This is a genomic window from Breznakia pachnodae (assembly GCF_030814225.1).
GTDB classification, from domain to species: domain Bacteria; phylum Bacillota_I; class Bacilli_A; order Erysipelotrichales; family Erysipelotrichaceae; genus Breznakia; species Breznakia pachnodae.
This window is the reverse complement of the sequence record NZ_JAUSUR010000005.1, coordinates 230,686-327,089: the sequence shown is the minus strand read 5'-3', so window position 1 is coordinate 327,089 and position 96,404 is coordinate 230,686. Positions and strand designations below refer to the sequence as shown.

Annotated in this window: 84 protein-coding genes and 1 riboswitch (1 of these 85 running past the window's edge); of the genes, 70 read left to right on the top strand and 14 right to left on the bottom strand. The window is 32.2% G+C overall.

Features of this window, described 5'->3' with window-relative positions; translation table 11 throughout:
• Positions 1–173: 173 nt before the first annotated feature.
• From J2S15_RS14630 to pyrE, 13 genes are all read left to right on the top strand, one after another.
• Positions 174–629, top strand: a complete 456-nt coding sequence (locus J2S15_RS14630; protein ID WP_307409615.1) for a putative periplasmic lipoprotein — start codon at positions 174–176, stop codon at positions 627–629.
• A gap of 132 nt (positions 630–761) precedes the next feature.
• Positions 762–2,138, top strand: coding sequence for a UDP-N-acetylmuramoyl-tripeptide--D-alanyl-D-alanine ligase (locus J2S15_RS14625; protein ID WP_307409613.1), 1,377 nt, complete (start codon positions 762–764; stop codon positions 2,136–2,138).
• Between the two features lie 2 nt (positions 2,139–2,140).
• A complete protein-coding gene (locus tag J2S15_RS14620) occupies positions 2,141–3,193 on the top strand; it encodes a D-alanine--D-alanine ligase family protein (RefSeq protein WP_307409611.1) in 1,053 nt (350 codons plus the stop codon).
• Positions 3,194–3,196: 3 nt separating this feature from the next.
• Positions 3,197–4,348 carry an alanine racemase gene (gene alr / locus J2S15_RS14615; protein WP_307409609.1) on the top strand — a complete coding sequence of 384 codons (1,152 nt, stop codon included), beginning with the start codon at positions 3,197–3,199 and terminating at the stop codon, positions 4,346–4,348.
• Between the two features lie 16 nt (positions 4,349–4,364).
• On the top strand, positions 4,365–5,417 hold the full coding sequence (locus tag J2S15_RS14610) for an acyltransferase family protein (RefSeq protein ID WP_307409607.1): 1,053 nt from the start codon (positions 4,365–4,367) through the stop codon (positions 5,415–5,417).
• Positions 5,417–7,012, top strand: a complete 1,596-nt coding sequence (locus J2S15_RS14605; RefSeq protein ID WP_307409605.1) for an NAD(P)/FAD-dependent oxidoreductase — start codon at positions 5,417–5,419, stop codon at positions 7,010–7,012. The genes J2S15_RS14610 and J2S15_RS14605 overlap by 1 nt, the downstream gene beginning before the upstream one ends.
• 334 nt (positions 7,013–7,346) lie before the next feature.
• Positions 7,347–8,612 carry a dihydroorotase gene (locus tag J2S15_RS14600; protein ID WP_307409603.1) on the top strand — a complete coding sequence of 422 codons (1,266 nt, stop codon included), beginning with the start codon at positions 7,347–7,349 and terminating at the stop codon, positions 8,610–8,612.
• Between the two features lie 9 nt (positions 8,613–8,621).
• Positions 8,622–9,701, top strand: coding sequence for a carbamoyl phosphate synthase small subunit (locus J2S15_RS14595; protein ID WP_307409602.1), 1,080 nt, complete (start codon positions 8,622–8,624; stop codon positions 9,699–9,701).
• The gene (gene carB / locus J2S15_RS14590) at positions 9,701–12,895 is read left to right on the top strand and encodes a carbamoyl-phosphate synthase large subunit (RefSeq protein WP_307409600.1); all 3,195 of its coding nucleotides are present in this window, start codon (positions 9,701–9,703) and stop codon (positions 12,893–12,895) included. Before J2S15_RS14595 ends, carB begins: the two co-directional genes overlap by 1 nt.
• Before the next feature lies 1 nt (position 12,896).
• Positions 12,897–13,646 carry a dihydroorotate dehydrogenase electron transfer subunit gene (locus J2S15_RS14585; RefSeq protein WP_307409598.1) on the top strand — a complete coding sequence of 250 codons (750 nt, stop codon included), beginning with the start codon at positions 12,897–12,899 and terminating at the stop codon, positions 13,644–13,646.
• Positions 13,640–14,548: a dihydroorotate dehydrogenase gene (locus J2S15_RS14580; protein WP_307409596.1), complete on the top strand. Its 909-nt coding sequence runs from the start codon at positions 13,640–13,642 to the stop codon at positions 14,546–14,548. The genes J2S15_RS14585 and J2S15_RS14580 overlap by 7 nt, the downstream gene beginning before the upstream one ends.
• On the top strand, positions 14,541–15,236 hold the full coding sequence (gene pyrF, locus J2S15_RS14575) for an orotidine-5'-phosphate decarboxylase (RefSeq protein ID WP_307409594.1): 696 nt from the start codon (positions 14,541–14,543) through the stop codon (positions 15,234–15,236). The genes J2S15_RS14580 and pyrF overlap by 8 nt, the downstream gene beginning before the upstream one ends.
• The gene (pyrE, locus tag J2S15_RS14570) at positions 15,236–15,868 is read left to right on the top strand and encodes an orotate phosphoribosyltransferase (RefSeq protein ID WP_307409592.1); all 633 of its coding nucleotides are present in this window, start codon (positions 15,236–15,238) and stop codon (positions 15,866–15,868) included. The genes pyrF and pyrE overlap by 1 nt, the downstream gene beginning before the upstream one ends.
• A gap of 322 nt (positions 15,869–16,190) precedes the next feature.
• On the opposite strand, the gene msrC is transcribed toward pyrE, so the two are convergent.
• On the bottom strand, positions 16,191–16,640 hold the full coding sequence (gene msrC, locus J2S15_RS14565) for a free L-methionine (R)-S-oxide reductase MsrC (RefSeq protein ID WP_307409590.1): 450 nt from the start codon (positions 16,638–16,640) through the stop codon (positions 16,191–16,193).
• A gap of 87 nt (positions 16,641–16,727) precedes the next feature.
• Here msrC and J2S15_RS14560 point away from each other — a divergent pair, with 87 nt between their 5' ends.
• The 10 genes from J2S15_RS14560 to J2S15_RS14515 all read left to right on the top strand — a co-directional run bounded on the left by J2S15_RS14560 (position 16,728) and on the right by J2S15_RS14515 (position 26,117).
• The gene (locus J2S15_RS14560) at positions 16,728–17,267 is read left to right on the top strand and encodes a DUF402 domain-containing protein (RefSeq protein WP_307409588.1); all 540 of its coding nucleotides are present in this window, start codon (positions 16,728–16,730) and stop codon (positions 17,265–17,267) included.
• A 1-nt stretch (position 17,268) separates the two neighbouring features.
• Entirely contained in the window at positions 17,269–18,483 is a 1,215-nt protein-coding gene (locus J2S15_RS14555; protein WP_307409586.1) for an aminoacyltransferase, read from the top strand.
• A gap of 11 nt (positions 18,484–18,494) precedes the next feature.
• Positions 18,495–18,935 (top strand): tRNA (adenosine(37)-N6)-threonylcarbamoyltransferase complex ATPase subunit type 1 TsaE, encoded by a 441-nt coding sequence (gene tsaE, locus J2S15_RS14550; protein ID WP_307409584.1) that lies wholly within the window; start codon positions 18,495–18,497, stop codon positions 18,933–18,935.
• On the top strand, positions 18,935–19,519 hold the full coding sequence (gene tsaB / locus J2S15_RS14545) for a tRNA (adenosine(37)-N6)-threonylcarbamoyltransferase complex dimerization subunit type 1 TsaB (protein WP_307409582.1): 585 nt from the start codon (positions 18,935–18,937) through the stop codon (positions 19,517–19,519). The genes tsaE and tsaB overlap by 1 nt, the downstream gene beginning before the upstream one ends.
• Before the next feature lies 1 nt (position 19,520).
• Positions 19,521–19,961 carry a ribosomal protein S18-alanine N-acetyltransferase gene (rimI, locus tag J2S15_RS14540; protein ID WP_307409580.1) on the top strand — a complete coding sequence of 147 codons (441 nt, stop codon included), beginning with the start codon at positions 19,521–19,523 and terminating at the stop codon, positions 19,959–19,961.
• A 1-nt stretch (position 19,962) separates the two neighbouring features.
• Positions 19,963–20,976 (top strand): tRNA (adenosine(37)-N6)-threonylcarbamoyltransferase complex transferase subunit TsaD, encoded by a 1,014-nt coding sequence (gene tsaD / locus J2S15_RS14535; protein ID WP_307409578.1) that lies wholly within the window; start codon positions 19,963–19,965, stop codon positions 20,974–20,976.
• A gap of 48 nt (positions 20,977–21,024) precedes the next feature.
• A complete protein-coding gene (locus J2S15_RS14530) occupies positions 21,025–21,657 on the top strand; it encodes a redox-sensing transcriptional repressor Rex (protein WP_307409576.1) in 633 nt (210 codons plus the stop codon).
• 2 nt (positions 21,658–21,659) lie between these two features.
• Positions 21,660–23,042, top strand: a complete 1,383-nt coding sequence (asnS, locus tag J2S15_RS14525; RefSeq protein ID WP_307409574.1) for an asparagine--tRNA ligase — start codon at positions 21,660–21,662, stop codon at positions 23,040–23,042.
• A 106-nt stretch (positions 23,043–23,148) separates the two neighbouring features.
• Positions 23,149–24,252 carry an FRG domain-containing protein gene (locus J2S15_RS14520; RefSeq protein ID WP_307409572.1) on the top strand — a complete coding sequence of 368 codons (1,104 nt, stop codon included), beginning with the start codon at positions 23,149–23,151 and terminating at the stop codon, positions 24,250–24,252.
• Positions 24,249–26,117, top strand: coding sequence for an AIPR family protein (locus tag J2S15_RS14515; protein WP_307409570.1), 1,869 nt, complete (start codon positions 24,249–24,251; stop codon positions 26,115–26,117). The genes J2S15_RS14520 and J2S15_RS14515 overlap by 4 nt, the downstream gene beginning before the upstream one ends.
• Before the next feature lie 70 nt (positions 26,118–26,187).
• On the opposite strand, the gene J2S15_RS14510 is transcribed toward J2S15_RS14515, so the two are convergent.
• The 7 genes from J2S15_RS14510 to J2S15_RS14480 form a co-directional block, all read right to left on the bottom strand.
• Positions 26,188–26,832 carry an SdpI family protein gene (locus tag J2S15_RS14510; RefSeq protein ID WP_307409568.1) on the bottom strand — a complete coding sequence of 215 codons (645 nt, stop codon included), beginning with the start codon at positions 26,830–26,832 and terminating at the stop codon, positions 26,188–26,190.
• Positions 26,822–27,100, bottom strand: coding sequence for an autorepressor SdpR family transcription factor (locus J2S15_RS14505; protein ID WP_307409566.1), 279 nt, complete (start codon positions 27,098–27,100; stop codon positions 26,822–26,824). Before J2S15_RS14505 ends, J2S15_RS14510 begins: the two co-directional genes overlap by 11 nt.
• A 97-nt stretch (positions 27,101–27,197) precedes the next feature.
• The gene (locus J2S15_RS14500) at positions 27,198–28,295 is read right to left on the bottom strand and encodes a metallophosphoesterase (RefSeq protein WP_307409564.1); all 1,098 of its coding nucleotides are present in this window, start codon (positions 28,293–28,295) and stop codon (positions 27,198–27,200) included.
• 61 nt (positions 28,296–28,356) lie between these two features.
• Positions 28,357–28,809 carry a DUF1307 domain-containing protein gene (locus J2S15_RS14495; protein WP_307409562.1) on the bottom strand — a complete coding sequence of 151 codons (453 nt, stop codon included), beginning with the start codon at positions 28,807–28,809 and terminating at the stop codon, positions 28,357–28,359.
• A 65-nt stretch (positions 28,810–28,874) separates the two neighbouring features.
• The gene (locus tag J2S15_RS14490; RefSeq protein WP_307409561.1) at positions 28,875–29,612 is read right to left on the bottom strand and encodes an amino acid ABC transporter ATP-binding protein; all 738 of its coding nucleotides are present in this window, start codon (positions 29,610–29,612) and stop codon (positions 28,875–28,877) included.
• 1 nt (position 29,613) lies between these two features.
• Complete coding sequence (locus J2S15_RS14485) at positions 29,614–30,360, bottom strand: amino acid ABC transporter permease (protein ID WP_307409559.1); 747 nt, start codon at positions 30,358–30,360, stop codon at positions 29,614–29,616.
• A gap of 9 nt (positions 30,361–30,369) precedes the next feature.
• A complete protein-coding gene (locus J2S15_RS14480) occupies positions 30,370–31,191 on the bottom strand; it encodes a transporter substrate-binding domain-containing protein (RefSeq protein WP_307409557.1) in 822 nt (273 codons plus the stop codon).
• Positions 31,192–31,258: 67 nt separating this feature from the next.
• A riboswitch (Lysine riboswitch) is annotated at positions 31,259–31,429 on the bottom strand.
• A gap of 347 nt (positions 31,430–31,776) precedes the next feature.
• Between J2S15_RS14480 and J2S15_RS14475 the strand changes: the two genes are divergently transcribed.
• The 16 genes from J2S15_RS14475 (at position 31,777) to J2S15_RS14400 (ending at position 55,890) form a co-directional block, all read left to right on the top strand.
• A complete protein-coding gene (locus tag J2S15_RS14475; RefSeq protein WP_307409555.1) occupies positions 31,777–32,853 on the top strand; it encodes a DNA cytosine methyltransferase in 1,077 nt (358 codons plus the stop codon).
• Between the two features lie 2 nt (positions 32,854–32,855).
• Positions 32,856–34,073 (top strand): DNA cytosine methyltransferase, encoded by a 1,218-nt coding sequence (locus J2S15_RS14470; RefSeq protein ID WP_307409553.1) that lies wholly within the window; start codon positions 32,856–32,858, stop codon positions 34,071–34,073.
• A gap of 62 nt (positions 34,074–34,135) precedes the next feature.
• A complete protein-coding gene (locus tag J2S15_RS14465) occupies positions 34,136–35,896 on the top strand; it encodes an AAA family ATPase (RefSeq protein WP_307409551.1) in 1,761 nt (586 codons plus the stop codon).
• Positions 35,886–37,061, top strand: coding sequence for an LlaJI family restriction endonuclease (locus J2S15_RS14460; RefSeq protein ID WP_307409548.1), 1,176 nt, complete (start codon positions 35,886–35,888; stop codon positions 37,059–37,061). Before J2S15_RS14465 ends, J2S15_RS14460 begins: the two co-directional genes overlap by 11 nt.
• A 48-nt stretch (positions 37,062–37,109) precedes the next feature.
• Positions 37,110–38,651, top strand: coding sequence for a glutamine-hydrolyzing GMP synthase (gene guaA, locus J2S15_RS14455; RefSeq protein ID WP_307409546.1), 1,542 nt, complete (start codon positions 37,110–37,112; stop codon positions 38,649–38,651).
• 283 nt (positions 38,652–38,934) lie between these two features.
• Complete coding sequence (locus J2S15_RS14450) at positions 38,935–42,243, top strand: ATP-dependent DNA helicase (RefSeq protein ID WP_307409544.1); 3,309 nt, start codon at positions 38,935–38,937, stop codon at positions 42,241–42,243.
• Between the two features lie 359 nt (positions 42,244–42,602).
• On the top strand, positions 42,603–43,628 hold the full coding sequence (locus tag J2S15_RS14445) for a hypothetical protein (protein WP_307409542.1): 1,026 nt from the start codon (positions 42,603–42,605) through the stop codon (positions 43,626–43,628).
• Between the two features lie 4 nt (positions 43,629–43,632).
• Positions 43,633–44,538 (top strand): hypothetical protein, encoded by a 906-nt coding sequence (locus J2S15_RS14440; protein ID WP_307409540.1) that lies wholly within the window; start codon positions 43,633–43,635, stop codon positions 44,536–44,538.
• Positions 44,539–45,093: 555 nt separating this feature from the next.
• Positions 45,094–46,299, top strand: coding sequence for a DUF998 domain-containing protein (locus tag J2S15_RS14435; protein ID WP_307409538.1), 1,206 nt, complete (start codon positions 45,094–45,096; stop codon positions 46,297–46,299).
• 330 nt (positions 46,300–46,629) lie between these two features.
• On the top strand, positions 46,630–49,128 hold the full coding sequence (locus J2S15_RS14430; protein ID WP_307409536.1) for an isopeptide-forming domain-containing fimbrial protein: 2,499 nt from the start codon (positions 46,630–46,632) through the stop codon (positions 49,126–49,128).
• Positions 49,128–49,667, top strand: coding sequence for a signal peptidase I (gene lepB / locus J2S15_RS14425; protein WP_307409534.1), 540 nt, complete (start codon positions 49,128–49,130; stop codon positions 49,665–49,667). Before J2S15_RS14430 ends, lepB begins: the two co-directional genes overlap by 1 nt.
• A 67-nt stretch (positions 49,668–49,734) precedes the next feature.
• On the top strand, positions 49,735–50,946 hold the full coding sequence (locus J2S15_RS14420) for a DUF7601 domain-containing protein (RefSeq protein ID WP_307409532.1): 1,212 nt from the start codon (positions 49,735–49,737) through the stop codon (positions 50,944–50,946).
• A gap of 22 nt (positions 50,947–50,968) precedes the next feature.
• Positions 50,969–51,955, top strand: coding sequence for a class B sortase (gene srtB, locus J2S15_RS14415; protein ID WP_307409530.1), 987 nt, complete (start codon positions 50,969–50,971; stop codon positions 51,953–51,955).
• The gene (locus J2S15_RS14410; protein WP_307409528.1) at positions 51,936–52,682 is read left to right on the top strand and encodes a streptococcal pilin isopeptide linkage domain-containing protein; all 747 of its coding nucleotides are present in this window, start codon (positions 51,936–51,938) and stop codon (positions 52,680–52,682) included. Before srtB ends, J2S15_RS14410 begins: the two co-directional genes overlap by 20 nt.
• Positions 52,683–52,793: 111 nt before the next feature.
• Complete coding sequence (gene recQ / locus J2S15_RS14405) at positions 52,794–54,647, top strand: DNA helicase RecQ (RefSeq protein ID WP_307409527.1); 1,854 nt, start codon at positions 52,794–52,796, stop codon at positions 54,645–54,647.
• A 226-nt stretch (positions 54,648–54,873) separates the two neighbouring features.
• Positions 54,874–55,890, top strand: a complete 1,017-nt coding sequence (locus J2S15_RS14400; protein WP_307409525.1) for a hypothetical protein — start codon at positions 54,874–54,876, stop codon at positions 55,888–55,890.
• A 61-nt stretch (positions 55,891–55,951) separates the two neighbouring features.
• On the opposite strand, the gene J2S15_RS14395 is transcribed toward J2S15_RS14400, so the two are convergent.
• A complete protein-coding gene (locus J2S15_RS14395; RefSeq protein ID WP_307409524.1) occupies positions 55,952–56,920 on the bottom strand; it encodes a helix-turn-helix transcriptional regulator in 969 nt (322 codons plus the stop codon).
• A gap of 94 nt (positions 56,921–57,014) precedes the next feature.
• On the opposite strand from J2S15_RS14395, the gene J2S15_RS14390 reads away from it, so the two are divergent.
• The 26 genes from J2S15_RS14390 to J2S15_RS14265 all read left to right on the top strand — a co-directional run bounded on the left by J2S15_RS14390 (position 57,015) and on the right by J2S15_RS14265 (position 86,373).
• Positions 57,015–57,311 (top strand): hypothetical protein, encoded by a 297-nt coding sequence (locus J2S15_RS14390; RefSeq protein WP_307409522.1) that lies wholly within the window; start codon positions 57,015–57,017, stop codon positions 57,309–57,311.
• A 33-nt stretch (positions 57,312–57,344) separates the two neighbouring features.
• Entirely contained in the window at positions 57,345–57,539 is a 195-nt protein-coding gene (locus tag J2S15_RS14385) for a hypothetical protein (protein WP_307409520.1), read from the top strand.
• A gap of 106 nt (positions 57,540–57,645) precedes the next feature.
• Complete coding sequence (locus tag J2S15_RS14380; RefSeq protein WP_307409518.1) at positions 57,646–58,506, top strand: arginase family protein; 861 nt, start codon at positions 57,646–57,648, stop codon at positions 58,504–58,506.
• 17 nt (positions 58,507–58,523) lie between these two features.
• Entirely contained in the window at positions 58,524–59,417 is an 894-nt protein-coding gene (locus J2S15_RS14375; RefSeq protein ID WP_307409516.1) for a PHP domain-containing protein, read from the top strand.
• Positions 59,418–59,551: 134 nt separating this feature from the next.
• The gene (locus J2S15_RS14370) at positions 59,552–60,169 is read left to right on the top strand and encodes a TetR/AcrR family transcriptional regulator (RefSeq protein ID WP_307409514.1); all 618 of its coding nucleotides are present in this window, start codon (positions 59,552–59,554) and stop codon (positions 60,167–60,169) included.
• Between the two features lie 76 nt (positions 60,170–60,245).
• On the top strand, positions 60,246–61,997 hold the full coding sequence (locus J2S15_RS14365) for an ABC transporter ATP-binding protein (RefSeq protein ID WP_307409512.1): 1,752 nt from the start codon (positions 60,246–60,248) through the stop codon (positions 61,995–61,997).
• A complete protein-coding gene (locus J2S15_RS14360; protein WP_307409510.1) occupies positions 61,994–63,754 on the top strand; it encodes an ABC transporter ATP-binding protein in 1,761 nt (586 codons plus the stop codon). The genes J2S15_RS14365 and J2S15_RS14360 overlap by 4 nt, the downstream gene beginning before the upstream one ends.
• 172 nt (positions 63,755–63,926) lie before the next feature.
• The gene (locus J2S15_RS14355) at positions 63,927–65,207 is read left to right on the top strand and encodes an RNA polymerase sigma factor (protein WP_307409508.1); all 1,281 of its coding nucleotides are present in this window, start codon (positions 63,927–63,929) and stop codon (positions 65,205–65,207) included.
• A 5-nt stretch (positions 65,208–65,212) separates the two neighbouring features.
• Positions 65,213–66,361: a hypothetical protein gene (locus J2S15_RS14350; RefSeq protein ID WP_307409506.1), complete on the top strand. Its 1,149-nt coding sequence runs from the start codon at positions 65,213–65,215 to the stop codon at positions 66,359–66,361.
• Between the two features lie 81 nt (positions 66,362–66,442).
• Positions 66,443–73,876, top strand: a complete 7,434-nt coding sequence (locus tag J2S15_RS14345; RefSeq protein WP_307409504.1) for an immunoglobulin-like domain-containing protein — start codon at positions 66,443–66,445, stop codon at positions 73,874–73,876.
• A gap of 401 nt (positions 73,877–74,277) precedes the next feature.
• Positions 74,278–74,619 carry a hypothetical protein gene (locus J2S15_RS14340; RefSeq protein WP_307409502.1) on the top strand — a complete coding sequence of 114 codons (342 nt, stop codon included), beginning with the start codon at positions 74,278–74,280 and terminating at the stop codon, positions 74,617–74,619.
• Positions 74,619–74,918, top strand: coding sequence for a hypothetical protein (locus tag J2S15_RS14335; RefSeq protein WP_307409500.1), 300 nt, complete (start codon positions 74,619–74,621; stop codon positions 74,916–74,918). The genes J2S15_RS14340 and J2S15_RS14335 overlap by 1 nt, the downstream gene beginning before the upstream one ends.
• 1 nt (position 74,919) lies before the next feature.
• The gene (locus tag J2S15_RS14330) at positions 74,920–75,546 is read left to right on the top strand and encodes a DUF5081 family protein (protein ID WP_307409499.1); all 627 of its coding nucleotides are present in this window, start codon (positions 74,920–74,922) and stop codon (positions 75,544–75,546) included.
• On the top strand, positions 75,524–75,913 hold the full coding sequence (locus J2S15_RS14325) for a hypothetical protein (protein ID WP_307409497.1): 390 nt from the start codon (positions 75,524–75,526) through the stop codon (positions 75,911–75,913). Before J2S15_RS14330 ends, J2S15_RS14325 begins: the two co-directional genes overlap by 23 nt.
• Positions 75,906–77,399 (top strand): TNT domain-containing protein, encoded by a 1,494-nt coding sequence (locus J2S15_RS14320; RefSeq protein ID WP_307409496.1) that lies wholly within the window; start codon positions 75,906–75,908, stop codon positions 77,397–77,399. Before J2S15_RS14325 ends, J2S15_RS14320 begins: the two co-directional genes overlap by 8 nt.
• 12 nt (positions 77,400–77,411) lie before the next feature.
• Entirely contained in the window at positions 77,412–77,825 is a 414-nt protein-coding gene (locus J2S15_RS14315) for an Imm63 family immunity protein (protein WP_307409494.1), read from the top strand.
• A gap of 169 nt (positions 77,826–77,994) precedes the next feature.
• Positions 77,995–78,339, top strand: a complete 345-nt coding sequence (locus J2S15_RS14310; protein WP_307409492.1) for a hypothetical protein — start codon at positions 77,995–77,997, stop codon at positions 78,337–78,339.
• 145 nt (positions 78,340–78,484) lie between these two features.
• Complete coding sequence (locus J2S15_RS14305; protein ID WP_307409490.1) at positions 78,485–78,781, top strand: hypothetical protein; 297 nt, start codon at positions 78,485–78,487, stop codon at positions 78,779–78,781.
• Between the two features lie 118 nt (positions 78,782–78,899).
• The gene (locus J2S15_RS14300; RefSeq protein ID WP_307409488.1) at positions 78,900–79,421 is read left to right on the top strand and encodes a hypothetical protein; all 522 of its coding nucleotides are present in this window, start codon (positions 78,900–78,902) and stop codon (positions 79,419–79,421) included.
• 374 nt (positions 79,422–79,795) lie between these two features.
• Entirely contained in the window at positions 79,796–80,002 is a 207-nt protein-coding gene (locus J2S15_RS14295; protein ID WP_307409486.1) for a hypothetical protein, read from the top strand.
• A gap of 337 nt (positions 80,003–80,339) precedes the next feature.
• Positions 80,340–80,678 (top strand): hypothetical protein, encoded by a 339-nt coding sequence (locus J2S15_RS14290; RefSeq protein ID WP_307409484.1) that lies wholly within the window; start codon positions 80,340–80,342, stop codon positions 80,676–80,678.
• A 254-nt stretch (positions 80,679–80,932) separates the two neighbouring features.
• The gene (locus J2S15_RS14285) at positions 80,933–81,601 is read left to right on the top strand and encodes a response regulator transcription factor (protein WP_307409483.1); all 669 of its coding nucleotides are present in this window, start codon (positions 80,933–80,935) and stop codon (positions 81,599–81,601) included.
• Positions 81,585–82,964, top strand: coding sequence for a sensor histidine kinase (locus J2S15_RS14280; protein ID WP_307409481.1), 1,380 nt, complete (start codon positions 81,585–81,587; stop codon positions 82,962–82,964). Before J2S15_RS14285 ends, J2S15_RS14280 begins: the two co-directional genes overlap by 17 nt.
• Positions 82,965–83,058: 94 nt before the next feature.
• Positions 83,059–84,417 (top strand): ABC transporter permease, encoded by a 1,359-nt coding sequence (locus J2S15_RS14275; protein WP_307409479.1) that lies wholly within the window; start codon positions 83,059–83,061, stop codon positions 84,415–84,417.
• A 12-nt stretch (positions 84,418–84,429) separates the two neighbouring features.
• Positions 84,430–85,728, top strand: a complete 1,299-nt coding sequence (locus J2S15_RS14270) for an ABC transporter permease (protein WP_307409477.1) — start codon at positions 84,430–84,432, stop codon at positions 85,726–85,728.
• A gap of 9 nt (positions 85,729–85,737) precedes the next feature.
• Entirely contained in the window at positions 85,738–86,373 is a 636-nt protein-coding gene (locus J2S15_RS14265) for an ABC transporter ATP-binding protein (protein ID WP_307409475.1), read from the top strand.
• A gap of 32 nt (positions 86,374–86,405) precedes the next feature.
• On the opposite strand, the gene J2S15_RS14260 is transcribed toward J2S15_RS14265, so the two are convergent.
• Positions 86,406–86,837 carry a VOC family protein gene (locus tag J2S15_RS14260; protein WP_307409473.1) on the bottom strand — a complete coding sequence of 144 codons (432 nt, stop codon included), beginning with the start codon at positions 86,835–86,837 and terminating at the stop codon, positions 86,406–86,408.
• A 151-nt stretch (positions 86,838–86,988) separates the two neighbouring features.
• Here J2S15_RS14260 and J2S15_RS14255 point away from each other — a divergent pair, with 151 nt between their 5' ends.
• The 3 genes from J2S15_RS14255 (at position 86,989) to J2S15_RS14245 (ending at position 89,666) form a co-directional block, all read left to right on the top strand.
• Positions 86,989–87,861: an ABC transporter ATP-binding protein gene (locus J2S15_RS14255; RefSeq protein WP_307409471.1), complete on the top strand. Its 873-nt coding sequence runs from the start codon at positions 86,989–86,991 to the stop codon at positions 87,859–87,861.
• Between the two features lie 11 nt (positions 87,862–87,872).
• Positions 87,873–88,610: an ABC transporter permease gene (locus J2S15_RS14250; protein ID WP_307409470.1), complete on the top strand. Its 738-nt coding sequence runs from the start codon at positions 87,873–87,875 to the stop codon at positions 88,608–88,610.
• A 153-nt stretch (positions 88,611–88,763) separates the two neighbouring features.
• Positions 88,764–89,666, top strand: a complete 903-nt coding sequence (locus J2S15_RS14245) for an SWIM zinc finger family protein (RefSeq protein ID WP_307409468.1) — start codon at positions 88,764–88,766, stop codon at positions 89,664–89,666.
• 39 nt (positions 89,667–89,705) lie between these two features.
• Here J2S15_RS14245 and J2S15_RS14240 read toward each other — a convergent pair whose 3' ends face one another.
• From J2S15_RS14240 to J2S15_RS14225, 4 genes are read right to left on the bottom strand one after another with little or no spacing between them, the layout of a single operon-like run.
• Complete coding sequence (locus J2S15_RS14240) at positions 89,706–90,005, bottom strand: DUF3795 domain-containing protein (RefSeq protein ID WP_307409466.1); 300 nt, start codon at positions 90,003–90,005, stop codon at positions 89,706–89,708.
• 32 nt (positions 90,006–90,037) lie between these two features.
• The gene (locus J2S15_RS14235; RefSeq protein WP_307409464.1) at positions 90,038–90,832 is read right to left on the bottom strand and encodes an ABC transporter permease subunit; all 795 of its coding nucleotides are present in this window, start codon (positions 90,830–90,832) and stop codon (positions 90,038–90,040) included.
• Positions 90,825–91,751 carry an ABC transporter ATP-binding protein gene (locus J2S15_RS14230; protein WP_307409462.1) on the bottom strand — a complete coding sequence of 309 codons (927 nt, stop codon included), beginning with the start codon at positions 91,749–91,751 and terminating at the stop codon, positions 90,825–90,827. The genes J2S15_RS14235 and J2S15_RS14230 overlap by 8 nt, the downstream gene beginning before the upstream one ends.
• A 15-nt stretch (positions 91,752–91,766) precedes the next feature.
• The gene (locus J2S15_RS14225) at positions 91,767–92,864 is read right to left on the bottom strand and encodes a helix-turn-helix domain-containing protein (protein WP_307409460.1); all 1,098 of its coding nucleotides are present in this window, start codon (positions 92,862–92,864) and stop codon (positions 91,767–91,769) included.
• 187 nt (positions 92,865–93,051) lie between these two features.
• Between J2S15_RS14225 and J2S15_RS14220 the strand changes: the two genes are divergently transcribed.
• Both J2S15_RS14220 and J2S15_RS14215 read left to right on the top strand, forming a co-directional pair.
• Complete coding sequence (locus tag J2S15_RS14220; protein ID WP_307409458.1) at positions 93,052–93,714, top strand: uracil-DNA glycosylase; 663 nt, start codon at positions 93,052–93,054, stop codon at positions 93,712–93,714.
• A 70-nt stretch (positions 93,715–93,784) separates the two neighbouring features.
• On the top strand, positions 93,785–96,404 hold the 5' portion of the coding sequence (locus J2S15_RS14215) for a DEAD/DEAH box helicase (protein ID WP_307409456.1). The gene runs 632 nt beyond the window's last position; 2,620 of the gene's 3,252 nt are visible here — the first part of the coding sequence; its start codon is at positions 93,785–93,787; its stop codon lies beyond the right edge, outside the window.

The window sequence follows — 96,404 nt, the reverse complement described above, 5'->3', positions numbered from 1 at the left end:
CCCATTTCGAACACAGAAGTTAAGCACTTTTACGGCGACAATAGCTAGGCACGCTCTAGTGAAGATAGCAAATTGCCAGTTAAACATTAGAGAGACTCATGTCTCTCTTTTTTTGTGTTTTTTTCTATTTGTGATACAATATTTTATACGGTATTAATTTAAAAGGAGATTTTATGAAGAAAATAATATTGATGTGTTTACTTACGTTAACACTAGCTGCATGTGGTAGTTCTAACAGCAGTGATAAGACAGCTACTTGTACCCTTACTGATGATAGTAACGAGAATAATGTAGCAGATGTGAAAGTTACAAAGACAGATGGTAAATTGTCTAAAATTGTAATGGAAGTAAATGGTGAACTAGTTGAATCATATTTTGATGAGTATAGTGCTGAAGAACTTGAAGATTTACTACTTGAGGGTCTGATTGGTGAATTGGATGGATATGCTGGAATTACTTCAGATATTAAAGTGGATGATAAAGAATTTACATATTCAATTAGTGTAAATATTGATCCATCTAAAATGAATGATGAAGAATTAGAAGAGATGGATATCGCTGATTTAGATGCTGATGCATTCGCAAAACAATTATCAGATAGTGGATATTCTTGTGGTGATTTTAAATAATAAATAGTTATCGTTAGAGACAGATTGATTGATTCAGTCTGTTTTTATTTTGCTTATTTTTGATTTTACTATTAATTATTTCAATCAATCAGGGACTATGCTATAATTATAAAGATATTGGAGGCGTATTAGATGATATCAAGTACCATTCAAGAAATTATCACCATGGTCGATGGTGAATTATTTATTAATAAAGGAAACAAAGCTGATATAGTATCTGGTGTAACATTAGATTCACGTAATATTAATCAGTCTAATATATTTATTGCAATCAAGGGAAATCGTGTAGATGGTCATGAATATTTAGAAGAAGTATATAAGCAGGGGGCTGCCTTGGCAATTATTGAGAATGATGCATATACTAATGTAGATATTCCGGTAATCTTAGTAAAGGACAGTACAGTTGCATTGCAGGAACTTGCGCGGAATTATCGTAAGAGTTTGGATGTGAAGGTGATTGGTATCACTGGCAGCAATGGGAAAACTTCTTGTAAGGATTTATTATCTTCAGTTCTTGAGAGCGAGTATAAGGTAGTGAAAACACATGGGAACCAAAATAATGAACTAGGTGTTCCTTTGACACTACTGCGTGCTTCAGAAGACACGGATTTTATTGTTCTGGAGATGGGGATGGAGAATCTGGAAGATATCCATTTTTTAAATGACATTGCATACCCAGATATGGGTATGATTACCAATGTTGGTGTTGCCCATTTAGAGAACTTAGGTAGTCTTGATAATATTGGAAGAGCAAAACTGGAACTTATGGATGGATTAACTGGTAACAGTTTATTTATCTATAATGGTGATGATCCAATACTTAGTAAAATTATTAAGGAAAAAGATGCAAGAGAACTTGATGTTCAGACATTTGGAGAACGATCGAGCAATTCTATTTATCTAACAAGTTTTGAGCAGAAGAGTGATGAGATTACATTTTCAACAAACCTCTCATCTGCAGTATTCACAATTCCAACAATCGGAAAGCATATGGCATTAAATGCCTTACCAGTCGTTTACACAGCTTATAAGATTGGTTTGAGTGATGAACAGATAGCAAGTGGTCTTTCATCCTTTGTAAGCAGTGCGATGCGCAATGAGCTTGTGGAAGTGGGTCAGATGATAATTCTGAATGATGCATATAAATCAAATCCACAAAGTGCCAGAGTAGCGCTTGATACATTTAATTTAATTGATGAACCATACAAGATTGTTGTACTTGGTGATATGCTGGACTTAGGTGAAGCAGAGAACCAGTTTCATTTTGACTTAGGTGCGTATATGAATGATATTGCATTTGATGAACTGATTGGATATGGAAAGTTATCGAAACATATTCTTGAAGGTGCAAAATCTGTGAAACCAGATAAGAAGTTTCATCTGATGGAAACACATGAAGAGATTGCGAATTATTTACAATCGTTTAAAGATAAAAAATGTGCAGTTTTATTTAAAGGATCTCGTGGGATGCATTTGGATAAGATTGTTGATGAATTGATAGGAGAATAATTATGGAAAAGATACGTTTAGCAGTTATTTTCGGAGGGAATTCCAGCGAATATCCAGTATCACTACATTCAGTTGCTAGTGTGCTGAGAAGTCTGGATAAAGATAAATATGAATTGATTTTACTACCAATCGACCGTGATGGTGTTTGGTATTATTATAATGGAGATATTGATATACTGGAACATGACCACTGGAAGGAACATCCTTCAACTAGACATGCAGTGTTCTCACCTTCGGCAAAAGAAGGTGTGTATATCCTAGATGATGCAGAAGTACAACGAATGGAAATTGATTGTGTCTTACCAATCTTACATGGTAAGAATGGGGAAGATGGAACTCTACAGGGATTATTAGAGTTATCTACAATTCCTTATGTAGGATGTAACCACGTCAGTTCAGCGATTTCTATGGATAAAGACTATACACATATTATTTGTGAAGCTGCTGGTATTCCAATGGCACCTTATATTTCTTTGTTGAGTTGTGAAGAAATTGATTACGATGCATTGATTGATGAAGTAGATGAAAAACTGACGTTACCATTGTTTGTGAAACCTGCCAATGCAGGATCAAGTTTTGGGATTACGAAAGTAGATGATTATAAAGATTTACAGGATGCAGTACAGTTTGCTTTTGAATATGATAAAAAGGTAATTATTGAAACTGGTATTGATGGCTTTGAGGTTGGATGTGCCGTATTAGGAAACAATGAATTAGTCGTTGGTGAAATCGATGAAATCGATACACATAATAACTTCTTTGATTATGATGCGAAATATGAGTTGGAAAATACACAAATTCTGTGTCCAGCACGTGTTGATACAGTAATTAGTGATGAAGTAAAAGAATTGACAAAAAAGATTTTCAGAATCTTAGGTGGTAGTGGGTTAGCTAGAGTTGATATGTTTGTGACTAAGGACAGCGAAATTTATTTTAATGAAATTAATACAATTCCTGGGTTTACATCTGCAAGTCGTTATCCTTCCATGATGAAAGCTGTAGGAGTAGAATTTCCAGAATTATTAGATCGCTTGATTGCCTTGGCAATGGAGTAAGATATGTTAGAAAGTAAAAGTCGAAGTTGGGTCGAAATTGACTTAGACAAAATAAGAGAAAACTTTAAAGTAATGGATCAGCATATTCATAAAAAGCAAAAAGTAATGGCAGTGGTCAAAGCGGATTGTTATGGACATGGTGATAGTATTGTTGCAAAGATACTGGAGGAAGAAGGCGTCGACTTCTTTGCGGTTTCCAGTATTGATGAAGCACTGAATTTACGTAATGCAGATATCAAAGGTAAGATATTGATCTTAGGCTATACGCCTGCAGAGCATTTTCATTATTTGCATGAACATAATATTACACAGTGCGTCATGAGTTATGAATTTGGAAAGAGTTTAAGTGATTATGCATTATCACAAAATATAAAAATAGAAGTACATATTAAAGTGGATACGGGAATGGGGAGAATAGGAATTCCATGTCAGGATAATAACTATCAGATTGATGTTGTGAAATCAATTTACGATTTAGATGGATTATCTTGTGCTGGTATATTTTCTCATTTTAGTGTGGCTGATACCTATGATCGAGGAACTGATGAAGCATATACAATGCATCAGATAGAGTTGTATCAAAAAGTCCTTGAAGAATTAAAGGCAGAAGGAATTGACTATGGTCTAACCCATCTGCAAAATAGTTATGGAGCAATCAATTATCCGGAACTGGATTATGATTACTCTAGAATTGGTATCTTACTTGTAGGGAATGCAAGTAATGATTCACAGAAGTTGAAACATGAAGTGACATTGTTTCCTGCGCTTGTTTGGAAAACGAATGTAGCTTGTGTGAAAACCGTACCTAAGGGTACTTATATTGGATATGGTAGGAATTATCTTACAGAAAAAGAAACCAAAGTAGTCACTGTATCTTGTGGTTATGCGGATGGAATGAATCGTCAGGCATCACATCATCATTTGGAAGTTTTACTGCATGGTAAACGCTGTGAGATTATAGGAAATATCTGCATGGATCAGTTTATGATTGATGCAAGTGAAGTAGATGATGTTCATACTGGAGATGTTGTTACGATAATTGGGACAGAGGGAACAGAGACCATTAAAATTGATGAATTATCTAGAGCAGCGAATACGATCAACAATGAATCATTTTGTTTGATTTCAAAAAGAGTACCAAGATTTTATAAATAGAAACAGAGGAGCGTTTATGGAGCGTAAAGATTATTATTTAGTAGATATCATAAAACTTATTTGTGCTATCTTAGTAGTTGGAATGTATTGTGGACCACTTCTTTCAGTAAATGAAACATTGAATTACTTTGTCGTTAATATTTTAGGGAGAATAGCTTATCCGTTTTTCTTTGTAGCCAGTTCATTTTTCTTTTTTAGAAAACTGGAGTATGTTGCAGGATTAAAAAGTAAAGAAAACTTAAAGTTACTGCGTAACTATATTATTCGTTTGTGTGTATTATATATTATCTGGACATTGCTTTATGCAATTGTACTTTTTATTCAGGTACAAACACAAATGATTGTAGAGTATACAATGGTAGACTTTATTCGTAATTTCTTCTTTGCTGGAAGTTACTATCATTTGTGGGTATTACCAGCAATGATTTTCTCAACGATTTTAGTATATGTATTACTAATGAAGTTCAAAACATTACAAGTGTTAGAAATAGGAATTGTTTTATATCTGATTGGAATGGTTATTAACATTTACGGTTCTGTACTTTTAAAAGTTCCATTTATTGGCGATATTATAAAAGTATATCTGGATGTATTTGTGACTGCAAAGAATGGATTGTTCTTTGGATTCTTATATACTGCAACTGGATATTACATTGCAACAAGTAAGTTTAACTTATCAAAATCAGATTTATTTAAAAGAACAATGATTTGTTTCTTATTAGTATTCATTGAAGGATTCTTCTTAAGAGGATTAGGAATAGAAAATGTAGATGCTATTATGTATATTACGTTAGTACCATTTATCTTTTATTTCTTCCTATACATTTTAGAGTTTGATATTAATTTCAGTGAACGATTCCTTACCTTCAGAGCATGTAGCTCTTTGGTATATTTCTTATTCCCTGTATTTATTGTGATTCTAAATGTATTACCATTTGATTATTTCAGCTGGCCTTTTGGAAGTATTATTTATTTTATATTTTTATTAATATTAGCTGTAGATGCTGCATATCTTATTTATAAAGCATCAAAACAGAAGCAACTTAAATTTTTGAGGATTTTATTTTAATGTTACGTCTTGATCAGATCAAACTAACATTACAGGATGATGAATCATTACTGAAGGATAAGATTTTAAAAATCTTATCCATTTCAGAATCTGATCTTCTTCATTATGAAATATATAAAAAGAACATTGATGCTCGCCATCAATGTATTTTGTTTGTTTATAGTGTAGATGTAGAAGTAAAAGATGAAGAAGCAATTCTAAAAAAGAAATGGAAGAATATTCGTAAGAGTCCTAAGCAGGAATACAACTATCCTGAACAGGGAATCATTGAGATGAAACATCGACCAGTTGTGGTAGGATTTGGACCTGCAGGAATGTTTGCGGCTCTTGCACTTGCTCGTAACGGATATAAGCCAAGAATCTTTGAGCAGGGAAAACAAGTGGAACAACGCATCAAAGATGTACAGAAGTTTGTGGAAACTGGTGAACTAGATGAATCTAGCAATATTCAGTTTGGAGAAGGTGGAGCAGGAACATTCTCAGATGGTAAGCTGACTGCACGTACCAAAGATTTACGAGTACAGAAAATATATGAAGAACTCATCAATCATGGTGCACCACATGAAATACTAACCGATGCTTATCCTCATATTGGAAGCGATCGATTAATTGAAGTGGTTGCGAATATGCGTAAGACAATTATCGCACTAGGTGGTACTTTTCACTTCAGTTCAAAGGTAGATGCACTAATCAGTGTAAATGATCGTATCACAGGTATTGAAGTAAACCATCAGATAATTGATGCGGATGTTGTGGTACTGGCACTTGGAAACAGTGCCAGAGATAGTTTTGTGAAGTTTCATAAACAAGGACTTGCAATGGAATCAAAACCATATGCAATTGGGGTACGAATTGAACATACCCAAGAAAGTATTGATAAAGCACTCTATCATGAATACTATAATCATGAGAGTCTGCATGCAGCCAGTTATCGTTTAACCCACCAACACAATGGTTTAGGTATTTATACCTTTTGTATGTGTCCAGGTGGTGAAGTTGTAGCGGCTACATCAAGAAGAGGTCATGTAGTCGTAAATGGGATGAGTGATTATGCCAGAGATAACGTAAATGCCAATTCTGCAATCTTAGTTCAGGTAAATGAAGAAGATTATGGAGAAGGTGTATTTGCAGGAATGGAGTTTCAGGAGAAACTGGAACGCAAGGCATTTGAACTTGGTGGCAGTAATTATAAAGCACCAGCACAACGAGTTGGTAACTTTCTTCAAGTACCAGTTCAAGGAGAAGAGATTAAGCCATCTTATCCTTTAGGTGTGAACTATATTGACTTGCATTCATTACTTCCTGAGAAGGTCTGTATGGGACTTAGAGAAGGGCTTCTGGCATTCGCAAGAAAGAATGAAGCATTTAAGAATACCAATGCTGTATTAACTGGAGTAGAAACAAGATCTTCTTCACCAGTACGTATCTTGCGAGAAAAGGAAACGTTACAGTCTTGTTCCATCAGGAATGTATATCCTGTAGGAGAAGGTAGTGGGTATTCAGGTGGAATTACATCCAGTGCAATTGATGGTTTAAAAGGTGCAGAAGCAATTATAGAGAAATTCTCTTCACCAGATGAAATTGAATCAAAATAGTGTTGAATAATTTTTGAGTTATGGTATCATATAACTAATAAAAAGGTCCTTTAAAATAATCCAGAGAGGTTATGAAGGTGAATCAGACACTTATAAACACTATAAAGGTCCTTTTGCGTATATGCATGGACCTTTTTATTTGAATAAATTCGTGGAGGTTTGACGATGAAAAAGATGGTTGCAAATAATATTGAAATAAAGAATACAAGTATTGTTTTCACAGTTGTAAATCGTTTTTATGTTCCACAAAGATTAGCGATATCTAATTTATATTAGTTGCTAATCTTTTTTTGAATAAGGTTTTAGAAATAACAGAAAGGATAAGGTAACACAGATGATCATAAAGAATGCAAGAATAATCGTAAAAGACAATGAGACAAAAATTCAGGATATCTTAATCAAAGATGATAAGATAGCAAGAATTGCTGATTTCATTGAAGATGCAAACGAAGAAGTAATTGACGCAGAAGAAAAACTTGTATTGCCTGGTGGAGTCGATGTACATGTGCATTTACGAGAGCCTGGGTTTACAAAGAAAGAAACGATTAAAACCGGAAGCGAAGCAGCAGCACATGGAGGTTATACAACCATTATGGCGATGCCTAACATTCTTCCTTATCCAGACAATGTAGAAGCAATTAAAGACTATCAGAAGTTGATTGCAAAAGATGCAGTTGTGAATGTTCTTCCATATGCTTGTATTACAAAGCAGGAAGATGGAAGTGAAGTAGTTGATATGAAAGGTATTTCTAAACTTGGTATTCACTGGTTCTCAGATGATGGTGTTGGGGTTCAACAAGATGGCATCATGAAAGAGGCAATGAAGAAGGCAAAGACTGAGGATGCAATGATTGTAGCTCATACTGAAGATATGAACTATCGTAAACCGACTGCATGCATGCATGATGGAATACGTGCAAAAGGATTAGGTTTGGTTGGAATTCCAAGTGAATGTGAATACAAGCAAATTGAACGTGACCTACAATTGGCACTAGAGACAAAAGCGAAATATCACATTTGTCATATGAGTGCAAAGGAAAGTGTAGAGTTGCTTCGCAAGTATAAAGCACTGGGTGCTGATGTGAGTGGAGAAGTTACAACCCATCACTTAGTATTAAATGAAATGAATGTGGAGAATACGAATCATAAGATGAATCCTCCATTACGTAGCGAAGAGGATCGACAATCCTTAATTGAAGGCTTACTGGATGGAACAATTGATTTCATTGCGAATGATCATGCTCCTCATACTGAAGAGGAAAAGAATACAACAATGGAGAAAGCTCCATTCGGAATTGTAGCACTGGAAACAAGTATTCCTCTAATTTATACAAACTTTGTGGATACAGGAATGTTTACATTGAAACAGTTCCAAGATTATATTAGTACAAAACCAGCAAAGCGTTTTGGATTAACGAATGTTGGAGAACTGAAAGAAGGATATCAGGCAGATATCATTGCATTAAGTGAAGAGGAACAAGTAATTCATAAAGAAAAGTTTGTTTCAAAAGGAAAGAATACGCCGTTTGATGGTTATAACGTTAAAGGTAATATTGCATTTACGCTGGTAAATGGAAAAGTAGTATATACAGCACTATAGGAGGCCAAGATGAAAAGACAATTAATTTTAGAAGATGGTAGTGTCTTTGTGGGAGACGCATTTGGTGGTAATGAATATCGTTTAGGTGAAATTGTATTCAATACTGGAATGGGTGGATACCAGGAAGTACTAAGTGATTTATCTTATTGTGGACAAATCGTAATGATGACATACCCAATGGTTGGGAACTATGGAATCAATCGTGATGATTTTGAAAGTATCAATCCAACCGTATATGGATTTGTAGTAGGAGAACATTGTGAACATCCTTCCAACTTTCGCTCAAACATGACATTAGATGAATTCTTAAAGCAAAAAAACATTCCTGGATTAGCAGGAATTGATACAAGAGCACTAACAAAGAAACTTCGTCAGATTGGTACGATGAAGGCAATCATGGCTGACATGGATGTAGATGTGGATAAAGTAGTAAAAGAATTACAAGATGCTCCTTATCCAAGTGGACAGGTAGAGAGCGTTTCAACTCAGAAACCATTCTTAATTCCTAACCGTGGTAAAAAAGTAGCACTAATTGATTTTGGTGCAAAACAGGGAATTATTCGTGAACTTAGCCAACATGGATGTGACATTGTGGTTCTTCCATATAACACAAGTGCTTCGGATGTATTGGCATTAAATCCAGATGGAGTTATGTTATCAAATGGTCCAGGGAATCCAAAAGATGTTGAAGTAGCAATTGATACAATTAAAGACTTATTAGGAAAAGTTCCTATTTTCGGAATCTGTCTTGGACATCAGTTATTATCACTGGCTTGTGGAGCAGATACAATAAAGTTAAAGTTTGGACACCGTGGATGTAATCACCCAGTTATTAACTTAGAAACTGGACAGGTAGATATTACTTCACAAAACCACTCATTTGCAGTGGAAGAAGAAAGCTTAGAAGGAACTGATTTAGTAGTAACTCATAGAGCACTGAATGACAAAAGTGTGGAAGGAGTAAAACATACTTCTTATCCTGCTTTCAGTGTGCAGTATCATCCAGAGGCTTCACCAGGGCCAGAAGATACGAATTACTTATTTGATCAGTTTATGGAATTAATGGATAGTGAAGGAGGGGCAAACTAATGCCTAAGCGTACAGATATTAAAAGAATCCTAGTGATTGGTTCAGGCCCAATCATTATCGGACAAGCTGCGGAGTTTGACTATGCAGGAACACAAGCATGTCAGGCACTTCGCGAAGAAGGATATGAAGTTGTACTTATCAACTCGAACCCTGCAACTATTATGACGGATACAACGGTTGCGGATAAGGTATATATAGAACCGTTAACAGTAGAATTTGCATCTAAAATTATTCATAAAGAAAAACCAGATGCTATCCTAGGAACACTAGGAGGACAAACTGGTCTGAATTTAGTAGTGGAATTAGCGAATGCTGGAATCTTAGAAAAAGAAAATGTTGAGATTTTAGGGACAAAGCTAGATGCAATTGAAAAAGCCGAAGATAGAGAAAAATTTAAAGAATTAATGGAAGAATTGGGACAACCGATTCCTGATAGTACAATTGTACACACCGTAGAAGAATCATTGGAATTCGCTCAAAAAATCGGATATCCAGTAGTTGTACGTCCAGCGTTTACGCTTGGAGGAACTGGTGGGGGATTCGCTCAAAGTGATGAAGAACTTGCAGATATAGCTAAGAATGGTCTGAAGTTATCACCAGTAAACCAATGTCTAATTGAAAAGAGTATTGCTGGATACAAAGAAATTGAGTATGAAGTAATGCGTGACAACAACAATAATGCAATTGTTGTATGTAATATGGAAAACGTGGATCCAGTTGGAATCCATACCGGAGATTCAATTGTTGTTGCACCAGTACAAACATTGAGTGACAGAGAACATCAGATGCTTCGTAATGCATCATTAGATATCATTCGTGCATTAGAGATCAATGGTGGATGTAATGTACAGTTGGCACTAGATCCAGATTCATTCAACTACTATGTAATTGAAGTAAATCCACGTGTATCACGTTCAAGTGCATTAGCCAGTAAGGCAACTGGTTATCCAATTGCAAAGCTTGCAGCTAAGACGGCAGTAGGATTTACTCTAGATGAAATCTTAAACCCAGTAACGAAAACATCATATGCATGTTTTGAACCTTCAATTGATTATATTGTTACGAAGTTACCAAGATTTCCATTTGATAAGTTCCCAAGTGCAGACAGACGTTTAGGAACCCAAATGAAAGCTACTGGAGAAGTTATGTCAATTGGACGTAACTTTGAAGAAAGTTTCTTAAAAGCAGTTCGTTCCATTGAAATGAAAGTTGACCATGTATTTATGAAAGATATGGTTGATATGAATGAAGATGAACTTTGGTTTAAAGTTCGTCAACATGATGATGAAAGAATGTATGCAATCATGGAATTGATTCGTAGAGGTACAACCGTAGAAGCGATTCACAACTTTACGAACATTGATCCATTCTTCTTATATAAACTAGTTCATATTTATGAATTAGAAAAAGAATTAGTGGAAGCACAAGAATCTCATGATTTAGAAGTATTAGAAAAAGTTAAGAAATATGGTTTCTCAGATTCTTATATCGCTAAGGTATGGAATGAGAAAGAAGAAGATGTTTATGAAATGAGAAAAGCACATAATCTGATTCCAGTATATAAAATGGTAGATACTTGTGCAGGTGAGTTCGAATCAAACACACCTTATTTCTATTCAACATACTTGGATGAAAATGAATCAATCAGAAGTGATCGTAAAAAAGTAATTGTACTTGGTTCAGGACCAATCCGTATCGGACAGGGAGTTGAGTTTGATTATGCAACGGTACACTGTGTACTTGCATTACGTGAAGCAGGATATGAAGCAATCGTTATCAACAACAACCCAGAGACGGTATCAACGGATTTCTCAATTTCTGATAAGTTATACTTTGAACCATTAACATTGGAAGATGTAATGCATATCGTTGACTTAGAGGACCCTATTGGAGTAATTGTACAGTTTGGTGGACAAACTGCAATTAACCTTGCAGATGGACTGCAAAAGCGTGGTGTGAAGATTCTAGGTACAACAGTAGAAGACATTAACCTTGCTGAAGACCGTTATGAGTTTGAAGCAATGTTGAATAAGTTAGAGATTCCTCAACCAAAAGGAGAAACAGCATTCGAAGTAGATGCTTCAGTTGAAATCGCAAACCGTATTGGTTATCCAGTACTGGTACGTCCATCGTATGTACTCGGTGGTAGAGCAATGGAAATTGTTCACAATGATGAAGACTTAAGAAAGTATATGAAGAATGCAATGAAAGAAATTTCGCATGATTCACCAATCTTAGTTGATAAATACATTGTTGGTAAGGAAGTTGAAACAGATGCAATCTGTGATGGAGAGCATGTCTACATTCCAGGTATCATGGAACATATCGAACGTGCAGGAGTTCACTCAGGTGACTCAATCAGTGTTTATCCAACCCAAACATTAAGTAATGATGTGAAATATAAAATTATTGAATATACAACAAAAATTGGTAAAGGATTCAACTTTGTTGGATTGTTCAATATTCAGTTCATTGTAGATAAAAACGATACAGTGTATGTACTTGAGGTAAACCCTAGAAGTAGTCGTACCGTACCATTCTTATCAAAGATTACCCATGTGCCAATGGCAAACATTGCAACCAAAGCAGTTATGGGTGAAAGTTTATTGAAACAAGGATACTTAGAAGGAATCAAACGTGAAACTGAACGTGTCTATGTAAAAGCACCAGTCTTCTCATTTGCGAAGTTACGTAGTGTGGATACAACATTAGGACCTGAAATGAAGAGTACAGGGGAAGCCCTTGGTGGTGATGAAACATTAGAAAAAGCATTGTACAAAGCAATGTTGGCATCAGGAGTGAAGATTCCATTACATGGATCTGTACTGATGACAATTGCCGATAACAACAAGGAAGAAGCATTGTCACTTGCAAAACGATTCGAAGAAATCGGATATGGTATCTTTGCGACAAGTGGAACTTGTAAGTTCTTACAGGACAATGGAGTTCATGTTGAAGAAGTTGCGAAAGTAGACAAAGCAGAATTTGATGTATTAGATCTTATCATTAAAGGAAAAGTTGACTATGTAGTAAATACAATGTCACAAGAGAAAGCAGCCAGAGATGATGGATTTATGATTCGTCGTATCTCTGCCGAAAATGGAATCTCTTGTCTTACTTCATTAGATACAGCAGATGCAATTCTAAAAGTAATAGAAGCACAAAGTTTCTCTTCGATTCCAATGGGAGAATAATATGAGAATTAGTCAGGATACAATCATTTCTAACGATAAGATTGCAAAAGATACTTATCAGATGGTGTTACAGCCAGATGAAATGCCAGTGATTTTACCAGGACAGTTTGTGAATATAAAAATTGATGGATTGATGTTACGTCGTCCAATTAGTGTATGTAGTGTGGATGAAACAACGTATATGATTATTTATAAAACAATTGGAGAAGGAACGAAAAGGTTAAGTGAAATGAGTGCTGGTAAAGTACTTGATGTATTAGAACCTCTAGGAAGTTCATTCCCAATTCATGAAGAACTAGATGAAGTGTTACTAATCGGTGGTGGAGTAGGGGTTCCACCACTGTATGAAGTAGCCAAACAATATCGCAAAATGAACAAACAAGTGGCAGTCGTGCTTGGATTCAACGATATGGAATCAAAATTTTATGATATTGAGTTTCGTCGTTTGGGCTGCAGTGTGTATGTAGCTACAATGGATGGGACAAGTGGTATTAAGGGAACCGTTATTGACTGTATCAAAGAATATGGATTGAAAACAGATTTTGTGTATAGCTGTGGACCAATGCGTATGTTGGAAGCAGTTAATAATAATTATTCAAAAGGGTATCTGTCATTTGAAGCAAGAATGGCTTGTGGAATGGGTGCCTGTATGGGATGTGTGTGTAAAGACAGTAAAGATAAAGAACTCTATTATCGTATCTGTAAAGAAGGACCTGTCTTTGAAATAGGAAAGGTGGAAATTGTATGTTAGATATAAAACTACCTGGATTAAATTTAAAGAATCCAATTATTCCAGCAAGTGGATGCTTTGGGTTTGGAAGAGAATTTGCCGACTTATATGATTTAAGTTTACTTGGTGGTATTGCCATCAAGAGTGCTACATTAGAAAAACGTTATGGAAATCCAACACCAAGAATTGCGGAAACTCCTGAAGGAATGCTGAATGCAATTGGGCTTCAAAATCCGGGAGTAGATACAATTATTGAAAAAGAACTTCCATGGTTAGAAACCTTTGATACAGAAATTATTGCGAATGTGGCAGGTGCAACAGAAGAAGATTATATTGAAGTAATCAAACGTTTGAATGATAATAATACTGTAAAGGCATATGAGTTAAACATCAGTTGTCCTAATGTGAAACATGGGGGAATTGGGTTAGGTACATCACCAGAGTTAGCTGCAAACATTACCAGACTGGCTAAAGCAGCAGCAACTAAACCAGTGTATGTAAAGCTATCACCAAATGTAACTGACATTGTATCAATTGCGAAAGCAGTGGAAGAAGTTGGTGCAGATGGAATTGTATTAATCAATACTTTATTAGGTATGCGTTTAGATTTGAATACGGCGAAACCAGTCATTGCGAATGTAACGGGAGGACTAAGTGGTCCCGCAATCAAACCAGTAGCAATTCGTATGGTTTACCAAGTATATCAGGCAGTGAATATCCCAATCATTGGTGTTGGTGGTATTACCTGTGCGCAAGATGTACTGGAGTTCCTATATGCAGGAGCGAGTGCAGTACAAGTAGGTATGTATAATTTTGTGGATCCATTTGTGTGTCCAAAGATTATCGAAGAATTACCAAGCGTTTTAGAACGTTATGGATTAAAGAATATTCAAGAAGCGATCGGGAGGAGTCATCATGAATAAAACAATCGTAGCATTAGATTTTTCAAGTAAAGAAGAAGTAGTAACATTTCTGGAAGCATTTGATGAACCAATTTTTGTGAAGATTGGAATGGAACTGACGTATGCATGTGGATTTGAAATTGTGGAAACTGTAAAAGCAATGGGACACAATATCTTCTTAGATTTAAAACTACATGACATTCCAAACACCGTAAAAGGTGGAATGAAGAACTTAGCGAAACTAGGTGTTGATATTGTAAACTTGCACTGTGCTGGTGGTTCGGTTATGATGAAAGCAGCAATCGAAGGATTAGAAGAAGGTGCAGTGAACGGAAAACGTCCACTATGTATTGGGGTAACTCAATTAACAAGTACATCAAAAGAAATGATGAATGATGAATTAATGATTCCTGGAGATGTATTAGATGCAGTACTACATTACGCTAAGAATGCAAAAGATGCAGGATTAGATGGGGTGGTATGCTCGGTACATGAAGCAGCAGCAATCCACAAGTTATGTGGAGATGACTTCTTAACTGTTACTCCTGGAATTCGTTTAAGCACTGATTCAGTAGATGACCAAAAACGTGTCGCTACTCCTGAGTATGCTAAGAAGCAAGGATGTGACTATATCGTTGTTGGTAGATCAATCACCAACAGTGAAAATCCTAAGCAAACATATATCAATATCGAAGGGATGATGAAATAATGGAAAAATTAATCGCAAAGAATTTATTAGAAGCAGAAGCGGTATTCCTTCGTCCAAATGATCCATTCACTTGGGCATCAGGAATCCAAAGTCCAATTTATTGTGACAACCGTCTGATTTTATCTTACCCAGACAAACGTACAGCCGTTGTAGAAGGGTTTGTGAAGTTAATTAAGAAAGAATACCCAGATGTAGAAGTGATCATGGGAACAGCCACAGCAGGGATTCCTTGGGCTGCTATGGTTGCTGATAAGATGGGATTACCTATGGGATATGTAAGAGGTTCAAACAAAGCTCATGGTAAAGGAAATAAAATCGAAGGTAAGGTAGATGCAAATGCAAAAGTTGTCATCATTGAAGATTTGATTTCAACTGGTGGAAGTGTAAGAGATGTAGTAGATAGTTTAAGAGATGCAAATACTCATGTATTAGGTGTAGCTGCAATCTTTACATATTTATTACCAAAAGCGACAAGTGCATTTGAAGATATGAAATGTGAGTTACGTACATTAAGTGATTATGATTACTTATTAGAAGCAGCTTTAGAGCTTGATTACATCAAGGATAGAGATTTACAAAAACTAAAAGCATTCAAGAATAATCCTAACGATTCTGCTTGGATGGACCTATAAAAAATACAACTTTTTTAAAAAGTTGTATTTTTTTGGAACTTTTTTGTTCGTTCATACGTCATATTAAGTGGAAAGGTACTTTACAGACTTTGACAATTTGAGTTATTTTCAATCTTTCTACTTAACGTATATGCGCATACTCAGCAATTACTTTCTTTACTTTTGCGTGTATATGTTTGCCCTCAGTAGTTTTCAACTCAAAGAAGTATCTTCCACAACTAACTTTGTATTACAAGGACGATGAATAGATATGTGCTATCCCTGGGTGCAGTTCATAACACTTGGTAATACAAACAAACAAAAAGCAACTGGCTGGGAATAGTCAGTTGCTTTTTAGGTGCTTAATCAAAATTGATACAAGTCCTTCAAGGAACTCTTTATCATCTTCATTAAAACGACTGTAGGATGTAGAATCCAGATCCAGTACACCATAGAGTTTATCGTCAATGACAATTGGTACAACAATTTCACTGTTGCTTGCACTATCGCAGGCAATATGTCCTGCAAACTCATGTACATTCTCAACGATGATTGTTTCTCGCTTATATGCGGAAGTACCACACACTCCCTGATTCATTGGAATTAGGGTACAGGCTACTTTGCCTTGAAATGGTCCAAGATACAGTTTCTCATCATATAGATAAAAACCTGCCCAACTGACATCTTCCATCATGTCCATGATGAAAGCAGATGTGTTGGAAAGAATACTGATTTCTTTGTCTACACCTTGCATTAATGCTTCATATTGTTTCAATAATAATTCATCTTTCATAATATCACCTAATTTATTATACAAATATTCGACTGGATAGTGAAGAGTAGATTGAAATTTGTTATAATAGGTAAGTTGAGGTGAAGTATGTTACCAAAGGAAAAAGAATATATTTATATACAAAGTTTTAAACATGATAAATCTTTGCATCGAACGTGGTCAAAAGCATTTGTGATTGAAGCGAACGATGAGCGGATTGTTGCGATTACTGATCGCTCGTATGTCATTGAAGCGGATGGAAGAAAGTGGTTAACTAGGGAACCAGCTATTTGCTTTTTTTATCCAGATAAGTGGTATAACGTGATTAGTATGATTCGTAAGAAAGGTGTTTTTTATTACTGCAATCTTGCGAGTCCAAGTATTTATGATGGTGAAGCATTGAAAAATATAGATTATGATTTAGATATCAAAGTGAATAATGACTTTGAATATTCAATATTAGATGAAGATGAATATGAAGAACATTCGAAGGAAATGGGATATAGTAAAGATCTGGATTATGTAGTTCATAAACAGATGAAGGAATTAATGGAAAGAATTGAGAGAAGAGAATCTCCTTTTGATCATGATGAAATTCAACGATTGTATAATCGTTATCTCATATTGAAAGAAGACAGGAGGCAGTAAGATGTATCAATTTAAAGTAGGAATCGATAGTGAAAAACATGATGCTTTTGTGAAAGGGCATCCTTTGTGTAATTTGCTACAGTCTTCTTCTTGGGCAAAGGTAAAAGATAACTGGAGATCAGTGATTGTTGGAATCGAAGATGATGGAGAACTAATTGCTTCTGCATTAGTTCTGATTAAACCTTTACCATTAGGATTTACGATGTTGTATGTACCGAGAGGTCCAGTCATGGATTATGAAGATGCAAGAGTTGTAAAATTCTTTATTCAGGAATTAAAGAAGTATGCAAAAACACAAAAGTGTTTATTTATAAAAATGGATCCAGGTATTCATGTGAATGATTATCCAATTAGTGAACCAAATAATAATTATTATGATGTAAGTACAATTATGGAAAACTTAAGTAATGTTGGAGCCATACATATGGGATACTCAAAAGAAATTGCCGAAGTAATTCAGCCTAGATATCAGGCAAATGTATATAAGAGTGATACGTTTGAACAGGATTTACCACGTCATACAAAGCGTTTAATCAAAGATGCATTAAAGCGTGACGTAAAAGTGGTAAACGCTGGTAGAGAGCGAATACAGGAGTTCAGTGATGTGGTTGCATTAACGGAACAACGTAAGAATGTTAATTTACGTAATCAGGAGTACTTTGAGCTACTGATGGATACGTATGGAGAGGATGCTTTTTTGTTTCTTGGAGAGGTGAACATCAGTGAATCACTGAAATCTCTTTATGAACAAAAAGCAATCAATGAGAAAGAACTATCAGAAGTTGCTGAGAATTCACGTAAGAAGATCAATCGTTTGAATGATCAGAAAGCGTCAATTGAAAAAAGTATCAAAGAATTTGAAGAGTTACAGGATGATGGTGATGGTAATAAAGTGATTGCTGGAGTACTGTCGATTCGTTTTGGAAATACAATGGAAATGTTGTATGCAGGAATGAATGATAACTTTAAGAAGTTTATGCCTCAATATTATATCTATGTGGAAAATATGAAATTTGCATTTGAGAACGGATGTGATTTCTGTAACATGGGTGGTGTTGAAGGAGACTTACAGGATGGACTTACAAAGTTTAAGTCAAACTTTAATCCAATGATCAATGAATTTATTGGAGAGTTTGATATTCCAGTAAATAAGTTATTATACAAAGCATCACAAACTGCTTATAAATTAAGAAAAGCAAAGAATGCAAAGCATTAAAGAGGTTACTTATGAAGAAAATAGAAATTCATACACTTCAGGATACAAACAATTTAGCCACTAAGATTGCATTATTACTAAATGGTAAGGGATGTATCTGTCTGGCGGGTGATTTGGGTGCAGGGAAAACAACCTTTACCAAAGCACTGGGAAAAGCAATTGGAATTGAAGATGTAATCACTAGTCCTACCTTTACGATTTTAAAAATCTATGAAGGTGAACCAACGTTGTATCATATTGATGCCTATCGTTTGGAAGGAATCACACAGGACTTAGGATTTGAAGAAGTCTTTGAAGACGATGGAATTGTAGTTGTGGAGTGGTATGCATATATCCAGGATATTCTGCCAAAAGAATATCTGCAGATTCATATTGAACTGGATGGAGATAAACGGATATTTGAAATCGAAGGAATCGGAGAAAAATATCAGCAGTTAGAAGGTGAATTATAATGAAAACATTATGTATGGATACATCACATCGTTACTTAGTACTTGTATTAATGGAAGATGATGAAGTAAAAGCTTCTTACAATACGTTTGCTTGGAAGAAACAAAGTGAAATGGTATTTGTGGAGTTAATCAAGTTAATGGATGAGTTATCTTGGGAAGCTAATGATTTAGATGAAGTTGTGATTACCGTAGGTCCTGGAAGTTATACTGGAATTCGTATTGCAATGAGTATTGCCAAGGTGTTTGCTTCAAGTAAGAAGAAAACGTTATATACAATTTCAACTCTGCAGTTGTATGCAGGATTAGAAGATTGTTCGGTAATCTTGGATGCTAGAAGTAATCGTGTTTACTATGGTAAATACAAAGATGGAGTTAAATTAGAAGAAGGAATTAAAACCATTGATGAAGTGAAAACATTAGATGAACACTTCATTGGTGATTTATCGTTATTAGACCAAGAAGATCATAATCCTGATTTTGTGAAAAACTTTAAAGAACTAAGACCATTCTATGAAAAAGTAGAAAATATTCATAGTTTGGTTCCTACGTATCTAAAAGAAGAAAGTGCATATCTGGTGAAGTAACATGATCAGTGAAATGCAACTGGATGATGTGAAAGAAGTTGTTCGAATCGAAAAAGATAACTTCACATTACCTTATGAAGAAAAACAGTATTTGTATGAGATTGAAGATAATCTTTGTGCACAACTGTATGTATTAAAAGAAGAAGATGTTATTGTAGGATATATTGATTTCTGGATTACCTTTGAAAGTTGTCAGTTGTGTAAAATTGCAGTTGATAAAAACTATCAGGGGAAAGGCTATGGAAAACAGTTAATGGAGTTCATGTTTGATAAAGTCAAAGATGAATGTGAAACGATTTTCTTAGAAGTACGTGAATCCAATCAAAGAGCAAGAGCATTCTATGAAGGCTTTGATTTTTGGGAAATCAATGTACGTAAAAACTATTACTCAGATCCCGTTGAAGATGGAATCATTATGGGTAAGATTTTGGTAGGTGAGTAATATGAAAGATGTAATTATATTGGCAATTGAATCCAGTTGTGATGAAAGTGCCTGTGCCATTGTTAAGAATGGTAAAGAAATCTTATCAAATGTAGTTGCAACACAGATAGAAGTACATGAGAAGTTTGGTGGTGTACTTCCTGAAGTAGCAAGTCGACTACATGTGGAAAAGATTTCAGCAGTAATTGAAGAAGCAGTAGAGAAAGCAAATATGAGTGTGGATGATGTAGATGCAATCGCATATACAAGAGGTCCTGGATTAATTGGTAGTTTACATGTTGGTGTACAGGCAGCCAAGACACTTGCCTGGGCATACAAGAAACCATTAATTCCAATTCATCATATTAAGGCGCATATCTTTGCAAATAATCTGATTACCGATTTAAAGTTTCCTTTGATTTCACTAGTTGTTAGTGGTGGTCACAGTGAAATAGTATATATGAAGGACGCAGATTCTTATGATATCCTTGGACAAACACAGGATGATGCAATTGGTGAAGCATACGACAAAGTTGCTCGTGTACTTGATTTAGGTTATCCTGGTGGACCAAAGATCGATAATCTGGCCAAAGGTATTGAACCACAATATACGCTTCCTAAACCAAAGACAGAAGGAACTTATGATTTAAGTTTCAGTGGTTTAAAGAGTGGAGTGCTACAGTTTGTGGATCGAATGAAACGCAAAGGTGAAGAAGTGGAACCAGCAATCTTAGCTGCATCATTTCAAGATACTGCATTAAGTGAAGTTATGGATAAATTAATGTTGGCAGTAGATGACTATCCAGTAAATCAGGTGTTACTTGCTGGTGGGGTAGCTGCAAACAGTGAATTACGTAAACGAATGGAAGCAGCATTTGCAAATCGTAAAGAAGAAATTGTACTGCCACCTCTATGGTGTTGTACTGATAATGCGGCAATGGTTGCAGTGGCTGGATACTTTGCTTATAAGCAACAGGCATTTGGTACATTTGAGCAATCTGCAAAGCCTAGTTTACGCGTAAATGAAAAAAATTAAATATTTCACAAGTGAGTGAGATGTGATACAATACTCTCAGGTGATAATATGAATAAAAAGAAAGTACCAAAGGCTACGCTTCAACGCTATCCAGTATACCTGAAAGCGTTACGTAGATTAAAGAAATATGGACATACGAGAGTGATGTCAAAAGAGTTAAGTGAATTAGTGAATATTGAATCGACAACGATTCGTCGTGACTTCTCATTGCTTGGTAATTTAGGTAAGCAAGGATATGGTTATGACATTGATACACTAATTGATATTTTTAATCAACAATTAGGTGTGGACTTTGATGAAAAAATCATTTTAGTAGGTGCTGGTAACTTAGGTAGAGCACTGATGAAATATAACAAATGGGATCATGTAGTTGGTGAGATTGCTTGTGCCTTTGACATCAATCCGGATCGTCAGGGTGTTCGTTTTAACATACCTGTATATTCAATGGATGAACTGGAAGAAAAGATTCCAGAAGGATGTCGTATCGCGATTCTGACAATCAGTGATAATGTACAGGGTACAGTGGATCAGTTAATTGCATGTGGAATACGTGGAATCGTTGATTTTACGCATAAGCATGTACAAGTACCAAATAATGTCTCATTAAAAGTAGTAGATGTTGTTTCAAGTGTTCAGGAATTGGTATTTGAAACAAACAATTTGGATAACAAAGGAGAATAGATATGTTTGAATATATGACAGTAAGGGAATTGTATGAAATGATGCTTACAGGCTCAGATATGGAAATTGACAGCCTTGAGTATGTTCAGTTAGAAGGATGGATTCGTACAAACCGCAGTAATGGAAAATTAGGTTTTATCGAATTAAATGATGGAACATATTTTCGTAATTGTCAGTTAGTATATAAAAGTGATCTAAGTAACTTTGAAGAAGTAAGTAAATACTCTACAGGAAGTGCAATCAGTGTAACTGGTAAATTAAAAGCAACTCCTGATGGAAAACAACCATATGAAATTGAAGTGACAGAAAGTAAACTTGTAGGGGATTGTGATTCTTCATATCCACTACAAAAGAAACGTCACTCATTTGAATACATGCGTGAAATTGCACACTTAAGACCTAGAGCTAATACGTTCTATGCAATCTTCCGTCTGCGCTCAGTATTGTCAATGGCAATCCATGAGTTCTTCCAAAACCAAGGATTTGTGTATGTGCATACACCAATCATTACTGGAAACGATGCAGAAGGTGCTGGGGAAACATTTACAGTAACAACGAGAGAAGATGCAGACTACGATAAAGATTTCTTTGGTAAACATGCTGCATTAACTGTTTCAGGACAGTTACATGTAGAAGCATTTGCTTTGGCATTTAGAGATGTTTATACATTTGGTCCAACCTTCCGTGCGGAAAACTCAAACACTTCAAGACATGCCAGTGAATTCTGGATGATTGAACCTGAGATTGCATTTGCGGATTTGGATGATGATATGGACTTAATTGAAGATATGGTAAAATTCTGTATTGATTATGTATTAGAAAATGCTTCAGAAGAAATGAACTTCTTTAATACAATGATTGACAAGACAGCAATTGAAAGAATTACGAAAGTTCGTGATTCAGACTTCAAACGTATGACGTATACAGAAGCTGTTGAACACCTGCAAAATGCAGATGTGGAGTTTGAATACCCAGTAGAATGGGGAACCGACCTTCAAAGTGAACATGAACGTTATATTTGTGAGAAAGTAATTGATGGTCCTGTATTCTTAACGGACTATCCAAAAGATATCAAAGCATTCTATATGCGTATCAACGACGATGGAAAAACAGTTGCTGCTACAGACCTGTTAGTTCCTAGTGTTGGAGAATTAGTTGGAGGATCACAACGTGAAGAACGTTATGACGTCCTTAAAGCGCGTATGGATGAAATGGGAGTAGAAGAGGAAGGATTGCAGTGGTATATGGATCTTCGTCGTTACGGAGGCTGTAAACACGCAGGATTCGGTCTTGGATTTGATCGATTCTTGATGTACTTAACAGGAATGCAAAACATTCGTGATGTACAACCATATGCAAGAACACCAAGAAATTTACATTTTTAATAAAAATTATAACCCTTACTAGGTTGATTCAAAATAGTAAGGGTTTTTAATTTTGTAGATCTTTTAATTATTTTGCAATATAATAATTATATGGAGGGTAAAATATATGGAAAATGGTGAAAAAGTAGAGTCGGTCGCAAACTTTCTTGAAAAGATAAAACAAATACTTGATGAAGAAAATCTTGATTGTGATCAGATTGTTTATCGAGGTGAACCTGAAGAATACAGTACACCATGTGTACCGAATTTATTTAGAAATGATAATTATTTAAAAAATGAATATTATGAAAAAAATGTATTAGATGAAGTAATTGCCAATAGATTAAGTAAGGGTAAAAGTTATATAGAGGTTGCCATTGATTCACAGCATGGGGGCTTTCCTAGTCGACTTCTAGATATAAGTTATAATAGTTTGATTGCTTTGCTCTTTGCTACAACACCTCACTACACAAAACCTGTAGATTCTAGTGATAAAAAAGATGGGGTTGTATTTATTATAAAAGTTAACAGAATGTTTTCTGCATCAAGTGAAGGTGCTAAATGTAATTATGATTCGTTAATATCTAATAAAGATGGATGGATACATCATCCAATATTTCATAATAATCACAAATTAATTGACTTTTCGGCATTAAATAAAAGAATAGTTGCTCAGCAAGGTGGAATGATTTTGTTTCAAGGGCTAGTTGCGAGTAAATTATCTAAGCTTGAATATGAAAAGATTATAATAAATCATAAATATAAAGTTAAAATACGAGAAGAATTGTTTAAGATGTTTGGTTATGACAATGGGTTTGTTTATCCAGAAATTAATAATTTGGTAAATTCAATAAATACAAAGAGTATCTTGATAGATAACAGAAAGTTCAGTGAGTTAGTAGAAATAAAAAATACTTTGGATATCATGAAGGATAGGTTAAGCAAATATATAGAAAATGCTGAGTATAGCAAAAAAAACACATTTGAAAATATTATAGATTTTGAGGAAACAATAGTATTGTTTATAGATCAAATAAAAAATACACTAATAAAAGAAAATTTAGAAAGAAAATTGTATGAGGAATTGGTTGAAGAATTATATCGTTATTTAAAGAACTTAAGTATGATTTATGGAAAAGAAATTCATGGATGCCATATAAACTATTATATTGGTGAATTTGAAGATTTAATAAAGAAATTAGTAAATAATAAGAAAGGAAAAAGGGGATGAGGAAAAAATATTTAAATAATATAAAAAAAATAATAGAAGATATACTTATTTTAGAAGATTGTGAATATGATAGTAATGACATTAATAAAATTATAGTTGATAGTGATACAAAGGCAATTAATTCTATAATTTTATCACCAAATAGTCTAGAAAGAAAATATATATTATTTTTTTATCTAGATGAATATGAGTCGCCTAAAAAAAGTATAAAAGATATAGAAGAATCAAGTAAAGATGATGAGGTTGATGAAAAAGTAATAAATACAGAAAAAGAATTAATGATGGAATTTGATGAACAAATAGAGAATCTCTTTAATTACTTAGACACTAATCAAACAAATGGAGAATATCCGGATATAGATAATTTTAAAGGTAATATTGAAAATAGAGAGTTTGAAATAAAAACAGTGTTTTTAGTGCCTACAGTAAAAGAAACTATTGCCTTAGAAAATAACTCTCTTTATAAAAATAGAATAGTAAAAAAATTCAAGGATAGTTTTAATAAAAAACTAAATAAAAGAGAAATGGGGAATACTATTGTTCAAAAAAATATTAGTTACAGTATTCAACAATTTAATGTTTCTTTGGATGGATCGTATAAAATAGAAATAATTGATAGAATCAGAGCATTGGAATTCTCAAAAAAAATATCAATAGATCAAAAAAGAAAAAAGAATATAACAGTTATTTCTCGTGTTTATTATGCTAAACTAAAAGATATTGTCGAATTATATAATAATATAGGAAGTAATCTTTTTTCTTTCAATATCAGATATGGAGTTAAGGATATCTTATCAGTGGACTCTGAAATTATTAAAACATTAGAAGAAGACCCTAAAAACTTTGCTTTTTTTAATAATGGAATTTCTATGTTTGTTGATAAGGAAAACTTAAATTGTTCAAATCAATACGATAGTATAGAAGTGACTTTTAAAAATAATAATATTTCGGTAGTTAATGGTGCACAAACTATTACTGCGGCATCAAATTTCTTTTTTAAAAATAATAGTGACAAAATAAAGGCCGCTGAGAAAGATGCGTTTGTACTACTAAAAGTTTTAACGATAGATGGAGAGAATGTAAGTTCTTTTAAAGATGATCATGTGAAAAAATTTATTGATAATACTACCATTGCATTAAATAGACAGAAACCTATTAAGGAAGAAGATATTAATTATTTGAATCCATTTGTAGTACTATTTAATTCAACAAGTGCTTTAATGAAGTATAAAACAGTTATAATTGGGAAGAAAGGAGAAAAGGAGTTCCTTGAAGAAAGTAAAGTGATTTCATTGCCAATTTTTGCTAGATTATGTACTGCATATTTAGAAAAAAACCCAGGAGATGCTAGGTCTAAATCTACAAAAGCGTTACTAGAAATTAAGGAGGATCCTGAAACAGGCATAAAATTATTTGATAATAAGGAATTATTCGTGATTGATAAAGATAATTTGAATTCAGCAAAAGTTTATAGAAAAATTTATGATGAGAACTACAAACCATTATATTTTGCTTTTGAATTATACTCTAAACTAGATGGAATTATAAAAAAAGCCAAACAATTAGATGAGGTAAGCAATGATAAAAATTTATTTACAATTATTGCAAATGGAAAACTAATGTTTCTCTCTTATATCATAAATAGATTAAATAATCCTAAATTAGAAAAAAATAAAAAGTTTGATGATTTTAATGTAGATATTAAGTGGATAAATGATAATCTGGATGAAATGGTAATTTTAAACATTGCCAAAACATATAATTCTTTATTAGAGGAGGGGTATATGTTGAGTAGTAATGATTTCAAAGGAAATATAAAAAAGTTTGATGAACTATTAAAAACTGAATTACCTCCTAAGGAATAAAAAGTTATATTTCAATATATAAAATCTTATTTAGTGTATGAAGCATAATGATAAAAAGAAGTGTTTACTCTTAGTGAATACTTCTTTTTATTATATAAGAGTATAAAACTAAAATTGTAATTAATAAAATCGTTGAGACTAATGGAATATAAATCATATAACTCTTATATCCACTAAATGATAATACTGCACACACTAAGTATATAGCTCCTGTTAATAAGAATAAGTATCCACCAAGATGGTGTGTTTTATTCCAAACCATTTCATCTTCTAATGCCCATGGAGTTTTAATACCTAATAATCTATTTTGTCTTACTTTAGGTAAGTAATTACCAATGATAATAAATAAGATACCAATGATTACAATAAGAATTGACATATTCATATCATATCCCATCGCATTCATATAAGAGATGTACATAAAGACATTACTTAGAATTGGAAGTAACCAATTAATAAGAAGATTATATAGTGTACTAGAGCGAGCTCCTGCAGCTTTAGGTTTTGATAATGCACTATTAAGGAATAACAGTAATCCAGCCATAAATAGTGGAAGTACAAAGATCACTAGATTCTTATCAATTAAATTATCTACATTACCTGCAGAGTCCCAGTGAATTGCCAGTTTACTTGGTAAATCATTGTATAAGTATAATCCAACAACAATTGGAAATAAACATGCAATACATGGAATAATATATTTTTTATTTTTCATCACTTTCTCCTCCTCTGAATTGAGAAATCCATAATGATATTTCTTCAAATACGGATATATTGACCTGGTAGTAGATAAAGTTTTTTTGTTTATTTTCATATACCAGATTTGCTTTCTTTAAAATAGATAGGTGATAGGAAATCGTTGCATTTGTTAGATTAAACTGTTTCGCAATATCTCCAGCCATTTTTTCACCATCTTTTAAATACGTAAGGATATCTCGTCTGACTGGGTCAGCCAAAGCTTTAAATGTTTCGGGAAACCCCATACTCATACCTCCAATCTATTTAGATAATTATCTAAATAGATTATATACCCACTGAAAAAGAAAAACAAGACCTATTTAGAAATTTATCTAAATAGGTCTAATTGAATGTAAGTGTTATATTTACAATCTCACTATCAGTGAATAGTCGGGAAGGGATTCCCCACGTACCAGCACCAGAGGATACTACCATAGGATATGGACGTTCATAGAATCCATAGTTATGTGAGTACTGTACTGGAACAAGTAAGTTCATCGGAAAGATTTGTCCGTTATGGGTGTGCCCAGATAACTGTAAATCAATACCTTCACTATCATCAACGATTGGTTGATGATCCAACACAATAATGATATTGTCATCATTATACTCTTTAGCTAATTCATCCATTGATTCACGATTACTGTTTCTTCTTACATCTAGACGTCCAATGATTGCGATATTATCAATCAGTGCTGATTCATCATTTAAGATAGTAATATCTGCTTTATTTAATACATCTTCATATCGGTTTTGTGTATCACTATAAAACTCATGGTTACCATAAATGTAATAAACTCCATATGTAGACTTTAGTTTGCTAAGGTAGGGAATTGACATCTCTAAGTCATCATCCGTTGTATTCTCATCAAAGATATCTCCACCAAGTAAGATAACATCGGGTTTCATATCGTTTGTCTTTTCAACGATTTTCTTCAGTTCATCTTCATTTACAGAAGTTCCTAAATGAATATCACTAATATAAGCGATATTAAGCTCGTCTAAGCTACTTTTCTTATCTACATGGTAAGTGTATGTAGTAATACCAATTTGTTTCGCATGCATGTTTGTATAAACTCCTAGGATGATTGATAAGACCATGCAACCTGCTGCAATCCTTCTACGAATAATACGCATCTCTTTATTTCGTTTCTTTTTAATAAAAGAAATGATATCGATTGTGATAAAAAATAGAAATGATAAATACACAAAGAAAAAGAAGACGCTGGTTCCAAATAGAATCAAAGTTTTCATTAAGTTACTTTGAAATGTATAATCAGAAAAGAAACGTAAGATAAACAGAATCTGAAATCCAAAGATGAAACTATATACGATAATTTTATTTCTTCTGGTTTGAGTAAGAATATGAGTATAGCGTACAGTAGTATAAAATGTAATAACTAAAAGTACAAGAAGGGAAAACAGTTTAAAAATAATCATTGATAACTCCTTTTCTATATCATACCACCAACCGTAAAGTTTGTATTAAAAAAGACTTGCATTACTTACAAGTCTGTCCATTTGCGTCATTGCTTTCAACTAATGTTTTTAAACTAGGATATTGTTTTCCATCTTTTTCAGCTAATAGTTGTTCACTAATAAGACTATTAGAAATTAAAGTATCCATGTCTGCTTTTTCAAAATCTATTATTAACTCTACTGAAATGTTTTCATCATCATTATTGATCTTTGATGTGAATGTTACACCATCAATACTTTCGTATGAACTTTTCCAATAGTCTACATAAGATTTCGCTGTATCTTTATCAAGTCCCATTGTTTCAAATGAGAATGATAAGTTTTCAGTAATTTTAAGTACTTCATCATCCTTAGATTCAATTTTAGCTTCATAGTCAGAGCCTGAATCTTTATTAGTACACGTAGTTGTATCATTGCTACTGCCACATGCAGTTACAAAGAATACGATAGCCATAAAAGCGATTAATTTTTTCATTTATAAATGCCCTCCATATTTAATACTAATCTATTGTAACAAAAATAAAAGGCTAAATATAGCCCTTATTTATGAAATCGTTTTAAGAATGTTTGTGTTCTTTCATGTTTAGGATTTGTAATTACTTCTTCAGGAGAGCCTTCTTCAACTATTACTCCCTGATCCATGAAGATAATACGATTTGATACATCTCTTGCGAATTGCATCTCATGAGTAACGATAGCCATCGTTAATCCTTCAATTGCTAAATCCTTCATGATTTGAAGTACATCACCAACCATCTCTGGATCTAATGCACTGGTTGGTTCATCAAATAATAATACTTCGGGATCCATACAAAGCGCTCTGGCGATTGCTACACGCTGTTTCTGTCCACCTGAAAGTTGGACACTACCTGCACTGGCAAACTCCTTCATACCTACTTTATCGAGGTAATAGAGTGCTTTCTCTTTTGCTTCTTCTTTACTTCTCTTCAATACTTTGATTTGACCAATCATACAGTTTTCTAATACTGTCTTGTTATTGAAAAGATTAAAGCTTTGAAATACCATTCCAACTTTCGAACGAAGTTGATTTACATCTATTTCATTCTTACAGATATCTTTTCCATGATAGAGAATTTCTCCACCTGTTGGTTTTTCTAATAAATTAATACAACGTAGTAGGGTACTCTTACCACTACCACTGGAACCAATAATCGTTACTACTTCACCTTTATCAATGTGGAAATTGATATCTTTAAGAACATGTAAGTTTCCAAAGTTTTTCTTTAAATGTTGAATATCAATAATTGTATCTGCCATATTAAATCTCTCTTTCCACTGTATCAGGTACTTTATTCATGTGTTTTTCAATCAGACTTAAGATGATTGTAGCCACACTTGTCATTAACAGATAAATAATTGTCGCAATAAAGAAGTTTTCCGTATACTGCATTGTTGAACCAGCGGATGATGTTGTCTGAAAATACAAATCAATTACACTGATTACATTCAGCATACTACTATCTTTAATGTTTACAATTAATTGGTTTCCAATTGAAGGAAATGAATTCTTAATTGCCTGAGGCAAGATTACATACATCATCGTTTGAGCATTGTTCATACCAATACTTCTGGCACCTTCACGTTGTCCGTTATCAACAGATTGGATACCGGAACGAATAATTTCTGTCATATAAGCACCTGTATTAATTGAAATAATAACTAACCCTGCAGTCAGTGCATCCCACTGTAAGAGCCCTTTCAATCCATAGTAAATCAACATGGCCTGAACCATCATTGGTGTTCCTCTAAAGAACCATACATAGATGCTAACAAATGCATGCATAATCTTCTTGAAAATCTTGGTAATTGCTTTATCGTTATCATTTACTTCAAAGGTACGAGCAGTACCCATTAAAAGTCCAATGATTAATCCAGCAACCGTACCAACAACAGCCAGTAGTATCGTAATCTTAATACCATACCAGAATAATGGCCAGTTGTTTTCAAAAATCCAAGTTACTTTTTCAAAGAATGATTTCTGTGCTGCTAATATAAATACTTCCATAAGTCCTCACTATTCTTGTTTTGGTTGGTTTTCTCTAGCAGTTTCCATTAGTTCATTACGTTTGTCTTCACTAATTTTATCTAATGCTGCTTGCACTTTATTAAAGAAGTCTCCATCACGACTACCTTCTTTTAAACCAATTGATACACTTGTATCGATCTCAAATCCTTTACCTTCATCAAAGTGAATAACAGTTAAATCAGGATTTGCTTCCACTGCTCCTAAAGCAACAGGTAATTCTGCAGTAATTCCATCAACATCACCATTTTGTAGTGCAACAATCATTTCTGGATACGTTGCTTTTGGTGTTGCATGCGTTACTCCATCGATTTGTTCAATAATTGTATCGTAGTTTGTACTCTTTTGACCAATTACTGTTTTACCACTAAATTGTTGGATATCTGTATAGCTCTCAGTTTCATCACCTTTACGTACAATCATAACCATTTCACTTTCATAATATGGAGTTGTAAAGTCAATACCATTTTCTCTGTCATCATTTGCAGTCATACCAGCGATGATTGCATCAATTTCGCCAGAGTCCAGAGCAGGTTGTAAACCATCCCAAGATAATTTCTTGATTTCTAAATCCATATCTAATTCATCTGCGATTTCTTGAGCAATCATTACATCATAACCATCACAGTACCCAGCACCACCTAATGAAACACTTGTATCTGTTTCACTACTTGTCTGCCAGTTGAATGGAGCATAGTTACATTCCATTCCAACAACAAATGTATCTTTATCATCGCTTGTGTCATCACTACTTCCACCACAACCACTTGCAAATAATACACCTGCCAATAATAATACGCTAAATTTTTTCATCATTTTTCTCCTTCTCCCATTAAAATAAAAAAGTCGGCAAGCACACCTCACCGACATCATTGTCTAGTTTTGGGATAGCGCTTTTACAATAACTGTAAACAGTGATATAGATATTCTCTATATCCCCATGACAAATATATGCCTATATTTATCATTCGGCGAACAGCCCCTAGACAATGTATCAAATGAATGCCTTCTCTACATTGCTTCTTAATTGCTCGCAACCTCTATCAATATAAATTGTATAAATAGATTATAGCAGTATATTTCAATAGTGCAATAGGTTTGAATGAAAATTACTTCTATATATTCTATGATTTCTTTACTATATATTAAATATTTAATCTAAGATGGCTAAGAAAATATTGATTTAATATTTTAATGATAATAATAGTATAAAAAGCAACTTCAAAATATGGTATTTGTTTTCTTGCTAAAGAAATAATTGAATCAAAGCAATTGTTAATTGAGTGATTTCTTTTAAGCATATTTTATGATAAAATATGTATTCAAAACAAAGTATAAAAATGATAAAATTTTAGATAGTTAAAGTAAAATGAGAATCATTTAAATTAGAGGTGGATAATGAGTTATAAAGTAGTAGATTTATTTTGTGGTGCTGGTGGTTTATCCAGAGGTTTTATGGATGCAGGGTTTGATATTGTTTTAGGTGTTGATTTTAACGATAAAGCATTAGAAACCTTTGAGGCAAATCATGGAGGAGCAGAAGCTTTTAAATTAGATTTGTTTGACTTGGACAATATAAGTAAAATACGAGACAAGCTTGCAAGTAAAAAAATAGATGATTTAGATGTTTTAATTGGAGGACCTCCATGTCAAGGTTTTTCTCTAGCTGGAAATAGAGTAGAGAGTGATGAGCGAAATAAATTATATACTGCTATGGTTGAGACAGCTAAACAATTAAAACCCAAGGTTATTCTATTAGAAAATGTTCCAGGATTGATTAAGTTATATGATGGAAAAGTAGCAAACAAAATAGTAGATGATTTTAGTTCTCTTGGATATAGTGTTAAAAAGAAAGTTCTATATGCTCCAAACTATGGAGTTCCACAAATAAGAAAGAGAGTTTTTTTTGTTGCTGTAAAAAATGGATTACCAGAATTTGAATTTCCTCAACCATTAATAGATGATGAGTCGAAATTTATATCTTGTGAGGATGCAATTTCGGATCTCCCTCCATTAATTGATATCAAAGGGGATATTATTCAAGACTATCCAACGAAACCATTAAGTGATTATCAGAAAAAAATGAGAAAAAAATCTAAAGAGATACATAATCATATAGGGACTATCCATACTGAGAAAACAAAAAAAATGATATCAATGGTTCCAGAAGGTAAAAATTATAAAGCTCTTCCTGAAAAATATAGGGCTGAATATACTTATCATGAATCATTGACACGATATCATAGTAAAAGACCTTCAAGAACTATTGATACAGGTCATAGAACACATTTTCATTATAAATTAAATAGAATTCCAACAGTTAGAGAAAGTGCGAGACTACAAAGTTTTCCTGATGATTTTATTTTTTTAGGAAATAAAGCTGATCAATATAAACAAGTCGGCAATGCAGTTCCACCACTTTTAGGAAAAGCATTAGCAGAATCTATACTATCGTTGCTTAAGAAAGGAACATAAAAATGGAGAAATTGAAAATTATTGATTTATTTGCAGGATGTGGTGGTTTGCTTGAAGGATTTTTACAATCAAACTTATACACACCTATTGCATCAGTGGAATGGGAAAAAGATCCAGTATTAGTTTCAAGAAAGAGGCTAAAAGAGAGATGGAATATTTCTAATATAGATTCACATGTTATTAGATTTGATATTCAAAGAGAAGACGAATTGTTTAATGGATTTAATGATGGGATGTATGGAGAACATGAAGGCCTTGATTCATTAGTTTATAAGTTTGGTACAGATATAATTATTGGAGGACCACCTTGTCAAGCTTATTCTGTTGCAGGAAGAAATGCTAATAGAATGATAAATGACTATAGAAACTATTTGTTTGAACACTACATATCTGTTATTAATAGATATAAACCAAAAGCATTTATATTTGAGAATGTACCCGGAATGCTTTCAGCGATGCCTGATGGAACTTTAATCACAGATCTTATCAAACGTGATTTAGATGAAATAGGATATGAAATAATTGATGATATTAAGGAGTATGCATTAGTAGATATGAGTGAATACGGGATTCCACAAACTAGAAAACGAGTAATTTTAGTTGGTATTCCAAAAAGAAAAAATGGACAAGAATTATTAAAAGCTTTTTATAATGACTTTCTTTTCAAACATAAAGAAAAAAGAGTTGTTACTTTGGAAGAAGCGATAGGCGATTTACCTAAATTATTACCTGTTGCAAAACCATATAAAATGAATGGTAAAAATATATCGCATGAGGCAGTGGAGGAATCAGAAATTAGTTGGCAAGTTCCTAGATATAATAACGAAAGAGATGTTAATTTGTTTTATACACTTGCTAAAGATATTGAATCCAAAGCTTATAAATATTCTACAACAGATGAATTAATCAAATTATATAAAAAGACGACTGGTAGAGATACATCAGTTCATAAATATCATGTATTGAGAAAAGACAAACCAAGTACTACAATATTAGCTCATCTTTATAAAGATGGATTTAGATTTATACATTATGATAGCAAGCAAGCAAGAACGATTACTGTAAGAGAAGCAGCAAGGATACAAACATTTCCTGATGATTTTCTATTCCCATGTTCAATGGGAGCTGCATATAAAATGATAGGAAATGCGGTCCCTCCATTGTTTGCTAAAAAATTGTCATTTGCATTATATGACTTTGTGCAAAAAAAACTTTTTTAATTAAATTAATATATGTTAAAGTATACTATATATCAAAAACTGGAAAGGAATGATGATACTAGATGAGTACACTAACAAAAAATCATGGAAAACTGTATTTTGATGCATTAATTAGATCACAAAAAGGAAATTCACTTCTTGCTTTTATAATGGCAACTTATCATACTCCTTCAGGCCTTGGAAGAGATGAAAGAAAGCAAGAAATTGCTGACAGAGTGAAGCATGGATATGGACTTTTTAGAGATAATGTTCGTGGCTATGATAATGGTGTTGGAAGCTATGATACATCTATCTCAGCTTTTCAAAGTCAATATACATTGGGGCTAGAAATGGGAATATGGAAGAACTCTAAATTAGAATTAAGTGACCTAGCTGAAAAAGTTGCAAAAAACAATATAACAATTAGGGACTATCTTACTGTAGTTATGTTCAATTATTTTCAGCCAGTTAATTCTGAGAACGTAAGTCCACTAAAGGTAATATTAGAAGGTTTGAGAGATCAAAAAGAGAAATCCTTTAATACTAATGATTTAAAAAAATTTTTCGAAAACAAGAAGATATCTACTAACTCAGAATCATTAAATGCGTTAAATGATTTACTTAAGAATACTAGATTCTTCAATTATGATGAAAAAGAAAAAAAATTAGTATATTGTTATCCCAAAACAATCAATAATTTATTAAGTGAAATACCTATTCGTTATATTGGAGAAGGTGGATATGACTTGGCGAAAGTTGAATTGGGCACAGAAGAAAAATATACGAAATATTTGACTGAGGATTTGCTCGGAATTTCAGTTGAAAAGAAAAAAACATATAATACAGTTAATGATAATAATATCGGATATAACAAAATTTATTATGGTATTCCAGGCTGTGGGAAAAGTTATTATGTCAACAATGTGGTTTTAGGCGGAGTTGATGAAGATAAAATCTTTAGAACAACATTTTATCTAGATTATTGTAATAGTGATTTTGTTGGGCAAGTAATGCCTACAATTGATCAAAATGGAGTTGTTAAGTATGATTATACTCCAGGACCATTTACACTTGCTTTAAAAAAAGCTTATGAACTGGCGGAATCAAATGAGCATATTTACTTAGTAATTGAAGAAATTAATCGTGGTAATGCAGCAGCAATTTTTGGAGATTTGTTTCAATTATTAGATAGAGCAAAGGATGATAGCAAGAGTTTGTATGGAAAAGGAAGTAGTGAATATCCTATATTAAATAGTTTTATAGAGAATTACTTCAAAAAAAATAATGTGAAATATGTAGATGGTAAAATATATATTCCTTCAAATTTAACAATATTGGCAACAATGAATACAAATGATCAAAACGTATTTCCATTAGATACTGCTTTTAAGAGACGATGGAAAATGGAAAAGGTTAATAGTAATTGGGAAGAATGTGATTTTTCAGATTTCTTTATACCAATTAAAGAAAGTAAAATCACATGGAGAGTATTTGCTGACCATATTAATTATCATATTATAAGCAAACGCGATTCAATGGAGATTAGTAAAGAAGATAAACAAATTGGGGCTTTTTTTATAGATGATGAATATTTGATTGATCCAACAGAAACGTATGGGGAAAAAGAATTACAAGAAAAGTTTTATAATTTCTGTTATAAAGTTTTTGAATACCTATGGTCTGATGTGGCAAAATTCGCGAAAGACTATTGGTTCAAATCACCAAATGATGATGTATTAAAACCAGAAAGTTTTGAAAAACTGATATCTTTACTCGATGAATACCAATTAGACGTATTGAATATATCATTTAAAGATATTGATAAACAAGACGATGATAACTGAAGTTAATATTATAAGAGTAAAGGAATCAAATAATTTTGTTGGATTAAGAATCAAGAAAAAATCAATTGATGTTTATGTTCCATGGCTTTATAGATTGAAAGAAAATCCACTACAAAATGACAAAGAGGGGTTAATAAACTTTCTAAAGTCTATCAACTTAGCAAAAACACAAGTACCTGGAAATATCAGTAATTCTAGCAATATTGGAGAAGTGTGGCCCATAGAGTCCTTTATTTGGATTCTGTCAGATTTCTTATCAAATGGTTTATATTTTAGTATAGAGAGAAAAAATGATTACAATAATGGGACAGTTAATTGGAAGAAGACTTTAAAACAACAACCCATGATATCGAATAATCAGTTTTTCTATACTAAACTATGTACATCGTATCGGTCTCTCACTTCTAATACTATTACACAAATATATAGTTTCTGCGTGAATATTAGTTGTAGTAGAATAGGTTGGCTGTATGGAGAAATGTTTAAGCTAGATACAGATGTGTATCTAAGTATTGAAGAAATGATTTACTTGCTTGAGCAAGAGAGAAGTAAAACATTTGATGATGAAAAAAGAATTAGATTTGGACATATGATAAAAATTTTATCTAATATTGATAATGATAATTTAAGAAATTCAAATTTTGTTTTTGGCATAACAAATTATTATTATGTATTTGAAAGAATGGTTGATGTAATGTTCGGGAATATTTATGATAAAAAAATATATCAACCTAGATCGAAATGGGTCTTATTAGATGAAAAAGAAGTTCAAGCTAATCCATTGATGCCAGATACAATTCTAAAAAAGAAAGATATAATTTATTTAATTGATGCAAAATTATATCAATATGGTATAAATAGTGATACAAGATATTTACCAGGTAGTCAATCAATTCAAAAGCAAATTACTTATGGTGACTTTTTAATGAATAATCTTAATATTAGTGAAGTAAGAAATATTTTTATTTTACCTAATAACAATGAAGTTGATCTCTTTTCTTATTTTGGCTATGCACAGGCAGATTGGAGAAATACAGATGGAGAAATTCCGCACGAAAAAATATTCGGATTTTTTGTTGATTTGAGGTATTTAGTTACAAACTATCAATTAGGTAATAATTTTTTTACTTACGAAATGTGTAGAATAGTAGAAGAAAAGTTATAGAAAAAAGATTTATAGAAATTAATAACATGTATATGTAGAGGAGAACTTATGGCAGATAAAATTATTGTATTAGATTTTGGTAGTCAATATAACCAACTGATTGCACGGAGAATTCGTGAACTTGGAGTTTATAGTGAATTGCATTCACATGAAATGACATTAAGCGAAATAAGAGCATTGGGGGACGTGAAAGGGATTATCTTTAGTGGTGGACCTAATAGTGTTTATGATGGAGATGCATTTAAGTGTGATCCAACAATATTTGATTCTGGAATTCCTATATTGGGAATTTGTTATGGAATGCAAATGACACATTATATGAATGGTGGAAAAGTAAAAGCATGTGATTCTAAAGAATATGGAAGAACAGAAATTACAATAGATACAGATTCATTGATATTTAAAGGATTACCTAAGAAACAAGTAGTTTGGATGTCTCATGGGGATCAAGTGTCTGAATTGGCTGATGGCTATCAAAAAGATGCTTATAGTGAAACATGTATATTCGCAGCTACAAGTAATCCTAAAAATAAAATATATACACTACAATTTCATCCTGAAGTAAGACATTCAGAATATGGAAGCGATATACTAAAAAACTTTGTATTTGAAGTCTGTGAAGCAAAAGATAACTGGTCTATGCATGATTTTATTGATATTGAAGTTGAAAAGATAAGAAATCAAGTGGGAAACGATAAAGTTCTATTAGCACTTAGCGGTGGAGTTGATTCTTCAGTAGTAGCAGCTTTACTACATAAAGCAATTGGTAATCAATTGTATTGTATGTTTATTGATCATGGATTATTACGTAAAGGTGAAGCAGAAGGTGTTATGGAGATGTTTGGAAAAGAAATGAACATCAACCTTACAAAGGTTGATGCGAGCAAACGCTTCTTATCTAAACTAAAAGGTATAAGTGATCCTGAGCAAAAACGTAAGATTATAGGTAATGAGTTTGTTTATACTTTTGATGAAGAAGTAAAGAAACTTGTCGCTGGTGAGAATATTAAGTGGTTAGCGCAAGGCACATTATATACAGATGTAATTGAGTCAGGAACAAAGACTGCTCAAACAATTAAATCACACCATAATGTTGGTGGATTACCTGAAGATATGCAATTTCAGCTTATTGAGCCTTTAAATACTTTATTTAAAGATGAAGTTAGAGCATTAGGAACAGAATTAGGACTTCCTGAATCAATGGTATGGAGACAACCATTCCCAGGCCCAGGATTAGGTATTAGAGTTCTTGGTGAAATCACTGAAGAAAAATTAGAAATTGTAAGAGACTCTGATTTGATTCTTCGCGAGGAAATAGCTAAAGCAGGATTGGAAAGAGATATTTGGCAATATTTTACTTGTCTACCGGATATTCGTTCAGTTGGTGTAATGGGGGATCAAAGAACGTATGATTATACCGTTGCAGTTAGAGCAGTTACTTCAATTGATGGAATGACATCAGATTGGGCTAAAATACCATATGAAGTATTGAATGCAATTTCTGTAAGAATTGTAAATGAAGTTGCTCATGTAAATAGAGTAGTATATGACATTACAAGTAAACCTCCTTCAACGATAGAGTGGGAATAATATGAGTCTCTAAACAGGCTCTTTTTTATTTGCTAAACGCTTAAAGTTTGCTTTGGGATAAATATTTCCTGATAGTAACAAAATTTAGGGCAAGTCAAGAAAAGTAGTTTTGACATATATAATTTAGGAGAGGATTATATACGAGAAACCTTTAAATTAGTTTAGAAAGTTTATGATATAATTTTATTGAAGTAGTGTTTCAATATTTGTTCGAGAATAAAGGTATTCTGAGTCAAGTATTATCTAAGTAGAGTTATACTTTGTAAGTGAAGGGGGAATTGATATGGTGAATCAAGATATAGAAAATATTGAAAAGCACATAAAGACACATTCTGAAAGTTCAGATGAAGACAGATCAGCTGTTACTTATTTACAAACGGTTTTACGATCCGGAGGTAAAATAAATGCAGCGTTCTCTCACAACGATAAATGGCCTAATACTGATGGCGTTTTTGAGTTTGTTACTAATCCTAAAATTTCAAGGCGTCCAAGACAAAACTTTATTGTTCAAATTAAAGGAACGCATGTTTATCAAGAAAATAATGGAGTAGTTAAATACTCTTTGAAAAGCTTGGCATTTCCTGCTTATATATATAGTAATATTACTCTAGATCCAGGTATACTTTTTCTAGTACTTAATCCAGACAAGAGAGGTGAGGAAAGGGTATTTTGGAAGTATATGTCAGTAGACTTTGTAAATTCAATAAATTATGAAAACAACAGTATGACAATAGACTTTTCTTCTAATGAAGAAATAATTAATACTAATAAAGGTATTGAGGAATTTTGTTGTAAAATCGATAAAATTATTAATCATCATTCATTTATAAAGCGATTAGATGACAGAAAATATAGTAAACCTGATATTATTAAAATTATTGAGACATGTAATGAGCAGATTACTGAAAGTATTGATAGAATGACTATACTTAATGATACTAGGGATAATGTATCTAAGAGAATATTAAATAGACTATATGATCTTTGTCTTTCTACTCTAGTCTATGATGCATTAATAGATGGTGTTGATAGAGTAAATATACAACTAGCTTGGGAGCAGGCGATTTTAAATATTGATACCAAGAATTTCACAGTATTTTTTAAATCTCTTAAATATGTTGGTAATCGAATTCCGGATGATGGACAATCAGAGCGATTAATGCTTAAGTATTATGATTTTCTTTGGGGAATCAGAAAATTTCTTTATGAAAAATATTCTATCAGTGTTTTAGATAATTTAGAAAAGTTTCCATTAGAACTTGATAAAATTGATCAACAGTATTTTGAAACAGTTGCTGAAGCAGTCAATTCCGTGGGAATTAGAACAGGACCGCTTTGTATTTCAAGATATTATGTTCAAAAAAAGGTTCCATTTTTCGTCGGAAAAGAGAGATATTTTGAGGTTACATTACAACTATCTGATGGATATGCAACCAAGTATAATAGAATTACTGCATATACTAAAATTAATATTATATCTGATTATTCTATAAAAATATGTTATTTAAACGCTACAATCAATCTTTGGGGAGTTAATTCAAAAATAATGGTAATTACAGATTGGATTGTATCCATTAATCCCACAAGTCTAAATAAATTATCAAAAATAGTACAGACTCCTATTAAACTTACTTCGAACCATAAGGAGTATTCTTCTTTAATGATTTTTCTTACTAAAACAGGTATTAATTTGCTAGAATTGATTGATTTACAATCTACGAAATTTCTATCACTTATCGAAAAAATTTATAATGATACTAATACTTCTCTTTTTCAAGAAGTGTTATTAACTCTAGAGAAAAATTACTCAAAAACTTCTAAGTTATTAGGGCATAATATAATTAGATATCTACTTCTGAGTCTGAGAGAAGATACATTGGACGATGTGATGCCAAACAATTTTAACCCAAAGCATCTACATGGCCAGCCTTATATTTCTACTAGATGTTATCCTTTTGAGAGGAATCCATTCTTGTCGAATTTGGCTGGTAGAAAATCTACGGAGTCTAATATACTAAATCAAATCATTAGCGTTTCAGATAATGACATTATTGAAACTGTAAATCCATACATTACACTTAAAAATGCAATAAAGGAAACTGGTGAAATCTATTTTGAAATGAATTCAATTGCAAGTGAGGAGAAAATTTGTAAATATAACTCTAGTTTAGATTCCTGGGAGTCTAGGCAGGGCTATCAAATAATTAAAGAGGGTGGGTATGTTTATATAGATTCATATGAAAAAACTACCATTAATATATTGGATAAACTTTTGGATTTATCGTACAAGAGTAACAAAGGACAACGGGCGTTTAATAAAAATTATATAGAAAAAAGTAGTATTAGCTTCACTGACAATTTGAAAGAACAAGCTCTTAGAAATGTTTTTGTAGATTCGAAGGTTCTTTTGATTTATGGTGCAGCTGGAACAGGGAAAACCACACTTATTGATTATATTTCAAATCTTATGTCTGAAAGTAGAAAACTCTTTCTCACAAAAACTCACACAGCTTTACAAAATCTTAAAAGACGAATAAATAATCCAGGACCATTAGCTGATTTTATAAGTCTTGATAGTTTTACGAAAAAGGTATCTTTACCTCAGTATGATATTGTTTTTATTGATGAATGTAGCACCATTGACAATAGAACGATGTTATCGTTTCTTGAAAAATTAGACCCTAATACATTTTTAGTTCTTGCAGGAGATATATATCAAATTGAAGCAATCGACTTTGGTAATTGGTTTTACTATGCAAAAGATATTATTAAAACAAAAGGTTCCAATGTAGAATTATTAAGTACTTGGAGAACTAAAGAAGAAGGACTAATTAATCTTTGGAATGAGGTGCGAAATAGAGATAATCTTATTACTGAAAAACTTGTTATAGATGGATCTTTTTCTGAAGATATAGGTAAGAATATATTTAAGAAATTTGAAGATGATGAAGTTGTTCTCTGTCTGAATTATGATGGGAAATTCGGTCTGAACAATATTAATAGTTATTTCCAAAATGCAAATAAAGAAAATGAAGTAATCTGGCAAGAGTGGAGTTATAAAGTTGGCGATCCAATTCTTTTCAATGGTACAAAACGGTTCACGCTTTTATATAATAATTTGAAAGGTAGGATAATAGAAATTGATAAGTTAGAAAAAAGTATAACTTTTACTATAGATATTGACAGAATCTTAACTGAAGTAGAGTGCAAAAAGGAGGGAATAGGTTTTGTGGATGTTATTGGAGATAATTCGACGAGAATTAGATTCACAGTTTATGCTTATGATAGTAGTGATGTCGAGGAAGATACACAAAATTCTAGAATTCAATCAATTATTCCTTTTCAACTTGCATATGCTGTTTCAATCCATAAAGCTCAAGGTTTAGAATATGATTCAGTGAAGATAATTATTCCTAGCAGCAACTCTGAAAAAATCACACATGGTATATTTTATACAGCAATTACACGTGCGAAGAAAAACTTAAAGATTTATTGGAGTGCTGAAACTATGAAGGAAATTGTTGAAAGTTTTGCTTTGGATGAATCTAAACATAAGAGTCTTGAAATTGTGAAGTCTAAGTTATCTTTTTAGTATTGAGTGATTGAATAACCAACTCAAAAGAAACACAAAACGAAAAGAGCAGCAGTCCCCTAATGAAGAATCGCTTGAACAATTCGTTTGTGATTACATGATGGGCTACAATAGGCGATTTTAACTCGAATTCATAAGGCATTCAGTGTAGCACAAGCTGAAATCAATAATAAGTTTGAGAAACGATATGATTAATTCTACTGCAACGTTTACATATGTTTATTGATACTAGCTGTGATTTTAATATGCAATGATAACTTTTATTAATACAATTTTAGTATTTAATGATATAATAAAATTTAGAAAGAATCATATAGGTTCATTTGATATTAATATAATTTAGAAAGGGATATATATATATGTTCAAAATATTACATAAATCTAGAGATAGTGTTATTAATAGTAGTTATTTAGTGATAGTTACAAATTACCAATTTGCAATTGATAATTTAGTCCCATTAATTGACAAACTTGATTTTCAAAGAAATCCATTAAGAAAGTCATTTTACGAAAGATTAGAAGAAGATATATCTAGAGGTTGTATTATGCCTTTTTTGACACTTGCTATACACGAAACGGAAGATGAGTATATGGGTAAGAATTATAATGAAGAAACCATTATTGAGAAAATGAAGGATGGATTTGTGTTGGATGGAATACAAAGATTACATACTTTACAAAGAGCTAAAGAAAGCAAAGATGGTATAAATCCAAATCATCCACTATATTTCAATTTACTTATTTGTGATTCCATGGATAAATTATTGTATAGAATGATAACATTAAATAATGGACAAAAGCCAATGAGTGCAAGACATCAAATAGAAGTTCTAGCACGTAATATATTTGACTTTGAAAAATTATCTATTTTACCAATAACCGAAAAAGACGCAAAATCAAACCGAAAAAAAGATGAGGATGTTATTAATAAAGATAATATAATAAAGGCATACATAGCATATATTAGTAATTCCATAAATATAGATAATCAAAAAATAATTTCTTCTAAAATGGATGAATTACTAACTGATCAAATAATGGATTCAAATATTACAGAACGAGATAGTCAATTTTATGATGTAATAGAATTTATAAAAAAATGTTTTCAAAGAGAAGATTTAAAAAATTGGTTTCTGATAGCCAATAACTTTATAGGATTTTCTGCTGCAATGTCTACTTCTTTTGATTTCTTAAAAAAAGAAAACATTGTTGATTTGGAAAATAATTTAAAAATTTTTGAAAACGCATTTAGCTCTATTGATGTATCTAAAATAAAACTAGGATTAGCAAGAAGAAAAATGGTGAAGTATTATTTTGAAAACTATAGAAAATTATCAAGAATAACAAGCAATCAATTACTAGATATAATTTCAATGGAGATTTAATCTTATGACTTCCTATAATCTTGGAATATATAAGTACTCAAGCTTGTATCAATCATTTGAGTCAAATCTTCCTATAAATATTAGAGTAGATGATGAGACAGCTACAGTTGAAGCAATTTTATTACGATTGCTTGCAGGAGGGGTAAGAGTAAACGATTCAAAAGGAAATCAAATAATACAAAATATTAATTATTTTGAGTTGCCTTATAGTAAAAAATATTATACATTTAATTATAAAAATATCAGTACAATATTTGACGAAAATTACGATTCAAATGATTTGAAAAATAATCCTCAGTTTTTTAATAATTATCTTAATGGAAATAGAAAAAACCATAATGTATTTGAACATGTACTATTAGAACTAACCACATTTATGTTCAGTAATGTTAAATCACCTATTGCAGGTTTCGCAAATTTATATAGATGTTTGGAGTATATATCTTATTGCTTTCCGTTAGTGTATGCAGCAAAGTCAAAGAATTATAAAGGGACATATAAGCAATTACATGGTTTTTTTAATTGTGATTCACAAGGAGAATTAAAATTTTTTAAAACATTTCTTAAGACACTGATTGAAGATGAAAATATTATGGACTATCCTTTTGATATATCGTTAGATAAAATAGAAAATCTAGAGTCTTTTTCGACTCAATGTAGCCAAATATTCAGAGAAAGTAGTTATGAGATCGATGGGAATGCTATGAAAATAAAATTTATTAATATATTAGATTTCTTTATCACAACAAGAAATAGATATTTTCATATGAAAATAGGGGAAGGTCAAAATAACTTTACTCCTAAAGATTACAATATGGATTCTTTCTTAGAACAATTAAATTTCCATTTATTGAACTGGATATCTAACATAATAATGGCCATTACTAGATTTTCTTATACAGAAACTTAATATAGAATTATTAGAATAATAGAATATTATTTAATTGTTTGAAAAAATATACATGAATAATTAGATTAAAGTGTCTACTCTATGTCAATGACACTTTAGAAAATAGACTGTAGTAATTTAGAATCAATATTACACTATGTCATGAAAGGGTGACATAAGGCGCTAGTGTTATGCTAGCGCCTTTATGATGGTGTTGAAATGAGTGAAAGAAACTATAAATTAGAGGGAATAGAAATGAATTCTAGTCAATTAATGTTTATACCAGATTAAGTGTGTGATGAAATTAAACGATTAAAGAACTTTTGTTCTGTTATTACGAGCTAGCTGCTATGTATGATGACTCTCTTCCATTTTAGGTTTCAGTTATTTGATGATTATAATACTGATTGGGTGATAGTTTAGCTAGATTTCATTAGCACTTTTTAGATACATATGTATTTTTATTTATCAAGATAAAGTCTCCTTTGCGAATTGAAGAAAAAGAGAGTATTCATCTTGACAGTAAGTAAAATTTCGAATTTAATTAATATATCAATATTAGAGGGGACTATTTACATGGAAAACAAAGAACTAGAAAACATAGAACAACAATCCACCACACATTTGTGTATTAACTTACCAGATGATGTAGTGAATAATCTTGAACTAAAAAAAGAGGAAGAAGCAACATTGCTAATAAGAGATAATGCATTAGTGATTAAACTTAAAAACAAACGAAAAGGATTACAATCAATTTCATTGTTATGGTTTTTAATACCATCACTAATAATGAGTATTGCTTTCTTTGCTTTTTTCTATTATCAAGGATATGACCAAGTAGCACTAACAGGTACTGATGATATATCAATAGCAACATCAGTAATTGTATTAGGATTAGTAAGTGGTATGTTATGTTTCATTTATTTCTTTATTAAAGGAAAGAAAGGGAAGATAGTCACAACCACAAAAGATATCTACTGGAGAAACTTTCCCGCAATACTAATATCCTTTATGATTGTAATAGCATCATCATTACTATTCTTCTTTTGGTTAATGGGATTATTGTTTGGTGGAATTACTTTTGATTTAATTACATCAACATTTTTATTCTTAGTAATCACAAGTATTATTAATTATGTAATGATTTATATGGCCATTACACTAACACCATCATTACTAACAAACATATTGATTTTCACCATTATAGCGGGCGTAGGAATCGCAATGATTACCAACGGGGAACAACAGTGGTGGCAACACAACTTCAGCTTCCTAGGTACTCCAGATGCAACGAGAGCGTGGAGTTTTAATATAACACTCATCTTCTCTGCATTCTTACTAATGGCTCTGATTGATTACTTGTTTGTTATATTGCAGAAGGCATATCCCAAATCAAAACGATTAACGATATTGCGTGTACTACTAATACTAGTTGCGTTGAACTTTGGTGCAGTAGGGTTATTCCCATACAATGAGATGAAACTATTCCAAATGATTCATGATCAGGTAGCGCATATGCTAGTATATCTAATTATTATTCTGATAGTTGCATTGCGTTGGTTATTACCAACGATATCAAAAGATTTTTTAAAGTTATCTTATGTAATTGCATTTGGATTAATCGTTGCTACAGTGTTATGGTTAGTAGTAGGGTACTTCTCGCTAACAGCATTTGAACTAATTGCATTTATCTTGGCATTTACATGGTTATTCTTATTAATACAACAACTAAGAGAAATGGCAGAAAATGCAAATAAAGTGTTTGATATTACACTAGAATAAATAACAAATATTGAATCGAAAAATAGGTTTAAAAGTTAATAAGAGATAACGAAAAAAACATGGTTATCTCTTTTATATTTTATAAGCAATGTTACTAACTAAACTGCATAAAACCCTTATTTCATGGGATTTTATGAACTGGTATAGTCCAAATTGATGAAATGCTTGTTAATTAGTGGACAAATAGAAAAATAACCATTATAATAAGGATGAATTCTAGTGAAGGGAATTCATTATCTAAGTAAGGAAATACAAACGGGATATAATAAACGGAAGATGTATGCTAGCAAAGTAGTATACATTTTATTTCTTATAGATAGAGGGCGGCTTATGACTAAAAATTCAAATCTAAAGCGATTAACATGGTTAATCCTTGCTTTTTTTGTTGCACTCTCTACTATTTTTAGTGGAGTTTCTTTATTTGCGAACGAAGAAAGCCAAACAAACGAAAATATATCTGTACAAGCCACAGGTAATGTTAATATTGGCATTACTGATTTTGAAATTGTAACAGACAAAGGATATAATATTACAAATTATGCAGCGATGCTTCATGATGATAACCTCATTGTGTCATTAAAGTGGACTGCAACATCAACTAACAGTACGTTTCAAGAAGGCGACAGTGTTTCTTATGCTTTTCTTGAATCAGACGAGTTAGCCTTTTTGTATGCAACAACTCAATATAAGAATTTATATGATGGTAATGGGACATTGGTAGGAAAGTGGCGTGTTGTAGCAACAACAAATGGTAAAACAACAGGACAAATAGAAATGGTGTTTAGTGCATCAAGCAGTAGTACATACAGTGGAACGCTTAAGACGGATTTTGATATTAAGGTGAATATGCCGAATACTACAGGAAGTATTATGGGGAAAGCTTATATTGATACATACTATAAAAATGTCTTATTTTGTAAGAATGACTATACTACAAATGAACTATCAGTAAGTAAAACAGTAAAGAATATAACAAGAGAAGAGAATCATGCAGGATGGGCTGGTGATGTATTAGAATATACAATTTCAGCTACCAACCTAACAGGAAATGATTTGAATGATATATTATTCTTTGATTCTTTAGAAATGTTCTCATCACCAAGTGCTTCTTTTAATGAAGTATTAAAAATATATTGGCATGAAGATGTTGATGAAAGTGTTGAAATATATCTGAATGGATCATTAGTGGTTCAAGGAGAATACCCAAAAACAATGGGTGGGCTAGAACAAAGATATGGAAATTATACTGTTCCAGCAAACTCGACAATAGAAATGAAGTACAAGGTTTATGTAAAAACTATTGCGGATACTGGATTAACAATGGATCAACTAACCTATTATCAACGGCAAATGACAAATACAGCTATTGTAGGAGGAATAAGTACAACTGCCAATATTGATATGCAATTTCCAAATCTTAACTCATCTAAATCAGTCATAGATGAAAATAATAATAATTTTGCTGAAGCAGATGAAAAATTAACATATACAATTACATCATACAATAGTGGAGATGCTACATATGAAGATATGGTGATACAAGATTCATTAACAGGTATTTATCAATATTTTGTTACACCAGATACCACACCAATAACTGTGGACATAGATGGTGCTAAAGATAGTACAACTTATACCATAAGAGATTTAATGGATGGGAATATCAAAAAAGATTTAAAATCAAAATCTACAATTATTATTACATTTGATGTCACCATGAAAGATGAAAGCACTCTTGAAAGTCTAGGTTATAAGAATGTAGAAAGTTTAGTAAATACTGCAAGTGTTGCTGGAATAGAAGTAACTGCAAGTATTAATGCAAATGTACTAATATCGGTAACGAAAGATGCCAAAAAAGTATGTGACAGTATTTGCGAGGATGAAATTATTCGTCCTGGAGATATGGTTGAATATACTATTACAGTGAAGAACGACAGCAATAAAAACTTAGATGAAATTCCTGTAATTGATAATATGGACAATATACTTCAATATTTTGATATTGATGCTAGCCAACAATATGATGATGGTACGCATATTTATTCGTCAAAAGAAGGAAGTGTAGCTGAATATTGGAGATATCTTCCAGCTATTTGGAATGGAAGTTTTAGAATCTGGATTAGTTCAGGTGAAACTAAAACACTTCAATATCGATTAATTGCAAAAGAAACAATAGGAGAAAGAAACTTCGATTTAAACAAATTAAAAAATGAATTAAATGGAAAATTATCAAATACAGTTATTGTATATGACAAATATGAAGCAACAGCATCAATAGAAGCAGGTTCACCTGTTATATCAATTGATAAGAGTGTATTAGATACCAATGGTGATGACTATGCTTCACCGGAGGAAAAATTGTATTATAAGATTGTTGTTCGTAATGATGACAGTGCGACGTTGCCTGACAATACAAAGATACAAGACACATTAAGTAACTTACTACCTTATATTGAAGATTCAACTAACACAGTTGTTGAAATGAAATATACGGATAAGAATGGAATAGTAACTACAGATAACAGTAAAAAGGTATCTGACTTAATAGGCGGAATGTCAGTCTACTTAGAGATAGGACAAGAAGTAGAATTAACATTCGCTGTTACATTAAAAGACAAAAATACAATTAGTGATGGTATTGAATTAGTAAATACTGCAAATGCAAACAAAGTGAGCGACAGTGTAACCATTACGACCTCCAGTAAAGAGATTCCAATCACTGGAATCGAAGATGATACGAATATATGGTATCTCACTATTGGAATTGGAGTAGTGATGGCAAGTCTCTGGTTAATTTACTATTTACGTAAACAGAGGAGGTATCACTAATGGATGGCGAAGCCAAGGTTCTAAATCAAGAACCAGTAAAGAAGCCACCAAGTATAAAAAAAGAAATCATTCGTTTGGTTTCTAAACTACTAATTGTAGTATTTGTCTTTGTATTATTGTTTACCTTTGTATTTGGAGTTTTAAGAACTTCAAACAATACAATGTCACCAGCAATCAAAAACGGAGATATCGTTTTATATTATCGACTAGATAAAAATTATGTTGCTAATGATGTTGTTATTGTTGAATACGAAGGAGAAACACAACTTAGAAGGGTTGTCGCAGTTGCTGGAGACAGTGTTGATATCACGGAAGAAGGATTGATAATCAACGGCTCACCACAGTATGAACCCTCAATTACAACCGAGACTTTGCCATATGTTGATGGAATAGAATTTCCAATAACATTAAAAGAAGATGAAGTATTCCTGTTAGCAGATGATCGAGAAGACTCCCAAGATAGTAGAGTCTACGGTCCTGTGAATGTGGGCAGCATTCAAGGGAAAGCAATCAGCATCTTCAGGCGAAGAGGGATATAAGATATGATTATTAATTTGAAATTAATAAATTTACAAAGTGAAGGGCACGAAAGAGAGGACTTAAAAAATGTCAAAATTAAAATCGAGATTATTTAATGGAGCATTAGCACTTATGATGATGCTTGCAATGTTGGTGACAGTTGGAACAACCACTGTCTCGGCAGCAGACGAAGAGGTGTTTGATGGGAATCCAACAATCACAAAAGAAATAAAAAAGGATGCAGGGACTACAACACCAGATATAGATATTGTGTATACAATAACAAAGAAAGGATTTAATGCTTCATCTGAAATAGCTTATTTACCAAATATTGGAAGTGTGACTTTAGGATTTGATGAAAATAGTGATGTAACTGACAATGGAGATAGTACACTAACAGTAACGGAGACGGGTACAATTGTACTTCCAGCTATTGGTTCTGGCGGATTCGAAAGAGCTGGTGAATATATTTATACAATTAAAGAAACGGAATCTTCTATTAGTTCAGATCATGATTCAATGACTGCATCAGGAGTAGAATATGAAATGCATGTTTATGTTATCAATGATAATGGATTGAAGTCTGCAGGGGTAGCAGTTTACAAAGTGAAAGATGATACTGGAGCAACTATTACACCTGTGAAGATTGAAGGTGGAGAAACAGAATCAACAATCCCATTTTCAGCAGTATATAGAAAAATAGCAGGTAGTGAAAATGCAACTGCTGATGCTAATGGTTATACATCATTTTCAGTAGGAAAAACAGTAACTGGAGATTTAGGAGATGTGGATCAAGAATTTGAATTCACATTAAATTTCAAATCATCACCTTTGCATACAGCAACTGGTACATATACATACATTGTTAAAGAAGGTTCAACAGTAGTTTCTACTGATTCTTTCACACTTGGTGGAGCTAGTACAACAGCTCAAATAGTTGTTGACTTAAAACATGGACAAGAAGTTGTGGTTAAAGACGTACCAACAGGAACAACATTCTATGGTGTCGAAACAGGATTTGGTTCATATACACCAGCAGCTGTAGTAACATCAAATGGATCATCAGCTACATTTGATGGTACAAAAGGTGCAAATATGAATATTAGTTCAGATGGAACTGCAGATTATACTACATTATTAGGAGAAAATGCAAATGGTGCAACAGTAACTAATGATTACAAATCTACAAGTATCACAGGTATCTTCTTAGACAACCTACCATTTATTATCTTAATTGCAGTTGGAGTAGCAGGATTTGGATTCTACGCAGTAAACAGAAAACGTAACGCAGTACGTTAATCCTGGCTAGGCCTAATACAGTATGAAAGAAACAAATAAAAAAGACACTTTCATTAACAACAAAAAAGAATTACAAATCAAAGTCATTCGTGGATTTAGCACTGGTGTTGACTATGTAGTGATGTTGATTTTCCTCTTATTGATGTTATTTGGTTGTTATGCCTTATGGGATAACAACCAAGTACTGTATGAGGCAGATTCAGCACGATACGAGGCATATAAACCAACAAGTACAGACAGTGTATCCTTTGAAGAACTTCAGGATATCAATGATGAAGTATTTGCCTGGTTAACCGTGTATGGAACTCATATCGATTATCCAGTAACCCAAGCGGATGATAATTCCAAGTATTTGAATAAAAATGCGAAAGGTGAGTTTTCACTTGCTGGAAGTATTTATTTAGATTATGAAAACAATCCTGACTTTTCTGATTTTAATAGTATAGTCTATGGACATCATATGGAAAAAGATGCGATGTTTGGAAACTTAGATCAGTTTCTAGATAAAGATGTATTTGATAAATATAAATATGGAAATCTATATGTTAATGGAGAAAATCATGGAATTGAATTTTTTGCCTATTTAGAGGTGGACGCATATAATCGAAAGATATATAACCCTGGTGTAGAAGGTGAAGAAAATAAAGAAGAGTATTTATCTTATCTTCTTTCTATCTCTACTTATACAAGAGACATTGGAATAAGTGCTGATGATCAGATTATATTATTAAGCACTTGTGCCAACGAAACCACAAACGGGAGATATATTCTAGTAGGTCGATTAAGTGATGAAACATTTGATGATCCATTTATTGGAAGTGAAGATAGTGGATTAAATAATGATTCGGCTTTTACAAGTAGTAGTTTATTTAGAATCATACTACTTGTGATTCTTGGTATTTTACTTTTATTTTTATTGTTGTATTTACTGATGAGAAGAAGGAAAAAAGATCAAGAGGAAGAAATGAAGAAGGGAGAGGATGCAAAAGATGATAAAGAAAAGAATTAAATTTTCTATTTATAGTTTGCTTCTCCTTTTTACAGTGATTCTAGGAGTGGAACATCGCTCTATTCAAGCAATCACCAATGAAGTGAGTATTCATCTTCCACTACGACAGATAGTTACTGAAAAAAGTACTGAAGTTGAAGAGAAAACAAGTTTTGATTACAAGCTGGAATCAAAAAGTGGTCAGGCACCACTACCAGATGGTAGTGTAGGAACGTCCTTTGTTTTCTCAATGACAGGAAATAGTGAACTAGACTTAGGCGCAATCACGTACCAGTCTGCAGGAACCTATAAATATTCTTTGTATCAGATTAATATGAATGATACAGATAAGTATACTTATGATGAGAAAGTTTATACAGTAACTGTCTATGTGAAAAGAGATGCTCAAGGAAATATGATTGCTGAAATTATTGGTGATAATGGAAGTGGTAAGAAACCAGAAGTATTTGAATTCACCAACTCATATAAAAAATCATCCACAGGTGATAACAGTGGAGGTAATAAACCTCCTGATGGTAGTGATGATGATACAAATGGTAATACTGATAATAATAGTAATAATGGAAACAATGAAACTATTGATCCAACTGATACGGCTGATGGAAAAACACCAACCACTGGTGATACTACTCAATCAAATCGTTATGTAGGATTAATTCTATTGTCTGGAATTATTCTAATTATTATCTATAAATCACGACGCAGAGAAGAACAAATAGATACATAAAAGGTCAAGTTTTAAATTTGATCTTTTTATTTTTGTTTTGTGATACTTTGTTTGGTAAGTGCTAAGTTTTATATTATAATGTATCTACAATGCATTCAGTGGGGGAATACTATGGCAGCTAAAACAAGACAACAAGAAATACTTAATGAAGTATTTGGATATAAGCAATTTAGAGAAGGACAAGATGGAATTATCGACGCTACTCTAAAGGAACATGATGTAATAGGTATTATGCCAACAGGAGCTGGTAAGTCTTTGTGTTATCAAGTTCCTGCTTTATTATTCGATGGAATTACGATTGTTATATCTCCTCTAATATCCCTAATGCAAGATCAGGTTATGAGTTTAAAAGAAGTTGGCGTAAGAGCAGCATATTTAAATAGTTCACTAACCCCAATCCAATTTGAGAAGGCGATTGATAATGCAAAAAAAGGAATGTATAAGATTATTTATATTGCACCAGAACGATTAGAAACAAAGTCATTACAAATACTAGCTGAAGCAATTGATATTTCAATGTTAGTAGTAGATGAAGCACACTGTATCAGTCAGTGGGGCCAAGACTTTCGTCCAAGCTATTTAAATATCATTAACTTTATTAATCAGTTAAAAACCAGACCAATCATTGCTGCATATACTGCAACAGCAACATCCAGTGTAATTGACGATATTAGTTGTTCACTGGGATTGGATAATCCATATCAGATTGTTACTGGCTATAATCGACCTAACTTGTCATTTGAGGTTATTAATTCAAGTGATAAGAAAGGTGTTCTGTTAGATCAATTAGAAAACAAAAAAGATATGAGTGGAATCATATATTGCAATACTAGAAAGCATGTTGATGAAGTATATGATGAATTAGGTAAAAGAGGTTTTTCAGTATCCAAATATCATGCTGGGCTTAGTGATGAAGATAGAAAGAATAGTCAGTCAGATTTTATATATGAGCGAAAACAAATTATGGTTGCTACCAATGCCTTTGGTATGGGAATTGATAAATCCAATGTAAGATATGTAATTCACTATAATATGCCTAAAAACATTGAAGCCTATTATCAGGAAGCAGGACGTGCTGGTAGAGATGGTGAACCTGCAGAGTGTATTCTATTGTATTCAGGAAGAGATGTAAAAATGAATGAGTTTCTAATTAATGTATCTTATGAGAATTCACAGCTAGATGAAGCCACTGCACTACAAGTAAAAGAACAGGATTTAGAAAGACTTAAGAAGATGACTTTTTATTGCTTAACCAATGAATGTTTACGTTCTTATATTGTAAAATACTTTGGTGAAAAAGGATCTAACTACTGTGGAAACTGCAGTAATTGTATAAATGAATTTGATACAATTGATGTACTAGAAGAAGCAAAACAAATCATTAATCTAATTGTATCTAGTGGAGAACGATTTGGAAAAGTAATGATTGTTGAAACAGCTAAGGGAAGCAATACACAAAAACTAAGAAACTTCCAATTAGATAAAAATAAATACTATGGATGTTTATCAGAAACAACGAAACAGAGAATTCATATGATTGTTAATGATTTACTTGTAAATAATATGTTAGTAAGTGCTGGGGGAGATTATCCAATTCTGCAAGTAACTGAGGATGGAAGAAATCTAATAGCCGAAGATTCTGCAATTGAACAATTGTTATTAAAGTTACCAAAAGAGGTAGAAGTCACAAAGGCAAAAAAGAAGAGCTCTGCAATTAGTGGTGACTATGATATGAACTTATTTGAATTATTAAGACAATTAAGAATGGAAATAGCAAAAGAGGAGCATGTACCTCCATACATCGTGTTTGGAGACCAAACCTTACGTGGAATGAGTATTATGTTACCGAAAAACAAACAGGAGATGTTGAACGTTTCTGGAGTTGGTGAGGTGAAATATCAGAAGTATGGAGAACGATTTGTTGAAGTAATTGTAGGTTATACTGAAAATCATAATAAGAATTAATTCGTCTATTTGATACTGCTTTACATTTTTTACAACGAATAAATGTAGTCTGACTACATTTATTGCAATGAAAAAGTGGCAGACACAACAAAAAATACAACGAATTAAATTATTGAGCTATTAAATCTATTATTCTATCTCATATAAATACGATTAATTGAAGTAGCTTGGCATAAATAATGAACAGTGCATTTGATATAGTATGTATAGTTAAGGAGGCACTGGTATGAATTATTTAAAGAAACTAATAATTAAATGGTGTTATAAACTGATTGAGGTTTTTGATGATTCTTATAACGATAATGAAAATCTTAAATCTGTGATTCAAGTGAAAGATGTTTACTGGTGTCAGATGCCACTAAGTAATAAAGAACTGACTAAAGTAACTCCAGGACATAGAATTCGTCCATATGTTATTGAAGAAGTGAATGAGGATGGAGTTGTGGCACTTACAAGTTCTTCCAAACCTTTTTCCTATGTAATAAAAGAAAGACAGCTATTTATATCTAAATCCAAATATCATTTGTGTAAAAATTCTTTTATAGATACTACTAAGAAAACATACATCTCATGGAATAATATAAAAGAATATTATTATACACTCGATGATGATGACTTTAACCAAATCGATGAAAAGCGAAATCAAAAGATATTTAAGCAGAATAAAAATCAAGAGTTAGGAATAGGCACTTTAATAGATTACGATAATGGATTATATTTGATTACAAATATAATAGAAGATAGTTTTATTGGACATAAACTATACAATCAAAAAGATAGAATAAATAATAAACAATATATTTCAATCAGTTATGATTCAAAAGTATATTTTATATCATTTGAAGAACAGAAGCGTCTTCATAAGCAAAAGAAGTACACAGTGGTATTTCAATATGATGATACTACGATAAAATTAATTAGAAAGAAAATTAAAGATATAAGAAGTAAAAAGCAAAAGAAAAATCAAATAGATAAAAATGTATCTTTTATCTATCAACCAGGTTCTATTTTTTCATATGCAGTAGATGATATATTTATGTATCTGTTTAATCGAAAGAATAGTATATATGGAGTGTTTCTGGAAGAGGAAATACTTTGTCTAAAAAAAATAAATAGTGATTATTTAAGAGATACTATTGAAATCAATGTTGAGTGTTTAAGAGATGTCATAAACAATTTATCTGTTAATCATAATGATGATTATGCAATTAATAGAATACGATTAGAGTACTTAAATAAATAATATAAAAAAGATTTTATCAATTTTCAGATAAAATCTTTTTACTTTTAGTGTTGAAACTCTACTAATTAGAATATCTATTTTTTGCCTGTTCTATAATATCCAGTATTTCAGTTTTTATAGCAGCAGGTTCTAAAACAGTACAATGCTTCAGATATTGTAATGCCCAGAAAATCAATCCATCCTTACTAGAAGAAATATGAGCAATAAATGTATCTTCTTCTTGCTTTAGAATAGTAATATTTGTTCCAAAGGTATCAATCACATCATCTAAGATACAGTCATCACATCTCATAGTAATGGAAGTTTCAGACCCACTATACATATAGATTTTAGTTGCTGTGTAATCATAAGAACTAAAATCAATTATTCTTGTGAATTTCTTTTCAAGAATTTCTATATCTTTCATTTTATCAATTCTATAATGACTTAAACTTTGATGTTTCTCATTGAATCCAATTAAGTAACAACGTTCATTTACATACACAAGATCATAAGGACATATCTGATACTTTTGTTCTCGTCTTGGCACTCTTTGTTTATTATGATTATATTTTGTATATTCAAAACTTATTGTTTTATGTTGCTGGATTGCTTCAAGTAATAATTCAATATTTAAAAAGAATTCTTTATTTTTAGATTTACGATAATTTTTAGAATATACTCGATTATTAAATTCACTTTTAACATATCTGTTTTGAGTTGATAACAACTTATCAATCAACTGCTTACTTGAATTATCTGGAATTATATGTGAGGAATGGATACTATGACATAGAAGATTTATTTCACTTTCTTCAAATTGTCTGCTATCCAAGTAGTACCCAGTATTGTTTTCACTATAATCATTAATATCATGCCCAAACTCCTGAAGTGTCTTAATGTTACTATATAAAGTTCTTCTTTCAATCTGGATATCATATCTTGCCTTTAATAGTTCAAGAATTTGATTTGTTGTTAGAATATGCCGATCATCGCTTTCAGAAGTCAGAATCTCCAATAGTGCTAATAGTAATTGATTTTTATCTGCCATAGTAGTACCTCAATATTATCTTAAGTATAAAATATCACATGGCACATATAATGTACAGGGCTGTTGGTATAGTATGTATAAAGAGGTGACGATTATGGAACAAACATATCTTACAATAGTTGGTGTACAAATGAGTTTAGGAATCAGTATATTTAGAGTAAATGGAGAATTTCATTTAGAAAAAGATATAGACAATAATTATGATGATGAAGCAATTTGTGTAAAGAACAAAGATGGAATTATCGTAGGTTATATAGCAAACAGTATTAACACTGTTTCAAAAGGAACAAAGAGTGCAGGGAGAGTATACGATACGATTGAAGATAATCAAAAAGTTAGAGTGCGTTTTATTGTCGATAAACGTGTAATTGTTGAAGTGGTAAATGACTAAAGGATTTTACCACAACTAATGAGGAGGAGGCATATGGGTTTATTAATTGTTTTTTTATTATTTGTAGTATCTGCAAAAACAGCAAAGAAAGCGATGTCATTACTTGATTTAATAATTGCTGCTTTTGCTGTATACGTAGTTGCAATTATTGCTATTCCAATTATTCTGTTTTTAATAGCAAGAAAACTTTACTATTACTGGAAAGAAAAGAAAGAAGAGAATATCTAAAGTTCAATGATTGTAATATTACCTGTTTCTTAAGTGATGATTATGTTGAATGAATTTGCTATAATGAACTTACAGTAACATCACAGAACTAGAAAGGGACTTGTTAATGAAGAAACCATTACGACTTAATATGCCACAATGGCAAGGTGGAAATAATCCTATTTATTCATTAGGTGCAAACTTACTTACTTGGTTGGCTCCTGAGAATGAGAATCAGATTACTGTAACTGTTCCAATTGATTCAACACCACAGAGTCAGTTAGTAAAAGAAAATGAAGTAATTGCACAATCCATTTTATTGAAGCAATTGAAAAGTGCAGAAAAGATAATTGAAGAACATCAACCTGATCGAATCATTACGTTTGGTGGAGACTGTCTGATATCACAGGCACCAATGGCATATTTAAATAAACGGTATGATGGAAAATTAGGAGTGTTATGGATTGATGCACATCCGGATATCTCACAACCACCTATGCATCATCATGAACATGCAATGGTGTTAGGAAACTTAATGGGCAAAGGAGACCTGTTATTTGCGAAAGAAGTACCACAGACCATTTCTAGTGAGAACATCCTGTATGTAGGCTTACGTGAAGGCTCGAAAGAAGAAGAGGATGTAATTAAACTGGAAGGATTACAAAGAGTAACACCTGATGATATGAAAGAAGGAAATCAGAAAGTCATTGATTGGATTAAGAAGAACAATATCCAGCATCTTGCAATTCACTTAGATTTGGATGTACTAGACCCTAAGCTATTTCATTCTTTATATTTCACGAATCCCAAAGATACAATTGTAACTGATGCTGCTATGGGTGAACTTACATTTGAGCAAGTATCAAAACTACTAGCTGATGTATCAAAAGCAACTGAAGTAGTATGTTTAAACATTGCAGAGTATATGCCATGGGATGTACAAAACTTAAAAGATTTCTTAGCTGAAATCGATATCTTTAAAGAGTAACATTGAGGAGAAAAATAATGGAAAACTATATCGACTTACATATGCATTCAAAGTATTCAGATGACGGAGAATTCACACCAGAAGAATTGGTGAATCAGTGTAAAGAAGCAGGGGTTAAAATTATGGCGATTGCTGATCACAATAGTGTAAAAGCAATTGATGATGAAATCAAGTATTGCAAGGAACAGGGGATTACTTGTATTCCTGCAATTGAAATTGACTGTGTATTTAATGGAGTAAACTTACATGTCTTAGGATATGGCATGGATTATAAGAATGAAAAAATTATTGAGTTAGAAGATAATGTATTACGTCAGGAACTGGCAGCATCTGCAAAGAAACTGGAACTGACAAATGCAATGGGATTTGATTTAGTAGAAGATGATATGAATGCGCTTAGTGATACCGGAGTATGGACTGGTGAAGCGTTTGGTGAAGCTTTACTGGAGAAAGATGAATACAAAGATCATGAACTTTTAAAACCTTATCGTGAAGGTGGAGATCGTAGTGATAATCCTTATGTAAATTTCTACTGGGATTTCTATGCACAAGGAAAACCTTGTTATACTGAAATTATCTTTCCATCATTAGAAGAAGTAATTGATATGATATACGAGAATGGTGGAGTAAGCGTATTAGCACATCCTGGGAATAACTTAAAAGGAAAATATGAATTGTTTGATGATATGGCAATGCTTGGACTAGATGGAGTAGAAGCATTCAGTAGTTATCATGATGAGGCAGCTATTAACTACTTCTATGATAAGGGAAAAGAATACAATATGTTAATTACTTGCGGTAGTGATTATCACGGAAAAACGAAACCTTCAATTTCCTTAAAAGATTCAAAGTGTTCAATTGATCAAAAAGAAATTGAGTATCAACTAAAAGCATATGGCTTAATTGAATAAATGAACAGGTAGATATCCTAGTGATACCTGCCTTTTTTATTGTCAATTTAAAACAGTAATTGACTTTGGTTTTCATCAGGAATATAATGATAACTAGATTACCGATAATCTGATTATCAGTCAAGGAGGGTCCTATGTCTAGACCAGATAAGTCGATTGATCCTAGGATACTGGCAAGTGCACAGGAAGAATTTCTAACTCATGGTTATGAGAAGGCATCACTAAAAGTGATCTGTGCCAATGCAAATGTTACTACAGGAGCTCTTTATAAGCGATATAAGGGGAAAGAAGAATTATTTAGTGCAGTTGTTCCTCCAACTTTGAATGACTTGGAGGAAGTGGCTAAGCAGCGTCGCTCACTCTCTGCTAAAGATGTATCCGACGAAGATTTGATAAAAGCATGGGATATGGACGAAGAATATATGTTGTGGTGGTTTCGTTATCTGTATGATCATCAGAAAGGAATGTTGTTATTGCTGACATGTTCACATGGAACAAGACATGCAACATTTGTTCATGACTGGCCAAAGATGATTACCAAGTACAGTTATGAATATTATGCAGAAGCATATAGAAGAGGACTGACTGCAGTAAAGATGGAAAAGACGGAATTACATATTTTGTTATCATCTTTCTGGACAACCATCTTTGATCCATTTGTACACAAGTATAATTGGAAACAGATAGAAGAACACAGCACTATTGTATGTAAATTGTTTGACTGGTATACGGTTTTTGGTTTTAAAAGATAGAACATACCTCTCATTAAGTTGAGAGGTATAAAAAAGTTTATACAGTTAGACGTATCTAACTTTGAAGGAGGATATTATGTTAAAGAAAGTATTCGAATATGCAGGTGATTACCGAAAGACAACCTATGCATCAATGATTGTGTTGATGATTGGAGTTGTTGCCTATGTAGCACCATTTATATTCGCTTATCAGATTATTCAGCCACTATTGATGCATGAAGCATTAACACTGGAATATGTAGTATGGAGAATTGTAGGGATTGCAGTCTGTCTGATTCTATATGCCGTTTTCTATATTTGGGGACTCGCATTATCACATCGAAGTGCATATCATACCTTAGAGAATTTACGTATTTCATTACAGGGGAAGTTAGAAAAACTTCCATTAGGGACCATTCAAGAAAAAGGAGTTGGTTCTTTAAAGAAGATGTTTATTGATGATATTGAATCAATTGAAATATTATTAGCACATGCGTTACCAGAAGGTGTTGCCAACTTAAGCATTCCAATTATGGTTTACATTACAATGTTTATTGTAGACTGGAAACTAGCATTATTATCGCTTGTTTCATTACCACTTGGATTAATCGCAATGGGAATGTTATATAAGATAGGAATGTCAGAAATGAATACCTATTATGCTGCTGCTCAAAAGATGAACAATACAATTGTTGAGTATATCAATGGAATGGAAGTCGTAAAAGTATTTAACCGTGATGGAGAATCCTATCATCGTTTTGAGAATGATGTCAGAGGATATCGTGACTTTACCCTTGCATGGTATAAAGCATGTTGGCCATGGATGGCACTATACAACAGTATTTTACCTTGTGTTGCCATGGTTACCTTACCAGTAGGCGCATGGTTTGTCTTACAGGGATATTCAACACTACCAGATTTAGCACTTGTCTTATGTATGTCATTTGCTGTTGGTTCGCCAATTCTAAGAGCATTGGGATTTATGTCAACCATTCCACAATTAAACTATAAAATTGAAACATTGGAAACAATGATGAATGCAGATCCAATTATTCAAGGAACAACAAGTTTTGCAGGAAGTGATCATTCCATTCGATTTGAAGATATTCACTTCGCATACAAGGAAGAAGAAGTACTACATGGAGTTTCCTTTGATGTGAAAGAAGGAAGTCTAACCGCCTTAATTGGAGAATCAGGAAGTGGGAAGTCAACCCTTGCGAAGTTATTGGTTCACTACTATGACGTTAGTGGTGGAACGATTAAGATTGGTGGACAGGATATACGTGACATGAGTTTAGAGGCTTTGAATAATGAAATCTCATATGTATCACAGGAACAGTTTTTATTTAATACAACATTATTAGAAAATATTCGTATAGGTAATTTAAATGCCAGTGATGAAGAAGTAATGGAGGCTGCCAGAAAAGCACAGTGTGAAGAATTCCTGACTCGTTTAGACAAAGGAATTCACACGATGGCAGGAGATGGCGGTAAGCAATTGTCCGGAGGGGAACGCCAACGAATTTCACTTGCTCGTGCAATTTTAAAAGATGCTCCAATTATTGTGTTAGATGAAGCAACGGCATTTATGGATCCTGAAAATGAAGAGAAAATGAATGCTGCAATTGCGGAAGTAATTAAGAATAAAACAGTAATTGTCATCGCTCATCGTTTACAGTCAATTGTGAATGCAGATCAAATCTGTATTCTAAAAGATGGGAACTTAGAAGCTATAGGAACTCATAATGAATTACTGAAAGACAGTGATGAATATAAACGATTATGGCAGGCAGCACAAAGCAGTGCAGCTTGGAAAGTTAGTACGAAAGAGGGAGGAAACAAAGAATGATGAAGTTAATATCACGGATACTGGCAGTAGCTGGTAAGTATCAAAGAAACATTCGCTTAGCATTTTTGTTTTCTTTCTTAAAGTCAATGTTTGCGAAAGCACCAATTGGATTAGGCTTTATTGCCCTTACAGCTTTCTACAACAACACCATGACTACTGATTTATGTATTATAATTGGTGCTGGTATGTTACTAAGCATTGTATTACAGGCACTCTCACAAAATATTGCTGATCGTCTGCAAAGTGCATCAGGATATTGGATTTTCTCTGATATGCGTATGGACTTAGGTGCTCACTTGCGTAAAATGCCAATGGGATATTTCACAGAAGGAAATATCGGGAAAATCAGTTCTGTATTATCTACGGATATGGTATTTATTGAAGAAAACTGTATGAGTGTAATTGCAGATATGATGAGTCACATCTTTTCTGAAATTATTATGATTATCTTTATGTTCTTTATTAATATCTACTTAGGTATTGTAACAACCATTATCGTAGTCGTAATTATATTGATTGCGAAGGGAATGGAAAGAGATGCACTAAAAGATTCTTCAATTCGTCAGAATCAAAGTGAAACTCTTACCGATGCAGTATTGGATTTTGTGGAAGGAATAGGAATAATTAAAACTTATAATTTACTAGGTGATAAATCTAAAGAATTATCAGATAACTTTAAAGAAACCTGCAGAGTAAGTATACAGTTTGAAGAAAATCATACACCATGGCAAAGAATCTTAAATATTATCTATGGAATGGGAGCTGTTATTATTCTTTCTTTAAGCTTATATCTCTATAGTCAGGATATGATGGAAGTTCCTTATCTAATTGGAGTTCTACTATTTGTATTCGATTTACTTGGACCAATCAAAGCATTGTATAGTCAAAGTACAAGATTAACTGTAATGAACAGTTGTATGGATCGAATCGAAGAAGTATTCCAAGAACAACAATTATCAGACAATGGCAAAGATATATTACCTGAAACATATGATGGAGCAGAAGTTCAATTTGATGATGTCAGTTTCGCATATGATGAAAAAGTAGTACTACACAATATCTCATTTAATTTAGACAAGAATAATATGTTGGCACTTGTAGGGCCTTCTGGTGGAGGAAAGTCAACAATTGCCAGTCTACTTACTCGTTTCTGGGATGTAAATAAAGGAAAGATACAGATTCGTGGAAAAGATATTCGTGATATTAAGTTATCACAGTTAATGGATCAAATCAGTGTAGTGTTCCAAAGAGTATATTTATTCCAAGATACAATCTACAACAACATCAGTATGGGAAGACCAGATGCAAGCGAAGAAGAAGTAATGGAAGCGGCAAAGAAAGCCAGATGTTACGACTTCATAATGAGCCTTCCTGAAGGTTTCCAAACGATAATTGGAGAAGGTGGAGCTACTTTATCTGGTGGAGAGAAACAGCGAATATCAATCGCTCGTTGTATCCTGAAAGATGCACCTATCATTATCTTAGATGAAGCAACTGCAAGTGTAGATGCAGATAATGAAAGCTATATTCAGGAAGCAATCTCTGAGTTATGTGTTGGTAAAACTTTAATCGTAATTGCTCATCGTCTGAATACAATTCGTAATGCTGATAAGATACTTGTAATTGCTGGTGGAGAAATTGCTCAATCAGGAACCCATGATGAATTAGTTAAAGAGGATGGTATCTACAAAGAGTTTGTTTCAGTCAGAGAAAATACGCAAGGATGGAATCGAAATCTTAAGAATCAATCGGCATAAATGTATAAGAACTGTAATAAATAGTTGGGTTATTTAATCAACTATAATGATTGCAGTTCTTTTTTCTTGGGATAAGGAATTATTATAAGAACTACAATTCCATGAAAAAGTGAACCAGTTGTAAAAAAATCCCGTCTAAGGTGTGAAGTAAAAGGCAGAGGCGGGCGATTTTATGAAAAGAATTAATGTGAAATATGTAAAGGAATTTCAAAACGGAAGTATTGAAGCATTTGAAAAAATATATAGGTATTATAATCGACCTTTATATTATTTTCTTTATAGCATTTTAAATAGTGATGCTGATACAGAAGAAGTATTACAACTTACGTTTATTCGGGTGTATAAAAAAATCCATCATTTAAAGAAACCAGATTCATTTCAGTCATGGTTATATCGTATTGCTTATACCCAGGCAATGTCATTACATGTGAAAGAAAGAAACCAGGTAGCACTAGATGCTGAAACTAATTTGGAAGAAGTTATAAGTGATAAAACAGATGTGGAAATTGAATACAATGGAAAAGAATTAAAAGATTTATTAGTAGAAGAAGTAAACAACTTATCACCAAAACTTAGAGAAGTAGCTATTTTAAAATACTTTGAAGATATGGCAGTCAAAGAAATAGCGATTGTTTTAGATATACCAATAGGAACAGTAAAATCCAGACTATCAGCAATTAGAGATATTATAAAACCAGCGTTAAGAGAGCAAGGATTTTTATCTTCAAGAATCTATTCATTTATATTTACACCATTTGTTATTGATATATTTGAAGAGTTATATACAAGTGTGAATTATCAGGAAACATTTGATTCAATCTATAACAATATTACAAATGGGAATCACGAGGTTGGTGCAATTGCAGCTACTGCATCTACAGGAAAATATTTCTTTGATTCTGTACTGGCAAAAGTATTACTGACAACATCCGTAGTTGGTATCTCTACCATTACCTACCAATCTGTTGTGTCTAGTGAACCAAGTATTGTTGAAGAAATACGATATTATAGTGAACTTACAAATAAATCAGTTGAAGTAAGTGTTATATTGGATACTGCAAATGAAGTAAACAATTATACTGTGACGTATGGAGATAGTGAAATAAAGACAACAAAACAAGATAATCAGATTAAGTTTGTTGCTGAAGACAATGGAGAATATCAAATTAACGTAGAAGATTTCCAAGATGTCATTACCATAGATTCCATTGATAAAGTACCACCAGTATTATCGGAAGTTACCTATACAGATGATACGTTAATATTTGATGTTAGTGATAATGTTGAACTGGATTATTCAACTTCTTATATTGAAAAAGATGGAAAGCAATATGCAATTGATAAGAGTCATAAGTTACAAGGGGACTTTGAAGGCGCATTACAGTTTTATCTTTTTGACACTGCACAAAATAAAGCTACGTATGAAGTTGCTATTCAACAGAAATCAGAGTGATAGAGATGAAAAGATTTTTAACATTTTTAATGGGCAGTATCTTATTTCTCACATTTGTTTATACAACAAATGTAAAAGCAAATACTTATTTTTCATTACAATATACATCAAATGCATACTATCTTCAAAACAATCAGAGTATACCAATAAATGGTGTACAGGATACAACGATACCTTATGGAACAACAATTCAAATTAACTATGGAATCACTAACAACAGTGGTACAGTTCCTTCACACATTACGATTGTGGAAAAAGAAGGATTAACATATTTACCTTATTACAATGGAGTGCTAAAGGTAAATGGCAGAAATGTGAGTGAACAAGAATATACTAATTTTATTACGAATGGGAATCCAGTAACTTTATCAAATGAAACAACGAATATTCAAATTCATATGATGAGTACAGGATCCTATACTAATAAAATTACCACGGATTTAAAAGTATATTCAGATACTGTTACAAGTGGTGCAAAAAGTTCTACAACAGAACATGCATTTTACTATAATTTTGGATTTCAGGAAAGATGTACAATACAATTTTATGATGATACGAATTTTATTCAAAGCTTAGAATTATATAGTGGAAACAGTTTTCAAATACCAAATGTAAGTAAAGATGGTCACCATTTTATTGGGTTTAATACAAAAAAAGATGGAAGTGGTGAATACCTACAAACAGCAATTGCGACAACTAGTAATACATATTATGCAATTTATGAAATAAATACTTATCAGATACGTTATTTCATAAACGATGAATTATACGCACAACAAACAGTAGAACATGGAAATAATGCTACTGAAGTAAGGGTTGAAATGAAAGAATTTTTAAAATGGGATAAGGATCTATCAAATGTTGTAAAAGACATAGATACTTATGCTATTTTTAGTAACGATAAAAAAGCAGATAAAGCTATTTCAGATTATAAAATATCGTTTAGTAAAAAAGACTTAAAAACAACGAATGGTATTCAAAAAGAATATAACTACCAAATATTCTATGAAGACGAAAATGTTGTTAATCAAGAAATTATTAGTGATTATGAGGTAAGAGAAGTAGAGAAAGTTTCTCCTATAAGAGTAATATTATTTGTCTCTGCAGTAATCATCTTCATTGTTTTATTTATTTTCAAAAAAGTGAAAAAATAACTGAACCTGTTCAAACAAACTCAAGTCTTAGTGGTGAACTGAGAGAAGTTCAATTATGAAATGCGAAACGGAGGGCATGAAATGAGATTGAAATTGAACGCATTATTGAAAGTAACTATTTCATTAATTCTTTCATTTACTTGTATTGGAGCATTATTTAATACTACCAATTTATTAGCAAATGAAGAATTTGAAATCAAAGAAGAGGTAACTTACAATGATGAAGCAACAGAAGCTGTAATATCATTTGATATAGAAGGTATCAATGATAAATACAGTATAAAGGATATAATAGATCCTGAGGGTATCAGTTTGGGGATAACTGATGTCACTTATGTAGCAAAAGAAAACAAGACATATACATTTAATATCATATATGCAGCAGAGGAAGATGAGTATACATATGAAAAAGAAGTAGTTGTTGATGGGCTCAACAACAAAAAAGAAACTTCATTAGTAAATCAAACAAAGGGAATTGTGTCACCTAGAATATCAGGAAGTGATACAGATGGATCAAGTACAATTACAATGGATATTCCTAATTTTGAACCATTAACAGGTTGGAGCAACGGAGATATAAAAACAATTACTTTAACTGCTGATTTTGGTGCAGACACCACATCATCTGGAAAAAAAGTTGTATTCTCATTACCAGATGGAATGCGTTATGTGCAAATACCAGTTACTGGTGAATATAATACTACAGATGTAGATACAAGTGTTTTATCTACATTACCTAGTGGTGGTGTAGCAGATTATATTAGTAAAGTAATAATTCCTACACAAGATACATTATTTGGGGATGAGGAGCGTGACGGAACACACGGAGAAGTCATTTATGAATTTACACCAGGTACTCAAAAAGCAACAATTGAAATTCAGGTACGTGTAGATGCTTATAAATACTATGGTCCACATTTACTAGCAGATAAGCTTACAACAAAAGCTTATATAGGAAGTCCAGAGACATTAATTGGAACTGTTGAACAAGAAGTAAATGTAGTTGGGCCTACAGAAGCTGCTATGACAATAACAACACAAACAATTGCTAATGTAGGTACACCAGAATTGTTAGCAAGTACTAATAACGAAACAGTTAGTGGCTCTACTGAAGGTAGACAAGTTAACTTATCAGGATTTGGGGGAAGAGGTTTAGGTGCAGATCGAATGTATGCTAAATCTGGTACTTTGTATGCGTATTATCCTGAGGGGATGGAAAATGCAAAAATAGTATTAAGTGCTCAATATAAAGCGAATACTAGTATTGTGCATCAACCAGAACAATCAAGATTTATAGTTAAATATGATAACACAATGACATTTGGCAGATATTATATCACCTATGATGTACCCGTAGATATGGCTGAAGGAACATATACAGCACCTAGTGAGGATTATGCAGATTATGTATGGTATAATAATTCGACTTCTAGTTCAACTACAACTACTGCAAAACAATCTGTAACAATTGTAGATCCAGATTCAGTAGAGAATAAAATGTTAGTGAAAATTCACAAAAATATTGTAATGGATAATAGTTCAGCAGTAGAGCCAACTTATATGTATGGACCATACTTTGATTTACAGAATGCTACAGCAGGAATGAAAACAAATCAGGTATTTGAAATGACAAGTGATGCAGCTTGGCAAATAGAAAAAGTATATATTCCTTTTGATAATACAGTATCTACGAATAGTCTTACAAGCATAGAATATCAAATCAATGGGGTAAATACATGGTTAACCTATACTCCTGCTAGTGCGAGTGATATAAACTATAGTAAGACTTTAAAACGCATTACAAAAGAAAAAATGGGATTAGGAGCAAATGATTATATTACAGCAATAAGAGCGGATGTAGGAAGTTATTCATCAGGATATAGTACGGGATATAATGTAGAATTATATGAAGGGAATTTTTCAACATATGGAAGTTTAAAAGTAGGAGCAACAACAGCAAATGTAACAATGAAAGTCTACGATAAAGATAATCCAACTTTATTTACAGAAGGAACTAGAACAGTTAGTTCATTAGATTCCAAAGCATCAGTGACTACATTATTTATGAACGAAGTTTCTTTTACAAATTTAGAAAATGAAGCAGTTAATCAAATTATTGCTGGGGACAGTTTTATTGTCAATTTGAAAGAGATACGCACACACTTTAGAAGTAGTGATATAGGAACAATGAATGCACCTGAATTTTATCTTCGTCAACCAAAAAACACTTTGCTCAACATTGATTCATTAGTGATTACTGATCAAGATGAAAATCTAATCAGTGGTTGGAGCCATACTTCACATGTGAACAGTGCAGGAGAAACAATTTATACAATTACGATGCCACCATCAACCAATATTGGATATTATTTTTCTCAAGAAAAAACAAAGTTTATAAATCTATCTTATGAGATGAGTACAACAACAAAACTAGAAGGTGTATTAAATGCTCGTAACTTAGCTGCATGGGATAAAAGTGGATATGTACCAGGGGGATTTTCAAATTTACAACCATTTACTGATATACATGATTTTAATAATAATGGCAGTATAACAGATAAATTGTTTTCATTTAGACCAGTTGAATTGGTTGTTACAAAAAACCAACAACTGGTTGTAGAATCTTACTTAACTTTAGGTAATGAAGAACCAAGTGATCCTTATGTGGAAGGTAATGATAATACAATTGCTTACTTTATGCCAGGAGTAGATGCTAAGTATAGTGTGGATGTAACAAATAACTCACCAGATGTAGCAGAGTCATTGGATATTTATTTACCAATACCTAAAACTGGTGAAGACTTTGGATCAGGATTCCAAGATGAAGAATTTAAATGGGATATGGCTTTGAGTAATTTAGTTAATACTACTAGTACGAAGTTTGATATCTCTTATTCAACAGAGGCAACAGAGGCAAATTATGATAATTCTGCAACTTATGTTTCAAATCCTTCAACATCAGTGATGAAAGACATAAAAATGATTAAGATTTCACTAAAAACAGGACAAACAATTAGTCCTGCAGAAAGTGTGAAATTTGAAATTGATTTAAAAGTAGATGAAAATTTCGAATCAGCATCGGATGGAGATAAGATAGCAACTAGGAATATTTATAATCCAAGATTTTATATAAAATCAACTTCTGCCACTGGATTTAAACCTGGTGCAAAAGTTGGAGCACAATTAGTAATAGGACAAATTAGTGGATTTGTATTTAATGATAAAAATGCTGATGGTTTATATCGTAGTGCTGATGGTGACACACTGGTTGGGAGTCAAACGGTAGAATTATACAAATACAATGAAAGTACTAGTGATTATGAATTTGAAGGAAGCACTGTTACTAATACAAGTGGTGTTTATACATTCGATACAGAAACTAATGGTTTGGATTACAGCACATATGCAATTAAATTTGCTGATCGTTCAAGTGATAATTATGAATTTACGATTCGTAATACTGCAAACAATACATTGGATATTAACAGTGATGTAATTCAAAGTGGTAGTGATGCTGGGTGGATTAAGGATATTAATGCAACAATTCCAGGGTCACAATATTTAAGCGCAGGTTATATTAAATATAATCCACCTGTAGACTTAACCCTTACTTTACCATCAACGCAAACAGTTAAAGTTGGCGGAGAAGTTAGTATTGCACCTACAAAGATCACTCCGGATTTCTGGGATAGTATTAAGCAATCATATACTTGGGAGTTAGTGAATGCTGCTGATTCTCAGTATGTAACATTAAGCAACGATACAACTGATACAGTAACAATTACAGGTATAAAACAACTGACAAATCCATCCGATACAATTCAAGTGAAACTTACGATTAAAGATGTATATGGAACGACTGTAAGCGAAATCGTTGAAGTGAAGGTAATAACAAGTTCTGCTCCATCGATTACAGCACCAACAGTTGATAAATACGTAGGGGATACAATTGATTTGCTAGATGGTGTAAGTGCAACTGATAATTATGGTGCAACAATTACATTAGCTACAACTGGAACAGATGCAAATACTACAATCAATAGTAGTGTACCTGTATCATTAGGAATTCTGACGCAAGCCGGAACTTACAATGTGGTATACACAGTTACAGATGCCTATGGTAATGTAGGAACATATACAAGATTAGTGAAAGTAAATGGATTACCTCAGTTAACTGTTTATAACCAATCCTATTCAATTGAAGATACAGGAATTGCAAATGCTGTTGCCACTGCAGCAAGAGCTAACTATGATAAAGCTAGTGATAGTGTAGGTGTAGCAGTAGAAGAGGATATTACTTCAAGTGTTGGATATACTGTTTTGAGTGGTCCTAATGGAACATTAGATTTTAGTGAAACAGGAATTTATAGTGTGAAATACAGTGTAAGTGTTGGTGGGAAAACAAAAGACAAAACAGTAGATGTCGTTGTACTGCCAGCTACTATTGAAGTAAGTGGAGATTTAGCTATATCTGCAGATAATGTAGTTCTTACTTATGCAGAAGTAGAGGCACTTACCAAATCTTCATTGATGAGTAAAGCAAATACAGTTGCTTATGAATATACAAAAGAAAATGGAAACATTACAAAGATTGAAGATATTACGGATTCAGTGAATGTAAAAACAAATAGTGAATACGATGCAGTAAAAGATGTAACAACAGATGGTGGAATTTTTAAAGTGACACTAGTTGCACAGGGAAGTACATCAACAATTGAAACCGAAATACAAGTAGTAGTATTAGGAAATACTGTAGAAGTAGAAGATGGAATCGTAATCAAAGCAAAAGGATTCACAGTTCCTAACATAGATGCAGAAGATTTAGATTTAGCAGCAGCAATCAGCAATTCAGATGCAAGCGCATTTGAATTAGCAAATGATGCAACAGTTACAAATATTAGTGTAAACAATGCGCAACTGTTAGCGATTAATACTGCAACCCTAGAAGGAGGAAGTTTCCCTCTAACATTTACAGCTACCAAAGGTAGTGAAAGTGCAAGTATTGAAGTTACTGTAGTGGTTAGTCCTACATTAATCGTACCTACTGTAAGTGCTGCTAATCAGGAATATTTTGTTGGTGATGCATTTGATGTAATGAGCGATGTAAGTGCGAAGGATGCACTAAATGATCCTATTACACTGGTTACTACAGGAAGTGGAAAGAATATAAATATTACTTCAACTGTACCAGTTGGTGGTGATGGAAAACTTACTACTGCTGGAACATATACAGTAACTTATGCAGTCAGCGATAAGTTTGATAATGTTGGAAGTGCTACAAGAACTGTGAAAGTACATGGAGTACCTACAATAACTGCATATGATCAAGTATACAATATTAACAATTCTACAATTCAAGCAACTGTAGATGCTGCTTATAGTGCAGAATATGAAGAAGCATTAGATGGTGGTGCTACACAAATGACAACACTAACAGCTACGGCAACTATTACATCAGGTCCTACAGGTTATAGTGGGTTTGATAAAGTAGGAACATATAAAGTAGAGTACAGTACAAGTGTAAAAGGGAAAACAGTTAAGAAAGTAGTGAATGTAGTTGTAACTTCAGATGATACAATTACAGATGGTGATTTATCAATCAGTGCTTCTAACTTCTCATTAACACAAGCGCAATTAAGTTCATTGACAACAAGCAAAGCAAAAGAATATGCGAATGCTGTTGCATATGAATTTGAAAAAGAGAATGGTAATACAGTAAATACAGAGGATATCACTGATACAATTACAACCGTAGGGTTAAGTGATATAAAAGAAGCTGGAAGTGAAGGTGGTATTTTCACACTGACATTTAAAGCAACTGGAAACAGTGGAGTCATCACAAAAGATGTTATTGTAGTTGTTGAAGGTGATAACTATGTGGTTGAGAATGGAATTGTGATTACTGCAAATGATTTTGTAGTAGCAAATGCAGATGCTGAACACTTAGATAATGCAGACGTTATAGCTAGATCAGGAGCACAAGCATTCTATTTGGAAAGTGGCAATGCAGTAGCAATCACAGCAACAGCAAGTGAACTGGATACAATCAAGGCAGTTGGTTTGGATGGAGAAGATGGTTTACCATTAACATTCACAGCAGAGGATAGTGGAAACACAGCGACAATTAGTGTAAATGTTGATGTGACACATACCCTAATTCCACCTACAATTACAGCAAATGACTGTGAGCATTATGTAGGAGATAGTTTTGATGTATTACATGGAGTAAGTGCAGAAGATGCAACAAATACTAATATTCCAGTATTAACAACAAGGGCAACTACGAATACAACGATTACACATAACATACCAGTAACAGATGGAAAATACACAACCCCAGGAACATATGAAGTAACATATGAAATCACTGATCGCTTCGGAAACACACAGACAAAGACAAGAACAGTGAAAGTACATGGATTACCTGAAGTAAAAGTAAATGGACAATTATACTTAGTGGGTGATCAAACAATTGAAGCACAAGTAAAAGCAGCTGTAAGTGCAAGCTACTTACAAGCACAAGATACAGTTGGTGCACAACCAATGAGTATTGATTTAACTTCAGATGTAAGTATATCAGTAGTAAGTGGTCCAAATGGAGTTACTGATTTCAGCATAGAAGGTTTATACAAAGTTGCTTATAGTGTAACCAATACTGATGGTAAAACAACAACAGCAACGGTAGATGTGCTTATTCTGGAAGATACTGCTATCTGGGATAAAGATCAAAAGATTGCTATCTCAGCAAAAGGGTTTGCATTAGAAAATGCAGATGCTAAAAACTTAAGTGAAGATATTGCCAAAGATGTAACACATGGAAATGCAAGCGCCTTCTATAAAGAAGTAGCAGCAGATGGTAGTATCACATACCTTGATATTACTGACGAGATTACAGTATATGAACATGAGTTAAAAGCAATTCAAGAAGCTGGTAAAGCTGGAGGAATCTATAACTTAACTTATATTGTGAAACATGATGATAAAGAAGTTAGTCATCGTGTGAAGGTGACAGTTATAGGAACAACTACACCTCCAACAGTAACAACACCTGATGGTGATGAGTTAACGATTAGCGCAAATGATTTCACAATGGAGTACAAAGACGCTCTTACAATTGATGAGTCTATGGCTATTGAATTATCTGAAGTAGAAGCATATCTATTAAAGAACTCAACGGAAGATACTTTAAAACGCATTTCAATCAATGTAAATGGTAATCAATTAGCAGAAATTAGAAAAGTCAGCAAAAAAGGTGGAGTTTATGAATTAACATTTACAGCATTATATACAGCTGAAAATGGAGACACAGTTACAAATGAAGTAACTGTATCAGTAACCGTTCTTGAAGAAGGACAAAGGAATCCTTCAACTGCTCCAACTTCAAACAATTCTGTAAATAATGTAAATGCTGGAGATACAACAAATACTACATCACTAATGATTTTATTAGTAGCAATGTTAGGAGTAATTCTTGTATTGAAAAAGAGAACAGTAAAAAATAGTCTAACTAAATAGTTTATAATTTAAAAGACAAAAAAGAGCTACAATGTACCTAATTGATGAATTCAATCAAACAATAGGCATTGTAGCTTTTTATAAAATATTAAAGTGAATAATATTATCATGAATCCTAATATTTATTCATTATTCGTACAAATAATGGTGTTATAGCGAATATGATTTCCAAAATAAAAAATACAATTTTTTTTGACACATAAAATAAAAACCTTTATTATATTGTTAATGGTATAAACCATTGCATACAGGGCAAAATATAAACAGTGGGCATTTATAAATACTATAAATGAGAAGATGGGGAACAATTTTCGTTGTTTTTATTTTGTTTGGATTTTTTAAATTCCACCTAAGATATATCTTCTTAGGTGTTTTTTATTTTAAACAGAGGAGGGGATGTTATGTATTCACATTCAAATAAACTATATGAGTTACAAACTAAAAAATGGAAATATGATCAGGTGATTGAAGAACTTGATTCAGCAATTACCAAAATACAGAAGTATGGGATCTTTAGTTCTTTTACCAATAATCGATTTACAGATTCTAAAATGGACACTTATCCGAGATTAACATTTTATGAAAAATCAAATTCTATTATAAATAGAATGAATATCATTCGAAATAACGAAGTAGAAGCACTTACAATGCTACGTAACGCAAAAACACTAGCAGAACAAAAGCGATATGATTGTATTGCATCTATTTCAAGACTTGAAGATGAGGAAAGGATGACTTACTAATGGGAAAGTTTAAATTAAATAATAATGTTGCAGAAAGTGCAACAACCTTAGGGAATGTAGAAACGATGCTGGGTGATACCTATGCTACTGCAAAGAAATTATATGATGGAATAGAAGCGATGAAATGGGAAGGTGAAAGTAGAAATCATTTTCATGCAATGATGGGAATTATACTACAGTACCACAAAGAATTAGATGAAGTAGTTACTGATATTAAGAAGTCAATGGAAGACCTTCATGATGCAGCAGAGAATTATGATACATATTATGCAATTAAGAAATTAAAGGAAATCGAATAACATGATTGATATTCTTACCGCAAATGAAGTAAATTATCTGGCACTATACACTGGTACTCAAGAAGTGTTTGGTGTTGATACAGAATTGAATGAAGCACATGCAATGAGAACATTAATCGACAAAGAAGTAATCAATAAAAATAATCTGCCAGAGAAAGACGCAGTAATGATTGTTGAACTAATTCGCAGATACAACAATGCAAATTATTATATTCATTTTCAGAATTTTGTAATTGCAATACTTGATGATAAATGGTGTGTAGTAAAAAGAATACAAGAAGGAATAGAAAAGACATATCGTTTTGGTCTTTCAGCAATTGAAGGAGCATTTCGTATTATGTTTGCTCATCCTTTGATTGCATCAGAAATACTTGATAATAAACAATTACTAAAAGATAGTTATTTGCTGATTGAATTATTTGATAAAGAGAAAATAATTAAAAGTAATCTTGCAATAACATACCAGGAAGAAACATATTATAAATTGGATGATCAACTACAGAAATCAGATAAACTTGATGATTGTAATATTGTGGAATGGCTACAACATAATTTACATCATGACTATATAAACAAATTAAATGAAACCATGGAGGGGATACATAATGAGCGTAAAAATCATAGCTAATGGAAAAGTTGCGATTAATTCAGAAGAACTGATTCAGTTATCAGATTCGATTATAGCTGTTATTCAAGCAATTGAAAATGAAATATATCCAGCTTTTAAATATCTATATGATTCACCATTCTATGAAGATGGTGAATGTAAAGGAAAAGTAGAACGTATTACTTCTGTGAATTCAAGAAGTGATACATTTGGAATGAATGTTGAACAAGATTTATATGGTAAGATTCAAATGTTAAGTGATTACTATTCTTTACTACATGGTTATTGTTTAGATACAATTTCAGAATATGCATTACTTGATGAGAAAGCTGCCAACTATATTAAACAGTTAGAGACTTCAGTATTTGGAGGATCTGCAAATGAATAAAAAAATAGACTTAAATGGACTAAGTTTCATTAGTTATGTTGCAACAGACTTAGATGCACATTTGGATGATTTAATTAGTGTAAATACTATTATTGCTGATGTTGGTTCTTTTATAGAGTACCAGGGTTTACAATATGAACTTGGTTACAGTTACAGCAACCAGAAGAAAAAACTTAATACACTTTCAGATGACATAGAAACCTTTGCAAACGCAGCTACAACTGGCAGTAATAATAATCATGCCAATAGTAAATCTGTAGCAGATATATTATATGCATGCGTTGAACATCCATTTTATTTATCTTTGGACGATACGATAGAACGATTATCAAAGGTTGAAATAGATGAATATGAAGTAAAGAATACCAATGGAATTGTGAGTAAGAAAGAGAGTTGGAACCAAATTGGATATAGAGATTATGAAAGAGTATTAAATTCAGTAACTTATGACAATCTTAATATAAATGATATACTTAAATCACAGTATTCAAGAGATCGAATGAGAGGGAATTATGAGCGTTATCTTCAAGCGTTATATCCAGATATAAAAGATATTAGTGCTATTGATGCTGACATGTTCTATGAATCATATCTTGCAAGTATGCTTATACTGGCAGATTTTGATCATACTACATTATTAGAAAATTCATTAAATATATTACGAACTACAGGTGCAGTGTTAGCCTTTGGTACGCTGTTCTTTACAGCCTTACCTGGAGCAGCAACCTTCCTTGGAGTTAATGTAGGTGGCCTATCAATTGCATCAGGAATTGTGAATGGTGGATTGTCAGTTGTTGATGCTCTTTGCTTATTCAATGGTACAGATATTAATGGCAATCCATTAACACCTAGTGAAAGAGATGCTTTAATGGCAACAGTGACAATTGATGGAGTATTTTTATCGATATCAGTTGCTGGAAAAATAAGGTATAATGCTAGTAAGACTGCAAATGCAGACACTGCGTTTGATGTTGCTAAAACAGCAGACGATATTAAATATCAACAATGGTTAGAATATGCTAATTTAGGTGTTGACCAACAAACTCGAATGAAGTTAATGGATTGGAGTATAACACCTTCACCTGATTTATATATAAAGTATAAAGAGGTATATGATAATTCGAAATTCTTTAATCAAAAAACTGGTAGCGTGATTTATCCTGGAACAAATGGTGATGTAAATCTATATGGTTTTATCAACGGACAGTATGAAATAGAAACATTACAAACAGGAAAAATAATTGATCGCTATGGGTCTAGAGATGGATATTATTTATCACCAGAAGGAACACCATATGAATCAAGGGCATTAGCACCGTTTATGGATGGACAACCTTATGCTAGATATGAGGTTATTGTACCATTTGATGTGAAATCTGGTACTGTTGCTCCTTGGTTTAATCAAAAAGGTGGAGGAATACAATTTTTAACAGATTACACAGTTAATGAACTAATTGACTTAGGTTGGATTAAGGAACTAAAGTAGGAGGGATTGATAATGTTTACAATAGAAGAAATTAAAAATATAGTTTTCAAACTGGGAAATCAAATAGGACTAGAAACAGATTCAGGCTTGTATCCAATGTTTTCAAAAACACCTGATGTGTTTAATGATGGAGTCTCTATTTATGTAGATAATTCCATGTATCATTATGTTAATATGAGTCAAGGTAATATGAGAAAACATATAGAAAGTAATAATCTAGATGATATCATGTATGAAGTATTTAAAAGTGCTACTTCCGTTCTGGCTCAGAAGTATGAGTTGGAACATAGGGATGAAGAAAGTGATTTTAGGAGAATAATGTGGAAAAAACAATTGACTCTGTTAAAAGAAATAAATCCAAATTTTGTAGAAAGAAGAAAAAAAGAAATAGATGATATTTTAGCAATATCACCATATAGAGATTGATTAAAAATAATACCGTAATAAAAAAGACTTAGATGAGAATTTAATAGTGGAAAAACTATAATGTTTTTATTGAATTTATACGATTTTAAAATACATCATTATGTGGTAAATGCAATTTTAACAACAGAGTATAAATATGTTGATTTAATTAAGAGAGGAGATTATTGGTATGCAATTAAATAGCACAGAACAAATGGCATTTGATTTTAATGCTAAAGCACGTGAGTTTTTTTGTAATAGGGTTGATAACTTTTCAATATTTGATGTAAATGATGATGTTAATCACAGAACCTTTAGCATTGATTTTGAACTTTATAATTATTTTAATATTAGATTAAATTATGAAAGAGGAAGATTTGGTTGTAGCATAAATAATGGAGGAAATTATATTTCTCTAGAAAATAGTCAAAAATGGTTTGATGAAGCAGATTTTAATATTTTCTTTAAAGAATTAAAAATAGAAATAGAGTTAAGGATACCAGACAAGTATTTAAAAGCAAAAGAATGGATATAAAATGTAGAACTCGTTTGATGTGGATGCTACTAAAAATTTAATAATCAATGCAAATAGGTAGTTAATATTGATTATTTATAATTCTTTAAACTTTTTGATAATCTTACTAATGTTTATAGTTCTAGGGAAGAGGTAAAATAACGTTATGAAAGCTAATGAAATTAACAATGAAATAATGAAATGTCTTAACCTCTGTATTTTTGAAAAAGCAAAGAGAAATGATGGCATCGTTGGGGAAAGTACTATTTCTCAATTAAATGAAATTATCACTGAGTTAAGCAATTTAAAAGAAACACTTAATTCTAGAGTGTTACCACCAACTCAGAATCGCTATTTAGAGAGTTTCGCAAGAGCTTTTAAAGTATGGGGGTGGGATATGATAAAACCATCTGATCTGTTTTTATTATTAATGGAAATAAATAATAAATATAGAGATTTATAAAAATGCGAACAGAAAACATATACGATAAAAGAAGTTAATAAGTTTATTTTCTATCTAAGTAATCACTTAAATATGGAATATAGGTTAAAATAGAATTTGTAATCTCGAAAGGATATTTATGGAAAAATATGAAAATACAGATTTATTAAAAGATTTAAATGTTTCAGAAAAATATTTAAACTATCGAAAGACAGTTTTACAATATACAAATGAAGATATGGGATTAAGGCTAGATAATGATGAACAAGTCTATATTGCGGTATTTGATATGCCAATGAAGAGTGGTATTGTGGGATTTCAAACACAGACTTTAGCATTAGTATTTGGATTAAATACTCATTTATATCATGGAAGTGGTTCGGCTGTACCAGGGTTAGAAAAAAGAGAATCAGTAATGAAAGCAATGCAATCTCTACTGATAAGTAGTCATCAAGTACTACCATATATGCAACATGTTAAAGAAACCGAATTTTATAATAGTGATAACGTTAGAGTGTATTTAAAAACTGGAAAAGGAATTTTCTTCAAAGAGTTATCTGATAAAGAAAATAAAATAGATAGTTTTCTTTTAGGGATGATGAATTACGTTATGAAGGCTATATCAGATTCCGGTGGAATAGAAGGTAATATCGTCAGTTAGTTTAAAAAATAATAAAATCATTATTTGCACAGTGTTGCTAGGTAAACTTCATAAATATTGACAAAATTAGACTTATCGAACAGCTAGATACAATAGAATGAAGTTTAACAGATGCCTGATTTGATTATGGCAAGATAAATGATATTTTACAAACAAATAGATAATATCGTCCTGACCCAAGCACATATTTAGATCAAACATATATTGATAATCATCTTAGAGATTCGAGAATTCCTAGTGGAAATGAATTTGATGTCAACAGACAATGGCTTCCTAAAGGAGATATTGATGGTAGAATTCTAGAAGCAACAATTAAATCCTCAGGACATGGGGAATATATTGTTGACCCAATAAAGTAAAAGGAGAAATTATTAATGGATGTAATATATAACCAATTTGGAATTGAAATATTAAAAGAAAATGATTCTTATTTTATTCGCTATGATAGTGGTGAAATTGCATCTAAAATTATAAAGATTGAAATTACAGAAGAGGAAGCAAAAGAAATACAACAACAAATGACTGATCAGGCTATGTATAATTACTTAATTAGAAATTTGAATGATCGAATGGGTTTTTAAAGGGGTTCTTACCCTTTTTCTTTAGAAAGTATAGGGTTTGTCGTGTATGATGATTAGATAAGAAATTGTTGAAAGAAAAAAAGAAGAAGATATTTTAGCAATATCACCATATAGAGACTAATATAAAAATAATACCTTAATAAACTAGACTAAGATGATGTGTTTACTGGTATAAAACTATAATGTTTTGCTAAATTTATATGATTTTTAAAATACATCGTTATGATGTAAATGAGATTTTCTAACAACATAATAAGAATATGTTGATTTAATTAAGAGAGGAGATTATTGATATGCAGTTAAATAAATACTTCTTCAGAACTGAGGTGAAAAAAACTTGAAAACATGGCAAAATGCAACGAAAGACTTTAATACAATAGTGAAGATTAGAAAAGTAGTAGCAGAATATAAACTCATGGAAATGGAGAAAACACCCTATTTACATTTTAGAATCAAAATTTGGGAAAATGATGATGGATCATTTGAAGGGTATACAAATCTTCAAATAAAAGATATTGGCGATAAGCAAAATGAAAGCTATTATTGTGCTGCTGGAAAAGGAGATACTGAAATAGATGCATTATATTCAGTGTTAGAAAGATTTTATGAGCACTTAAGTCAAAAAGAAGAATGGACTGAAACTGATTTTAAATGTATAGATGAATATGACTTTTAAATTTTGTAGGAGTCTTTGAAAGCTTCGATGTTTTGAATAACTATAATTAAAAATAAATATTTAAAATGTAAAAGACATATCTGAAAAGTAAAATCGGATATGCTTTTTATTATAAATTCATACCACTAATGTTAAATCATATTTTAAGTATACACATAGTATAAAACACCATAGTATTGTAGAATTAAGATAAACTAATCAAAAACTAATAATTTGATTTTATAATAAGAGTAAGTAATGTAGGAGTTTATACTATGAGTAAAAGAATTCTAGTTATTGAAGATGAAATCGCCATACAAAATATCTTAAGTGAGTTATTAAGAAACTCTGGATATGAAGTAGATGTTGCAAGTGATGGAATGGAAGGTATTGATGCATTTCATGCAAATAAATATGATTTGATTATGTTGGATATTATGATGCCAAAAATCGATGGTTTTGTTGTGTGTGAAATGATAAGAAAAGAATCGGATGTTCCTATTATTATTTTAACTGCATTGGATAGTGAAGATCAGCAATTAAAAGGATTTGAACTACTTGCAGATGACTATATTACGAAACCTTTCTCTTTGAAATTAGTATTGAAAAGAGTAGAAGCGGTTTTTAGAAGAATCAAAGATACTCAGAAAGAAGAATTACTTATATACAAAGATATTGAAATGAACTTACAAAGTCATACGGTAACTGTTGATGGAGAATCTATTGACCTTACCAAGTTTGAATTTGATATCTTACAACTATTTTTAAAAAATAGAGGACGTGTATACACGAGAGATGATTTGCTTACGTATGTTTGGGGATATAACTTCTTAGGAAGTGAGAGTGGTGTAAACTTTCATATTATGAATTTAAGAAAGAAATTAAATAGAGATTATATTAAAACGATACGAGGGGTGGGATACAAAATTGAAAAAGAAAATTAAAAGTAGTTTAAGTGCTAAATTATTTCTGTTTCTTGTTGCTCTACTTGTAGGAATCAGTTTGTGTATCTTAGTTGTTGTAAATGTAGCAGTTCTCAATAATTATAAAGAAGTATCAAATAATCGATTTGGTGAGAATTCAAATGAATTATACGAGCGACTATCCAAGTATAACTATGAAGATGCAAAAGAAATAATTACTGATTTTTGTATTCAGAACAATGCGGTTGCTCAATTATCTGGAGAAGATGGTGAATTAACCTTTGGTAATCTTGAATCATCAGATCAAGATGCAGTGGGTACAAGTTATGCCTATGATATAAAATTTAAAGACAGTAACAACAGATATGCACTTTATGTAATGTCATTAAATGTAGGCGAAAGTGATTTAGAGACTGCAATGAAGAATTTAACACCAATTATCATAGGTGGAATTATTTTAATCTCATTACTTGCTGCATACGTATATACAAAAACAATGGTAAAACCAATTAAGAACGTAAGCGGGATTGCCCAGAAGATGTCAGAACTTGATTTCTCACAGTCCATTCAAAGCAACAGGAGCGATGAAATAGGAATATTGGCAAACAGTTTGGATGCGATGTCAACGAAGCTTGATACAGCTTTAAACGAGCTGGAAATCGCAAATAAGAATCTGAAGCAGGATATGAATGTCATGAGTACAATGAATGAACAGAGAAAAGATTTCTTTACTGCTGTTTCTCATGAATTAAAAACACCGATTACTATATTAAAAGGACAAGTAGAAAGTATGATGATGGGAATTGGTGATTATACAAATCATGAAAAATATCTGCCACAGATTATGCATGAGATTGAAAATGTGGAATACCTAGTTCAGGAATTACTAATGATATCAAAACTAGAAACCATTGGTGTGGGAACAATCGAACAAAGATCAATAAAAGAATTAATATCTCAATCAGTAAAAGAGTTTCAACCATTAATTGACGAGAAAGAACTTCAGTTAATAATGAGTGAACAAGACTTTACCATCGATGTAAATACAAATCTATTTAATAAGGTACTACATAACCTCTTAGGAAATGCTGTACGATATTCCCCTAAGAAAGAAATCATAACGATTGCTTCTTACCAAAAGAATAATCAGAAAGTATTATCTATTAAGAATACTGGAATCAGTATTCCAAAAGAATCATTATCTTCCTTATTTGAACCATTCTATCGAATTGATCAATCAAGAAATAAAAATCTTGGTGGGAATGGGTTAGGATTGTATATTGTGAAAGTAATATTAAAATTACATGAAATGCAGTACAAGATACAAAGTGATAAAAACTCAGTAAAATTTACAATTATATTAGAACCAACTAGTCAAAAATAAATTGGCTAGTTTTTTTATGCAAATCTAATTTAAGCCTAATCAAAAACTAATATTCGATTGGTAAACTCTTGGTATGAAAGGAGTTGAGAAGTTAGTGAATATAATTACCAGAGTATTTCTTTATATCGCACGATGTAAAGGAAAAACATTAACTTTATTTTTATTGCTGTTGAGTATTTCCACTTTTCTATTATGTAGTTTTTCGATGTTAGGAACATCGGATAAGATATTTCAGGGAATGAGAGAATCAGTTGGTGCTGCTTTCTATACACGACAGAAAGAAACATTCTCACGCAATGAAAATGATGAGTTGGTAAAGGATGAAGCAAATCAAGTAATTAATGAACAACAAATAAAAAAGATAGAAGAAAAAGGAGATATTCTTTACTATAACGCTGAAAACTATGGATATGGAAAAAGTGAACGTATTAAGTTTGTTCCAGGATCAGGTCACAGTGAAGAAAATGATATGGGACAGATTACCGGATTACATTATTCAAAACTGTACTCTAAGTTTATTGAGGAAGACTATGAACTAGAGGAAGGTCGACATATCAATAACACTGATCAGAATAAAATAATGATTAGTAAAGAACTGGCTGAAACAAACAAACTAAAAGTTGGTGATACGATAAAACTAGATGCAGCGAAACTAGGTGAAATTGATGGTCAACTTGTAAATACAATTGATACCAAGCAACAAGTAGAAGTAGAAATAGTTGGGATATTTAAACATCAATCAGTATCTTCTGTAGATTCACCAACTGCAGGTAAGCATGAGAATCAGATATTTGCAGATCACAATGTACTTGTGGAGTTAAAAGAAGCAAAACAAGGAGAATATCAGGGTGAGATAGGATTCTATGTAAAAGACCCTAAAGATCTTGCTTCCATCACCAAAGATGTTCAATCAATTGAATCAATTGATTGGGACAAATACTTTGTACATACCAATGATTTTAAATACCAGCAAATCAAAGATGGACTATCATCAATAACTGAATTAGTAAATATATTACTGATTGTAATTACAATTGTAATGTTAGGAATCTTAATGCTGTTATTATCTCTTCGCATCCACTCTCGTATTCATGAAATTGGAATATTACTCTCAATTGGTATTACTAAAACCGAAATTATCATCCAGATAATTCTAGAAGTACTTATCATTGCAGTAACTGCATTTATTGCGTCACTATTCCTATCAATAGGGATTAGTGAACTGATTCAAACTAATGTATTCAAAGACTTTGAACTGCTGTTAATGAATACAGCCTTAAATGAAGATCAGGTATCTATTGCTGACAGTGTATGGATGGGTCTGGATATTAGCGCATTAAAAGTACTACAACTATATGCAATTCAAAGCATAGTTACGGTAGTGGCGATTGTTGTAGTGTCAGGACAAATCTTAAAAATGAAACCAAAAGAAATACTAAGCAAACTAAGTTAAGGAGGAAATGAAATGAATTTTTTAAAAAGAGCATTTCTATATTGTTTTAGAAAAAAGATAAAAACATCAATATTATTTCTAATATTAACTTTTCTGTCATCTTTTCTAATATTAACAATGGCAATTCAAGATGCCAGTATTGATGTTACATCAGATGTGAAAAGTGCAGTTGATGGAAAAATAAGAATAGAAATAGATGATACAGATAAAATGACAAAAAGTGAAAATGAATGGGGAACTACTTATACCTATAATGGTGATTACATTACTGATGATATAGTTAAAGCTATTGAAAAAGTAGATGGAGTTGTTGATTATAATTCAAGTAATCCTCAAGGGTTCTGGGGAGCAGCACGTAACTTTAAATACTTCTCTGGATCTTTTGATACATCAGGATTTGATAATATTGGTGATTTATCCAGTTATACAGCATCGTTATCAAGTAAGAAAAATACAGAGTTTACCAGTGGAAAGTATAAGTTGGAATCAGGAAGGCATATAGAACCTGATGATAAACATGTAGTTATGCTTTCTAAAGAATTAACTGACTATAATAACTTAAAAGTAGGAGATACCATCGAATTATATAATTTAGATACTGATTCGATTGTAAAACTAGAGATAATTGGAATCTTTTCTGGTACAGAAGGAATCAGTAAAGATGCAATATCGGCATCAGACATTCCTGCAAACCAAGGATTCGTAGACTATAAAACAATGAATGAAAACTTTGGTAGAGAAATCAATGGATTGCCAAAACTTGATATTTATATAAACTCACCAAAAGGAATCGACAAAGTATATGAAGAAATTAAGAATTTACCTGAACTGGAAGGTAAATCATTAAAAGTCGTAATGGATAACAAAGAAGCTGAAACTATCGAAAATCCTTTAGAGTCGTTTGAAGAATTATTATCGAATGCAATTATTGTAATTATTGCAGTTTCAACAATCATCCTAACATTAATTCTTGCAACATGGATTCGTGGTAGAAAACGTGAAATTGGAATTTATCTTGCAGTAGGTAAAAGTAAAGTAAATATTATCTTACAGTTATTTAGCGAAGTCGCATTAATTGCAATTGTGGCATTTGCAGTATCTTACTTCATAAGTACAATGATTGCACAAGGATTAGGAACTTATGTTATTTCTCAATTTGCAGATGTAGATACAGTAACAATTGCAGTATCTGCAGAATACCTGACTCAAGTTTTTGCAATTGGTGGAATCATTATATTAATTGCAGTAGGAATAACAAGTTATTCTATTATTCGATTAAAACCAAGAGACATTATAGCGAAGGCAGAATAGGAGAAATACATGGAAACAATAAAACTTAAAGATGTTCGATTTTCTTATGACAATAAAAAGGAAATCCTAAAAGGTATTGACTATACATTTGAGAGAGGAAAAATCTATGCAATTGTTGGTCCATCCGGTTGTGGAAAAACAACATTACTATCCTTGTTAGGAGGTCTTGATTCACCAACAAATGGAACAATCTTCTTTGATAGTGAGAATATTGAGACCAAAGGATTGGGATATCACAGAAAGAAAAGAGTATCTTTTATCTTTCAAAACTATAACCTAATTGATTATTTAACTCCTTTGGAAAATGTACAATTAACTACAAACGATAAGAATACCAAAATCTTAGAAAAGGTAGGACTGGCACAAGATGAAATGAAACGAAGTGTTACCAAGTTATCAGGAGGTCAACAGCAACGTGTAGCGATTGCTAGAGCACTTGCGCACGATGCGAATGTAATATTGGCAGATGAGCCTACAGGTAACTTAGATGAGACAACTGGTGAGGAAATAACTCAGTTATTAAAAACCAATGCATACGAAATGAACAAATGTGTTATCATCGTAACTCACTCCAATCAATTAGCAAAAGAGGCTGATGTTGTATTGAGATTGAGTAAAGGTGAAATAAAAGAACGTAAGAAATAAAACAGAGCCGAGAATTTTCTCGGCTCTTATAACTACTTAGGATAATGAAATACTTCAAAACGAATGCCATCAGGACTTTCAAAGAATAATGCATAATAATTAGGTGCAATTCTTTCTTTATACTCCATTGGTTTATCATGAAGAATCTTTACATCTAATTCTTTAATTTTATGATAAAACTCATCAACCTTACCTCTACTTTCCGCGAAGAACGCAATGTGTTGTACATTACCAGGTTTTCTAGAGTTCACTGCTTCATCCTTGAATTCACTTCTAGGTGAACAAATACCAAAGTCAAATCCATCGCTTAAATATTCAATTACTTCCATATTTGCATGCTCTAAATAACCTTTATATTTTTTAGAGATATCATATCCAAGATATTCAAACATCTTATCGTAGAAAAACTCTGCTTCGTTTAAATCGGTAACAGTTATTTGAATGTGATCAATTCTATATGACATAAGAAACCTCCCATACTTACCATTATTATACTACATCATAATATAATATTAAGAACTGGTTGTTTAGGAATACAAATCTACCATTTGGGAAAGATTTGTATTTTTCTAATATGGAACTGATAGAATCAGGGTAGTCAAGGAGGGAATAACATTGAAACAAGTAAATGATAAGGACAACAAGGTTATTTTAGAACTAAATCATATAGAAAAAGTATTTGGAAGCACAACTGCTTTAAAAGATATTAGTTTTTCTATTAAGCAAGGAGAAATCTTTGGTTTCCTAGGACCAAGTGGTGCAGGAAAGACAACAACAATCAAGATTCTGACAGGTCAGTTGAATCCAACAAGTGGTGATGCAGCTGTATTAGGGAAAGATTCAAAACAGATTGATGAAGAAATCTATGAGCAAATTGGTATCGTTACGGATACAAGTGGAGTTTATGAAAGGTTAAGTGTATATGATAATCTTAAAGTGTATGCAGATATTCTTAGTGTGGATTATAAACGAATTGACGATCTATTATTAAGAGTTGGATTAGAAAAACAAAAGAAACAAAAAGCAGGAAAGTTATCGAAGGGACAAAAACAACGTCTTGTATTATGTAGAGCAATCTTACATAGTCCAAAATTGCTATTCCTAGATGAGCCAACAAGTGGGTTAGATCCAACAACGGCAAATCAAATTCAAAACTTATTCCTAGAGTTAAAGGAACAAGGAATGTCAATTTTCTTAACAACTCACAATATGGAAGAAGCTACAAAACTTTGTGATGCTGTAGCATTATTAGACCAAGGTAAAGTAATTGAGTATGGTGTTCCTAAAGACATTTGTCTAAGACACAATGATTCAAAACGATATAAATTAATTCTATCTTCACAAGAAGAACTTACAATGGATCATTCACCTCAAAATATTCAAAAGATTCAAGAGTTAATGATGAACAATGAAGTAGAAGCAATTCACTCTTGTGAACCAACATTAGAAGATGTGTTTATTAAAGTGACAGGAAGGGGCTTAGTATGAGATCAAGTAATATGAAAAAAATAATGGCAGTAATGAAGCTGAAGATTAAGATGTTAATGAATAACACAGCAGCTTTAACAGGTCCATTAATGGCAGTAGGAATGACAATCGTAATGCGATTCTTATATACATCAATGGCAGACGGAGATCCGGAATCAATGGACTTCTTAATGGGGATGGCATTAAACTTAGGTTTGTCATTCAACATAGGTATGGGAGTAGTTATGATGACAGCATTACCATTAGCCGAAGATAAAGAAAAGTACACATTACGTGCACTTATGACTTCTTCAGTAAATGGTACACAATTCTTTATTGGAAGTTTAGTTCCACCATTCGTGATTTCAGTAGTTATTAATTATGTATTAATCTTTGTAAGTGGAGTAAATATTGCGAATGTAGACTTTGTAATGTTCTCAATTATTACAATTACAGGTTCATTAATCAGTTCAATGATTGGATTACTAATTGGTATTATTGCGAAATCACAAGTAAATGCAAATAACATTATGATGCCATTTGTACTTATACTTACATTAATTCCAACCTTTGCATCGTTGAATGCAAATATTGCAGTATTCGCTGATTTCCTATATACAGGAATCGCTACAAACATGATTGATGCATTTGTAGCAGGTGAAGCATATGCATTACAACTGCAACAGATAGGAGTGCTTCTAGGAAGCGCTGTATTATTCACATTCTTATTTATGTATTTCTATAAGAAGAATGGTTTAGAGGCAGATTAAATATTATACGAATTAAGATATTGGGTACTATCCAGTATCTTTTTTTCTGTTTAACTGAAAAATTCAGGGTGCATTGACAATTAAAGAATTCAAATGATACGATACATTTATATAAAGACGTTTATGAATCTATAGATGAAAGGGGAATGTAATATGAAAGCGAGATGGCAGTATTTATTTGAAAATAAAATTATAAATAGAGGAATGGGATATTTTGATTCAGACGCGATCATGTCATTAAAAAAGACAGATAATGATGTAGATGCTATTGTTGGTGGTATGCATGACTATAATGTGAGGATTCGATTAGTTGGTAACGAAATAGTAGGGATGGGATGCACATGTCCATATGGAGAATATAATCATTGTAAACATATGGCCGCTGTTGTTTTACAGTTGGAAGATGAAAGTGGAAGTGAATTATATTTTGACGATGATACTTATGGAGCAGTAGATGTATTTGAAGAAATGCATGAAGATGTATATAAGTTTAATGAGATTGTGTTAGATGATTTTGATTTGGAAGAAGTAATTAATTCTACAGATAGAGACATTCTCAATAAGTTTGTCTATGATGTAATAATTAAAAATGGTGAATTAAAGAACCAGTTTCTAATGCAATTAGATAATTTAGATGATGATATGAAATTCAAATTGTTATGTGAAAATATTGATTTCTTAATAAAAAAATTCAAAACAGATTATCATGATGAAGAAGGCTATTTTGCTGAAATATATATTATGGATGATTTTCTTTTAAAAGAGGTAAATATACTATTCACAAGGATGCTAAAAAAAGAAAAGTATATAATAGTTTTTAAAGCAACTGCATATTTTATGGAAAAAATTCAGTATTGTCACTACCATAATGAAGAAGTAAATCTTGAGATGTATTCAAAGCTGTGTGAACGTTTTTGGAAATCAATTTACAAGAAATGTGATGAAATAGAATATAAAAAACTTTATGATTGGATGTTATTATATGAACCAAGAATTATAGAACCTATATTAAGAAGAGCAGTAGATAGTGTAATGATTGAAAAGCGAAAGTCGTAATTGACTTTCGCTTATAGTATATTATACTTTGAAACTTCCTTAATCATTATTAAGGGAGTTTATTACTTCTATTTGAGACTTTAATATCTCATCATTTTCTTGCTCAGATTTTGTAGGGTCAATCGCTTCTGTATATTGACTGCAAGGGAAACTCTTGCATAGACCACAATTACTAAAACTGTTTTGTTGAATGCAACAGTCATAGATACCGCATACAGATTCATCTGTATATACTAACCATGGTGCTTTTCCTTTTATGATTGGACATCCTGCACAAACATCTGGGAAAGACTCACAATCTGAACAAATCACTCCACAACAACTAATTACTTTTTCCATAAGAAGTACCTCTAGTATACATAAACTTGCAGTTAATTTAATAACGTTTCATAATTAAATTTCTTTTCTGCTTTTTTCATCAGCAGAAGTGCAATTATTAAGAATATTGCAGATAATACAATAAGTAACAAAGCATTCACAAGTAGTATTCCTGTAAACTGACCAATCAATAGTAAGATAATTGGAATAATAAGGAATACAGAACGTTGTTGTGATTCTTCTACTGTCTGTGACTTCGCTGAACCATTTACAATTAATGTAATTGCAAGTAGTGACATTGAAGGTGCTAATAAGATTAGGATTGATGCCCAACTAGCTATGTTAATTGATAAATTACTTCCATTTAAAACCATTAAGGTTAATTGTAATACAATAACCATTACAATAAATGATGCGAATGTTACAATCATACTTAATGCTAATGAAGCAAATATTTTTGATTGAAATATCTGTTTAAGTGTAATTGGACTATATAATAATGTTTCTAGTGTTCTCTTTTCTTTTTCACCAACAAATGAACTTGCAGCCATTACTGATGATGCCATAATTGGAATAATAATAAAGAATACAGGTAACATGGAATTAATAATAATATCAAGCAAGGCCTGTCTCATATCATCATTTGGTCCTAGTGCAGTTACAAGACTTAATAACTGTCTGAAATCATCCGAAGATTCCGGAGTAAAGATTGCCATACATACAAAGATGATTGGCATTACTACCGAAAACATAAACGGTACAATTAATAAGACAGGGAAGAGACGTTTATTGAACATGATAGTTTTAACATCTTTTTTAATAATTGCCTTTTGTGTCGAATTAACCATGATATTCACCTCTTTCTTTTCTATCAGTTTCCAGAAGCGCAAAGTATATTTCTTCTAGCGATAATTCACGAATGGAAACATGATAAATGTTTCCACCATGATTTACAATTTCTTTAATAATTGCAGGAATCACTTCTTCGGATTCCGCTTTGAAGGTATAACTCATATCATCTTCTTTTCGTGCATCAATGGATGCAGGCATATAATCCGTTTTTATATTCACGATGATGCCACTATAAACCTGATCACGAAGCTTATCTAAAGTGCCAGTAGCAAACATACTACCTTCATCAATTAAGCCGTAAGAAGTACATAACTCTTGCGCATAACGCAACTGGTGTGTACACAAGAAGATAGTTACTCCATTTCTTTTGGCTAAGTCTTTAATCATATTGTTTACACTTAGGATACTTTCAGGATCTAATCCAGAAGTAGGCTCATCTAAAAACAATACTTTTGGATTATGAATCATTGCTCTAGCAAGGGACAGACGTTGTCTCATCCCAGTAGAGTAAGTTGCTAATTTCTGATCTTTAGCATCAAGTAGTTCCAACTGTGTCAGTAATTCTATTGCGTGTTTTTCACCTTCACTTTTGGTTGCGCCAAATAAAGTGCTATAGAATACTAAGTTCTGTAACCCACTCATATGGTCATACATCTGTGAGTGTTCAGTAACCACTCCTGATATTTTATGTACCTGGTCTGCATGAAGTGTTGAGTCAATATTGTACACTTCACAAGAACCTGTTGTTGGAGCCAACAATCCAGTTAACAATTTAACTGCTGTTGTTTTACCTGCACCATTTGGTCCAAGGAAACCAAAGATTTCACCTTCTCTAATGTCGAAACTAACATCCTTGACTGCTTCTTTACCAGTAGGATAAGTTTTTGATAAATTCTTTATTGTAATTGCATTCATATATCATTCTCTCCTTTACATCGATTTCTTTAATCTGGTTAACAGTGTCTGAAAACGATTGTTATACTCTAAACCTGCAAATGCAGGATTCTTTTCAATTCCATCAATCATACTTAGTCGCACAGATCTTTGATCTCTGGGAAAGGGATATCCAATTTCATCCACCCATGTATTCAACATATTGAAGAACTCATCTCCATGGAGTGTTAATGGATAGATATCGCTTAATACCAAATCAGTATACTGTTCAAGAATATCCAGTGTCTGTTCTTCTTCGCCGAAGCCTAACCAGCACTGTGCTGCAACTAACTGAACATTCATTAATATCGTTGGATGGAGTTTCTCAAGATGAAATGATTCAGTTAAATTTGATACTCGATTGTAGACTTCAGTAAATACTTCTATATCATCTGTACAGAATGAAAGATAAGCAATCAACTGCTCAGTTAAGGCAAGTAAATATTGATAACTTGCAACTTGAGTAACATACTTTGCTTTCTCCGGTTTTCCAACCATCATATAAGCAGAAGCTCTTAATGTTTCACTGGATATCAGCATAGGAATACTGTCACCCAATAACTCAATAATTTCATTTGGTTTATTCAACATCAATAAACTGGTTACTTCTAAACTCTGTGCCTGTTTTACTAAGTCAACATCATTGCTTTCATTCTTAACTCGTATAAATTGTTTATTTGCTTCACTGATAACTTTATCTTTTATATCTGCATCAGCAATATTTGAGTAATTAAGATAAAGGGCACCAATCTGCAAGATTAACTGATAACAGGAATAATATTCTTTAATTACTGCCTGAGCATCTTCATATACTTTATCAAATGGTTCTTTTGTGAAGCGTTCAGTAAACCCTTCATAAAGAACACGAATTTCTTCTTTTGTCATTTGCGGTTTGTAATCAAGAAGGGTATCAACTGTTGTATTAAAGTAAGTTGATATCTTTGGTAGCAGCGTAATATCAGGATAACTTTGACCTGTTTCCCATTTTGAAACTGCAGCTTTCGATACTCCCAAAAAGTCCGCTAATACATCTTGCGATATACCTTTTTCTTTTCTTAAAATTGTAATTGTTTTTCCAATATTGATTTCTTTCATAAGCATATCTCCTAAGCATATTCTACTATTAGTTGACAAAGTTAACAATGGAATTGCAGTTGATATTAGTTAAAAAAGTTAACCAATAGTTGATAACTGTAATTGTTGCAGTAAGATTGTTTTGCTTTTTTCTATAGATATGCATAAAATATAGAAGAAGAAAAAACTACTCGAAAGGAATTTAAGGATGAACAGTTGGAATGAATTTTTAGAAAACGAAAAGAAAGAATCATATTTTATTGATTTAATGAATAAAATAGAAGAAGCAAAAAAAGAAGGGAATGTATACCCACCACAAGAAGATATGTTTTCTAGTTTTGAGTTATGCCCCTATGAAAATGTGAAAGTGGTTATCTTAGGTCAAGATCCATATCATCGTGAAGGTCAGGCTCATGGATTAAGTTTCTCAGTAAGACCTGGAGTAAAGATACCACCAAGTCTTAGAAATATTTATAAAGAACTAAAAACCGATTTAGATATCGATCCAGTAAATCATGGATTCTTAGAAGGTTGGGCAAAACAGGGAGTACTAATGATGAACACCAGTTGGAGTGTCAGCGAAGGAAAAGCTGGTAGTCATAAGAACTTTGGATGGAAAACATTTACCAACCATGTATTGGAACAACTAAACAAATCAGAACAACCAATTGTATTTCTACTATGGGGAAATCATGCAATTGATGTAGCAAAAGGAATTGATAATCCAAATCATTTATTGCTGAAAGCAGCACATCCTTCACCATTAGCTGGTGGAGCGTTTTTTGGAAGCAAACCATTCTCACAAGCAAATGATTTCCTAAAACAACATGGCAGAACTCCAATCGATTGGAAATTAGAAGAAAACTTATAGAAATCTCTTTGAAAAAAGAGATTTTCTTTTGTTTTGATGTATAATAAAGGGATAGCAATAAGGAGAATGAATGAGAATAACAGATAAAGAAATAAGAAGAGTAGTTTCAAATCCCCAAAACTATAGTTGGGGATTAAGTAATTACTTTAACTATAGCAATTTTGAATATTATCAAGTGAATCGATTATCCAATCATTACATAATCGATTGTTTTATTACGAACTATCGATATGAAAATTCAGTATCAATTACGCTTGATTCTAACTTTAATGTAGTTGAGCATTATTGCGATTGTCGATTTCATACACATGACTCAGCTTGTGGTCATGTGGCAGCAGCATTACTACTATTCCAAGAGAAAGAGATTACCTCTTTTCCTTATGATTTAGATAAAGATGATGATCCAAGAATTGCCCAAAATGACTGGCGAATTCGTTTGCAGAAACAACAGGAAGAATATGAGCGATTAAGAAAACAACGACTGATGAAAACGCGATTAAAGAAAGGGAATAACTTACTTGATTACTTTCGCAGTGCAAATATTCAATCCGTCCAACAACTTACTACAAGTGATAAATATCGTTTGGAGTTTACCTTCTCTTATATGGATGGATATGGAGATTTTCAGTTTATGCTGGAAGCAAAGATTGGAAATGATCGACTATATGTAATTAAAGATTTTCGTAATCTATTAGAAGATATTGAAAATGAAAACGTACATTTTTATGGAACAAAGTTAGAGTTTATTCATACAAAGAATAGTTTTGATAACTTTACCCAATCAACCCTTCCATTTATTAAGCGAGTGGTAAATTCAATGCATCAGGAATATGCAACAAGTTATCGTACTCTATCAATTATGAAAGATGATCTTGATGAATTCTATGAGTTGTTTAACACAAGTGGCAGAAGATATATCAATATTGATTTTAGACAACAACTGATGCGTATTAAATTAAGTGTAAGTCAGGAAGAAAAGGGATATCTGATTCAACTGGTTTTAGATGATGATTTCTTTGAAGGAAATAATTACTATTATCATTTTCATGACAATACATTGATTCGTTTGGATATGCCAAATAAAGGTCAATTCTATCAGTTATATAAAGAGTTACTAGATGATGATTTATTCATAGCAAATGAAAATTATCAGGAATTCATCATGTACATTACCAGTCAGTTTGGTGACAGTATTGAATTTATTGGTGATAAACCAGAAGTGTCAGAATATGAAAAGACGCTTGAACTATATGGTGATATTGAAGATGGAAACTTAGTCTTTAAATTGAATGCTATATGGAAAGATGAAACAGTAGAAAATGTATTTGATCCAAACTTCAAAAAAGAATTATCACTGAATGGTAGAAAAATTGAATACATTCTAAAAGACTATGGGGAAGTAATGGATAACGAACCATACTCTTTATTGTTATCATTAAATGAAGATCGTACCTTTCAGTTTGTAAGTGATGTATTACCTGAATTAAATGAATACTGCAATGTATTTGTAAGTGAAAGTTTAAAGAATTTAAACGCAAACAGATCAATATCAATTAGTGTTGGTGTACGTCTTGAAAGCGATCTTTTAAAGATTGATTTTGATAGTGTAAACTGTAGTGCTGAAGAAATTAGTGATGTATTAAAAGCATATAAGAAGAAAAAGAAATTTCACCAACTTAAAAATGGAGAAGTTATTTCATTAGAATCAAAAGAGTTAGATGAACTAGATCAGTTAATGGAAGATTTAAATTTAAATCCAAAAGATATACATGGTGCAGAAGCAGAACTACCAATGTACAATGCATTTAGTTTAACGGATAAGATTGATCATTTTCAAAATCTAAGTGGGAGAGAAGATGACACTTTCAAACAACTGTTAGACAGTTTCTCTAAAGCCAACATTGAAGAACTACAAATCAAACCAAAGTATGAAGATATTTTAAAAGAATATCAGAAGTATGGAGTAAAGTGGTTAATGACATTAAGTCAGTATGGATTTGGTGGAATTCTTGCGGATGATATGGGATTAGGAAAAACCTTACAGGTAATTGCATACTTGGAAAGTACGTTTCAGGAAGGGAAGACCAGTATTGTTGTCTGTCCAGCATCGTTGATGCTGAACTGGCAGGATGAGTTAGAAAAATTCTCTTCTGATTTAAAGAGTATTTGTATTTATGGAAATGTAGAAGAACGTAAAATTCAAATTCAGCGTTGTCAGAATTACGATATCGTAATCACTACATATGACTATATCAAAAGAGATGTAGAACTATACAATGATATTCAATTTGATAGTGTGATATTAGATGAAGCACAGTACATAAAAAATCATACAACCAAAGCTGCGAAAGCTACCAAGAGCCTACATTCAAGAATTCGCTTTGCCTTAACTGGCACACCAATTGAAAACAGTCTGGCAGAGTTATGGTCAATCTTTGACTTTCTAATGCCAAACTATTTATATAATTACAGTTACTTCAAAAGAAGGTATGAAACGCCAATCATTAAAATGAGTGATAAGAAAAAAGAGTATGCATTAAAACAAATGACAGAGCCGTTTCTGCTTAGAAGAAGAAAACAAGAAGTATTACACGATCTTCCAGATAAGATAGAGAAGACATTAAGTTTCCATTTCAATAGAGAAGAGGAACAACTGTATTTAGCACACTTGTCTCAAGCAAATAAAGAAC

Excerpts from the sequence above, each read along its gene's own strand:
- J2S15_RS14240 (WP_307409466.1), bottom strand. The coding sequence starts at position 90,005 with ATGGAAAAAGTAATTAGTTGTTGTGGAGTGATTTGTTCAGATTGTGAG.
- J2S15_RS14260 (WP_307409473.1), bottom strand. The coding sequence starts at position 86,837 with ATGTCATATAGAATTGATCACATTCAAATAACTGTTACCGATTTAAAC.
- msrC (WP_307409590.1), bottom strand. The coding sequence starts at position 16,640 with ATGAAAGATGAATTATTATTGAAACAATATGAAGCATTAATGCAAGGT.
- J2S15_RS14430 (WP_307409536.1), top strand. The coding sequence starts at position 46,630 with ATGACTAAAAATTCAAATCTAAAGCGATTAACATGGTTAATCCTTGCT.
- J2S15_RS14235 (WP_307409464.1), bottom strand. The coding sequence starts at position 90,832 with ATGGTTAATTCGACACAAAAGGCAATTATTAAAAAAGATGTTAAAACT.
- J2S15_RS14315 (WP_307409494.1), top strand. The coding sequence starts at position 77,412 with ATGTTTACAATAGAAGAAATTAAAAATATAGTTTTCAAACTGGGAAAT.
- J2S15_RS14400 (WP_307409525.1), top strand. The coding sequence starts at position 54,874 with ATGAATTATTTAAAGAAACTAATAATTAAATGGTGTTATAAACTGATT.
- J2S15_RS14605 (WP_307409605.1), top strand. The coding sequence starts at position 5,417 with ATGTTACGTCTTGATCAGATCAAACTAACATTACAGGATGATGAATCA.
- J2S15_RS14265 (WP_307409475.1), top strand. The coding sequence starts at position 85,738 with ATGGAAACAATAAAACTTAAAGATGTTCGATTTTCTTATGACAATAAA.
- J2S15_RS14285 (WP_307409483.1), top strand. The coding sequence starts at position 80,933 with ATGAGTAAAAGAATTCTAGTTATTGAAGATGAAATCGCCATACAAAAT.
- J2S15_RS14320 (WP_307409496.1), top strand. The coding sequence starts at position 75,906 with ATGAATAAAAAAATAGACTTAAATGGACTAAGTTTCATTAGTTATGTT.
- J2S15_RS14440 (WP_307409540.1), top strand. The coding sequence starts at position 43,633 with ATGACTTCCTATAATCTTGGAATATATAAGTACTCAAGCTTGTATCAA.
- J2S15_RS14380 (WP_307409518.1), top strand. The coding sequence starts at position 57,646 with ATGAAGAAACCATTACGACTTAATATGCCACAATGGCAAGGTGGAAAT.
- J2S15_RS14395 (WP_307409524.1), bottom strand. The coding sequence starts at position 56,920 with ATGGCAGATAAAAATCAATTACTATTAGCACTATTGGAGATTCTGACT.
- J2S15_RS14580 (WP_307409596.1), top strand. The coding sequence starts at position 13,640 with ATGTTAGATATAAAACTACCTGGATTAAATTTAAAGAATCCAATTATT.
- J2S15_RS14295 (WP_307409486.1), top strand. The coding sequence starts at position 79,796 with ATGGATGTAATATATAACCAATTTGGAATTGAAATATTAAAAGAAAAT.
- J2S15_RS14250 (WP_307409470.1), top strand. The coding sequence starts at position 87,873 with ATGAAAAAAATAATGGCAGTAATGAAGCTGAAGATTAAGATGTTAATG.
- J2S15_RS14340 (WP_307409502.1), top strand. The coding sequence starts at position 74,278 with ATGTATTCACATTCAAATAAACTATATGAGTTACAAACTAAAAAATGG.
- J2S15_RS14245 (WP_307409468.1), top strand. The coding sequence starts at position 88,764 with ATGAAAGCGAGATGGCAGTATTTATTTGAAAATAAAATTATAAATAGA.
- J2S15_RS14325 (WP_307409497.1), top strand. The coding sequence starts at position 75,524 with ATGAGCGTAAAAATCATAGCTAATGGAAAAGTTGCGATTAATTCAGAA.
- asnS (WP_307409574.1), top strand. The coding sequence starts at position 21,660 with ATGTTTGAATATATGACAGTAAGGGAATTGTATGAAATGATGCTTACA.
- J2S15_RS14300 (WP_307409488.1), top strand. The coding sequence starts at position 78,900 with ATGGAAAAATATGAAAATACAGATTTATTAAAAGATTTAAATGTTTCA.
- J2S15_RS14620 (WP_307409611.1), top strand. The coding sequence starts at position 2,141 with ATGGAAAAGATACGTTTAGCAGTTATTTTCGGAGGGAATTCCAGCGAA.
- J2S15_RS14270 (WP_307409477.1), top strand. The coding sequence starts at position 84,430 with ATGAATTTTTTAAAAAGAGCATTTCTATATTGTTTTAGAAAAAAGATA.
- J2S15_RS14370 (WP_307409514.1), top strand. The coding sequence starts at position 59,552 with ATGTCTAGACCAGATAAGTCGATTGATCCTAGGATACTGGCAAGTGCA.
- J2S15_RS14410 (WP_307409528.1), top strand. The coding sequence starts at position 51,936 with ATGATAAAGAAAAGAATTAAATTTTCTATTTATAGTTTGCTTCTCCTT.
- J2S15_RS14520 (WP_307409572.1), top strand. The coding sequence starts at position 23,149 with ATGGAAAATGGTGAAAAAGTAGAGTCGGTCGCAAACTTTCTTGAAAAG.
- J2S15_RS14335 (WP_307409500.1), top strand. The coding sequence starts at position 74,619 with ATGGGAAAGTTTAAATTAAATAATAATGTTGCAGAAAGTGCAACAACC.
- J2S15_RS14225 (WP_307409460.1), bottom strand. The coding sequence starts at position 92,864 with ATGAAAGAAATCAATATTGGAAAAACAATTACAATTTTAAGAAAAGAA.
- srtB (WP_307409530.1), top strand. The coding sequence starts at position 50,969 with ATGAAAGAAACAAATAAAAAAGACACTTTCATTAACAACAAAAAAGAA.
- J2S15_RS14450 (WP_307409544.1), top strand. The coding sequence starts at position 38,935 with ATGGTGAATCAAGATATAGAAAATATTGAAAAGCACATAAAGACACAT.
- J2S15_RS14515 (WP_307409570.1), top strand. The coding sequence starts at position 24,249 with ATGAGGAAAAAATATTTAAATAATATAAAAAAAATAATAGAAGATATA.
- J2S15_RS14390 (WP_307409522.1), top strand. The coding sequence starts at position 57,015 with ATGGAACAAACATATCTTACAATAGTTGGTGTACAAATGAGTTTAGGA.
- pyrF (WP_307409594.1), top strand. The coding sequence starts at position 14,541 with ATGAATAAAACAATCGTAGCATTAGATTTTTCAAGTAAAGAAGAAGTA.
- J2S15_RS14555 (WP_307409586.1), top strand. The coding sequence starts at position 17,269 with ATGTATCAATTTAAAGTAGGAATCGATAGTGAAAAACATGATGCTTTT.
- J2S15_RS14630 (WP_307409615.1), top strand. The coding sequence starts at position 174 with ATGAAGAAAATAATATTGATGTGTTTACTTACGTTAACACTAGCTGCA.
- J2S15_RS14445 (WP_307409542.1), top strand. The coding sequence starts at position 42,603 with ATGTTCAAAATATTACATAAATCTAGAGATAGTGTTATTAATAGTAGT.
- J2S15_RS14350 (WP_307409506.1), top strand. The coding sequence starts at position 65,213 with ATGAAAAGATTTTTAACATTTTTAATGGGCAGTATCTTATTTCTCACA.
- recQ (WP_307409527.1), top strand. The coding sequence starts at position 52,794 with ATGGCAGCTAAAACAAGACAACAAGAAATACTTAATGAAGTATTTGGA.
- J2S15_RS14460 (WP_307409548.1), top strand. The coding sequence starts at position 35,886 with ATGATAACTGAAGTTAATATTATAAGAGTAAAGGAATCAAATAATTTT.
- J2S15_RS14600 (WP_307409603.1), top strand. The coding sequence starts at position 7,347 with ATGATCATAAAGAATGCAAGAATAATCGTAAAAGACAATGAGACAAAA.
- J2S15_RS14385 (WP_307409520.1), top strand. The coding sequence starts at position 57,345 with ATGGGTTTATTAATTGTTTTTTTATTATTTGTAGTATCTGCAAAAACA.
- tsaB (WP_307409582.1), top strand. The coding sequence starts at position 18,935 with ATGAAAACATTATGTATGGATACATCACATCGTTACTTAGTACTTGTA.
- J2S15_RS14560 (WP_307409588.1), top strand. The coding sequence starts at position 16,728 with ATGTTACCAAAGGAAAAAGAATATATTTATATACAAAGTTTTAAACAT.
- J2S15_RS14510 (WP_307409568.1), bottom strand. The coding sequence starts at position 26,832 with ATGAAAAATAAAAAATATATTATTCCATGTATTGCATGTTTATTTCCA.
- J2S15_RS14475 (WP_307409555.1), top strand. The coding sequence starts at position 31,777 with ATGAGTTATAAAGTAGTAGATTTATTTTGTGGTGCTGGTGGTTTATCC.
- J2S15_RS14330 (WP_307409499.1), top strand. The coding sequence starts at position 74,920 with ATGATTGATATTCTTACCGCAAATGAAGTAAATTATCTGGCACTATAC.
- J2S15_RS14365 (WP_307409512.1), top strand. The coding sequence starts at position 60,246 with ATGTTAAAGAAAGTATTCGAATATGCAGGTGATTACCGAAAGACAACC.
- J2S15_RS14480 (WP_307409557.1), bottom strand. The coding sequence starts at position 31,191 with ATGAAAAAATTTAGCGTATTATTATTGGCAGGTGTATTATTTGCAAGT.
- J2S15_RS14345 (WP_307409504.1), top strand. The coding sequence starts at position 66,443 with ATGAGATTGAAATTGAACGCATTATTGAAAGTAACTATTTCATTAATT.
- J2S15_RS14360 (WP_307409510.1), top strand. The coding sequence starts at position 61,994 with ATGATGAAGTTAATATCACGGATACTGGCAGTAGCTGGTAAGTATCAA.
- J2S15_RS14465 (WP_307409551.1), top strand. The coding sequence starts at position 34,136 with ATGAGTACACTAACAAAAAATCATGGAAAACTGTATTTTGATGCATTA.
- J2S15_RS14220 (WP_307409458.1), top strand. The coding sequence starts at position 93,052 with ATGAACAGTTGGAATGAATTTTTAGAAAACGAAAAGAAAGAATCATAT.
- pyrE (WP_307409592.1), top strand. The coding sequence starts at position 15,236 with ATGGAAAAATTAATCGCAAAGAATTTATTAGAAGCAGAAGCGGTATTC.
- J2S15_RS14375 (WP_307409516.1), top strand. The coding sequence starts at position 58,524 with ATGGAAAACTATATCGACTTACATATGCATTCAAAGTATTCAGATGAC.
- J2S15_RS14355 (WP_307409508.1), top strand. The coding sequence starts at position 63,927 with ATGAAAAGAATTAATGTGAAATATGTAAAGGAATTTCAAAACGGAAGT.
- J2S15_RS14230 (WP_307409462.1), bottom strand. The coding sequence starts at position 91,751 with ATGAATGCAATTACAATAAAGAATTTATCAAAAACTTATCCTACTGGT.
- J2S15_RS14485 (WP_307409559.1), bottom strand. The coding sequence starts at position 30,360 with ATGGAAGTATTTATATTAGCAGCACAGAAATCATTCTTTGAAAAAGTA.
- guaA (WP_307409546.1), top strand. The coding sequence starts at position 37,110 with ATGGCAGATAAAATTATTGTATTAGATTTTGGTAGTCAATATAACCAA.
- J2S15_RS14530 (WP_307409576.1), top strand. The coding sequence starts at position 21,025 with ATGAATAAAAAGAAAGTACCAAAGGCTACGCTTCAACGCTATCCAGTA.
- J2S15_RS14500 (WP_307409564.1), bottom strand. The coding sequence starts at position 28,295 with ATGATTATTTTTAAACTGTTTTCCCTTCTTGTACTTTTAGTTATTACA.
- J2S15_RS14435 (WP_307409538.1), top strand. The coding sequence starts at position 45,094 with ATGGAAAACAAAGAACTAGAAAACATAGAACAACAATCCACCACACAT.
- rimI (WP_307409580.1), top strand. The coding sequence starts at position 19,521 with ATGATCAGTGAAATGCAACTGGATGATGTGAAAGAAGTTGTTCGAATC.
- lepB (WP_307409534.1), top strand. The coding sequence starts at position 49,128 with ATGGATGGCGAAGCCAAGGTTCTAAATCAAGAACCAGTAAAGAAGCCA.
- J2S15_RS14495 (WP_307409562.1), bottom strand. The coding sequence starts at position 28,809 with ATGAAAAAATTAATCGCTTTTATGGCTATCGTATTCTTTGTAACTGCA.
- tsaE (WP_307409584.1), top strand. The coding sequence starts at position 18,495 with ATGAAGAAAATAGAAATTCATACACTTCAGGATACAAACAATTTAGCC.
- J2S15_RS14310 (WP_307409492.1), top strand. The coding sequence starts at position 77,995 with ATGCAATTAAATAGCACAGAACAAATGGCATTTGATTTTAATGCTAAA.
- J2S15_RS14470 (WP_307409553.1), top strand. The coding sequence starts at position 32,856 with ATGGAGAAATTGAAAATTATTGATTTATTTGCAGGATGTGGTGGTTTG.
- J2S15_RS14610 (WP_307409607.1), top strand. The coding sequence starts at position 4,365 with ATGGAGCGTAAAGATTATTATTTAGTAGATATCATAAAACTTATTTGT.
- tsaD (WP_307409578.1), top strand. The coding sequence starts at position 19,963 with ATGAAAGATGTAATTATATTGGCAATTGAATCCAGTTGTGATGAAAGT.
- J2S15_RS14305 (WP_307409490.1), top strand. The coding sequence starts at position 78,485 with ATGAAAGCTAATGAAATTAACAATGAAATAATGAAATGTCTTAACCTC.
- carB (WP_307409600.1), top strand. The coding sequence starts at position 9,701 with ATGCCTAAGCGTACAGATATTAAAAGAATCCTAGTGATTGGTTCAGGC.
- alr (WP_307409609.1), top strand. The coding sequence starts at position 3,197 with ATGTTAGAAAGTAAAAGTCGAAGTTGGGTCGAAATTGACTTAGACAAA.
- J2S15_RS14625 (WP_307409613.1), top strand. The coding sequence starts at position 762 with ATGATATCAAGTACCATTCAAGAAATTATCACCATGGTCGATGGTGAA.
- J2S15_RS14505 (WP_307409566.1), bottom strand. The coding sequence starts at position 27,100 with ATGGGGTTTCCCGAAACATTTAAAGCTTTGGCTGACCCAGTCAGACGA.
- J2S15_RS14595 (WP_307409602.1), top strand. The coding sequence starts at position 8,622 with ATGAAAAGACAATTAATTTTAGAAGATGGTAGTGTCTTTGTGGGAGAC.
- J2S15_RS14420 (WP_307409532.1), top strand. The coding sequence starts at position 49,735 with ATGTCAAAATTAAAATCGAGATTATTTAATGGAGCATTAGCACTTATG.
- J2S15_RS14585 (WP_307409598.1), top strand. The coding sequence starts at position 12,897 with ATGAGAATTAGTCAGGATACAATCATTTCTAACGATAAGATTGCAAAA.
- J2S15_RS14490 (WP_307409561.1), bottom strand. The coding sequence starts at position 29,612 with ATGGCAGATACAATTATTGATATTCAACATTTAAAGAAAAACTTTGGA.